General features: G+C 39.0%; 102 protein-coding genes and 3 pseudogenes (1 of these 105 running past the window's edge). 50 read left to right on the top strand and 55 right to left on the bottom strand.

Annotation, left to right across the window (positions count from 1 at the left end):
- From ACLPIE_RS10040 to ACLPIE_RS09990, 11 genes are all read left to right on the top strand, one after another.
- On the top strand, positions 1–261 hold the end of the coding sequence (locus ACLPIE_RS10040; RefSeq protein WP_430261492.1) for a DeoR/GlpR family DNA-binding transcription regulator. 552 nt of this gene lie to the left of the window's left edge; only the last 261 of its 813 coding nucleotides appear in the window; the start codon falls outside the window, past its left edge; the stop codon is at positions 259–261.
- Positions 262–482: 221 nt separating this feature from the next.
- Positions 483–1,475, top strand: a complete 993-nt coding sequence (locus ACLPIE_RS10035) for a substrate-binding domain-containing protein (RefSeq protein ID WP_430261547.1) — start codon at positions 483–485, stop codon at positions 1,473–1,475.
- Between the two features lie 155 nt (positions 1,476–1,630).
- Positions 1,631–3,148 (top strand): sugar ABC transporter ATP-binding protein, encoded by a 1,518-nt coding sequence (locus ACLPIE_RS10030; RefSeq protein WP_430261491.1) that lies wholly within the window; start codon positions 1,631–1,633, stop codon positions 3,146–3,148.
- The gene (locus tag ACLPIE_RS10025) at positions 3,141–4,130 is read left to right on the top strand and encodes an ABC transporter permease (protein WP_430261490.1); all 990 of its coding nucleotides are present in this window, start codon (positions 3,141–3,143) and stop codon (positions 4,128–4,130) included. Before ACLPIE_RS10030 ends, ACLPIE_RS10025 begins: the two co-directional genes overlap by 8 nt.
- Before the next feature lie 13 nt (positions 4,131–4,143).
- On the top strand, positions 4,144–5,178 hold the full coding sequence (locus ACLPIE_RS10020; RefSeq protein ID WP_430261489.1) for an ABC transporter permease: 1,035 nt from the start codon (positions 4,144–4,146) through the stop codon (positions 5,176–5,178).
- Positions 5,179–5,197: 19 nt separating this feature from the next.
- Complete coding sequence (locus ACLPIE_RS10015; protein WP_430261488.1) at positions 5,198–6,061, top strand: L-ribulose-5-phosphate 3-epimerase; 864 nt, start codon at positions 5,198–5,200, stop codon at positions 6,059–6,061.
- A gap of 11 nt (positions 6,062–6,072) precedes the next feature.
- Complete coding sequence (locus ACLPIE_RS10010) at positions 6,073–7,557, top strand: FGGY-family carbohydrate kinase (protein WP_430261487.1); 1,485 nt, start codon at positions 6,073–6,075, stop codon at positions 7,555–7,557.
- A gap of 410 nt (positions 7,558–7,967) precedes the next feature.
- Positions 7,968–8,717: a sugar phosphate isomerase/epimerase family protein gene (locus ACLPIE_RS10005; protein WP_430261486.1), complete on the top strand. Its 750-nt coding sequence runs from the start codon at positions 7,968–7,970 to the stop codon at positions 8,715–8,717.
- A gap of 4 nt (positions 8,718–8,721) precedes the next feature.
- Positions 8,722–9,702, top strand: a complete 981-nt coding sequence (locus ACLPIE_RS10000; RefSeq protein WP_430261485.1) for a sugar kinase — start codon at positions 8,722–8,724, stop codon at positions 9,700–9,702.
- Positions 9,703–9,715: 13 nt separating this feature from the next.
- Positions 9,716–10,996: an MFS transporter gene (locus ACLPIE_RS09995; protein ID WP_430261484.1), complete on the top strand. Its 1,281-nt coding sequence runs from the start codon at positions 9,716–9,718 to the stop codon at positions 10,994–10,996.
- Positions 10,997–11,007: 11 nt separating this feature from the next.
- Positions 11,008–11,982: an NAD(P)-dependent oxidoreductase gene (locus tag ACLPIE_RS09990; protein ID WP_430261483.1), complete on the top strand. Its 975-nt coding sequence runs from the start codon at positions 11,008–11,010 to the stop codon at positions 11,980–11,982.
- A gap of 497 nt (positions 11,983–12,479) precedes the next feature.
- On the opposite strand, the gene ACLPIE_RS09985 is transcribed toward ACLPIE_RS09990, so the two are convergent.
- From ACLPIE_RS09985 to dsdC, 4 genes are all read right to left on the bottom strand, one after another.
- Entirely contained in the window at positions 12,480–13,892 is a 1,413-nt protein-coding gene (locus ACLPIE_RS09985; RefSeq protein WP_430261482.1) for a glycoside hydrolase family 1 protein, read from the bottom strand.
- A 242-nt stretch (positions 13,893–14,134) separates the two neighbouring features.
- The gene (gene chbC / locus ACLPIE_RS09980; RefSeq protein ID WP_430261481.1) at positions 14,135–15,493 is read right to left on the bottom strand and encodes a PTS N,N'-diacetylchitobiose transporter subunit IIC; all 1,359 of its coding nucleotides are present in this window, start codon (positions 15,491–15,493) and stop codon (positions 14,135–14,137) included.
- Positions 15,494–15,960: 467 nt separating this feature from the next.
- Positions 15,961–16,983 carry a LacI family DNA-binding transcriptional regulator gene (locus ACLPIE_RS09975; RefSeq protein WP_430261480.1) on the bottom strand — a complete coding sequence of 341 codons (1,023 nt, stop codon included), beginning with the start codon at positions 16,981–16,983 and terminating at the stop codon, positions 15,961–15,963.
- Between the two features lie 85 nt (positions 16,984–17,068).
- Positions 17,069–18,022 carry a DNA-binding transcriptional regulator DsdC gene (gene dsdC, locus ACLPIE_RS09970; RefSeq protein ID WP_430261479.1) on the bottom strand — a complete coding sequence of 318 codons (954 nt, stop codon included), beginning with the start codon at positions 18,020–18,022 and terminating at the stop codon, positions 17,069–17,071.
- Positions 18,023–18,240: 218 nt separating this feature from the next.
- On the opposite strand from dsdC, the pseudogene dsdX reads away from it, so the two are divergent.
- The 5 genes and pseudogenes from dsdX (at position 18,241) to ACLPIE_RS09945 (ending at position 25,645) form a co-directional block, all read left to right on the top strand.
- Positions 18,241–19,579 (top strand): annotated as a pseudogene (gene dsdX, locus ACLPIE_RS09965) (D-serine transporter DsdX).
- Between the two features lie 12 nt (positions 19,580–19,591).
- The gene (locus tag ACLPIE_RS09960) at positions 19,592–20,926 is read left to right on the top strand and encodes a D-serine ammonia-lyase (RefSeq protein WP_430261478.1); all 1,335 of its coding nucleotides are present in this window, start codon (positions 19,592–19,594) and stop codon (positions 20,924–20,926) included.
- Between the two features lie 988 nt (positions 20,927–21,914).
- A complete protein-coding gene (locus tag ACLPIE_RS09955; RefSeq protein WP_430261477.1) occupies positions 21,915–23,333 on the top strand; it encodes an NAD(P)/FAD-dependent oxidoreductase in 1,419 nt (472 codons plus the stop codon).
- A gap of 122 nt (positions 23,334–23,455) precedes the next feature.
- Positions 23,456–23,959 (top strand): RidA family protein, encoded by a 504-nt coding sequence (locus ACLPIE_RS09950; protein WP_430261476.1) that lies wholly within the window; start codon positions 23,456–23,458, stop codon positions 23,957–23,959.
- A gap of 225 nt (positions 23,960–24,184) precedes the next feature.
- Complete coding sequence (locus ACLPIE_RS09945; protein WP_430261475.1) at positions 24,185–25,645, top strand: hypothetical protein; 1,461 nt, start codon at positions 24,185–24,187, stop codon at positions 25,643–25,645.
- Between the two features lie 56 nt (positions 25,646–25,701).
- Here the strand turns inward: ACLPIE_RS09945 and ACLPIE_RS09940 are convergent, their stop codons facing one another.
- From ACLPIE_RS09940 to ACLPIE_RS09865, 16 genes are all read right to left on the bottom strand, one after another.
- Entirely contained in the window at positions 25,702–26,460 is a 759-nt protein-coding gene (locus ACLPIE_RS09940) for an iron ABC transporter ATP-binding protein (RefSeq protein ID WP_430261474.1), read from the bottom strand.
- Between the two features lies 1 nt (position 26,461).
- On the bottom strand, positions 26,462–27,445 hold the full coding sequence (locus tag ACLPIE_RS09935) for an iron chelate uptake ABC transporter family permease subunit (RefSeq protein WP_430261473.1): 984 nt from the start codon (positions 27,443–27,445) through the stop codon (positions 26,462–26,464).
- Positions 27,432–28,394 carry an ABC transporter permease gene (locus ACLPIE_RS09930; protein ID WP_430261472.1) on the bottom strand — a complete coding sequence of 321 codons (963 nt, stop codon included), beginning with the start codon at positions 28,392–28,394 and terminating at the stop codon, positions 27,432–27,434. Before ACLPIE_RS09930 ends, ACLPIE_RS09935 begins: the two co-directional genes overlap by 14 nt.
- Before the next feature lie 3 nt (positions 28,395–28,397).
- Positions 28,398–29,366: a siderophore ABC transporter substrate-binding protein gene (locus ACLPIE_RS09925; RefSeq protein WP_430261471.1), complete on the bottom strand. Its 969-nt coding sequence runs from the start codon at positions 29,364–29,366 to the stop codon at positions 28,398–28,400.
- Between the two features lie 347 nt (positions 29,367–29,713).
- Complete coding sequence (locus ACLPIE_RS09920) at positions 29,714–30,595, bottom strand: hypothetical protein (RefSeq protein WP_430261470.1); 882 nt, start codon at positions 30,593–30,595, stop codon at positions 29,714–29,716.
- Between the two features lie 44 nt (positions 30,596–30,639).
- Positions 30,640–31,170 carry a fimbrial protein gene (locus tag ACLPIE_RS09915; RefSeq protein WP_430261469.1) on the bottom strand — a complete coding sequence of 177 codons (531 nt, stop codon included), beginning with the start codon at positions 31,168–31,170 and terminating at the stop codon, positions 30,640–30,642.
- A gap of 8 nt (positions 31,171–31,178) precedes the next feature.
- A complete protein-coding gene (locus tag ACLPIE_RS09910) occupies positions 31,179–31,676 on the bottom strand; it encodes a fimbrial protein (RefSeq protein ID WP_430261468.1) in 498 nt (165 codons plus the stop codon).
- Between the two features lie 7 nt (positions 31,677–31,683).
- Entirely contained in the window at positions 31,684–32,190 is a 507-nt protein-coding gene (locus ACLPIE_RS09905) for a fimbrial protein (RefSeq protein ID WP_430261467.1), read from the bottom strand.
- 13 nt (positions 32,191–32,203) lie between these two features.
- On the bottom strand, positions 32,204–32,689 hold the full coding sequence (locus tag ACLPIE_RS09900) for a fimbrial protein (protein WP_430261466.1): 486 nt from the start codon (positions 32,687–32,689) through the stop codon (positions 32,204–32,206).
- A gap of 60 nt (positions 32,690–32,749) precedes the next feature.
- The gene (locus tag ACLPIE_RS09895) at positions 32,750–33,352 is read right to left on the bottom strand and encodes a fimbrial protein (protein WP_430261465.1); all 603 of its coding nucleotides are present in this window, start codon (positions 33,350–33,352) and stop codon (positions 32,750–32,752) included.
- 17 nt (positions 33,353–33,369) lie between these two features.
- Complete coding sequence (locus tag ACLPIE_RS09890) at positions 33,370–34,149, bottom strand: fimbria/pilus periplasmic chaperone (RefSeq protein ID WP_430261464.1); 780 nt, start codon at positions 34,147–34,149, stop codon at positions 33,370–33,372.
- A 74-nt stretch (positions 34,150–34,223) separates the two neighbouring features.
- The gene (locus ACLPIE_RS09885) at positions 34,224–36,911 is read right to left on the bottom strand and encodes an outer membrane usher protein (protein WP_430261463.1); all 2,688 of its coding nucleotides are present in this window, start codon (positions 36,909–36,911) and stop codon (positions 34,224–34,226) included.
- A 57-nt stretch (positions 36,912–36,968) separates the two neighbouring features.
- Positions 36,969–37,493: a fimbrial protein gene (locus ACLPIE_RS09880; protein ID WP_430261462.1), complete on the bottom strand. Its 525-nt coding sequence runs from the start codon at positions 37,491–37,493 to the stop codon at positions 36,969–36,971.
- 68 nt (positions 37,494–37,561) lie between these two features.
- Entirely contained in the window at positions 37,562–38,095 is a 534-nt protein-coding gene (locus tag ACLPIE_RS09875) for a fimbrial protein (protein WP_430261461.1), read from the bottom strand.
- A gap of 178 nt (positions 38,096–38,273) precedes the next feature.
- On the bottom strand, positions 38,274–38,516 hold the full coding sequence (locus ACLPIE_RS09870) for a helix-turn-helix domain-containing protein (protein ID WP_430261460.1): 243 nt from the start codon (positions 38,514–38,516) through the stop codon (positions 38,274–38,276).
- 5 nt (positions 38,517–38,521) lie between these two features.
- Complete coding sequence (locus ACLPIE_RS09865) at positions 38,522–38,794, bottom strand: helix-turn-helix domain-containing protein (RefSeq protein ID WP_430261459.1); 273 nt, start codon at positions 38,792–38,794, stop codon at positions 38,522–38,524.
- A 1,147-nt stretch (positions 38,795–39,941) separates the two neighbouring features.
- On the opposite strand from ACLPIE_RS09865, the gene ACLPIE_RS09860 reads away from it, so the two are divergent.
- Together ACLPIE_RS09860 and yghU are read left to right on the top strand one after the other, a co-directional pair.
- A complete protein-coding gene (locus ACLPIE_RS09860; protein WP_430261458.1) occupies positions 39,942–41,459 on the top strand; it encodes a sulfatase family protein in 1,518 nt (505 codons plus the stop codon).
- A gap of 320 nt (positions 41,460–41,779) precedes the next feature.
- Complete coding sequence (gene yghU / locus ACLPIE_RS09855) at positions 41,780–42,619, top strand: glutathione-dependent disulfide-bond oxidoreductase (RefSeq protein WP_430261457.1); 840 nt, start codon at positions 41,780–41,782, stop codon at positions 42,617–42,619.
- A gap of 301 nt (positions 42,620–42,920) precedes the next feature.
- Here yghU and ACLPIE_RS09850 read toward each other — a convergent pair whose 3' ends face one another.
- Entirely contained in the window at positions 42,921–44,645 is a 1,725-nt protein-coding gene (locus tag ACLPIE_RS09850) for a bifunctional ornithine lipid synthase OlsF (protein WP_430261456.1), read from the bottom strand.
- Between the two features lie 593 nt (positions 44,646–45,238).
- Here ACLPIE_RS09850 and ACLPIE_RS09845 point away from each other — a divergent pair.
- A complete protein-coding gene (locus tag ACLPIE_RS09845; RefSeq protein WP_430261455.1) occupies positions 45,239–46,645 on the top strand; it encodes a cytochrome-c peroxidase in 1,407 nt (468 codons plus the stop codon).
- Between the two features lie 229 nt (positions 46,646–46,874).
- Here the strand turns inward: ACLPIE_RS09845 and dmsD are convergent, their stop codons facing one another.
- The 24 genes from dmsD to ACLPIE_RS09725 all read right to left on the bottom strand — a co-directional run bounded on the left by dmsD (position 46,875) and on the right by ACLPIE_RS09725 (position 72,978).
- Complete coding sequence (gene dmsD, locus ACLPIE_RS09840; RefSeq protein ID WP_430261454.1) at positions 46,875–47,504, bottom strand: Tat proofreading chaperone DmsD; 630 nt, start codon at positions 47,502–47,504, stop codon at positions 46,875–46,877.
- Between the two features lie 62 nt (positions 47,505–47,566).
- Complete coding sequence (locus ACLPIE_RS09835; RefSeq protein ID WP_430261453.1) at positions 47,567–48,418, bottom strand: DmsC/YnfH family molybdoenzyme membrane anchor subunit; 852 nt, start codon at positions 48,416–48,418, stop codon at positions 47,567–47,569.
- Between the two features lies 1 nt (position 48,419).
- On the bottom strand, positions 48,420–49,037 hold the full coding sequence (locus ACLPIE_RS09830) for a DMSO/selenate family reductase complex B subunit (protein WP_430261452.1): 618 nt from the start codon (positions 49,035–49,037) through the stop codon (positions 48,420–48,422).
- A gap of 14 nt (positions 49,038–49,051) precedes the next feature.
- The gene (locus tag ACLPIE_RS09825; RefSeq protein WP_430261451.1) at positions 49,052–51,496 is read right to left on the bottom strand and encodes a DMSO/selenate family reductase complex A subunit; all 2,445 of its coding nucleotides are present in this window, start codon (positions 51,494–51,496) and stop codon (positions 49,052–49,054) included.
- A 598-nt stretch (positions 51,497–52,094) separates the two neighbouring features.
- Complete coding sequence (locus ACLPIE_RS09820; RefSeq protein WP_430261450.1) at positions 52,095–52,835, bottom strand: SDR family oxidoreductase; 741 nt, start codon at positions 52,833–52,835, stop codon at positions 52,095–52,097.
- Entirely contained in the window at positions 52,836–53,087 is a 252-nt protein-coding gene (locus ACLPIE_RS09815; RefSeq protein WP_430261449.1) for an acyl carrier protein, read from the bottom strand.
- A gap of 17 nt (positions 53,088–53,104) precedes the next feature.
- A complete protein-coding gene (locus ACLPIE_RS09810) occupies positions 53,105–53,899 on the bottom strand; it encodes a MaoC family dehydratase (RefSeq protein WP_430261448.1) in 795 nt (264 codons plus the stop codon).
- Positions 53,896–55,149, bottom strand: a complete 1,254-nt coding sequence (locus tag ACLPIE_RS09805) for a beta-ketoacyl-[acyl-carrier-protein] synthase family protein (protein ID WP_430261447.1) — start codon at positions 55,147–55,149, stop codon at positions 53,896–53,898. Before ACLPIE_RS09805 ends, ACLPIE_RS09810 begins: the two co-directional genes overlap by 4 nt.
- Positions 55,146–56,573: a TolC family protein gene (locus ACLPIE_RS09800; RefSeq protein WP_430261546.1), complete on the bottom strand. Its 1,428-nt coding sequence runs from the start codon at positions 56,571–56,573 to the stop codon at positions 55,146–55,148. Before ACLPIE_RS09800 ends, ACLPIE_RS09805 begins: the two co-directional genes overlap by 4 nt.
- 2 nt (positions 56,574–56,575) lie before the next feature.
- Positions 56,576–58,552, bottom strand: a complete 1,977-nt coding sequence (locus ACLPIE_RS09795) for an ABC transporter permease (protein WP_430261446.1) — start codon at positions 58,550–58,552, stop codon at positions 56,576–56,578.
- The gene (locus ACLPIE_RS09790) at positions 58,552–59,718 is read right to left on the bottom strand and encodes an efflux RND transporter periplasmic adaptor subunit (protein ID WP_430261445.1); all 1,167 of its coding nucleotides are present in this window, start codon (positions 59,716–59,718) and stop codon (positions 58,552–58,554) included. The genes ACLPIE_RS09795 and ACLPIE_RS09790 overlap by 1 nt, the downstream gene beginning before the upstream one ends.
- A complete protein-coding gene (locus ACLPIE_RS09785; protein ID WP_430261444.1) occupies positions 59,715–61,904 on the bottom strand; it encodes a peptidase domain-containing ABC transporter in 2,190 nt (729 codons plus the stop codon). The genes ACLPIE_RS09790 and ACLPIE_RS09785 overlap by 4 nt, the downstream gene beginning before the upstream one ends.
- A 5-nt stretch (positions 61,905–61,909) precedes the next feature.
- Positions 61,910–62,866: a lysophospholipid acyltransferase family protein gene (locus ACLPIE_RS09780; protein ID WP_430261443.1), complete on the bottom strand. Its 957-nt coding sequence runs from the start codon at positions 62,864–62,866 to the stop codon at positions 61,910–61,912.
- The gene (locus ACLPIE_RS09775; RefSeq protein WP_430261442.1) at positions 62,863–63,549 is read right to left on the bottom strand and encodes a thiol:disulfide interchange protein DsbA/DsbL; all 687 of its coding nucleotides are present in this window, start codon (positions 63,547–63,549) and stop codon (positions 62,863–62,865) included. Before ACLPIE_RS09775 ends, ACLPIE_RS09780 begins: the two co-directional genes overlap by 4 nt.
- A 78-nt stretch (positions 63,550–63,627) precedes the next feature.
- Positions 63,628–63,828: a DUF4762 family protein gene (locus ACLPIE_RS09770; protein ID WP_430261441.1), complete on the bottom strand. Its 201-nt coding sequence runs from the start codon at positions 63,826–63,828 to the stop codon at positions 63,628–63,630.
- Positions 63,829–63,929: 101 nt separating this feature from the next.
- Entirely contained in the window at positions 63,930–65,645 is a 1,716-nt protein-coding gene (locus ACLPIE_RS09765) for a PglL family O-oligosaccharyltransferase (protein WP_430261440.1), read from the bottom strand.
- Positions 65,645–66,208, bottom strand: coding sequence for a fimbrial protein (locus tag ACLPIE_RS09760; RefSeq protein WP_430261439.1), 564 nt, complete (start codon positions 66,206–66,208; stop codon positions 65,645–65,647). The genes ACLPIE_RS09765 and ACLPIE_RS09760 overlap by 1 nt, the downstream gene beginning before the upstream one ends.
- A 10-nt stretch (positions 66,209–66,218) precedes the next feature.
- Positions 66,219–67,346, bottom strand: coding sequence for a fimbrial protein (locus tag ACLPIE_RS09755; protein WP_430261438.1), 1,128 nt, complete (start codon positions 67,344–67,346; stop codon positions 66,219–66,221).
- Positions 67,347–67,348: 2 nt separating this feature from the next.
- Positions 67,349–67,963, bottom strand: coding sequence for a fimbrial protein (locus ACLPIE_RS09750; RefSeq protein WP_430261437.1), 615 nt, complete (start codon positions 67,961–67,963; stop codon positions 67,349–67,351).
- Positions 67,964–67,973: 10 nt separating this feature from the next.
- Entirely contained in the window at positions 67,974–68,726 is a 753-nt protein-coding gene (locus ACLPIE_RS09745) for a fimbrial biogenesis chaperone (protein WP_430261436.1), read from the bottom strand.
- Positions 68,727–68,768: 42 nt separating this feature from the next.
- Positions 68,769–71,246, bottom strand: coding sequence for a fimbria/pilus outer membrane usher protein (locus ACLPIE_RS09740; RefSeq protein ID WP_430261435.1), 2,478 nt, complete (start codon positions 71,244–71,246; stop codon positions 68,769–68,771).
- A 63-nt stretch (positions 71,247–71,309) separates the two neighbouring features.
- Positions 71,310–71,849, bottom strand: coding sequence for a fimbrial protein (locus ACLPIE_RS09735; RefSeq protein WP_430261434.1), 540 nt, complete (start codon positions 71,847–71,849; stop codon positions 71,310–71,312).
- Between the two features lie 83 nt (positions 71,850–71,932).
- Positions 71,933–72,475, bottom strand: coding sequence for a fimbrial protein (locus ACLPIE_RS09730; protein ID WP_430261433.1), 543 nt, complete (start codon positions 72,473–72,475; stop codon positions 71,933–71,935).
- 185 nt (positions 72,476–72,660) lie between these two features.
- The gene (locus ACLPIE_RS09725) at positions 72,661–72,978 is read right to left on the bottom strand and encodes a helix-turn-helix domain-containing protein (protein ID WP_430261432.1); all 318 of its coding nucleotides are present in this window, start codon (positions 72,976–72,978) and stop codon (positions 72,661–72,663) included.
- A gap of 655 nt (positions 72,979–73,633) precedes the next feature.
- Here ACLPIE_RS09725 and ACLPIE_RS09720 point away from each other — a divergent pair.
- Entirely contained in the window at positions 73,634–74,167 is a 534-nt protein-coding gene (locus ACLPIE_RS09720; RefSeq protein ID WP_430261431.1) for a MarR family winged helix-turn-helix transcriptional regulator, read from the top strand.
- Positions 74,168–74,250: 83 nt separating this feature from the next.
- On the opposite strand, the gene ACLPIE_RS09715 is transcribed toward ACLPIE_RS09720, so the two are convergent.
- Positions 74,251–75,180, bottom strand: a complete 930-nt coding sequence (locus ACLPIE_RS09715) for a DMT family transporter (RefSeq protein WP_430261430.1) — start codon at positions 75,178–75,180, stop codon at positions 74,251–74,253.
- Positions 75,181–75,402: 222 nt separating this feature from the next.
- Here ACLPIE_RS09715 and dcuC point away from each other — a divergent pair, with 222 nt between their 5' ends.
- The 4 genes from dcuC (at position 75,403) to ACLPIE_RS09695 (ending at position 80,189) form a co-directional block, all read left to right on the top strand.
- Complete coding sequence (dcuC, locus tag ACLPIE_RS09710; RefSeq protein WP_430261429.1) at positions 75,403–76,767, top strand: C4-dicarboxylate transporter DcuC; 1,365 nt, start codon at positions 75,403–75,405, stop codon at positions 76,765–76,767.
- Between the two features lie 26 nt (positions 76,768–76,793).
- The gene (locus tag ACLPIE_RS09705) at positions 76,794–78,068 is read left to right on the top strand and encodes an amidohydrolase (RefSeq protein ID WP_430261428.1); all 1,275 of its coding nucleotides are present in this window, start codon (positions 76,794–76,796) and stop codon (positions 78,066–78,068) included.
- Between the two features lie 236 nt (positions 78,069–78,304).
- Positions 78,305–78,886 (top strand): histidine phosphatase family protein, encoded by a 582-nt coding sequence (locus ACLPIE_RS09700; RefSeq protein ID WP_430261427.1) that lies wholly within the window; start codon positions 78,305–78,307, stop codon positions 78,884–78,886.
- A 415-nt stretch (positions 78,887–79,301) separates the two neighbouring features.
- Complete coding sequence (locus tag ACLPIE_RS09695) at positions 79,302–80,189, top strand: PAAR domain-containing protein (protein WP_181468792.1); 888 nt, start codon at positions 79,302–79,304, stop codon at positions 80,187–80,189.
- Between the two features lie 60 nt (positions 80,190–80,249).
- Here the strand turns inward: ACLPIE_RS09695 and ACLPIE_RS09690 are convergent, their stop codons facing one another.
- The 8 genes from ACLPIE_RS09690 to ACLPIE_RS09655 form a co-directional block, all read right to left on the bottom strand.
- Positions 80,250–81,074, bottom strand: a complete 825-nt coding sequence (locus ACLPIE_RS09690) for a DUF932 domain-containing protein (protein ID WP_430247798.1) — start codon at positions 81,072–81,074, stop codon at positions 80,250–80,252.
- Between the two features lie 95 nt (positions 81,075–81,169).
- The gene (locus ACLPIE_RS09685; RefSeq protein WP_272685975.1) at positions 81,170–81,604 is read right to left on the bottom strand and encodes an antirestriction protein; all 435 of its coding nucleotides are present in this window, start codon (positions 81,602–81,604) and stop codon (positions 81,170–81,172) included.
- 240 nt (positions 81,605–81,844) lie between these two features.
- Entirely contained in the window at positions 81,845–82,261 is a 417-nt protein-coding gene (locus ACLPIE_RS09680; protein ID WP_071547776.1) for an antirestriction protein, read from the bottom strand.
- Positions 82,262–82,350: 89 nt separating this feature from the next.
- A complete protein-coding gene (locus ACLPIE_RS09675) occupies positions 82,351–82,569 on the bottom strand; it encodes a hypothetical protein (RefSeq protein ID WP_109912629.1) in 219 nt (72 codons plus the stop codon).
- A 57-nt stretch (positions 82,570–82,626) separates the two neighbouring features.
- Positions 82,627–83,676, bottom strand: coding sequence for a hypothetical protein (locus ACLPIE_RS09670; RefSeq protein ID WP_071547778.1), 1,050 nt, complete (start codon positions 83,674–83,676; stop codon positions 82,627–82,629).
- A gap of 9 nt (positions 83,677–83,685) precedes the next feature.
- Positions 83,686–84,363: a helix-turn-helix transcriptional regulator gene (locus ACLPIE_RS09665; protein WP_272685977.1), complete on the bottom strand. Its 678-nt coding sequence runs from the start codon at positions 84,361–84,363 to the stop codon at positions 83,686–83,688.
- Between the two features lie 56 nt (positions 84,364–84,419).
- On the bottom strand, positions 84,420–85,148 hold the full coding sequence (locus tag ACLPIE_RS09660; RefSeq protein WP_071547780.1) for a DUF3944 domain-containing protein: 729 nt from the start codon (positions 85,146–85,148) through the stop codon (positions 84,420–84,422).
- 269 nt (positions 85,149–85,417) lie between these two features.
- The gene (locus tag ACLPIE_RS09655) at positions 85,418–86,395 is read right to left on the bottom strand and encodes a hypothetical protein (RefSeq protein WP_430261426.1); all 978 of its coding nucleotides are present in this window, start codon (positions 86,393–86,395) and stop codon (positions 85,418–85,420) included.
- Positions 86,396–87,219: 824 nt separating this feature from the next.
- On the opposite strand from ACLPIE_RS09655, the gene ACLPIE_RS09650 reads away from it, so the two are divergent.
- The 25 genes and pseudogenes from ACLPIE_RS09650 (at position 87,220) to ACLPIE_RS09530 (ending at position 112,343) form a co-directional block, all read left to right on the top strand.
- On the top strand, positions 87,220–88,260 hold the full coding sequence (locus ACLPIE_RS09650) for a YagK/YfjJ domain-containing protein (RefSeq protein ID WP_430261425.1): 1,041 nt from the start codon (positions 87,220–87,222) through the stop codon (positions 88,258–88,260).
- 113 nt (positions 88,261–88,373) lie between these two features.
- Positions 88,374–88,610 (top strand): helix-turn-helix transcriptional regulator, encoded by a 237-nt coding sequence (locus ACLPIE_RS09645; RefSeq protein WP_071547783.1) that lies wholly within the window; start codon positions 88,374–88,376, stop codon positions 88,608–88,610.
- A 251-nt stretch (positions 88,611–88,861) separates the two neighbouring features.
- On the top strand, positions 88,862–89,287 hold the full coding sequence (locus ACLPIE_RS09640; protein ID WP_430261424.1) for a putative zinc ribbon protein: 426 nt from the start codon (positions 88,862–88,864) through the stop codon (positions 89,285–89,287).
- Positions 89,288–90,398: 1,111 nt separating this feature from the next.
- Positions 90,399–90,602 (top strand): annotated as a pseudogene (tssK, locus tag ACLPIE_RS09635) (type VI secretion system baseplate subunit TssK); the annotation flags it as partial.
- A 359-nt stretch (positions 90,603–90,961) separates the two neighbouring features.
- Positions 90,962–92,020: a dTDP-glucose 4,6-dehydratase gene (gene rfbB / locus ACLPIE_RS09630; RefSeq protein ID WP_094962076.1), complete on the top strand. Its 1,059-nt coding sequence runs from the start codon at positions 90,962–90,964 to the stop codon at positions 92,018–92,020.
- Between the two features lie 2 nt (positions 92,021–92,022).
- Entirely contained in the window at positions 92,023–92,886 is an 864-nt protein-coding gene (gene rfbA / locus ACLPIE_RS09625; RefSeq protein WP_094962075.1) for a glucose-1-phosphate thymidylyltransferase RfbA, read from the top strand.
- A gap of 4 nt (positions 92,887–92,890) precedes the next feature.
- The gene (locus ACLPIE_RS09620; RefSeq protein ID WP_094962074.1) at positions 92,891–94,348 is read left to right on the top strand and encodes a lipopolysaccharide biosynthesis protein; all 1,458 of its coding nucleotides are present in this window, start codon (positions 92,891–92,893) and stop codon (positions 94,346–94,348) included.
- Positions 94,341–95,441, top strand: a complete 1,101-nt coding sequence (locus tag ACLPIE_RS09615; RefSeq protein WP_094962073.1) for a DegT/DnrJ/EryC1/StrS family aminotransferase — start codon at positions 94,341–94,343, stop codon at positions 95,439–95,441. The genes ACLPIE_RS09620 and ACLPIE_RS09615 overlap by 8 nt, the downstream gene beginning before the upstream one ends.
- The gene (locus tag ACLPIE_RS09610) at positions 95,431–95,883 is read left to right on the top strand and encodes a GNAT family N-acetyltransferase (RefSeq protein ID WP_094962072.1); all 453 of its coding nucleotides are present in this window, start codon (positions 95,431–95,433) and stop codon (positions 95,881–95,883) included. The genes ACLPIE_RS09615 and ACLPIE_RS09610 overlap by 11 nt, the downstream gene beginning before the upstream one ends.
- On the top strand, positions 95,880–96,782 hold the full coding sequence (locus ACLPIE_RS09605) for a 1-aminocyclopropane-1-carboxylate deaminase/D-cysteine desulfhydrase (protein WP_094962071.1): 903 nt from the start codon (positions 95,880–95,882) through the stop codon (positions 96,780–96,782). Before ACLPIE_RS09610 ends, ACLPIE_RS09605 begins: the two co-directional genes overlap by 4 nt.
- Positions 96,783–96,784: 2 nt before the next feature.
- Positions 96,785–97,801 carry an ATP-grasp domain-containing protein gene (locus ACLPIE_RS09600; RefSeq protein WP_430261423.1) on the top strand — a complete coding sequence of 339 codons (1,017 nt, stop codon included), beginning with the start codon at positions 96,785–96,787 and terminating at the stop codon, positions 97,799–97,801.
- Between the two features lie 73 nt (positions 97,802–97,874).
- Entirely contained in the window at positions 97,875–99,047 is a 1,173-nt protein-coding gene (locus ACLPIE_RS09595; RefSeq protein ID WP_094962069.1) for a TDP-N-acetylfucosamine:lipid II N-acetylfucosaminyltransferase family protein, read from the top strand.
- Positions 99,048–99,197: 150 nt separating this feature from the next.
- Positions 99,198–100,017, top strand: a pseudogene (locus tag ACLPIE_RS09590) (IS5 family transposase).
- A gap of 25 nt (positions 100,018–100,042) precedes the next feature.
- Positions 100,043–101,209, top strand: coding sequence for a nucleotide sugar dehydrogenase (locus tag ACLPIE_RS09585; protein ID WP_094962068.1), 1,167 nt, complete (start codon positions 100,043–100,045; stop codon positions 101,207–101,209).
- A 64-nt stretch (positions 101,210–101,273) separates the two neighbouring features.
- Positions 101,274–102,245, top strand: a complete 972-nt coding sequence (locus tag ACLPIE_RS09580) for a glycosyltransferase family A protein (protein ID WP_094962067.1) — start codon at positions 101,274–101,276, stop codon at positions 102,243–102,245.
- An 832-nt stretch (positions 102,246–103,077) separates the two neighbouring features.
- Positions 103,078–103,353 carry a hypothetical protein gene (locus ACLPIE_RS09575; protein WP_141240679.1) on the top strand — a complete coding sequence of 92 codons (276 nt, stop codon included), beginning with the start codon at positions 103,078–103,080 and terminating at the stop codon, positions 103,351–103,353.
- Complete coding sequence (locus tag ACLPIE_RS09570; RefSeq protein WP_094962065.1) at positions 103,346–104,308, top strand: glycosyltransferase family 2 protein; 963 nt, start codon at positions 103,346–103,348, stop codon at positions 104,306–104,308. The genes ACLPIE_RS09575 and ACLPIE_RS09570 overlap by 8 nt, the downstream gene beginning before the upstream one ends.
- A gap of 178 nt (positions 104,309–104,486) precedes the next feature.
- On the top strand, positions 104,487–105,527 hold the full coding sequence (locus ACLPIE_RS09565; RefSeq protein ID WP_094962064.1) for a glycosyltransferase: 1,041 nt from the start codon (positions 104,487–104,489) through the stop codon (positions 105,525–105,527).
- A gap of 31 nt (positions 105,528–105,558) precedes the next feature.
- Complete coding sequence (locus tag ACLPIE_RS09560) at positions 105,559–106,377, top strand: glycosyltransferase (RefSeq protein ID WP_068908265.1); 819 nt, start codon at positions 105,559–105,561, stop codon at positions 106,375–106,377.
- 9 nt (positions 106,378–106,386) lie between these two features.
- Entirely contained in the window at positions 106,387–107,334 is a 948-nt protein-coding gene (locus ACLPIE_RS09555; protein ID WP_094962063.1) for an NAD-dependent epimerase/dehydratase family protein, read from the top strand.
- Between the two features lie 51 nt (positions 107,335–107,385).
- Positions 107,386–108,531 (top strand): polysaccharide export protein, encoded by a 1,146-nt coding sequence (locus ACLPIE_RS09550; RefSeq protein ID WP_172412261.1) that lies wholly within the window; start codon positions 107,386–107,388, stop codon positions 108,529–108,531.
- A gap of 5 nt (positions 108,532–108,536) precedes the next feature.
- Positions 108,537–108,965, top strand: coding sequence for an arsenate reductase/protein-tyrosine-phosphatase family protein (locus tag ACLPIE_RS09545; RefSeq protein ID WP_094962061.1), 429 nt, complete (start codon positions 108,537–108,539; stop codon positions 108,963–108,965).
- A 34-nt stretch (positions 108,966–108,999) separates the two neighbouring features.
- The gene (locus ACLPIE_RS09540; RefSeq protein ID WP_094962060.1) at positions 109,000–111,078 is read left to right on the top strand and encodes a polysaccharide biosynthesis tyrosine autokinase; all 2,079 of its coding nucleotides are present in this window, start codon (positions 109,000–109,002) and stop codon (positions 111,076–111,078) included.
- Positions 111,079–111,087: 9 nt separating this feature from the next.
- Complete coding sequence (gene galE / locus ACLPIE_RS09535; RefSeq protein WP_094962059.1) at positions 111,088–112,110, top strand: UDP-glucose 4-epimerase GalE; 1,023 nt, start codon at positions 111,088–111,090, stop codon at positions 112,108–112,110.
- A 23-nt stretch (positions 112,111–112,133) separates the two neighbouring features.
- The gene (locus ACLPIE_RS09530) at positions 112,134–112,343 is read left to right on the top strand and encodes a hypothetical protein (protein ID WP_094962058.1); all 210 of its coding nucleotides are present in this window, start codon (positions 112,134–112,136) and stop codon (positions 112,341–112,343) included.
- A 1,810-nt stretch (positions 112,344–114,153) separates the two neighbouring features.
- On the opposite strand, the gene ACLPIE_RS09525 is transcribed toward ACLPIE_RS09530, so the two are convergent.
- Positions 114,154–114,282, bottom strand: a complete 129-nt coding sequence (locus ACLPIE_RS09525) for a hypothetical protein (RefSeq protein ID WP_277921841.1) — start codon at positions 114,280–114,282, stop codon at positions 114,154–114,156.
- A 406-nt stretch (positions 114,283–114,688) separates the two neighbouring features.
- Here ACLPIE_RS09525 and ACLPIE_RS09520 point away from each other — a divergent pair, with 406 nt between their 5' ends.
- On the top strand, positions 114,689–114,826 hold the full coding sequence (locus tag ACLPIE_RS09520; protein ID WP_172412258.1) for a hypothetical protein: 138 nt from the start codon (positions 114,689–114,691) through the stop codon (positions 114,824–114,826).
- The last annotated feature ends 517 nt before the right edge of the window (positions 114,827–115,343 follow it).

Raw genomic sequence — 115,343 nt, 5'->3', positions numbered from 1 at the left:
ACCTTATTTTTGTCATGCCAAGGTTTTAATATCGAAAATGGCATTCGTGATGGTAGTGAAATAAACTCAAAACTCAAAAACATTATGTTGCAAGTTTCTGAGAATACCGTATTGCTCGCCGACAATAGTAAATTAGGGAAATATGCATTTAGCCAAGTTTGTACTTTTGATGATATTAGTGTGTTAATAACCAACAAACTTAATGATAATAATTTACAAAAACAGTTTCCTAATCTTAATATTATTGAATGCGATAAATAATTTATAAAAAATAAAAATCCGTAATTGTGAATTAAGAAAATAAAATAAGTTTTCAAATTATCTTATTAATTTCTGTATTAAATAAGTGCAGGGGGAATATTTATCTCAAATTCCTGAGCACTTAATTATAGGCATACCTAAATTAAATAATACCATTGACCCTACGTTGATGTAATTTCTTGATTTAGTGTCCATCTACACTAAGGAATACCATTATGAACATGAAGAAGTTAGTTTTACCTTGTTTAATGAGCGTTGCACTGTTTTCAAATGTTGCAATGGCTGAATCACAAAAAGCACAAAAGCCATTCACCATGGGAGTGGTGGTAAAAGTCGGTGGTATTCCTTGGTTTAATGTGATGGAACAAGGGATCACAGAAGAAGGTGAGAAACTCGGCGTTAATGCATTCCAAGTCGGCCCAACAACCGCAGATCCTGCTGAGCAAGTACGCGCTATTGAAGACTTAATTGCTAAAAAAGTCGATGTTATCGGTGTCGTCCCTAACGATGCTAAAGTCCTTGAACCTGTATTAAAACGCGCTCAAGAAGCAGGTATTAAAGTCATTACTCACGAATCCCCAAATCAAACCAATGCTGACTGGGACTTTGAATTACTCGATACCCAAAGCATGGGGGCTAACCATATGAAAGATATGGCGGCCTGTATGGGTGAAGAAGGTAAATACGCCATGTTCGTTGGTAGCTTAACCGTTCCTCTGGTCAATGAATGGGCCGATGCAGCGATTGCTTACCAAAAAGCGCACTACCCGAAAATGCAAATGGTCGATGACCGTTTTGGCGTCGCAGAATCTGTTGATGATTCCATGCGTACCACCAATGATCTGCTATCTAAACACAAAGACTTAAAAGGCATCATGTCATTCGGCTCACAAGGCCCTATCGGTGCAGGACGTGCTATTGATAAACGCCGTAAGAATGATGAAACCTGTGTATTCGGTACTTTCACCCCAGGTCAAGGCATCAAATTACTCGAAAAAGGCGCTATTGACGGTGGCTATATTTCCAACCCGAAAGTTGCAGGACAAGTTTTCGTACAAGTTGCGACAGCTATGATGAACGGTGAAGAAATTAAAGATGGTGTATCTATTGGTGACATGGGAGAAATCAAAGTCAGTGGTAACACCATTTTAAGTGATAACCCCGTCAATCTAAACATTGAAAACACGAAAAAATTAGTTGAAGTCGGCCTGTAATATTCACCCGAAAAATAACGTTAAAAATAAAAATACAATATTAATTAGCATGTTGAATTTTATATTTTGAATAGTTTGAGCTGTCGCCAATCACGCGACAGCTCGAATTATCATAAACACGCCAACACCAATTATTTGCAGTAGGAATTGTACCTATGACAACCACCTCTATAGCTGACAAATCCACCCCACTAATTACCTTGCGAGACCTTTCCAAAAGTTTTGGCGGTCACCGTGCATTACGCAATATCGATTTGACGCTCAACAAAGGTGAAGTGCACTGTTTAGCAGGCACTAATGGATGCGGAAAAAGCACGCTGATCAAAACGATCAGTGGTGTCTATGCCCCTGATGATGGTAGCCAAATCGAAATTGACGATAAGCGCTATCACCGATTAACCCCAGATAAAGCTCGCGAATTAGGCGTGCAGGTTATCTATCAAGACTTATCGTTATTCCCTAACTTAACCGTGGCTGAAAATATCGCTTTTGAATTAAACCTCAAAGGCTATTTTGGTTGGTTCCGTAAAAAACAGCTGCGTGAAAAAGCGTTAGAAATTCTTAATGAGCTGTCTTTTACGATCAACCCCGACACGCCAGTCCAATTTTTACCGATTGCCCAACGTCAGCAAGTCGCGATTTGCCGAGCTTTGGTCGCAGATGCCCGCCTTGTTATTATGGATGAGCCAACCGCCTCACTGACTCGCACCGAAGTTAACCAATTATTATCTACGGTTAATTATTTGAAAAATAAAGGGATCACCGTTGTCTTTGTTAGCCATCGACTCGAAGAAGTCAAAGAGATTTCTGACCGTATCACGGTGATCCGCGATGGCCAAAAAATCGGGACTTGGCCTGCCGAAGACTTAACTACCCGTAAAATCACCGAACTCATGACGGGTTTAGATATCGTTCATGAACGTAAGCCGCCCAATAATGCCGAAGACCGCCGCACCGTTTTAGAACTCAAAAACCTAAGTCGTACCGGACAGTACAAGGATATTTCACTGAGTTTAAAACGAGGGGAAGTCTTAGGTTTATGTGGCTTGCTGGGATCTGGACGTACTGAGTTAGCACTTTCTTTATTTGGTATTACTCATCCAGACAGTGGTGAATTGCGCATCGAAGGTAAGCCCATTAAGCTCAAAAACAATACCGAAGCCATTAAACACGGTATTGGTTATGTCTCTGAAGACCGTCTGACACTCGGCGCGATTTTGCAGCAATCTATTGCCGACAATATGGTCATTTCCATTCTTGACCGTTTAAAAACCCCTTTGCACCTGATTGATGAAAAACAATGCCAAGCCATCGTGCAAGAGTGGATTGCAGACTTAGATATTAAAGTCACCGACCCTAATAATGCCCTTTCCACCCTTTCAGGCGGAAACCAACAAAAAGTGGTTCTCGCCAAATGGATTTTAACGCGTCCTAAAGTGTTGATTTTAGACTCCCCAACCGTTGGGGTCGATATTGGCGCAAAAGACAGTATTTATAAACTTATCCACCGATTGTCTGGTGTGGGTATTTCTATCTTGTTAATTACCGATGAAGCCTCCGAAGCTTATTACAACTGCGACAGAATTTTACATATGAAACAAGGGTCTCTCGTTAAAGAAATTATGACGGATTCCATCAATGAGCAACAATTGGAGGTAATCATCAATGGCTAACTGGCAAAAACTGCGACCACAGTCTGTCGAGGGCTGGTTAACGTGGGTCATCCTCATTATGGTGGTGTTTTTCACATTAATGAGCCCACAGTTTCTCACTATCCAAAATTTACTCGACCTCAGTGAAAGCTATGCGGTAACGGGTGTCTTTGCTTTAGGGTTATTCGTTGTATTAGTCACCGGCGGGATTGATATTTCCTTTGCAGCGGTGGCCTCCGTCGTGCAATACGTGATAGCCACATGGCTACTGCAAGGGATTATTGCAAGCCCAACACTCAGTATCACACTGGCAATTATCATTGGCATCACCTTTGGTTTAATTAATGCCATTCTAATTTATTCCCTGAATGTCGTTTCTATCATTATCACCATCAGTATGCAGTCTTTGTTATTTGGCATGTTGATGTGGCTAACCAATGGCCACAGTATTTATGACCTGCCGGATTGGTGGGTAGATCCTGTGACTATTCTACCTTTTGAAGTGGACGGGGAATATTACCAAGTAGGCTTACCACTGCTAGTGATGCTAGGTATCGCCGTTCTAACATGGATTTTAATGAATAAAACCCATATCGGCCGCCAACTCTATGCTGTGGGTGGAAGCCAAGAGTCTGCATCTCGTATCGGTATTCGTGTTTCAGTGATTTACCTGTTCGCTTACGGCTACCTTGGGGCAATGGCAGCGATTGGCGGCATGTTGCAAACCTATCGTATGAGCGAAGTGGTACCGAGCGCCCTCGTCGGGGGGGAACTGGATGTCCTTGCTGCGGCCGTACTCGGTGGCGCGAGCTTGTCCGGTGGGCGAGGAACCGTGATCGGCACCTTAATGGGAGTTTTCCTCATCGGTATCTTAAAAAATGGTCTCAATCTGATTGGTGTCTCAAACTACTTCGTCAATATCGTCATCGGTATGGTTATTCTCATTGCGATTTGTATCACTCATTACAAAAAACGCAAAGAGACGGACGTAGGTTTTGTTTAACAGGAATATCACCATGAAAAAACAAGTTTTTTTTAAAATTGATGGCTCTGTTATCGGACTGCTTTCAATCTTTATACTCGCCGTCGCTGCATTCAGTATTGCAATGCCTGGGCACTTTTTTACCCAAAATACTTTTTTGAGTATTACATTTCAATTACCTGAGCTCGGGTTACTCACTTTCGCGATGTTTGTCCCGATGTTAAGTGGAGGATTGAATCTTGCGATTATCAGCACCGCTAACTTAACCGGCCTGTTCATGGCATGGGTGTTTATCAACTACCTACCTGTTGATGCTGACACAGGCACACAATTAATGTGGCTGCTTTTTGCCTTAGTGGGGGCGACAGTCATCGCGGTGATTATCGGAACATTAACCGGGTTAATGATTTCCCACATTGGTGCTCACCCAATCCTAGTGACTCTCGGAACAATGACCATTATCAGCGGTATTGGCGTCTATCTAACCAAAGGCGCAGCACTCAGTGGCATGCCGCCTATTGTGCGAGCCATTGGCTCCGACACCGTATTTGGCATCCCCATTGCCATGATTATTTTTATTGTCACCGCCATCTTGTTAGCCCTCTTTTTAGGCTGTACGCGCTTAGGTAAAAACATCTACATGAGTGGTAGTAACATCAATGCCACCTGGTTTAGCGGTATCCGTACTGACCGAGTGATGATTGCTATCTATACCATTTCTAGCCTGCTATGTGTGCTTGCGGGTCTGATTATGATGGCACGTTTTAACTCGGCACGTATGGGTTATGGTGACTCTTATTTATTACTCACCATTTTGGCCATCGTACTTGGTGGTACTAACCCATTCGGAGGAGTGGGTAAGGTTAGCCGTGTCTTCTGCGCTCTATTAGTTTTACAGGTTATTGCAACAGGTTTAAGCCTGCTCGGTGTTAGCCTGCACTTTAACCTTGCGGTTTGGGGGATTACCTTGATCTTGGCTCTCGCATTCAAATTTTTCAAAGAAAAATGGAGCGCTAAACGAGCAATGAACCGTAACCAACGTCTTAATAAAACCTCACCACAAAGTTAAATTTTTCAGGGAGAACACCATGCGCAAACACCCAATTGGAATTTATGAAAAAGCATTACCGAAAGATAGCAGTTGGTTAGAAAAATTAGCCATCGCCAAAGCGGCTGGGTTTGATTTTGTTGAGATGTCCGTAGATGAAACGGACGAGCGCCTTGCTCGTTTGGACTGGAGCCAATCCGAGCGCTTAAAACTGGTCAACGCCATTCAACAAACTGGCATACGTATCCCCACCATGTGCTTATCTGGTCACCGCCGCTTTCCTTTCGGTAGTCACGACGAAGCGACTCGAATGATGGCTTATTCTTTAATGGAAAAGGCCATCAAGTTAGCGCAAGACTTAGGAATACGCACAATTCAACTCGCTGGCTACGATGTTTATTATGAAGAACAAGATGCACAGACTATTGCTCATTTTGAAAAAGGCATGCAGTGGGTCAGTGAAATTGCCGCGGCATCTCAGGTGATGTGTGCTGTCGAAATTATGGATACTCCATTCATGAATTCCATCACAAAATGGCAAGCGCTGTCTGATAAAATTCGCTCTCCTTGGTTTTCCGTTTACCCTGACGTTGGCAACTTAACGGCTTGGGGCAATGATGTCGAAAAAGAATTCACACAAGGCATCGAACACATCACAGCCATTCACTTGAAAGATACTTATGCGGTGACAGAAACCTGTAAAGGGCAATTCCGTGATGTGCCTTTTGGTGACGGTTGTGTCGATTTTGTGAATTTATTCAAACTATTAAAACGTTTAAATTATCGCGGCACTTTGTTGATTGAAATGTGGACAGAAAAAGCAGAAGAACCACTAATGGAAATCATTAAGGCTCGTCACTGGATCGAAGATAAAATGCAACAAGCGGGTTGGAACAACGCTTAAAGGAGCCCACAATGAATGCATTTTTTATGGGGGTAGACCTTGGCGGTACCGTAATCAAAGCTGGGATCTACACGCCTGAAGGCCAAGAAATTATTGTTGCTGAGCACCCTTTTCCCACACAAAGCGCTGAGGCTGGTTTCAGTGAGCGTAATATGGATGAATTATGGGAGGCCACCTGCCATGTGATCAGCGGAGCGATTAAACACAGCCGCCTGAATGCCGCACAAATTTCTGGTGTCAGTTTTTCCTCCCACGGTAAAGGGGTGTATCTACTCGATAAACAAGGCAAAGCCGTTAGAAACGGCATTGTTTCTTCCGACTCCCGCGCTCAGTCTATTGTAGATGCGTGGCATAAAGATGGCACGGCAGAGCAAGCCTACCCACTAAGTTTACAACAATTGTGGGCATCCCACCCTGTTGCATTACTACGTTGGTTAAAAGAGCACGAGCCGGAAAACTACCGCAATACGGGATACGTATTGATGGTGCATGACTATATTCGTTATCGCCTCACCGACCAAATCGCATGTGAAGAAACCAATATTTCTGGTAGCCAGTTGTTTAATCAAGTTCATTCGAACTATGACCCTAAATTATGCCAACTGTTTGGTATTGATGAGGTCAATGACAAGCTCGCACCAGTCATCAATTCGGCACAATTGGCTGGCACCGTTACCCATAAAGCCGCCACAGAGTGTGGCCTAGTGGAAGGTACGCCGATATTTGGCGGTTTTTTTGATGTTGTCGGAGCTGCATTAGCGTCAGGAGTCAGTCAAAAAGATAAACTGAGCGCTGTGGCGGGAACATGGACTATTTCTACTCGTGTTTTTGATGAAATCGTGCCGTCTAATTACCCGTATGTTTGGAGTAAATATTGTATTCCAAACACCTACTTTGTGCATGAAGGCAGCCCGACCTCCGCCAGTAATTTAGCGTGGTTTACTCGCCATTTCTTCAATCAACGGTTGCAGGATTATGACGTTCTTAACCACTGTGTCGCCGAAGGGGCAACGAGGCAGAATGATATCTTATTCTTCCCTTGGCTATATGGTTCTAATTACCACAGTAACCTGCACGGCGGCCTCCTTGGCCTAAGTTCACACCATACGGATTCAGATATCGTCTACGCCATTTATCAAGGGATTGTGTTCTCTCATTTACTGCACCAAGACCGCATTGTTGGCCTCGATAATACGACAGAATCCATTCGCTTCACCGGAGGGCCAAGCCAGTCCCCACTATGGATGCAAATGTTCTGTGATGCGGGTAACTTGCCGCTAGAAGTGGTCAACGTACAGCAATCCGGTTGCCAAGCCGCAGCGCTCTGTGCCGCTGTCGGAACAGGCTATTATTCCGGTTTTGATGTCGCCATTTCCGCCAGCACGCCGAAAATAACCCCTTACCAACCCAATACCGTTGGGCATCAACAATTGCGCGATAAATTTGCCCGTTTTAAATCTGTTGCAGATGCACTGAGCCACTCGTTTAGGACTTAAAAATAACAAAAGGCGGAATTCATGTTGAGTGAACTCCGCCTTAATTTTAACAAGCTAGTATTTTTGAGTGGCTATCGTGTCGTCAGGGTAGAGACGGTGAAGCTCGCCAATAATTGAACATGAAAATTCATACCGTTATCTAATCCTCACTACAGTTCACTTAGAAAAACACATTTAAAATCATTACATTAAAAAACAAACCCTCATCAGATAAAGTCTAAAAATTGTTACATTATTTACATAATGAATTGTGATAGAGATCAGTTATTAGCTAATTGGCCGAGTTTGATTAGTGATGTGGCTCTGATTTTCACCTTTCGTCACTAGAAAGCAAAATGGAACCGGTTCCATAATATTGTCATTCGCAATGGCAAGGGGCAGTCCCCCCATTACTAAGACAGAGGAAAGTCATGAGCAAAGAAATTATCGTTGTCACTGCCGCCTATGGTGCGCAAACCGTAAAACAACTAGGTGGACAGTTGTCGTTATTAGACACCATTCAAGGGGCAAAAGCCGATGGCACCGAGATCCGCCAAGAGCTTTTACTGCCTAATGATAGTCTAACGGACATTGCTCGCGGGCTACAAGCAAGGCAGCTAAAAGCCGTCTATTCTGTGCCTGACACCCTATTTCAGCAACATGCGCCTATCGAAATCAGCAAATTACAAGGCTATTTCGAAGAAGCCAAACAACTTAATGCTCGTTTTTTAAAACTGTCACTCGGTGAGCTTCCTGAAAGTTATGACTTATCTGAAGTGATTAGCCTCATTAATCACTACACAACACAGCTCGTGATTGAGAATGACCAAACCGAAGCAGGCGGCCATATTGCTCCACTGGAACGCTTTTTTAAGGATGTAGTGGCACAAAACATGCCAATCAAAATGGCTTTCGATATGGCCAACTGGTACTGGCAAGGTGAAGATCCCCTCAAAGCCGCCCACATTTTTACCAAGCAAGTCGCTTATATTCACGTCAAAGCCTGCCTTATACGTGCTAATAAACGTGTAGCCGTTGCCCTTGATGACAGTGATGGTTCATGGAAAGACGTGCTGCATATTTTACCTAGCAACGTACCACGGGGCATTGAATTCCCCTTAGAGGGACTCGACTTACGGGCGGTAACTGAACACTATGTTTCTCTGTTAAAGGCAATTTAATATCATGAAAAATCAATTAGATGTTGTAACTCTTGGTGAAGCCATGATGATGTTTGTCGCAACACAAACAGGAGAATTACATGAAGTCGAAAGCTTCGTTCGTCGTGCAGCTGGCGCAGAACTGAATGTCGCCATCGGCCTGTCTCGTCTAGGGTTAAAAAGTGGCTGGATAAGTCGGCTTGGTAATGACTCTTTTGGGCGTTTTATCCAAGCAACTTTAGATAAAGAACAGGTAGATACTCAATGCGTTACGGTTGATAGTGACTACCCAACGGGCTTCCAATTGAAATCTAAAGCCCTAAATGGAACCGATCCCACCGTAGAGTATTTCCGTAAAGGATCTGCGGCCAGCCATTTAGATCTCACTGACTTTAATGACGATTACTTTCTATCTGCACGCCACTTGCATTTAAGTGGAGTTGCGGCTGCACTTTCAGCCACCAGCTATCAACTTTCACTACATGCAGCAAAATGGATGCGAAAAGCAGGTAAAACACTGTCATTTGACCCAAACTTGCGTCCTTCTCTATGGAAAAGTGAACAAGAAATGATTAGTCAGCTAAACCAATTAGCGTTCCAAGCCAACTGGGTTCTACCCGGTTTAAAGGAAGGTAAAATTTTGACGGGCTTTGATAAACCGGAGGCCATTGCTGATTTTTACTTGTCTCATGGCGTCGAAGCCGTGGTAATTAAAACCGGTGAGCAAGGCGCTTACTATAAAACGTTAGATAATCAGCAAGGAGTTGTTCCCGCGATAGTTGTCAAAAATGTGATTGATACGGTTGGTGCTGGTGACGGCTTTGCTGTTGGCGTCATTAGCGCCTTGTTAGAAGGGTTGTCGCTTCCTCAAGCGATTGATCGAGGCAATTTTATTGGTGCAAGAGCAATACAAGTGATTGGTGATAGTGAAGGCTTACCAACTAAGCTGCAATTACAGCAAGAAATGGCATCACTCTCTTCATCCATCCTCAGTGAGACATGTTAAGAAGGAATATATTATGACAATCAATACTCCGGCGATGTCGCGTTGGTGGCGCATCATGCCTATCGTGTTCATCACTTATAGTCTTGCCTACTTAGACAGAGCTAACTATAGCTTTGCCGCCGCTGCGGGGATCAACGCAGACTTAGGCATTACGAAAGGAATGTCATCACTCCTCGGCTCGTTATTTTTCTTAGGCTATTTTTTCTTCCAAATTCCAGGAGCCATTTACGCAGAAAAACGCAGTGTTCGTAAGCTAATTTTTGCCTGTATTTTTCTCTGGGGATTGTTTGCTAGCTTAACGGGGATGGTCAGCAATATCCCCATGTTGGTCATTATTCGCTTTAGTTTAGGGGTTGTTGAAGCCGCAGTAATGCCAGCGATGTTAATCTATATTAGTAACTGGTTTACTCAATCAGAACGTTCTCGTGCCAATACCTTTTTAATTTTAGGTAACCCCGTTACTGTGTTATGGATGTCCGTGTTATCGGGTTACCTAATCCAAGCTTTCGGCTGGCGTGAAATGTTTATTATTGAAGGTGTCCCTGCCATTTTATGGGCTTTTTTCTGGTGGAGAACTGCGCGTGACAAACCTAGCCAAGTTAATTGGTTAAGCCAAAAAGAAAAAGACACCCTCGATAAAATTCTCAGTGACGAACAAAAAAACATCAAACCCGTGCGAAACTACCGTGAAGCCTTCAAATCACGTAATGTGGTTTTATTGTGCGCACAGTACTTTTGCTGGAGCATTGGTGTGTATGGCTTCGTATTATGGCTTCCCTCCATCATTCGTGGGGCATCTAACCTCGGCATGGTAGAAACAGGCTGGCTTTCAGCGGTGCCTTATCTTGCAGCAACTCTTGCGATGATTTTGGTCTCATGGGCCTCTGACCGCATGCATAACCGTAAACTATTTGTATGGCCAATGCTTCTGCTCGGCGCGATTTGCTTCCTTGGCTCATACTTGCTAGGAAGTTCGAATTTCTGGTTCTCCTATACTTTACTCGTGATTGCCGGCGCTGCTATGTATGCCCCTTATGGACCATTCTTCGCTATCATCCCTGAGATGTTACCAAAAAATGTCGCGGGGGGAGCAATGGCACTCATCAACAGTATGGGGGCTCTCGGTTCATTCTTTGGCTCATGGTTTGTCGGCTACTTAAATGGCGCGACAGGCAGCCCGAGCGCTTCTTATATGTTTATGGGACTGGCTCTGTTAGCCTCTGTATTCTTTACGCTCATTGTTAAACCTAGCCAAGAACAAAATGGCGGCACAGCTATCGCCAAGCACGCTTAGTAGGAAATATCATGAAAAAAAATATCATTCTGTACAAAACGATCCCAGTGGATCAATTTGAACGCTTACAGCAACATTTCAACGTCACCGCGTTTGATAATATTACGCCCGAGAATGCGGACACGTTTAGGCAAGCCCTTGCAGGTGCCGATGGTATCATTGGAGCGAGTTACCCTATCACGGCTAATGATCTTACACTCGCCCCCAATTTAAAGGCGGCATCCACTATTTCTGTCGGTATTGACCAATTTGATATTGATGCCATGAATGCCAGAAAGATTGCATTGATGCATACACCCAATGTATTAACAGAAACCACCGCTGATACTATTTTCACCCTAGTGCTGTGCAGTGCCCGCCGTATTATTGAAATGGCTGAAATGGTAAAAAATGGCCAATGGACGAAAAGTATTGGTGAAAGCGACTATGGTAGCAATGTAAATGGCAAAACTATCGGTATTCTCGGCATGGGGCGTATTGGTTATGCCGTCGCCAAACGTGCTCATGCAGGCTTTGGTATGTCGGTTCTCTATTACAATAACCATCAACACCTTGATGCTGAAAACCTACTCAACGCACGTCGCTGTGACTTAGACACCTTGCTTGCAGAATCAGATTTTGTTTGTGTCGTGTTGCCATTACTACCATCAACAGAAAAATTAATTGGCAAAAATGAACTGGCAAAAATGAAATCCAGCGCATTTTTGATTAATGGTTCAAGAGGGAAAATTATCGATGAAACCGCGTTGATTGACGCACTGGAAAACCAAGTGATCCGCGGTGCAGGTTTAGATGTCTTTGAAGTAGAACCACTTCCGGCAGACTCTAAGCTGCTAAAATTACCGAATGTAGTCGCCTTACCTCATATTGGCTCTGCAACGCATGAGACCCGCTATGCCATGGTGAAATGTGCCGTCGATAACTTAATTGCTGCCTTAAATGGCGACCTTAGCCAAAATTGTGTGAACCCTGAAGTCATAAAATAGCAGAATCATTAAGTCATAATGGCTATAATTAAAGTGACCCTCAATAGTTGGATAGCAAAACGAGGGTCTTTCTTTTACAGTCAATTTTAAAGTAAACAATGAAAGCTTTTGGTCTTTACACTGCTACCTATTCAGTATAATCCATCGACTCCCAATGAAACCTCTGCAAAACAAACTAGCCCTGACTAGGTAAACTTCCATTATCACACAGAGACGGATTAACCTTGATGGTTGTCGATAGCCACTTTTATATCGGCTTTGCGCGGTATAAATCGATTACGCCCCGTCAAAATAAGTTTCAAAGCAACCAGTTAGAGTAAGATCATCGTAATATTAAGCGACAAATACGCCCCATACTGGGCTTTAAATCTTTCCGAAGTACGCTGACTGGCCTATCGGAAATAGAATTGATGACGATTTTCCGCAAGGCTTAGAAAAAGAATCAAGCGCTAATAATAACAACTACAACATGCTAATGAGAAAGAACCTAAAAATTCTTACTCATTATTTGCGCTAAAATTATCATTATTAAATCCATTTCGTTTTGCTGTCGCACAAAACCAATATCCGCTTTTCTTCATGGTTCTTTCTTGATTAGCCAAATTTAAACTAATTAAACCATAACGATTTTTATAGGCATTCAGCCAAGACCAACAGTCAATAAATGTCCACGTATGGTAACCTTTACATGAACTTCCTTCTTGTATTGCTTGATGCAACCATTTGAGGTGTTCACTCATAAACGTAATGCGATATTGATCGTTTACTTCTCCATCAAAACCTAGAAATTGTTCTTCGTTTTCAACACCTATACCATTTTCAGAAATATAGCAGGGTATATTGCCATAATTATCTTTCAGGTTAATTAGGATATCATAAAGCCCTTTTTCATAAATTTCCCATCCGCGATGCGGGTTTATTTTACGGCCGGGCATGTCATAGAAAGAGAAAAGTTCGAATGGTGTTTTAATTTCATTTTGTGCAATAGCACGCTCTTTTTTCTGTATCCGCCTAGGCTGATAATAGTTAACCCCCAAAATATCAACAATGCCCTTAGTTATCAATTGACAATCATCTTTAGTGAATGAGGGTAATAGATTATACCTGTTAAGCAGGTCTAATAATTCATCGGGATATTTCCCTTTGACGACAGGGTCAAGATAACTACGATTAAATAGTAAATCTGCATATTCACTCGCCTGCAAATCACCTTCATCATTTGATCTCGAATAAGTTGGTGATAGGTTTAAAATAATGCCTATTTCTCCACTTTGTTGTAATTGACGGTATGCATCAACGGCTTTGGCATGAGCGATTAATGTCTGATACCCCACTGTTACTGCCCGTTTAAAGTCTACGATACATGGATAATGTAAATTATTTAAGTAACCTGCTTCGACGGGAACAATAGGTTCATTGAAGGTAAACCAATGCTTAACACGATTACCGAATAAACGAAAACAAGTAGCAGCATATTGTGCATACGCATTAACTACTTTTGGATTTTCCCAACCACCTAATGATTGCATACATAATGGCATGTCAAAGTGATAAAGGTTGATAAAAGGAGTAATGCCATTTTCTAATAATTCATCAATGACTGAGTTATAGAAATTGATGGCTTTTGGATTTGGATTACCAATACCGTCAGGGATTAGACGAGACCATGAGATGGATGTACGGAAACTATTATGTCCGAGTAAGCTGAGTAACTTTATATCTTCTCGATAATTATCATAAAAGGTAGATGCATCCTGTGGCCCTATTTGGTGATAAAAACGCTCTGGAGATATTTCAAACCAATGATCAAAAATATTTTTACTTTTACCATCTCTCAATGCCGCACCTTCAGATTGAGGTGCTGATGTTGCACTCCCCCACCAGAAACCTTTTGGAAATTGGTATTTCATTTTGACCTCATCATTTTGATTAATGAAAATAATATTGATCGTGAATTCAAGTATAAAGGACAGCATCAAGCGGCCATTCTTTACTCTAAAAACAGCATTTATGTTGCCTGCTCCTCTGGCTGTTATGTGATAGATAATTCAGGATAAAACCATAAACGCTTATCTGACATCGCACGTAAATTTGCTAAACAATAGATAACTACCACGCGTTATCGTGTAACACGCTTTTTTTGCACTCTCTTTTAAAATTTAAGTGCACTTGCAATATCCTCTTCACTTTCTTCTTCATCTATTGTGTTTTGCGCTTTGTTAGAAATGATGACGAACGGAAGGTAAACCAATACAGCAATACCAAGGTTAAATAAGGCGAGTAACAGTGCGGCAAAGCTACCGTTAGTATTAAAGAACGCAGCTAGACCCGTAGGCATGGTCCAAGGTGCAATATTCGTCATCGGTGGGATAATCCCTAAATAATAGGCAGAAACCATAATTGCAGCGAGTATAGGCTGGATCAGAATAAATGGGATAAACATAACTGGGTTCATGATAATTGGTAATCCAAAAATAATCGGTTCGTTAATTTGGAATATACCTGCTGGCAATGCTAGTTTAGCGACTTGACGATGATCTGCACGACGTGAAGCGATGAAAATCGCAATAATTAATCCCAATGTTGCTCCTGTACCACCTAAGTATACATAGGAGTCAATCATAGGTTTTGCCCACATATGAAATGATTTTCCCGCTGCGATAGCCGCATCTACCGAGCCATATTGTGCATACAAAGAAACATTTTCTAATGCCCACGGTGTCATTATTCCGCTATCTAATGCAGTCAGTGCTAATGAACCATGAATACCAAAGAACCAAAGTAATGATGTGAAAATCACATAGGCCCAACCAACAACATTGCCCATAGATGACAAAGGCGTTGAAACTGTATCCATAATGATTTGATGGAAGTTACTATTGATACCACTAAGTGCTAACGACACAATTCCCATTATTGACAAGATAATAAAGCCCGGAATAAGTGCAGAGAATGAACGGGAAACAGAAGGTGGAACGCTATCCGGTAATTTGATAACCCAATTACGACGAACAATAAAAGCAAACATCTCAGCAACAATTAACCCTAGAATAATCCCTGAGATAATATTTGCACCCCCTAACCAATTCGCGCCAACGGCATAGGCTCCATTGACATTATAAGGGGTCACCGTCATAAAAGAAGCCACTGCAAGTAGACCTGCTGCTAACGGGTCAACTTTGCGTTCTTCAGCTAGTGCCATACCAATAAAGAACGGTGCCATAAGAGACATAATACCAAGTGTCCCGTTATAAACATTCCCTCCTATTATTTTAAAATCATTTAAGGTTTCAATTGCTGATGGCTCTAGACGAATTCCTAAAGAATAAAAAATTGATCCCGTATCAAAACTAAGAAAAACATTATTAATAAGTATAAACATAGCCCCAACTAAGGTCAGCGGCATAATTCGAATAAAACCATTCTTTATTGCATTAACATGAGGCTGCTTTCCCAGTCTAACTGCGAATGAGAGGAGTACCTTTTCAAGCGAAGTCATAATAAAATGCATAAAAATATCCTCAATTTTTTGAGCATGCTCTATTTTGTGATCGCATAAGTATGATGGTAATAGGCGTTCTCTCTAATATTATTTTAATTATTTATATTTTAATGGTTATAATAGCGGCCAAATATGCTATCTATTTCATCCGATGTAACAATTTATAATTAATTAACAATGAAATACATAGTCTATTGATTTTAATTGTTATTGTTAGATGGTAAATCAAAAAAATGGATATATAAAAAATGGAGTATAATTAATTTTCTGAGTCTAAGATATTTTAATATAACCAAAAATTGTCTATCATTGACTCATTATTATGACGACCCTCTCATATTATATAAATATTAGATTAATGATTATCAAATTAGATAAATAGTTTACCGAACTAGTCATCATCTTTTCCAAATTAAGCAGTTTTTTTCTGGAAGCGTCACTAAGTTTTGCTATCAGGGTATTCTGATGCCCAAAAACTAAAGTGTCGTCGAGTTACGAATGAGTAATTCTCCATTAAATAAGTATTGTGTTGGTGCTTTATCTGGGTTATCTAATTTTTCTAATAAACATTTAACTGCTTTGTGCCCCATTTCAGCTGTTGGTTGTGATACCGATGTCACCCCCTGTCCTGCAAAAGAGGCCCATTCCAAATTATCAAAACTTAAAAAGCCAATATCTGATCCCCAACGCAATCCTTGTTGATCCATCGTATAAGCTAGCTGAAGCGTTAACACCCCATTCGCCGCTACAATCGCTTTACGCATGCCTCGGTGAGAAGCACAAAAATTCGTGATAATTGACGTCAATTTTTCAGGATCGGGTAACGTCACTTGATGAAGTTCCCCCTTAACTTGCGGATTGCGGTGCAATAATGTTTGGAAAGTTTGTAAACGCTCTTGGCGTGCGCTGTTATACAAAATAGGCTCAGTCACAAAACAAATCGCTTCAAAGCCCTGCTCTAGCAAATGGTTAAATGCCATCTGAGCGGACGCTGGGTTGTCTAACCCCACCATATCGCAGGGGAAACCCTCGATTTTTCTATCTAATAATACAAAAGGCAACGTAGTTTGTTTCAGTACATCAATGAATTGTTCATTAACACCTGCTGAATTAATGATTAGCCCATCGACGCGATAACCTTTGAGCAACTGAATAAATTGGCATTCACGTTCAATGCTATTATCCGCATTGCAGACGACGGTCATAAACCCCTGTTTAATGGACTCGGCCTCAACACCTTTAAGCACCTCGACAGAAAACGGATTGCCGATATCCGCAATAATCAAGCCAATCAACCCTGTTCGCCCATGTTTTAAACTACGCGCCATTTGATTGGGACGATAATTTAATTCACGAATGGCGGTTTCGATGCGTTGACGTAAGTTATCTGAAAGCAAATGGAATTCACCATTCAAATAGCGCGAGATGCTGGTTTTACCAGCCTGAGCTTTCATAGCGACATCGTTGATCGTTGCAACTTTCGGTGTTTTTGAAGCCATAACCCAGACTTTACCCATCTCAAAGAAAAAAGAAATAATAATTGCCGTTATCTTACCCGAAAAAGGGTTATTTTTCTTACTATATTCAGTTCACTTGCTGTTTTAGCCACTGAATAAAAATATCTGCTTTAGGGTTACGTTTGTCATTAAGCATGGCAAAATAATGCCGTTGTTGACATTGCAGTGAAATATCGCCAAAAGGCATTACTAACTCCTGACTTTTAACCCTTTTTTCCACCAACTGCTTACGTCCCATAGCCACACCAGCGTGGTTCATGGCGGCAACAATAGCCAGATCGGAACGGTCAAAACATAGATTGCGACGATGTGGAAACAACGCCAACTGGTAATGTTCACTCCATGCCTTCCATTCATCATAGTCGGAATTGCTACTCCACGCCTGCCGGTCATGCAGTAAAGTACAGTTTTTTAATTGATGAATATTATTGAGTAAATCATATTGTTGTGCGTATTGCGGACTACAAACTGGCACAATCGATTCTGACATCAAATCTTCACAATACAGGTTAGACCTTGTCATATCATCATAATAAATTGCTACATCAATACCATAACCACGGAAATTTACTTCATCATTTCCTGTTAATAAATTCAATTGAATAGAGGGATATTGATTAGCAAAGTCCGCTATTTTTGGGATCAACCAACACTGAGCAATCGATGGACGTGAGTAAATGGTCAATTCCCCCGAAATTTCCTGATTTTTGATATCAATGATTTCTTGGTTTATATCATCCAAATTTTTACGTAGCGCCCAATAAATCCGCTCACCGTCAGACGTTAACTCAATACGTCGATGAAAACGCTCAAATAATTTAAACCCAAGCTCTCCTTCTAAGGTATTGATCCGATGGCTTACCGCACTGGGAGTTAATGCAAGTTCCTGCGCAGCTAAAGCAAAAGAGCTATGGCGAGCAGCGGATTCGAAGGTATGCAAACGAGATAATTGATAGCTTGATAAACGTTTATTCCATTGAATAAACCCAGACTTTTCAAAGTGATGTGGATTTGATGGCATCAATGACTCCTTGTAAAAATTGCACAACCAACTGTAACTTAGCATAGCCTTTTTAAGGTGAATTTATATGATGCAAATCTAAGAAACAGTATTTTATATGAGTTATCTCACGTGTTTGAGTTAATTTAGTTCATCCAAGACCTCAATTTCATCGTTTGTCACCTATGAATATTTATTATCCAATAGATGGACAACAACAATACAATTAGGGGTAGGTTATGGACTCTACAATGTGGATGCTCGGTACGCTAGTTATCAGTATCTTGCTGATCATAGTCTCTATTATTAAATTTAAGTTTCACCCTTTTTTAGCACTTTTACTCGCCAGCTTCTTTGTCGGTACTTCCATGAAAATGAATCCGTTAGAGATGGTCAACGCTATCGAAAATGGGATTGGGGGAACTCTTGGATTTTTAGCGGCCATTATTGGGTTAGGTACCATACTCGGCAAAATGATGGAAATTTCAGGAGCCGCTGAACGCATCGGTATCACCTTACAAAAAAGTCGCTGGTTAACACCGGATGTTACCATGGTGCTAATTGGGTTAATCTGCGGTATTACGCTATTTGTTGAAGTCGGGGTTGTTCTCTTGATCCCACTGGCATTTTCTATTGCCAAAAGAACCCATACCTCATTATTAAAACTGGCCATTCCACTATGTACCGCATTGATGGCTGTGCATTGTATTGTGCCTCCACATCCAGCGGCATTGTTTGTAACCAATGAGTTAGGTGCAGATATTGGTACCGTGATTGTGGCAGGGCTTGCAGTTGGCTTAGGAGCCTCACTGATCGGCGGACCATTATTCCTTAAATTCTTAGGTGACCGCTTACCGTTTAAAACGGTACCAGAAGCCTTCTCCAACCTAGAAGTGCGAGAAGAAAAAGATTTACCGTCCCTCAGTGCGACATTATTTACCGTTTTGCTGCCGATTATTCTCATGTTGATCAAAACTGCGGCTGATTTAAACATGAGCAAAGATAATCAATTATTTACTTTTTTACAGTTCATCGGTAACCCAATTACGGCTATGTTTATCGCGGCATTTGTCGCTTATTACATGCTTGGTATCCGTCGTAATATGGGGATGAGTGTATTACTCAGTAAAACCGAAGAAAGCTTTAGTTCGATCGCCAATATTTTGTTAATTATTGGTGCAGGTGGGGCATTTAATGGCATTTTGAAAGGTAGTGGATTAAGTGATTCCCTCGCACTAGTTTTATCAGGCATTGATATGCACCCCATTTTACTGGCATGGCTAGTTGCTATCATTCTGCATGCAGCGGTAGGATCTGCGACCGTTGCAATGATGGGCGCAACCGCTATTGTAGCGCCATTGATGCCGATGTACCCCCATATTAGCCCAGAGATCATGACGCTCGCCATCGGCTCAGGCGCCATTGGTTGTACTATCGTGACTGATTCACTGTTCTGGTTAGTTAAACAATACTGTAATGCTACTTTGGCTGAAACATTCCGTTTTTTATAGTGTCGCCACACTAATAGCATCTCTCGTTGCGCTGGCTGGTACCTTTGCACTTTCATTTGTAATTTAAAAGAGAGTAATTATGACTCAGATAAATATTGATAAGTTAATTGCTGACAACCCTTTAGTTCAGGACTTAATCAATTTAAAACAAGTCGCTTGGTTTAACCCTAATGCGACCACCACACAAGCAGGTTTACCTTATGTAGGTTTAACTCTCGATGATGTTAAAGATGCCGAAGCCCGCTTAAATCGCTTTGCACCTTATTTGATGAAAGCGTTTCCTGAAACACAAGCCACACAAGGGATCATTGAATCTGAAATGGTCGCCATTCCACATATGCAAGCGGCTCTTGCAGCTCGCTATCAAACGCCAATAACTGGGAAAATGCGACTTAAAAAAGATAGCCACCTACCTATTTCAGGATCAATCAAAGCCCGTGGTGGTATCTATGAAGTTTTAACTCATGCAGAAAAACTGGCTTTAGAAGCCGGCTTATTATCAATAGATGATAATTATGAAATTTTGTTCTCAGATAAGTTTCGCCAATTCTTTAGCCAATACAGCATTGCTGTTGGCTCGACGGGCAATTTGGGGATGTCCATTGGCATTATGAGCGCCAAATTAGGCTTCAGTGTCAGCGTGCATATGTCTGCGGATGCGCGGCAGTGGAAAAAAGATAAGCTCAGGTCTCACGGTGTGAATGTGGTTGAATATGAACAAGACTACAGCATTGCCGTCGAACAAGGCCGTAAAGAAGCCGAAAAAAACGCAAACTGTTTCTTTATTGATGATGAAAACTCGACCACCTTATTTTTAGGCTACGCCGTCGCAGGCTTACGTTTGAAAAAGCAATTCGCAGACCAAGGCATTATCGTGGACAGCCAACACCCGCTGTTTGTTTATCTGCCTTGTGGTGTCGGTGGGGGCCCAGGTGGCGTCGCGTTTGGTTTAAAATTAGCATTCGGTGATGCTGTACATTGCCTATTTGCCGAACCCACCCATTCACCTTGCATGTTACTTGGAGTGCATACAGGGCTTCATGATGCCATTTCAGTACAAGAAATTGGGATTGATAATATTACTGCCGCAGATGGCCTTGCTGTTGGTCGTGCATCAGGGTTTGTGGGTCGTGCCATGGAGCGACTAATTGATGGTTATTACACCATTGATGATCAGGAGATGTATAACCTGTTAGGGTTACTCAATCAAACGGAGTCTATTAAGTTAGAGCCTTCCGCACTGGCGGGTATGACAGGCTGTGTTCATGTTACTCAAAACATGGATTATTTACAGTCGAAGTCCCTGACGCCTGAAGTAATGGTCAATGCCACTCACCTTGTATGGGCGACGGGTGGCGGTATGGTGCCGCAGGATGAAATGGATAAATATTTAGCACAAGCTAAACTAAGTTAAGTCTCTACATGAATGAAACCATCTTTTTACGGTTCGCAAGATGGTTTCATCTACTCTAATATAAAAAACCAATTTTCATGCTAAATTACCCTCCTTGAGCCATAAAATATGAATATAAAACTAATAATTGATTTTATAACAACATATATCTATCAATAAATTAAAATAACTTAATAATATTTATTCTAAAGTAAAATGAAATGTATCACATTTATATTATTAACATAATGAATAACACTGTATTTTTTATTTCAAAATAACTTATCCATGTCATATAAAAAAACAATCACTTTATTTAAACTTAATGACTAGGATGCTTTTTTATAACCTTACTATTTATATTAATATTATTTATTGTCGATATATCTGATTATTCCATCATCATGAAGTCATCAATAAATATTGAAGCATACATTATTCACTATTCATCATCAGTCATTATTAACCTTAATTATTTTCAGGTTATCAATGAGACAATAAAAATCAATTTTTACAATACGATAAAAGAAAATAAGCAATAGTTTTTATTCCGCCGCTTTCGACTAATTAAATAAAAAAATGCTGTTTCATTAACCACAAACTGAACAAAAAATAACATATTAATTTAATTTGAAATCGGGTTCTTATATTGATTTTGATGTTCGCTACTTAAGGGATATTTAGCATTTTCTTCTATGATGAAATATTAACCGCTTATTTAAAAACCATAATCAAATACCTAACATAACCAAAATATTACTATTTACACCTGTACACTTTTAGTGACATTAATATTTCATAACTAATAATTTATTGACGTATACAATAGCGTCATCCCTGACAAACCCTTTACAGCACTGACTAAATCAATTTACGCCGCATCTTATTTAACACATCTTTATTAACAAATGCTACCCATACTTAACAATTTCAAAATATATGATAAGATCATTATCTCAATTTGAAATTACTTACTATATAAAAAACAAGATTGTTATTGAGGTTATAGATGAAAATCTCGAGAAGAAAGCTATTATTAGGGGTTGGTGCTGCTGGTGTTTTAGCAGGAGGTGCTGCGGTTGTTCCTATGATCAATCGTGAAGGTCGTTTCGAATCGACTAAATCACGTGTACCGGCTGTTGCTGGCACTGAAGGCAAATTACCAGAGTCTGCTGATGCAGTTATTATCGGTGCCGGCCTTCAAGGGATCATGACCGCAATTAACCTTGCTGAAAAAGGTCTTAATGTTGTTATCTGTGAAAAAGGTGTGGTTGGCGGCGAGCAATCCGGCCGTGCATATAGCCAGATCATCAGTTACAAGACTTCTCCAGCTATTTTCCCTTTACACCACTACGGGAAAATTCAATGGCTTGGTATGAACGAAAAAATCGGTGCAGATACCAGCTACCGAGTTCAAGGCCGCGTTGAAGTTCCGTCAAGCGAAGAAGATTTAGAAGTTGCTAGAGCGTGGATTAAATCTGCGTCTGAAAACCCAGGCTTCGATACCCCTCTACGTACCCGTATGATCGAAGGCACTGAACTGGCAAATCGTTTAGTTGATGCACAAACCCCTTGGAAAATCGGTGGATTCGAAGAGGACTCAGGTAGTCTTGACCCTGAAACCGTGACACCGACTATGGCTAACTACGCAAAATCAATTGGTATTCGTATCTATACCAACTGCGCAGTTCGAGGCATCGAAACCGCTGGTGGTAAAATTTCTGACGTTGTCACTGAAAAAGGTCCAATCAAAACCTCTCGTGTGGTTCTCACCGGTGGTATTTGGTCTCGTCTGTTCATGGGTAACTTAGGTATTGACGTTCCAACACTGAACGTTTACTTATCACAACAGCGCATTAGCGGTGTACCTGGCGCGCCAAAAGGTAACGTACACTTACCTAACGGTATTCACTTCCGTGAACAAGCTGATGGTACCTACGCCGTTGCACCACGTATCTTTACCAGCTCTATCGTTAAAGATAGCTTCCTGTTAGGACCTAGATTCCTACACGTATTAGGCGGTGGTGAATTACCATTAGAGTTCTCTCTGGGTAAAGACTTATTTAACTCCTTCATGATGGCAACGTCTTGGAACTTAGACGAGAAAACACCATTTGAAGAGTTCCGTACCGCAACCAATACACCGAATAACGAACACTTAGATGGCGTTCTGGAAAGACTGAGAAATGAATTCCCAGTCTTTAAAGAATCTAAAGTGGTTGAACGTTGGGGTGGTACCGTAGCACCAACGGATGATGAAATTCCAATTATTTCAACAGTCGAGCAGTATCCTGGCTTAGTCATCAACACCGCTACAGGTTGGGGTATGACTGAGAGCCCAGCCTCTGGTCGATTAACGGCAGAATTATTAATGGGCGAAACACCATTTATCGACCCAACGCCGTACAAACTTTCTCGTTTTAGCTAAGAAACGAAAAAGACGCGTTTTTTTACTGGGGTCTATTCGTCAATGGAATTAAGCTAAACTAAAGTTTAGTCTTAGGTGAAACTGATAGATCCTATTTACTTTGATAATGTTAAGGAGTTTACATGCGCTATAAAACTTTATTGCTTTCTCTGCCTTTAATTTTAGGTGTAGCGAGTGCAAATGCAGCTGAAGATGTTAAACGCGTTCCAGTGAAAGGATTCCCTATCTCTGAATCAGTAGAAATCAGCGCGGGCAACAGCCTTATTTTTCTAAGTGGTAAAGTGCCATCTAAAATCTCTGCGGATGCAAAAGAAGGCGTTTTAGAGTCTTATGGTAATACCGAAGCACAAACAATCAACGTATTAAAACAAATTCAAGCAAACCTAGCTGACATGGGTTTGACGATGAATGACGTTGTGAAAATGCAAGTTTTCTTAGTTGGTGGTGAAGAAACTCAAGGTACTATGGACTTTGCTGGCTTCATGGCTGGTTACAACAAGTTCTATGAGACTGAGAAAATCACTAATCTGCCAGCACGTTCTACATTCCAAGTCGCTAAACTGGCTAACCCAGCTTGGCGTGTTGAAATTGAAGTCACAGCGGTTCGCCCTGCTGCAAAAAAATAAGTTATTTTAAACAATAACTAAGAGTAATGGGGCATAGTGATATGCCTCGTTATTTCTATCTACCGTTTCCCTCTTTGATGCAATATCCTTCAACCTTATTTCACAGTTTGTCACTGCTGTTTCCTGTATGCTACTACCTTAAATACCTTAGCAAATAAACATGCTATGCTGCCATTATCTATGGCAGAAGTTAAAATCAAAATATGACAATATTAAAGGCAAGATATGATTAAAGAATCTCTGAAGATCCACGGTAAAAGACAATTTGAAATCAAACAAAAAGTCTTATTTCCACGCCAATCTAAAGAGATCCGCTATCAAGTTGAAACCTTCTTCTTTTTGCCTTCTTCACTGCAAGTTAACCCAGATTTATATGCCCCCGCAAGCCTTCAGCGCAGCCTTAAAAACTATATTCGACTCAGCCCACCGACTGTTAAATTATCTGCCTTACCAGAAGAACATGGGGAGTTAAGCGATTTACAGCACTGGTTGGTACAGTGTGACCCACTCAACCCACCATCTTTAGATGAATATGAAAATAAGCTAAAACGTTATGCGCTCACCTTTAAAAGAACTGTGCGTATCAATATCAAGATGGTGAGCCAAAACCCACAACGGCAAACCGTAGAATATTTAACAAAATTGATGGCAGATATTGAAAAATGTCTAACGGCATACCGAGCATTACAACCACACGCAACTCGAATAGAAAAGGTCATTCATTCAAACGCATTTTCCTATTGCGATGAGTTTATGACCTATTACACCATGAATTACTTACGTGATTTATTGGCTGATAAACAAATGCCACAGCGTGAAGATGTACGCCATTTTTGGTATCAAGAAATGCGCTACTTGAAGAAGCACTACCCAGACAGTTTTCCCAGTAACGAAACAGATGCAGAATTGGTTACATATCGACGCAACTTATTAAAAAAATATATTAATCGCTACCTCTATTTAGAAGTCCGTCATAAACGTGGTTTACCGCTACTCTTGCATTCTATTTACGGTGTTGCGGCTGCCATTTCGATGATTTTCGCCACCCTAATTGCCTTTCTTTGGCAGGGAAAATACGGGGCACTCAGCGCCAACTTATTTTTAGCTATGGTCATCGGTTATATCTTTAAAGATAGGCTAAAAGAAATAGGTAGAGAGCAACTCTATCGAGTATTCCAAAAATGGATACCGGATAGACAGCTACGCATTTATCGCGAGGGTGTTAAAGCCCCTGTAGGGGTGTGTAAAGAATCCTTTCGGTTTATCAACGAAACCATGTTATCGCCAGATATCCGTGACATGCGCCAACAATCTCATTGGGTTAATTTAGTTAATGTGCAGCGTATGGAGGACATTTTATATTATCGAAAGGATGTGTTGCTACATAACCGCCATGCGGTTTTTGAAAAAAACCAATCCTCCATTGCGGATATCACCCGTTTTAATATTTCTGATTTCTTAAAATATATTGATATCAGCTATGAAGAACTCACCGTGAATGATGATGAACCCGCTATTATTGGGGAAAAGGTTTACCACATTTACCTATGCCGCCGCGTCACCATTAACAAGAAAACCTACAATGAATTAGCGCGTTTGGTGGTAAATGCAGATGGAATTAAACGCTTAGAAGTATTGCAGTCTTTGGATCTTTTGACGACAGATGAAGATATTGAGATTCAGTAAATAACGTTTTAATTCGTCAGCACTTATACCCCGCCAACCGACGGGGCGTAACAATATTAATAATACAGTGCGATGTACTGGTCATCCACCCGCTTAATATCCACAGGTGTATCAAAAATATCTTCAATAATATCGGATTTCATAATGTCTTCAGGCTTTCCATGATAAGACAAACGACCATCTCTTAGCGCAACAATATAGTCCGAATAAACAGATGCAAAATTAATATCGTGGATCACTAAGATAATGGTTTTCCCTAGCTCATCCGCCGCACGTCGTAATAGTTTCATCATAATCACTGCATGCTTCATATCGAGATTATTTAGCGGCTCATCCAGTAAAACATATTCCGTATCTTGGCATAATACCATTGCCACATAAGCGCGTTGACGTTGCCCACCAGATAGCTCATCCAAATAACGATGGCGTAAATCGGATAAATTAAGAAAAGAGAGCGACTCATCAATTTTCTGTTTATCTTCAATATTTAAACGACCTTTCGTGTAAGGATAGCGACCAAAACCAACAAGTTCTTCAACGGTTAGCCGGCTCGCAAACTGATTTTCTTGGCGCAGTACTGACAAACATTTTGCCAGTTTATCACTTGGTGTTGTCGAGACATCTAACTCATTTACTTTGACATAGCCGCCATCATCAGCCATCAACAAGCGCCCAATAATCGACAATAACGTGGACTTTCCGGCGCCATTCGGTCCGATGATTGAAGTAATACCGCTATTTTTAATGGTTGTCGTGACGTCATCTAAGACTTTAGTACCCTGATAACTTTTCGATATCTGACTAATTTCAATCATACTAGAACCTTCTTAACACCATATAAATAAAGAAAATACCACCAACAAACTCGATAACTACCGATAATGTCCCAGCCATGTTTAAACCATACTCAAGGATCAATTGCCCACCAATGAGTGCAATGACCCCGAGTAAGAAAGATACCGGAAGCAAATAACGATGTTGGCTGCTGCCACTCACCAAATATGCCAGATTTGCCACCATTAACCCTAAGAAAGTTAAAGGCCCAACTAGTGCTGTAGAAACAGCAACTAAGATTGAAATCAGTAATAAAATGACAGTCACTTGTTGGCGATAATTAATACCTAGGTTCACCGCATTAGCCTGCCCTAATGCAATAACATCAAAGCAATAGCGCATACGCCACAACAGAACTCCAACCACCACCGTGATGAGTAACGTAAAAAGAATCAGCTCAGGGGTACCTTTGGTGAAGGTGGCAAACATGCGGCTTTGCAATATCGAAAACTCATTGGGGTCCATTAAACGTTGCAGTAGCGTCGCTACGCTACGAAATAAGGTGCCGAGAATGATACCCACCATCAATACAAGGTTGATATTCATTTTAACAGACACAAATAACCAGCGATACAGCACCACAGAGAACAACACGAGTAATGTTGATTCCAATAAAAACTTACCAATATTCAAAAGCCAAGACGATGGAAAGCTATCGGTATAAAAAATGAAGATAGTTTGTAATAAGACAAACAATGCTTCTAGCCCCATAATCGAGGGGGTTAAGATTTTATTGTTTGCAATGGTTTGAAAAAGAACCGTTGACACTCCCGCAGCAAACGCGACCACAATCATGGTCAGAACAATATAGCCTCGATGTGGTAAAATATAAGCTAGGTTGCTACCCAAGTTTATGGTCATATAAAGAATAACGGATAATAGCGACAAGGCCAGTAATATCCATATTCTATGCAATGGTGTTAACCCTTTTTTTGTTAGCACCACTGATGAATTAACTTTTTGCATAACGTTGTTGCTTCAACAATAAATATAAGAAAATCACCGCACCCACCACACCTAAAATTACACTTGCTGGTATTTCAAATGGATAGCGGATTAAGCGGCCAATAATGTCACATAATAAAACCAAGCCACCGCCTGCAATACAAATCCACGGGATTGTTTTACGGATGTTATCTCCCATGACTAGGCTAACGAGGTTTGGAATAATGAGTCCAAGGAAAGGTAATGCACCAACGACGACGACGACCACACCACTAATTAATGCGATGATGGATAAGCCAATCGTCATCACTTTACGGTAATTCAAACCAACATTAATAGAAAACTCCCGTCCCATTCCTGCAACGGTAAAGCTGTCTGCTATCCAGCAAGCAATTAGCGTAAGGATGCCAACTAACCAAAGCAGTTCATAGCGACCTTGAATGATACTGGAGAAATCGCCACTCATCCATGCACCAAGTGATTGTAATAAATCAAAATAGTACGCAGTGAATATGGTCAAAGCACTAATTACCGCACCTAGCATGATCCCGACTAGCGGAACTATTAATGCAGATTTTAAAATGACACGACGCAATAACACCATGAATAACATTGTGCCAATTAATGCAAACCCACTGGCAACAACCATTTTAGTCATGATACTGGCAGCAGGAAATAACACCATCACCACTAACAAACCAAGACTCGCGGACTGAGTTGTCCCTGCAAGAGAAGGTTCGACAAAACGGTTTTGGGTTAACAACTGCATGATAAGCCCGGCAACGCTCATCGCACTGCCAGCTAAAATAAGGGAAACGGTTCGGGGAATTCGGCTAATAAAAAAGATGTCTTGCATCTCAGGGTCGGTGAAAAGCGAAACGGGTGACACGTCACCCGCCCCTATAAACAAGCTTAATACCGCTAAAACCAATAACGCGATAATTCCACAAAAAAGATAAAGCGTTTTCATGGGTTATTTTGTTTGACTCTTCTCTAAAGCGTTATTGATATCGTCCATTAACTTAGAATACGTTTGGATACCACCAGAAATATACACTGCGGTTGGGTCAAGATAGGTAATTTGACCTTTTTCCCATGCTGCGGTTTTTCTCACAAGCGCGTTATCTAACACTTCAGCGGCTGGCTGTGCGTCTGCTTTGCCAATCGCACTATCACGGTCAATAACAAACAGCCAATCTGGGTTTAATTTCACCAATAATTCTGCGCTGACGATATTACCGTGACGCCCTGTATTTTCTTCAAAAACATAGGCAGGTTCAAAACCTAACACGTCAAAAATGAAACCAAAACGTGAACCTGGGCCGTACGCGGAAATTTTACCGCCGCTGACCAAAATCACCATGGCTTTGCCTGCATTTGGTGCTTTTGATTTGACGCCTTCAATTTTTGTATTGAAATCTGTAATCAGTTTTTTAGCTTCATCTTCTTTACCAAATAACATACCGAGCTCATTGGTGCGCTCAGTTAAGCTACCAATAAAATTTTTGTTATCAATGTCTAAAGAAATAGTCGGTGCAACGCCACTCAGTTTGTCATATGCATCACGTGCACGGCTTCCCCCTAAAATCAAATCTGGCTTCGCATTACTCAGTGTTTCATAGGCAGGTTCAAATAGTGTGCCTGCATTGATATATTCGGAGCCACTATATTTTGTCAAAAAATCAGGGAAATGAACGTTAGTCTGAGGAACACCTGCAACAGGCGCACCCAGAGCATCCATAATGTCCAGCGTTTCCATGTTCATCACAATGACTTTTTGTGGATGACGAGGAATTTCAGTTTTGCCTTGAACATGTTCGATTGTAATGGTTTGTTTCTCTGCTGCCTGCGTTGTTTCTTTTGTGTCTTTGGCGTTATCACAGCCCACTAATATTAACGCAGATAATAAAGCAATACCTGAAACTAATGATTTTGCAAACATCTAATTTCCTCCATCCATCTATAACTAATGATAAAATTCTATAATTTGGCGATGAGGTTATCTTACACGCAATTAAGCGCTAATGATATTAGTTTGCATTTGCATTCATTGAAAGTTTGTCTAAACGCACAAAAATACCAATTCCATCTCTTATATAGGTACCTAAGCATCTATTGCCGATACTTTTTTCAGGTTGTTTCAAGTTAGCCCAAAACCAACAATAAAGGCATAGCTTCGTGGTATTAAGCTATGCCTTTAATATATAGATAAATATCATTTCTTATACAAACACCAGGCTAATCATTGATAAGCGATAAAATAAGTTGCCAGTTTAGGTTAATAAACCGTTAGTTATAAGAAAAAAGTAACGTTGTTGATGATGTAAACCTTCCGGCCGTGTTAAAAGGGCCATTAACTGTCGCTTTAATATCTAGATTGACATTGCTTCCTTTTCCTATGACCGTGCCCGTTGGACCCGCTTGATTAGTTACTTGAGTACCATTGATTGAAATTTGTATAGGTTTTCCTGCAATGGAAGGTTGTGCGCCAATAATAGCAACGCGCATAGTTGCCGATCTATCACACGTTACTGAACCACTACCTTGTGCAGTTTTCGTGGCGCTTTCTCCAACATTAATTTGCCCAAAATCAAGAGTGCTAGGGACTGTCGTCGTACATGTTAAATTCATTGGAGTGATGACACCACAGGTTGAATTTTGAGCTAGTGTAGATACAGCCCCTCGGCCCACTGGGAGTACAGCAAAACCAACACATAAGGCTCCCCATTTTGTTGCAGGGGTTAACCAAATACTATTTGTAGCCCCGCCACTAACTTGTATCGAATCAGAAGTCTTCTTTTTTGCAGCTACATATAAATTATAAGCTTCATCATAGGTTATATTATTAGGCACCTGTATCATCGATTGGGCTATACCAGCAGACGCCCCTTGACAGAACCCACCAGAATCACAATCTTGACTTCCCGAAGGGCCTAATCCTGTTCTAGGAATCGGACCAAACCAACATTGGCTAGTACTACATGTAAGTCTATTATTTGCCGGTGGACCGTTCAAATCAATCCCCCAAGAAAAATTCAACCGCACATCTGTTCCAAATCTAACTATTTGATATGGACTTCCCCAGCTTGATGCAGCAAGCGCAGCAGATGCATTGATCCAAAAAGCGGCTCCCGCTAAAGTAAAAAGTAACATTTTTTTTATTTTTGACATAGTAGAGTTCTCATTCAATCGCTAGCCTAAATCATCGATAGGCATTAGTTGTAATCCAACATAAAGGTGGTAGTTGCAGTAAAATCACCTAATCCTAACGATTTATTAGGTATTACTTTAGGGTCCGCTTGCACATAGGCTTGAAATTCTAAGGTGGTGTTCCCAGCCGATAAGTCCTGTTTATAGTTCCCTGTATTGATAGGAATAAGCACCCCTTGTTTATTTTCTATGCCAAGCGCTATCCCTTTCGCAGTACTGGACAAATCAGGTGCAAGCAACCCTTTTTGAATCGGGCTTTCAGTCCCCGTAAATTTTAGCGTAATATCCTTTCCTACGGTGAGGTCACAATTAATTAACCTAATTTGAAAAGGCATACTTTTCGTTCTACCATAAGAGTAGAGATATTTATTAACGACCGTACCAAAATCGACGATAACATTTTCATCACCCGGAAAAACATCACAAGCATCTGCAATCAATTTGCCATCGAACTCAACTTTGATAGCGACACTTGGCGTCGATACGGCGAACAATAAAAAAAAGGTCGCACAGTAAATAGTGTTAAGCGGCTTCATCATTTATCCTATTGAAAATCGATTGTCAGTGTTCCAGAAGCAGTAAAATCATCAGCGACTAATTTTGCGTTGCTTAATTTAACCGGTACCGCTGAAATCACAGGTGGTGCGCTAATACGTATAGAAAAAGGCCGATTCAACGGTTGTGGTTTACCATTAACCTGAATTTGAATTCCGAATTTCCCCGTATTTTTCGGCGTGCGGGTAGAAAGTGTTGCATTATCAAAACCCGTTCCCGCCAACGTGCCACCAAAGGTTAATTTAACGTCCCACGGGTAATTCGTATTATTGTCACACGTAATAGTAAAGGGCACATTTTTACGAAAGGCGTTGCCATCGATTTTTCTAATCACAATTTCCCCAAATGACACTCTGATTGGGTCAGTTTTTCCCAGTTGGCAACTTGGTGGAATAATTAGGTTGCCTGTGAACTGCCAGTTCGCTTGGGCAGAAAATGGCAGCAGCATATAAGTTAATACGATAAAGAATAATGATGAAAGTTTCATTTTTGCCTCACTGGTAATCAACTTTTAGGGTTGCTGTGGCTGAAAACTTACCACCATCAGTACTACTATAAGTCGTCCCCACGTTTCTTAATGGGGCGGCCTCAAGTTTAGGTACATTTGTATAGCTAAAGCTGATTGGGGTATTGATTGTTTTCTTCTCATTATTCACATAGAAAACAATGCCAAGTTTATTATTCGAGGTTTTTAATCCGCCATTGCTATTAAATGTTGTTGGGTCGCCAATAATGCTCATTTTGAGTGTATTGCTGGGCAAATTAGTGCAGCTTAACCTCAATGGAACAACTTGCTTATAATTCACACCATCCAACCGCGGTAGCAGCACATCACCAAAATTGACAGTCTGCTGAGACCCTGAATTCAAAATACACTCCGCAGGCGGAGCAATGATTAAATTCCCTTTAATGGTTAAATTTTGATTAATAGACTCGGCATAACTGTGCGAAACAAACACGCTACTCACCATCAAGCCAATAGTGTATTTTAAAAGTGCCATAACTTTTGCTCTCCTATTGGTAATCCAGTGACATAACCAGTGTTGCATTAAATGCCCCTGCCTGTTGTAACGCTACGCCATTAGGTTTAGTCGGTATAACATACAATTTGGGCTGACCGCTAAAAATGGTGAAATCAATAACCGCATTATTTTTTAAAAGCGTATTGTCATGATAAACAAGCAAACCCAAATTAGGTGTATTCGTAAGAAGTGCTGATTTACCATTTATTTGTGCCTCTCGTGACCAAGACAGCTTCATTTTAAATGCATTATTCTTTGGCGGTCGTGAACAAAAAATTGAATAGTCAATTAGCGTTTTTTTATACTCTCCCCCATCAACAATCTGCGCTTCATATACATCACCAAGGTCAGTCCCCCTACTCGTTATGCTACATTCAGCCTTACCTATTACTTCTAGAGTAAAAGTGATATTTTTTTCAAGTTCATTCGGACCAAAATCATCCGCTAACACCCTTGGTATCAATAAAATACTAGTCATAATCGTAACCAAGAAGAAAAAAAATGGTTTTATTCCATAAAACTTCATTTATATTCTCCTTTAGTCGTAGCTGAGTTGAAATTGCAACTGAGCCTGATAACTACCCGCAGATAAATTGGCGGAAGTTCTCATTGGCGCAATATAGTAAGTCAGCTGGTTTTGCCCGAGGGTTAACCGCTGTGGGTTATTAACCCGACCAACAGAAACCAATGAACCTTTTTTATCCGTCAATGCCAAACCAAAACCTTTTGCCCCATTCACCTTAATTAAATCTGGGTTTTGTAAATCAGTGGCCGCGCTAAACTTAATTTGCATTGTGGGAATATTTTTTTCCCACACTAGGTTTGCAAGCTGGTCACGTTGGCGACTTTGACTTATTAGGCAGTCTTCTAATTTAATCGTTAAGGGGATCGCTAAGCCCTTTTGGCCAATCGTACTTAATTGGCCAGTCCCTGTCGTCCCTAGGTCAATCGTCTGATGAGCCGAAGCCATCTCTAAGCGGCAGGCACTCTCGGTGAGGGCGCCACGAACGTCTATGTGGCCATTTGCGCCATCGACAGTCCAGTTGTCGACCTTACCGAGTTGTTGTGCATGCGTGAAAACACTGAACATGCACAGTATGATACCAACAATGGTCAAATTCAGAGGAACAGTGGTTTTCATGTTAGATCCTTATACGATTAATTTTTCTCTGGCACTACTTGGCATTGGCTTGCTTGGCAATTAAATACCAAAGATGGGCGCCCACCGTAGTCATTGATATAGGTTAAGGCCGGCGTATTACCTAACGCGCTCACACTAAGGTCAAGAGGCATTGAACTTTTTGGCGGGATCATGACCGGTTCAAAACCGGCAATCGAGTTCCCATCTTTTTTGGCCGCGGCATCAACAATGGTGATAAAAAACGGTGTCGGGTTATTCGCAATGTACTTGCCACCTTGCTGGGTTAATGTCAGCTTCTCTTGCCATATTTCACCGATATTTTTAGGAACAATACTAGCCGGACGGTAAAACAGTTTAATCCGCGTTTGTAAAGCTAATTGCAGCGTATTGGGTTTATCACTTTTTGGTGGAATTTCACGCAAACTGAAATAAAATACCGACTCCCTATCTTGAGGAAGCTTAGCGGCACTGGGTAATGCTTGAATTTTTACTTGACTCGCGGTGCCTGGCTCAACCCGTTGTACCGGAGGGAGTACCGTAAATGGGTCGCTGATTTTTTCACCCTTTCCATTTTCTAGCCAAGCCTGTGCCAAATAAGGTAGGTTTTTATTCTCATTACTAATATTCAGCGCAATAGATTTATCATCACTGGTAATGATTGCACGTGTACGGTCTAACGCAATAGCAGCTTGTGTTGATGAAATACTCATTAAAATTACTGTGCCTAAGATTGGTAGGGCGAGTAATTTGCTCAGAGAAAATGGCTGTTTTTCAGCCTTAAATGTTAATTTTTTCATTTTGAATCTCTTATGTCTTTTATAGATAAAATTATTAGTTGATACGGCAGTTACTCAGTAGATATAGTCATCCATTACTTTAATAACCAACGTGAAGGGTTAACTGGCGCAACTTCAACTACCGCATCAGAGGCGGTTTGTGCCTGATCTATTGACGAAGCCGCTGCAAGTTTTGGCGAATCAACCGAAAGTTTTGGCGAATCAGCCGCGAGTTTTGGTGAATCCGTGGCTTGTTGTATATTATCCGGACATGGTAGTAACCATTTTGACATTAATACTGATTCATCAGGTAAAGCGCTCGGTAAACGAATTTGACATTGAACACCCTCGTTCCAAGACACCTCTAATACATCATGGGGCCTTAATCCTGTTAAGTAGACATTTCCGTCATCACCCACAATACCCACTTGCTGCTTTCTACCGTTTATGACGACTGAACCAAACGGTGGAACTTGGTTATCAGCTAAGCGAATAACCGCCATCGCTTGTGCTCCTGAAACCACATCAAATTTACGGTAACCAATCGCACCTTCAGTCAAGGTACCTTGTTTAATTGATTGGCTAACTGCGGCGGTATCCGGTAACTTATTGACATCAATACGGACTTGGTTACGGTAGTAACTATTAATATCACCGATGACAGCATAACCAAGCGGGTTACTGTAAACTGACGCCCCAAAACCTTGCACTGGGATATCCGGCACGCCATCCGTTGACACCACCATACGCGTCCCCCCCATTTGGTTAACCCGGTGCAACGCAACCCCTTCTCTTGTTGCCGTTATACCACCTTGAATACCAAATGCAGCGGCCCGGTAACGGTTGTGCTGATAGGTCGCATTAGTGTTAATCGCCGCTAAACTACCATCATAGTTATAAGTTCCACCAAATGAGCTACCATCACGGCTCCACCCCGTATTCAGACTGTAGCTACTGCCCTGATCTATCCGACTATAGAAATTAGCCTGATTAGTGGTATTATCTTTGCTCCAGTTATTGCTTAAGCTTAAACTGGATTGATTACCCCACGGTACAGAGACTGAGGTATAGACTCCATCATCATTCGTGCCGTTTGCTCGGTTACGAAATGCAGTCAAATTCAAGCTGATATTCTTAAAGCGACCAATATCAAAGTATTTTGCCAATGACAGACTGTAGCGGTCACTGTCTTTTCGATCCCAATAAGACTGATGGTAATAGTTTAAAAAGACGCTAATACCAAGATCAGTGAACTGCTGGTTATAAGAAACGGTATACATTTCTTTGCTGTTAAATTTCCGCTCTCCGCTATTAAGCGTATCCAAAAATTCAGACATGCTCATAAAGCCCTTTTCAGAAAAGCGATAACCTGCGAAAGTGACTTGGCTATTATAATCATCAAAACGTTTTGAATAACTTAAGCGGTATGAGTTACCTCGATATGTATCATCGCTACCATCATTCATATTATTTAATTTGGCTCTAGAATGAGTCACATCAAGGGAAAGCGCACCAAACACCATCAAGTCACGACCAATACCCAAGGCTGCAGATAAATACTTATCTGACATGATGCTTCCGCCAAATAGCGACCACCCATTGTCAATCCCCCAAGAGAACTCACCACTTGCAAAAGGCTTACCATTGCTATGGTGTTTATAATCCGTTGGTCGACCTGCTGCCACCTTATAGCGCACTTGTCCGGGACGGGTCAGATACGGAATATTTGCCGTCGAAACCGTGAAGTTTTGCGTGGTACCATCTTGCTCTTCCACCGTCACATCAAGGTCACCTGACAATGCATCATTCAAATCTTGAATACGAAACGGACCGGCTGCAACCTGAGTTTGATAGATAACATGACCTTGTTGGCTAATGATGACCGTTGCATTGCTTCGTGCAACACCAGTGACTTCAGGGGCATAGCCACGAAGGTTTGGCGGCAACATGCTGTCATCCGTCGCTAAGCTCGCCCCAGCAAAACGAAAACTGTCAAAAATATCAGACGTAAAATAGTTTTCACCTAACGCGAGTTGCGCACCAAGTGACTTTATCGCTCTGTAGGCATAATAACGGGTCCACTCAAAATTATTTTCAGTATCTTGACCTTGGGTTTTATTAACACGGGCTTGCCAATCACTACGGAAACGCCAAACCCCCATATTAAAACCAGTGACACCATTCGCATTAAGGCTAAATGCAGTATCGTTAGAGGCACGGGTTTGTTGGCTAAATTGTGTATTCATGTTGTAGTCAAACAAAAAGCCATTAATCCCTTCTTCCCAACGAGAAGGTGGGTCCCAGTTATCTGCGGTATATTCAAGATAAGCTTGTGGCACACTAATATAAAAAGCGGATTTAGGTAAATCAGCCCGAACAGTTGTGCCAGGAACACTATTTAAGTCTAAGCATTGGTTATCATGCCACCATGTAAGCTTACTAACGTAATCTGGTTTTAAGGCAAGTAACTTAACAACTTCAGGAGATATACAAGCGGTTGAGTCATCACTATTTTCAGGGTCTGGATAATAAAAGACCGCTTCATCAGTGAGGGAGCTTTCATTAACGTGAATAGTAAATCGATACTCACCCGGCATTAAATAGCCCGGTTTAGCAAATTGTTTTAAGTTAATATTAGCACGGTCGCTCACATCAAGCATGTCGCTATTAAATTCTATTTCATCTGAAAATGCATTCAATGAAATAGATATACCAACAAGTAAAAATATTAATTTAAACTTTGTTTTAAATGGTTTTAAAAAGTGAACGTTATTACCGGCCATAATTGGAGACCTCTACCTTTAATATCCCTGATATAATTTTAAATAATTCTATTTATTTTATTCATAATCTATTTTAAACCTGATTTGGGCATTATATAGACCAGATCTAAATGCATCCTTATTAGGAATTAAACGCAACTGAAACTTTAAATCTTTCGTACCCTGTTCAATTCCTTGTGGTGGCATGGCAACACCGGGGTATGCTATATTATAAAAACCATCATTAATTCTTAACCCAACACCTCTCGCCTGCCCAAAAAGCTTAAATAAATCCTTTTCATGCGAGCCATCAAAAGTAATACGTAAATGCCGCCAGTTTGGTCTTGGTGTATTATTAAGATGGGGGCGTTCAATTGAGCAATTAATTAACCGAACTGTAAAGTCACGAGGCGGACTTTCTCCATATCGTTGTATTTGTGCCAGAGGTAGACTTCCCATGTCAATTGTCTGGTCTCGGCTGCCAAAATCAATAGAGCACGCGGTTTCAACAATACTCCCACCAACAGTAACGGTGTTAGCATTGCTAAAACTGCTTATACTCATTAAAACGAGGCTACCGAAAAGGAAATTAATTAATTTCAATATTCCACCCTCACTCAAAAACAAAATCCACTGGTAATAGAAACTTCATACCAGTGGAATTGGCATTATTATTCGTAATTCAACTGGAAATCAGCAACAGAAGTGAACTCACCAACTGTGATAGTATCCAGCTCACCACCGTTACCAATTAGGTATGCAGAGAACTGAATAGTGTTATTGCCACCTTGGATCAGTTGGAATGGAGTTGCTTTACCTAAGGTTACAACACCATTTGCACCGTTAGTGATCTGAACACCAGCGCCAGCACCTGTACCAACGATACCTAATGTTTTGTTAGATGTATCAAAAGCAGCCGCAGCACCGGTAAAGGTTAACTGTACGCCTTTAGTTAATTTAGTTACATCACAGTTTTCTAACAGGATTTCGAAAGGACGTGGAGTTGATTTACCACCTTTTACTAATGCCATATTAGAGATTTGGCCTAATTCAACAACATCTTTAGTATCTGGAGAAATTGAACATGGGGCATCAATAATTGAGCCTTTAAATGTAATTTTTCCGTGGCCTTGGTCTGCTGCGTTAGCCGCTGAAATTAAGCCGATAGTCATTGCTGTTGCAATTGCAATATTCTTGATTTTCATATCTATATATTCCTTACAGTAAATAATGTTGGTTTTTTATTAAGTGTGAATATTGAATAAAAATTGCCATATACACTTACTATGGCAATAGTTTTTTATTAAAATTAATTACTTTTAGCTATCATAATAAATAATAGCCGAAAAATAATTGACTTTATCGGATAACATCTCCAGTTGATTAATTCTCAACTAAATATAAAAAGTGACATACAGGAACCTGAAAAATAAAAGATAACTTTACTAGTAACTCAATATTTATTTTATTCACTCCATTTTCATAACGAGAGACTTGTTGTTGACTGATATCTAATTTCTCAGCTAATTCCCCACCACTCCAACCGTATTCCATTCTTAACTTGCGTATTTCTCTTCCTGCTTTGAAGTTTAATTCGTTTGAATATTCATATTTTGTATTTAACATTGCGACTAATCCCAAACATGATAATAATCTGCCAGTGTTTCTTCAGTTGATAATTTAAATCCCAAATCTGTGATTAAGTCATGTGCATTAACATTAAGAATAAAAGCGATAAAACATAAGTTATCGATACTTAATCTTACAGCCCCTCGCTCTATTCTAGATACATGTTGTTGTGAGCAACCCATTAAACTTGCCAACTGGTCGCCACTCAAACCTTGCTTAAGACGACAAGCTTTTATATTGCTACCTACAATCTTATTAACATCAGAAATATTCATAATATTTTTAATTATTCACAGTAATTAATTTCGAATATGTTATTTCAAACCAATAAACACGTCAAATACGTAAATTTATTTCCAATATTTAAATTCACATTTAAATTACACTTTGTAATATACTATCCTAATGAATTAATTGAACTTTAATTATAATAGAAAAATATAAGTTACACTCAGAAACAAAAGAGAACACCTAAAACGAGTACAATTCGGAGTTATTATCTTGATTAGATTAAAAACTCAAACAAACAGACTATTTAGATGACTAATGATGATATAATATTATGTGATTCTCGGTCATATTTAAAAACACAGTCAATTAGAACTTTCAATTGAATGTAAATTAAAAGTTTTTCAGTCATAATAACGGGAAATAACTATTTAAACGGAAAATAACTGCCTTTGAAAATTAAGTGCTTTTTCAGTGTATTCTTATTTTAAAATACATTATTTAATATCTCTTAGTATTACATACAAGTCAGAATTTTATATATTTAGTTTTATCTAATTGCAGTCAGAGCAAAATATGATCAATATTAAAACCACATGGCATACCATATTCAAAAGAGATATTCAGTCATACCTAGAAAGCAGAGAAACATCATCCAAATAAATTATAAAAAAACAAAAACATAACCGATGAAAAGCTAAGTGCATTCGGGTACTCAATATGCTTGTTTTACCCGCAACGAATCCCAGTTGTCATTAATCTTTATATGTGGTTTTCGGTCGAAGTATGTATATAGAAGAAAAAAATAATAGAGCCCGAAGATACCTAAATGGTTTTAAGCTGTATTCGACTGATAGCTAGATACCTAAACTTAGAAGAATAAACCCTCAAACAACTTAACAACAAACAAAACACATGAATTTAACATTTCACATTATCCTGACAATTATTATCTTTTTTTTATATTAGTTACATAATTAAAACAATAAACCTCTGCACAATTTAACTATTAGAGAAATATTATATTGTGAAATAGCTCTCTAACCTCATTTATTTATGTTGAATTAATTCTAATCGCTTGTCATTATTTAATCTGGCTTGTTACTACCTTTGGGTAGGCAAAACCTAGTTGTCCCTCCTTTTTGGAGGAATAACTAGGTTTTTTTTTGTCTTTTGTATAGAAGGAAATTAGCAATGAATAAATTTAAGACAGGGATCTTAAGCTTAGCCGTTATGCTTGGGCTAAATACACCAACATTTGGGGACACGCAGGAAATACAACAGAAGGCTCCGATAAAAAAGCCTAATGTTATTATTTTGTTCTTAGACGATGCAGGCTACGCAGATGTTAAAGCGTTTGGTGGAAAGTATGAAACCAAAAACCTTGACAAGATGGCAGCAGAAGGTCAGAAATGGACTAATTTTTACGTCTCATCCCCAATCAGTTCACCGTCTCGAGCAGGCTTATTGACTGGTCGACTAGGCGTCCGTAATGGTATGTATGGAACAAAAGTTGGTGTTTTAATGCATAAAAATACCAATGGCTTACCTAAAAGCGAAGTCACTATTGCTGAAATGCTTCGCGATAACGGTTATCAAACAAGTTTACTTGGGAAATGGCACTTAGGGCACTTCCCTGAACACTATCCGACACGCCACGGTTTTAATTATACATATGGCCCACTGTATTCTAACGATATGGACTGGGCACCTGAATATGAAAAAGTCATGGGTGGCATGGTTGACGCTTACACCAAAAAAGATTGGGATCGATTCAACGAAATAATAGCATTTCGTGATAATGCAATCGTTCATCCTAAAGAAGAGATGTGGCAAAATCGCGTTTTAACATCACAACCTAAAGGTGATGGCACTTACGATGATTCATTCACTATAATGAATCAAACAACATTCACAAAAGATCTGACAGCTCAAGCTAAAAACTATATTGATAAAAACCAAGACACCCCTTTCTTCATGTATATGGCCTATACGCAAACTCACGTGCCTTTATTTGTCTCCCCTGAATTCTCAGGAAAAACAGATTCGTTATATGGCGATGTAATGCAAGAAATTGATTGGTCAGTTGGCGAAATTGTTGATCACCTTAAAAAACGTGGTCTTGATCAAGACACTTTAATTATTTTTACCTCAGATAATGGCCCTTGGGATGTTCCCGCTTTTGTTAAAGCAGGCCATGCGGGAGATACTGGCGGGTTAGCAGGTGGAAAAAATAGAACGTTAGAAGGGGGTTCTCGCGTTCCAGCAATTTTCTATTGGCCAGGAACAATTAAGCCACAAGTAATTGATGGTATTGGTTCCACACTTGATATTCTCCCTACTGTAGCAAATTTATCTCATTCTCAATTACCAACGGCAACATTAGATGGCATAGATATTTCTTCAACATTACTTGAAGGGAAACCCAGCCCGAGAGAAATTTATCCTTATTATATGGAAGGACGATTTGAAGCATTTCGCGCTGGTGATTGGAAACTTTATCTCATGCGGTATGAAAATAGAGGTTCAGGCGCTAAACCTGTCGCAAATGCAGGGTATGAGCTCTATAATTTAGTTGATGATAAATTTGAACTAAATAACCTAGTTGACCAACATCCTGAAATTGTCGCTGATATACTTGCTCAAGCCCAAAAATATAATGAAAGTATAGGTGAATATGCACCACCTTTATTTGACTTTAATGCTCAGTAATAAGGGTGAGCTATCTGTTGTGAAATAGGCTGATACCGATATAAGCAAGGTATCAGCTATCACTCTAAAATGGGAAAATCCCACCACATATTTCAACTGCACCCTAAATGTTAGACTGCTTTAGTCTGATTTAAAGGGTGCATTTTATGTCAAAATAGCCAGCATATTACGTTTACGCAGATTACTATTATCCCATGGGTAATGAAAATGAGAGATAATTGTTATCACATCTAATGATTTTTAAAAAAAAGGTTTTATGCGACCAACAGTAACAATAAACTCTCCACTTATATTCATTGAAACTGTTAAGGAGATAATTCATGGCAGATACACCCTATGTTCCACCTAAAGTTTGGCAATGGGAGCAAGGTAATGGCGGGAAATTCGCCAATATTAATCGTCCTGTTTCCGGCGCAACTCATGAAAAAACCTTACCTGTAGGTAAGCACCCACTACAGCTATACTCCTTGGGAACACCTAATGGCCAAAAAGTAACTATTATGTTAGAGGAGCTTTTGGCACTTGGTATTCATGAGGCTGAGTACGATGCTTGGCTCATTAATATTGGTGATGGTGACCAATTTAGTTCAGGTTTTGTTGAAATCAACCCTAACTCAAAAATTCCTGCATTAGTTGATAGAAGTGGCAAAGATCCGATTCGAGTTTTCGAGTCAGGATCTATTTTGACTTACTTAGCTGAAAAATTTTCAGCTTTCCTACCCACCACTCAGCCGGAGCGCGCTGAAACACTATCATGGTTATTCTGGCAGATGGGATCAGCCCCTTTTATTGGAGGTGGTTTTGGGCATTTCTACGCTTATGCCCCTGAAAAGTATGAGTACCCAATAAATCGATTTGCAATGGAAACTAAACGTCAGCTCGATGTATTAGACAAACATTTAGCCACTCACAAATATATCTCAGGTAATAACTACAGTATCGCGGATATCGCCATTTGGCCGTGGTACGGCGCTCTCGTAAAAGGCGGGTTATATGATGCCGCCGAGTTTTTGTCGGTTCACGAATACAAAAATGTCATCCGTTGGGCTGATGAAGTTTATGCTCGTCCAGCCGTACAGCGCGGATGCCGAGTCAACCGTCTTCAAGGTGACCCTATGCAGCAAGTACGCGAACGCCACGATGCAAGTGACATACGTTAGAAACCATATTAAAGCCATTTAATTATAGCGTGGCACAAGGTGAGTTAGTAAGCGCTCACCTTGTTTTTGAGCGACGATAACGCCCTATAACAAGATGAAATAGCGCTTTTTTTTAATGCAGGGATCGATTTAAGCAAAGATATTATCTATAGCGAGCCCGCAGCTAAGAGTAAATTTGCTGGCGTGGTAATGCCCCTTGAAAAAAACACAATGAACCCCGCATTATAAAACTCGTGGTGGTCTTAAAAGCAATCAAACTTTCTAAAAATGAATACTAAAGAGGATTAAATCCCCCATCCTTCTATTTTGTATTTTTTTCTTGTGAAGCTAAATGCACTCCAACGTACCGTTTATAACGAGTAGGCTTTAATTGCGTTAAATCCACTAATACCAAGCCATCAATGCAATCATTAAAATCAGGGTCAGTACCAAAGTCTATAAATTGAACACCACCGGGCTCACATAGTTCTGTATACTGTTTATACAGTGTCGGGATTGAACACCCGATATTATTGAGTAAGCTTTTTAATTTAATGAAATCTTCTTGATAGTTATCTCCCGCAAATTGAGCGAGTACTTGTGGCAACGAAGCAGGATAAGGCCGACGTGATTGTGCCATAACATGCTTCGCAGAAAAATAGAGCCGATAAAATGCAATTAATAGATCTCTCGCAGCTAACGGCATTGTCCCTGAAATAGACACTGGGCCGAATAAATAACGATACTGTGGATATTTTGCTAAGTAAGCCCCTATACCCAACCATAAATAATCTAAACCTCGTTTCCCCCAGTATTTAGGTTGAATAAAACTGCGTCCCAATTCAATTCCTTGGCTAAGAATGGGTAACATTTCTTGGTCATAATGAAACAAGCTATAGCTGTAAATGCTCTCCAACCCTTTTTTTTCCAGTTGTTTTTCTGTAGGGATAAACCGATAGGCACCGACAATATCCAGTTCATCTTCATCCCAAAGAATTAAATGATAATAATAATCATCATAACTATCTAAATCGCGGCGATTCCCTGAACCTTCACCGACAGCTCGAAACGCAATTTCACGTAAACGGCCTAATTCACGCAAAATAGGAGAACTAGCCTCTTGGTTTCTTTGATAAAGGTAAATAACCTTACCATCTGGCGATGTACCTAAACGCTCACAATCAACTAGCGCTTTTTTGAGTTCTAGCCGATCCTCCGGTAATGCAATAGCTGACTCACTGGTAAATAGCCCGCTTTTTCCTTTACCCAGTAAATAGACATGGCGACGAAAACGTTCCGCTAATTCGTGAGCCTTAGTATGACCATCGTACCAATGGGTAAATGGAATACGACCACCAATGCGAATCTTTATTTGATTTCCTTGTTGCTTGAACATCTCCCTCACTAGCATCAATGTTGATAAGGGCTGATAAACTAGCGAGGTCAGGTAAAATAAATGGCTATTACGCCCTTGAACATGGATAGGCACTATGACTGCTCGCGCTTTTGCCGCTAAACGTAAAAAACCGGTACGCCAATGGCTATCGAGTATCCCTTTACGGCCTAACCTTGAAACTTCACCAGCAGGAAAAACAATCAATGCCCCTTGGTTGTCCAAGTGCTGCTGCATAGCGGTAACTTGTTGGCGATTGGTTCGATTATTTATATTATCAACAGGAATAAATAAGCTACTTAATGGCTCAATATAATTAAGAAACTGGTTCGCCACGATTTTAACGTCAGGCCGAACTGTTGATACTGCATGTAATATCGCTAGACCATCTAATGAACCTATTGGGTGGTTTGCCACTAATACCACAGGCCCTTGATTAGGAATATTTTCTAAGTCTCTTTGCGCGAATTCAACTCGAACATTAAAATATTCAATTATTTGTTCAATTAAATCAAAGCCTTTCAAATGAGGGTAATTAATCGCAAATTGCTGGAATTCTTTTTCGAAAAGTAATTTTTTCAATAAGATACGCTTCCATTTAGAAAGCGGTTTTTGTGGATAAATATCGTGGAGCAAGGTATCGACACTAAACATAATATTACCTCCCAGCTTAGTTATAGGGGAACTTAAGTCAGAATAATGGCAATAACATGTCTTTTTTATGGCAAAACCATGAAGTGATGAAAAATAATTATTCTGATAGTGTTAGTTTCGCTTATATTATCATTATTTTGGCTAAAACTTAATTTTATAACGTAGAATTTATTTTAAAATTTTGTCGATATCTATAATTAATCTATTTTTGTAATATGCATCTAATTTACAACAAATATAGATTTTTCTTAAAAATATATATCACACCATGAAAACTACTTGTTTTATTTTTAAAATTAAATAAGCCCCATTAAAATCGACTTATCATTAAAGGACTCATTAATAATTACACCTTTCAATAATAAAAATTAATTCCTTATTCTTCATAAGCATAGCAAGTTTTTACTAATATTTTATTTATTTACACCTTATTGATAGACAAATCTTATTTCAGCAATCGCTAAAACCGATGGTCATCATTGATAAAAATCAAGAACCTTTTTCTGTTATTTATCCATCATAGACCGGCTGTAGAATTATATTAATTAAAAATATTTAAATATATTTGACCGCAATCTACCAAGGATAGTGTAATGAAAAAACTTACTCGCATTACGGTCGCTGTCATATTTTTGCTTATACTCGGTTATTTTGGATTATCTGGTTACGTTTGGTACCACGATGATCAACGTAGACAAAATAATGACATTCAGACATCTAAAATTGCAGAAAATAATCAAGTCCTTCGTTTTTTTGATGAAAAAGGATGCGATTATTGTCACACTCCATCAGCAGATTTACCTGCCTATGCTACATTCCCTATCGCTAAGCAACTGATGGAATATGATATTCAACTCGGTTATAAATCTTTTAATCTCGAGACTGCCCGCGCTGCGCTGATAGCTGGCGAGCCTGTTCCACAAAGTGAATTAAACAAAATTGAGTGGGTTATGCAGAACCACACAATGCCCCCTACTCGCTATGTCGCACTTCATTGGGCGAGTCGTGTGAGTGACGAAGAGCGAGCCAAGCTTCTCGACTGGATAGCGAAGCAACGAGAAACCCATTACGCCAGTGAGGATACGGCGGTAGAACACCGTAATGAACCGATCCAACCGATTCCAAAATCACTGGAAGTGGATGACAAAAAAGTCGCTTTAGGTTTCCGCCTTTATCATGATGCACGCTTGTCTGGCGATAGCACTATCTCTTGTGCCCATTGCCACGCTTTGAATGCCGGTGGTGTGGATGGACGTAAAACATCAATTGGTGTAGGTGGTGCCGTCGGACCAATCAACGCCCCTACAGTGTTTAACTCCGTATTTAACGTTGAACAATTTTGGGATGGTCGTGCGCCAGACTTACAAGCTCAAGCCGGTGGCCCGCCATTGAATCCAATTGAAATGGCATCAAAATCTTGGGATGAAATCATTGCTAAGCTCGATCAAGATCCTGTTTTGAAAAGCGATTTCAATGCCGTCTACCCAGAAGGTTTTACCGGAGATAACATCACTGATGCCATTGCAGAATTTGAGAAAACATTAATTACTCCCGATTCTCCATTTGATAACTGGTTAAGAGGCGACAATGGCGCACTGACGGCGCAACAATTGCATGGTTACCAATTATTCAAAGAGAACAAATGTGCAACTTGTCATGGTGGCATTATTCTCGGTGGTCGCTCTTTCGAACCACTAGGCTTGAAGAAAGACTATGAATTCGGAGAAATAACGGCACAAGATATTGGTCGTATGAATGTAACTTCTGATGAGCGCGATAAACTACGTCAGAAAGTGCCTACACTACGCAATGTCGAGTTGACCGCACCGTATTTCCACCGTGGTGATGTGGCAACGTTAGATGAAGCCGTAAAACTTATGCTGCGTTATCAAGTGGGCAAAGAACTCCCACAAAAAGATGTCGATGATATCGTGGCATTCTTAAAAAGTTTAACGGGTGTCTATACACCTTATGTGCAACAAAACCAAGTAGCACAGTAAAAATAGCAACAATAATGAATATAAAACCAATAGCACTCCCCTATCTTTGGGAAGTGCTATTTTTTGCGATTTAATTTTATAGATGAGGGTTGGTGGTGTTAGTTTCTTAAGTGAGTAAACACACTGGGCTATCGATATCCACCAATGACTAGAATGATACCGTGTCCAACCACTAGAATGGCTAAATAAAGTGGGAAAACACAACGTTATCCTACTTAGCATCACTGATTTATTGTGCGTGAAAGTAAATATTTTTTTTCAATACTGGCATTGTTAACTTTAAATGGTACCCACACAATGTTTCTTTGGCGAGTATCGCTAATGCAACATAAAAATCACTGTCAGCACGCTCCTCTAAAACACTTAAAAAATGTTCAGCCCAAGGTAAAAGATGCCAAGCAAGTAGCTCTTCTAGGTCATCTCGCCTATTTTGCTCTGCAAGCCATGCAGCTAGCATCATCATCAAACCAAAATGATCTTCAGGCTCTTTTTGCGTCGTTGCAGGTTCAATCCCCTTTGCGCGCATCCATTGACGTAATTCAACCGTTGAGTCACCAAAAACAATACATTCCTTATCCAACCACACTGAGCCCCAAGGGGGTGCAGGCAACGCGTATGGCCCTATAAACAATCGCTGCCACGCTTCGCTAAGGGGTTCTTCATCTTGAATACTCGTCTGAAAAAGCTGGTTAATGGTACTTAATGAGGGCAGTAAAAATGGCCAGTCTTCATGCCATGTCGGTTCTTGTAAAATAGCCACAAGATCCACATTATTTTCACTATCTGGAGCAAAGTAAAATAAAGAGCCGAGAACACGCCCCGTAATGGCGATATGTTCAAGAAATAGCGAGTCTTGCATATAAATTGTCTCTGAATGCTCAGCGCAGAAAGCCTTTAACCCCCTACGCTGAAGTTTACCGGTTAAGCAACAGCCATGCCGACTGTCATATGTAAACCATAGAATAGGCCACGACCAATCAATTCACCAAACAACACCAACAATGTGCCGATGAGTAAACTGATAACTGATGGCTGGTTTTGACGAATAACAGGCAGGACCCACAACAACAATCCAAGGCTAGTGGCAACTAAACGGATCATTTGTAAGAAACCATAGTCAGGGACTAAATCACTCGCTTTTTGTACCGATGTCGCTATCAATGCAATTTCACCACTTTGGATCAGCACTGACGCAATGGTTACGATATAGGCAACCACACTGATAGCGGCTAATTTACCACTATTCAGTGGGAATTTAGCCACTCGCAATAATAATGTGCCTAAAATTGGTCCCACGACAAATACGGTCATAAAGAAACCAATGGTTGTATGTGGCGTATCCCATGTTGGCACAGTACTTATCATATAGACACGAGTCATCGCCCAGACAAATACTAACCCCATCAACATCGTCAGGAGCAGCCAGATTTTACCGAGCCCTTCAGGCATTTTCTTTAGTGCTGACAGCAACCACCATAAACCACCCAATGCAAAAAAAACTGAGCCGAATAACACTTCATTGCTTAATGATGAAGCAAATACGCGGTTCATCGAGTTAAACGCACGTAAAGGTGAGCCCATATGCATCATTGACGCTAAGAAGCCTAGCCCCATTAGCACCCATAACACCAACATGGCATTCACAATGCGCTGTTTTTGTTGTTTATCATCGGTAGATAGCCAAGCAAGCCCAGTGACAATCGCGCCACCAGCAATACTTTGGCCTAAAACGGTGAACAAAATCAGCGGCCATTCATGTAATCCGTTGCCCATCTTATACCTCCCGTGGATTGGCTAAATGGCCTGTCGTATCATTGACAGGGCGACTATTGGCGTTAGGTTTAATTACAATATTTGGCTTGGTGTAGTGCGCTTCAGGTAACGGCGCAATCTCAGCCAAATTACCATGAGTTTTACGCAGTTCATCAATGGGGCCAAAATCAAGGGCTCGTAATGGGCAGGATTCCGCACAAATCGGTTTTTTACCTTCAGCCACTCGTTCATAGCAACCATCACATTTTGTCATGTGGCCTTTTTCTGCATTAAATTGCGGCGCACCATAAGGACAAGCCATGTGGCAATAACGGCAACCAATACATACGCTTTCATCCACCACGACAAAGCCATCTTCACGCTTATGCATCGCCCCACTTGGGCAAACTTTTACACAAGCAGGATCTTCACAGTGGTTACAAGATATTGATAAATAGTAACTAAAGACATTTTGATGCCATACGCCATTATCTTCCTGCCAATCTCCCCCAGTGTATTCATAGATACGTCTAAAATTGACCGCAGGAGATAAATTTTTGTAATCTTTACACGCTAATTCACATGTTTTACAGCCTGTGCAACGTGCTGAATCAATATAAAAACCATATTGCGTTGTCATGATTTATCGCCTCCCTATACCCTTGCCACTTCAACAAGATTACTGTGCTGAGGATTACCTTTTGCCAGCGGTGACGGACGTTGAGTCGTCAACACGTTTAGGCTTCCCCCATGATCAATCTTGTTTTCGTCAGGCTCATACCAAGCCCCTTCGCCCATAGCCACAACCCCCGGTATAATACGCGGTGTCACCTTGGCGCTGATGTGAACTTCCCCTCTATCGTTATAAATACGCACGAGATCGCCATCTTTGATATTGCGGCGCTTAGCATCGATAGGGTTGATCCACATTTCTTGTAGACAAGCGGCTTTAATCACATCCACATTGCCGTAAGTCGAGTGAACGCGGGACTTATAGTGGAAGCCACTTAATTGCAGCGGGTATTTTTCGGTCAGTTTGTCATTATGGCTTTCAAAACCAGGTGAATACATTGGGATCGCAGAGATCAGGTCTCCCTCTTCAAGGCTCCATGTCTTCGCAATATCCGCTAAACGAGACGAATAGATCTCAATTTTGCCTGAGGGTGTACTTAGTGGATTAGCAATCGGATCATCTCGGAAAGCTTTATAAGCAACAAAGTGTCCCTGTGGGTCCATTTTTTTATAGATCCCTTGTTGCTGGAAGGTCTCAAAATCAGGTAGTTCTGGCAGTTTTTTCCGTGAAATTTCATATAAATGACGTAACCACTCTTCTTGTGTTCGTCCTTCAGTAAATTTCTCCTCAACCCCCATGCGACGTGCAATTTGTGTACACATTTCATACACGGTTTTGCTTTCAAAACGCGGTTCAATGGCTTGGCTGGCAAAAATCACATAACCCATATTGCTCGCGGCACCATCTAAACAGAAATCCATTTGCTCAGAGGCAGTACAATCGGGTAGGACTAAGTCTGCATATTTTGCAGATGCTGTCATATGGTTATCAATCACGACAATCATTTCACATTTTTTATCATCCTGAAGAATTTCATGGGTTTTATTAATGTCTGAGTGTTGATTGATTAAACTATTACTGGCGTAGTTCCAAATAAATTTAATAGGTACATCCAGCTTGTCTTTACCACGCACGCCATCATGCGTTGCCGTCATTTCAGGGCCACGCTCAATAGCATCCGTCCATAAGAATACCGAAATACTTGCCTTCACGGGGTTTTCAAGAGTTGGCATTCGCTCAAATGGAATATCATAGTTCCCTTCGCGTGCACCTGTGTTTCCACCATTAATACCGACATTTCCGGTTAATATCGGCAGCATAGCAATGGCACGCGCGGTTTGCTCACCATTAGAGTGACGCTGAGGCCCCCAACCTTGACTAATATAAGCGGGTTTTGCACTACCAATTTCCCGAGCTAGCTTAATAATTTTATCAGCGGGGATACCGGTAATTTGCGCAGCCCACTGCGGTGTTTTTTCTATGCCATCATCACCTTGGCCTAAAATATAGGCTTTATAGTGGCTATTTTTCGGGGCATCTGCGGGAAGTGTTTTTTCGTCATAACCAACGCAATATTGATCTAAGAAAGGTTGGTCGACCATATTTTCTGTGATCAATACATGGGCGAGCCCCGCGACTAGTGCGGCATCTGTTCCTGGTCGAATGGGTATCCATTCATCCTCACGTCCTGCGGCGGTATCCGTATAGCGAGGATCAATAACAATCATTCGTGCATTAGAGCGCTCACGAGCTTGTTCCAATTGATAAGTAATACCACCACCACTCATACGAGTTTCGGCAGGATTATTACCAAATAGCACCACTAATTTTGAGTTTTCGATGTCAGATACACTATTACCCGCCCCACTTCCATACGTATAAGGCATGGCACAACTGATTTGCGCGGTACTGTAGGTACCGTAATGACTTAAATAACCGCCCATGCAGTTCATTAAACGAGCGATTGGAGAGTTTGCAGGCGGCCATGAGCGCGCAACGGTACCACCTAAAGTCCCTGTACCATAATTCAAATAAATGGCTTCATTGCCATAATCTGCAATGATGCGTTTTAGATTGGCGCTAATCAAATCATAAGCTTCATCCCAACTGATTTGTTTGAATTTGCCTTCCCCTCTCGCCCCTACCCGTAACATTGGGTACTTCAATCGGTCAGGGTTATAGACGCGGCGGCGCATTGAGCGACCACGTAAACAGGCTTTTACTTGATGTTTATTGCCATAAACGTCATCACCCGTATTATCGGTTTCAACATATTTAATTTCCCCATCAACGATATGCATTCGTAATGGGCAGCGACTTCCACAGTTAACAGTACACGCACTCCAGACTATTTTGTCCTCTGGCGCTACGTTTTTTGATAGGGTGTCATTGGTATTAGCGGCACTACTGAAGGGTAAACTCAGCGCTCCACTGGCAAGCGCCAGCCCACCTGCTGTACCTGTTTGCATTAATTTTCGACGGCTGATCCCCGATTGGAGTAACCCATCAGAAAATGCTTTACTCATATCTGCCTCACTTAACATTGCTTCTTAAGGTTTGAATTGCGTTATTAAAATTATTTTTGTATTTAGCTTAGTTGTATAATTTCAAGCGTTATTCTATAGAGAGGGTAAGGTGGGGTATTGTGCGCGATCAAAAATTCAACACAAATAGTGTGGGTATTACACTGAATTTTCGTTATTTTATGCTTATTTTCAATTTACTACATAAACTACCAATATATTAACGCATAGTAACTAAGCAATAATTTTAACTCAGTCAAACGATTATTAAATTCTGTTATAGCTTTCAAAAATCAATGCACCGCATGTATTTTATCTATTTAAACTTAGCCGCGACTTCATATTTAATGTTATGAAAAAATTTACTATTAAGAAAACGATGTCTAGTGAAAAAAACGCTAGCAATATGAAACAAATCATACATCTATAAACGAGCAAATAGATAAATTCAATCCACCAGAAAGGTGTCGATATATTTAAGACTAACTCCATAAAATAATGACTCTTCCCCATTACACAAATCATTTCCTTTAATGAGCTTTACTCTAACCACCCAATATTCGAGTGGTTAGAGGTTTAAATTAGCTAAGCTTATAAATTTTTAAGCTGTTAATCCCCCATCTAACACGAGCGTCTGTCCGGTAAGATACTGGCTATTTTCCCCAATCAAAAACTCGGCCAACTTCGCAACTTCGTGAGGCTGGCCTAAACGACGTAATGGAATACTTTGGCACATCGCTTTCAATTTAGCCTCTGGCATGGCTTGAGTCATATCACTGTCAATCAATCCAGGAGCTATACAATTGACTCGTACACCAAAACGCCCAACTTCATGTGCTAACGAACGCGTGATCCCTATTGCCGCTGCTTTACTTGCTGCATAAGCCGTTTGCCCAATATTTCCCTTTAACCCTGTGACCGATGACATCAATACGATAGAACCATGCCCCGTCATTAACATGGCAGGTAATAGTTTTCGGTTCCAATTAATAATTGAAACTACATTATTGTCCAAAACATCACGCCAAGTTTCCGCATCTTGATGAATATGTAGCGCATCTTTTGTAATGCCTGCATTATGAATAATTGCCGTTGGCGCACCAAAGTTGTCTAACAAAGATTGAGATAAAATATCAACTTGCCGTTCTTCTTTACCATCACACTGAAATCCTTTTACCCACTGTTTTGACTGTATATTTTCAAAAGTAGATAAAGCGCTCTCCACACCTTCAACACTACGCCCAGTAAAGACAACATTCCAGTTGAGTCGCAATTCAGAAACCAATGCTTGCCCAATACCTCGGCTTCCGCCTGTCACCAAGACCCAATGATTATTAACCATTTAAACGCCTGACTCCTTATCAATGTGCTCACACAGCATTTTCACAGAAATATTTGGGTTCTGAATGAAGAAGTCCGCATCAAGCGTCACGTTAAAATCTCGTTTTGCGAGAACCATTAATTCAACATAATCTAAGCTATCGAATTCTAACTGCATTAACGTAAGATCTTCATGCACATCTTCAGCTTCTAAGTCTTTAGCATCGCAAATCATTTCACTCATTTTTTTATAAATGGTTTGATATTGGCTCATTTATTCATTCCCTCATTTCATTTAGTTATTGAACTCACTTTCAAAGTGATTGAATTATTGATTAATTTATTTTTATAACTGGCAACAATACTGATCCGAATTAACAGTCCGTTATCTTTATCACCAATGACTAAAGCGGGTAATATTTGGATATAAAGTGGTTGCGGCTCATCCAAAGGGGTCCATTTTTTCAAGAATTCACGATCAAAAATCACTTCTTGGTGTGTCTGCACGATAGGATAGTGGCGAAAAATATCTTTAAGCGTGGCTCCTTCAGGTAACCACTTCTGCATATCTTCTTGTTTTAACAATGAATCGTTATTAATTAGAAAGCCAAATAGTACGGCATCAATAAATTGCCATTCATAAATACCCTGTGAAAATACGGGAAAAGTAGACTGTCGCTGCGTAACGTTAGCGGAAGAAAGCCCTTCCACCAGCTGTATTTCGTCGAATGGAAAATGCTCAACTTTAGATAGATGGCACGTGAGACAGTTTTGCTGATCATCAGCAGCTAATAATGCGGCAGAGCCAGCTTTGTTACGCGCCACTAAGTGATAATTTTTACCATTCCATAATGGATGACGTAGCCGAACTGTACATTTGATAAAAGCCGCATCACTATCTTCTTGACTCACAAATTGCTCACTGGCGAACTGTTTGACATCGAGTAACGTACGCATACCATGTACACTCAAATGCTCGCCACCTTTGGCTTTTACCCATTCAAGGTCAAAATGGATAGGGTTATAGTCCCCGGAAAATGCCGCCCATTGCTTGGCATCTTCAAGTGTGTAATGCAAGGTTCTCATTGTGCTTTCTCCACAATCAGTGCCGCATTCGCACCACCGAATCCAAAGCTCAAATTCAATGCTCTATCAACTTGGCCTACGCGGTGGTCATTAGGGATATAGTCAAGATCACACAAAGGATCTGGATTATGTAAATTAACCGTTGCAGGCATCACCCCATGCTCTATAGCCTGTAAGCAAATGATGGTTTCAAAACTTCCCGCTGCGGCAATTAAATGGCCGCTGTAAGATTTTGTGCTCGATATTGGAGTCCGATAAGCCGCCTCTCCCAACGCTTTTTTGAGTGACTCCGTCTCATTAAGGTCATTAAGTGCCGTCGATGTGCCATGAGCATTGATATAATCTAGAGCATCGGGAGATAACCCTGCCTGTTGTAATGCCATTTCAATGCATTGAACACGTGCCACACAATCTTCGGCCGGTGAAGTGAAATCGAAAGCATCAGAGAAATTTGCATACCCTGTGATTTCGCCGAAAATCTTAGCACCTCGAGCAATCGCACTATCTCGCTCTTCTAGGCATAGAACCGCAGCACCTTCAGAAAGCACAAACCCACTACGGTCAGCACTAAATGGGCAACTTGCTCGAGTTGGATCTTCTGCTTCATGTGTCAAAGCACCTAACACATCAATATTCCATACTGCACAATCGGTACGTAGTGACTCGCCTGCTCCTGCTAGCATCATCGTGGCACGCCCCTGACGGATAGTGTCGAAAGCATCGCCAATGGCAATAGTTCCTGTCGCACAAGCAGCGATCGTGGTGTTTTGGTATCCACGTAAATTCCAAAACTGGCTACAAGCGGCAGTGGTCACATTCGGCATCGCAAAAAAGCAATTGAACGGTGATGTTACCCCCGTCGCATCAAACTCACTTACTGACATGTAGCTTTCATCTAGACCAGCCCAACCCGTTCCCATAATGACGCCACACATGAGAGGGTCATGAAATACCGCAGGTGAAATACCTGAAAATGCCATTTCCATCGCTTCTCTAGCCGCACTCAGTGCTAATCGAGCATGCCGTGGTAAACGGCGGCGAATAGCGGCAGGAACCCCTTTCAAACTTGGCTCATCATCAATCAGCCCTAAGAAATGGCTATGGATATTTTGTGCCGTTTTATCAACGTATCGATAACCTAATTGCTTATCCATAATGGCTTGCCAACACGCCTGAGCACTTGTACCAAGTGGCGTTACCGCGCCATATCCCGTAATAACAACGCGTTTAAAGTGAGTTTTTTTATTCATGATGGGTTGTCCTCTTGTCGAACGCTACCACCCCCTTGAGCTAGCCAAAGTTGTAACGTTGCATAAAGATAATCGTATTGATTTTGAGCGAGTGTATTTTCGATGGATAGCAGGTCATCTTGTGCATTAAGCAACGTTTGATAGTCAATCGCACCAGCTTGATAACGACTTGCTGTTAATTTGAGCCTTTGCTGACTCAACGAATACGAATGCTGTAATTGCTGGCGAATTTCATCTGCGCTAAAGCGGGCTTCCATTGCATTATCAACTTCGGCTAAAGCGTTATAGGCGGCATTGCGAAATGACACCGCCGCTTGTTGCACTTGCAGGTCAGACTGTTCAATCGTCAGTTGCACCGTATTCCACTGAATAAATGGCAGAGAAACACTACTGCCAACCATACGAGTTGGGTCACTAAACCACTGTGAAAATAATTGGCTCCCCGCACTTAATATTCCTTTTAAGGATAAAGCTGGGTAAAAACTCAGTTTGGCAGCATCAGAGTCGGCTAAAGCTGAACGTAAACGTGATTCAGCGGCTTGGATATCCGGTCGCTGTGCCAATACGGCTAACGGTATTGCCTCTAAGATTTCAATGTGTTGGTTTGTATCAAGAGAAGCCAGCTCACTGACATGTTGCTCAGCAGGACGATTTAATAACAGAGCTAATGCATTGCGAGAACTATCACGCTCTTTTACTAGTCGCCGTAATTCATTTTTTCGGTTTATCAACGTTTGCTCTGATTGAAGTAAATCGAGCTGACTGACTTTGCCTGCCAAGTACCATGATTTAATTTGCTGTACGCTTTTTTCGGCGATTTTTTGACTGGCTGTAAGGTTACTAATCTGTTGATTTAATAGTGCAATATTCCAATATAACTGCGCAGTGGTATTAATGACCGTCAATACAGTCGCATGGTAATCTTGTTCTGTTGCAATGGCTTCCCACTCATTTTTTTCACGAATACGAGCCAATTTCCCCCATAAATCAAGCTCATAACTTAATGTTAGACCCGCACTATAACTTTCTTGAGGTGCGGTTCCATGGCGTATGGATTTAGTATTACTTGCAGAGCCATCCAACGAAAAATCAGGGGTGATATTCGTGTTCGCCAAACCCGCCGCCGTTCGTGCCAACTTTAATTTAATTGCGGCCAAAGCTAAATCATTGTTATTACCAAGTACCTGATTAATCAGTAATGATAGTTTTGGATCATGAAAATTATCCCACCAGTCCCCAGATATTTTTTTTTGCGCTGTCAACGTCATTACATCCTTCGCGCTAGATGAGCGTTGTATTTTTTCATCCCACTGCTGAGGTAAAATCAGTTCTGGTCGCTGATATTGCGTACGCGTAAAGCTCCCGCAGCCATTAAGTATGAATAGCATTGAAAGGACGATTAAGTTACAAAAAAACCATTTCATTTTCATTCGCGTGCCAAAGCCTCCGTCGGATTTAGCTTGGCAGCACTACGCGCAGGAAAGTAACCAAAAATCACACCAATTAAAGCGGAGAATCCACAAGCCAATAAAACAGGATACAAGGTAAAAACCATTGAAAATTCAATAGTGAATAACGAAAAAATGCCACCAGCTAGCCATGAGCCTACAATGCCAATCAGCCCACCAAAAGCACAAATCATGACAGCCTCAATTAAAAATTGATTCATGATATCGGCAGGACGTGCACCAACAGAAAGACGAATACCGATTTCATGGGTACGTTCCGTCACTGACACTAACATGATGTTCATGACGCCGACCCCACCTACCAATAATGAAATTGCGGCGATAGAGGTGATCAACAATGACATCGAATCTGAGGTTTTTTGCAGCGCACTCGCTAATTGATCATCCGATTGAATAAAAAAGTCTCTTTTACCATGCTCACGCAATAGTTGCTTTTCTACCTGTATTTCAGCCTGCGCGGGGGTTAGGGTTTCAGAAAAACGCAACGAAATATATTCGATAGGTTTATCCCCTAAGACGCGCTGCTGTAACGCGGAATAAGGTGCCCACCCCATGACAAACCCGCCAGACATTTTAGGGCCGGGTTTACGCGCAATACCGATAATACGCCATGGCGATCCGCCAATTTGAACGATTTGTCCTAAAGGCTGTTCCCCTGGTGCAAAGAGAATTTCTGTACTTGCTTCATCTAAAACAATCACAGGCTCACTATTCGCCATATCCAATGCACTAAATTGGCTCCCCTGTAATATCTGAAATCCTTGCGCAGAAAAATACTCATCGGAAACGCCATTGAGCATGATCGAATAATCCACCCCTTTATTAACGGCCATCGTCATGCTGCTCACCATCGGGGAAATCGACGCAACCCAGGAGAGTTGCTTTAAGCTTTTAACATCATTGAGTGATAACGCACGCTCCATGTCAGGCCGCTTTACTCCCCATCCTGTTCCCGGGCGAATTTCCAGAGTGGTACTTCCAAGCTTGCCAATTTCCTCCATGATGGCACGCCTTGCCCCTTCCCCCACCGCCATCGATGACACGACCGAAGAGATGCCAATAATAATTCCCAGCATCGATAAAAGCGCCCGCATGCGGTGCCCCAACAGAGCACGCCACGCCATACGGATAGATTCGAAAGTACTACGCCAAACAGATGCACGCCCGTTGTCCTCAACAAAAGGAAGCTGTTGTAACGTACGGGTAACCGGCTGGGCAGGGTTTTGCTTGTCAGCGATAATATTTCCATCGCTAATTTCAATAATACGTTGGGTTTGTTCTGCTATGCTCCTATCATGAGTCACAATCACTACGGTATGACCATCCTGATGAAGTTGGTGCAAGATATTCATCAAAGCATCGCCACTGGTACTATCAAGTGCCCCTGTAGGTTCATCTGCGAGAATAACTTGAGCACCATTAATGAGTGCGCGGCACACACTCACTCGCTGCTGCTGCCCACCGGATAACTGAGATGGCTTATGGTCTAAACGAGTTTGTAAACCCAATTTATCCGCTAGAAAGTGTATTCGATTAATGCGTTCTTCTTCTGGCATTGCGGTATACAATGCGGGGATTGCAATGTTTTCTTCCGCCGTTAGGTAGGGCATCAAATGATAGCGTTGAAAAATAAAACCAAGGTATTGGCTACGTAATTCGGCAAGCTGATCGCTATTTGCCTCATGAACCGCAATACCATTAATAAAAACCCCTCCCTGTGAGGGTTTATCTAAACAACCAATGATATTCATTAACGTGGATTTTCCGGAGCCAGATGCACCGATGATCGCCACCATTTCACCTTGATTGATAGATAGTGAGATATTATTCAGAACAGGGATAGTTTGCGTTCCCGCAGAAAACGTTCGGTACACATGTCGAAGTTCAATGAGTGGTTGCGTTGTTGGTAATTTGGGAGCCGTTATCATCGTCATTAACTCACCACATTATCCTGCGGAATAACAACATGCTCACCCTCGTGAAGCCCGTCAAGTACCTCAACGAAATGTCGGTCATTAATACCAATTTTAACGAGTCGAGTTTCTGTTTTTTCATTTTCAATAACCGTAACTTCATATTGGTTAGCGGCAATAGAACGGCCTAACGCATTGACGGGTAAGCGTAATGCATTCTTTACTTGTGCAACTTGAATAAAAACCTGTGCGGTCATGGCCGTTTTTAATTCACGATCGTCATTATCGACCTCAAACGTGCCATTGTAATAAATCGCATTATTTTGCTGTCCCCCTGAGCTATTATTGTGCTCATCTAGTGCTTCAGGCGGGATGGGTTGTACATACCCCATCGTGCTTTCATAATGCTTTTCTGGGTTAGCAATCACGTAAAATGTTAGTGACTGTCCTGTATGAATTTTTTGAATATCGGCTTCAGAAATACGTGTCTGAACCTGCATTTTATCTAAGTCTGCCAGCACTAAGATGGTCGGTGCTGTCTGAGAAGAAACGATGGTTTGCCCTTCATTAGCCACAATACCAAGCACTTCACCACTAATGGGCGCAACAATCCGCGTAAAGTTTAAATTTGCCTGCGCCGTTTGTACGTCCATTTCTGACTGTATGATCAGCGATTCATTCACACTCACCTGTTGTAATTGGGACTCGTATTGCGCTTTAGCTTGTTCATACTCACTGCGAATGCCTGAACCATCTAGCTGCATCATTATTTGACGCTGATAGGCTTTAATATATTGGATTAAGATAGCTTCTGCTGAGCGTTTCTGTGCTTGAGCACTTAATAGTCGTGCCGTAGCGTTTTTCAATTCCGACTGTTGAATGGTCGGGTCAATTTCCGCTAAAAGATCCCCTTTATTAACCTTATCCCCTTGTTTAACGTATAGTTTTTTTATTTGACCATTAACCTGAGCCCCAACATTCACTTGAATTGACGGTTTCAATGTGCCTGTTACCATCACCACTTTTTCAATATCACCACGCTCTACAGCTAAAACCATACTGTCTTTCGGCTGTGAGCTTGGTATTTGCCAGCCCCAGCGTATCAGCACAATAATAAGCAATAACACCGTTATGCCAATCCATACCAGTGAACGCTTAATTTTCGGTTTTACGTAGCGAGCCGTCATGATGATAGCTCCCCCGTTACCATTAATAGAGGTTGCTGAGATTGAGCACTGACGGCATCAATACGCTCTGAGCCCACGTTATCATTTAACTGACCATCAAAAATACGATAAACAGCATCAAAACTTGTCGCAATCTCTTCACTGTGCGTGACAACAATCAGCGTTTTCCCTGTTTTGTGGCAATGTGAGCGAATGGTTGCCATCACCGTTCTTGCTGTTTCTTCATCCAAGTTAGCCGTTGGTTCATCCAGTAATAAAATAGGTCGAGAGCTATACAATGAACGAGCTAGTAACAAGCGCTGACGTTGCCCAAGAGAAAGTGCCGCATGGCTTTCTCGGATCAACGCATTTAACCCTCCTGGTAAGGCACTAATGACTGAGCTTAACTCTAACTTACTTAGAAGATTTTCAATCATTTTTAGGTCTTTTTCACGGAAGTTAGGGTCAAATAACGTGATGTTATCCAATACAGTGGCGTTGAATAAAATGTCTTCTTGGCTTTGCAGGCTTACCATTTGAGTAAGATGTTGAACGCTAAGAGTTTCACCATTTGAATAACATTGGCCTTGCTGAGTACTAAATAGCCCAGCAATGATCCTGAGTAAGGTACTTTTCCCAGCACCAGACTCCCCAACAATGGCAATTTGCGAGCCAGACGGTAAATCTAATGAAACATCATTTAAAATCGGTTTTGTTGGCTCATAGCTAAAGTGAATATGCTGAAAAGAGAGGCTCGGAGCCTTACCTGTCGGCTGTTTTTCTTGGAAGGGTGCCACCTCATCTTGGTCTTTTTTAGGGAATAAAGAATGCGCACGCGTATCAATAATATGTAACTGAGATTTATGAATAATGGCGTAGAAAATACGAGTCACATAATTAGTAAATATTTGCCGCAAAAAGCTATAAGCAAAAAAATCACCTAAAGAAATTAAGTCGTTAGCCACCATGGGTAAGACAACCAACATGAAAATGACCATTTCTAAACTACCTGTTAATTGATAGATGCCATCTTTAATTTGTTGGTAAACATTTCTTCGCTGCATACAAGTGAACAGCTCGCGACTTAACCACGCAAATTGCGTCTTACGCTGATTCTCTAATCCAGCCGTTTTAATCGTCAGTATCCCTTGTAACGTCTCCATAAAAAAGTCATTCAATTCAGCTGCTTTTAACTGTAATTGCTGGGTATACCAACGGTCACGAATAATTGCCCAGACACTAATTAACCCCATTACAGTAACGCCCGCAGCAGAGATGGCCGCTAATACTGGCGCAATCCAAAACATCACCCCTAATGCGGTAAAGCAAATGATCCAATCCGTTCGCAGCCCATTATCCAGTTCGATTTTTTCGGTTAGCGCCCCTTGCCAAGCAACAAAACGGCTAAAAACATCACCTGGCGCACGTTTTTCAAAAAAACGTAATGGATTACTGAGTAAACGAGAAAAACCCACGCCACTATTGATTAACACAAAATGTTTTATAAATCGTTCGCTGACCATCCGGACGCCAAGTGCCAGTAAGCTTGCGACGACAAAAGCCACAATAAACCAACCATAAGGGAAAACAGCGTTCTTGACATCGGAAAACGTTTGGTTGATAGCATTACTAACCATTGCGGGCATCAGAAATAAAGTCAATGACACCAAAAAGGCAAAAGTCATTAACCAATAAATACCACGAACTGCGGATGTCTCTTTCAAACTCATTGCATGTGGAACCTTGCGTTCCACCGTGTTCTTTACATTATTTTCAGGGGTAAACGATTCGAGTTTTTTCAACGCACTGTCAGGTTCTAAAATCAGCGCATAACCACTGATCTCGGCTTTTAAGGAAGAAAATGGCAACCATTGTTGCCCAATGGCAGGGTTCATCACACATACGTTATTTCCCTTGCGATAAGCCAAAACGACAAAGTGATTGGCACCGTAATGTAAAATAGCCGGAAGCGGTAAACTGCTTAGCTCATGGTGCTCAAATAACACTGGGGTCGTTGCAATACCATAATTGGACAGAATGGTGGATAAATCCACCAAAGAGGTTCCATGATCTGAAGCAGGATAGACCTCTCTCAGTGCTTCGAGAGAAACAGATACCCCCTGAGTTTGTGCTAGCATCGCTATGCAAGCTAAACCACATTCATTGGTTTCTTCTTGAGGAACAAAATTAGGAATAATATTTTTCATTATTATTAGTGACTAATAAAATAAAGTGAGTGGCTATGCCAAAGAAGCCAGTCATTAGGATAATTTCGAATGGCACTTTCGATGATGGCCGGCATTTGAGATGCAACATCCTTTGCAGCTACAGGTGAGTACACCTTGATTTTTAGGCCGTTCTCATAATACAAATGGTAGAAAACCACCTGCGCTGAAATCGCATTCGATAAACGCACCACACCGTTGTGAAGTTTGGCCGCGCGATTAAATAAATGGCATGATAACTTGCTCGACATTCCCTCTTCCGTTTGAACGGTGTAATCAGGAGTAATATCGGGAAACACAACCATATTTTTTTGGCCTGTCGCCGTTTCAGTCATTAATGTCATTAATCGGCTGGCCAGTGATTTATTATCTTGATGAATAGAACAGTATGATAAATTCACTTGTCCTAATTCACGCGCTGAAGCGTTATACTTTTGTTGCTCTGCGCTAGAAGAAACCACTACCGTCGCATTGCCCGGTGTGACGCCAGCCCCAACCATTGTTGCTAAAACATCCGACACCATATGTAGTGGCGCTAGCACAACAGGCTGCTTTTGTTGATGCAAAGGAGCCACAACACGATTAAGCGCAAAAGTACAGGTTTGTACTTGTGCCATGATTTGGTGGCTTTGCCCCCACGTTGCCGCTTCTTCTAAAATAAAACGTCTAACAGCTATCCAACGAGCATCTATACGCCCTTTCTCTTTGATTAAACTGCGGTAATTTTCTGTTGCCACTTTATTTTGATGTCGATATTTATGTCCTAATATACCGATGCGACACAGAAGGTTAGCGCTTGCCAATATCGGGGCAATCCCCCCCCGACGTAGTAAGCCCCTAAACAAAGCAACACCACTATGGCTCAGTTTTCTATAACCTTTTTTAAACGGCATCAAACTGCTTTTCACACTAAATACCGTCCAAACAATTAAAAACCGAATCACTGGGGCTCCTTATTGCTTTCATTGAGTAATTCACGCATATACGTCGTGAATTCAGAGAAATCTCGGTCTTGGTAAACGACATAACGTTTATTAATAATAAAAGCTGGGGTGCCTATAATTTTGTAGTAATCAGCAATTTTAGCCATATACTCTAGGTGCTCTTGAACCGCCTGACTTTTGCTGGCTTTTAGATATTCAGTAAGGTCAATACCTTGTTGTTTTAACCAATTACTTAAAACTTTCTCATTGGCCAAATCCAGTTTGTCATTAATAACGGCTTTATAAAGATCTTTACGTAATTGAGGCTCTATTCCCATTTCATCAAGTGTGGCAAAGATAGGTGCGTATGCCGAAAGCCCTGCGCCATTATTCATATTCAAATGAATGGCTTTAAAAGAGCTATTTTCAGGAAGTGTTTTTTCAAATTGGCTTATATTGTCATTAACAACCGCGCAGTAATGGCAACCATAAGAAAAAATTTCGATGATACTGTTATTTTCTTTTATTGGGCTCAATGAAACTTGTTCCGCACTAAACTCAATAAAAGAAGCATCTTGAGCATCATCGTTTGAGAAAGTATTAAATATAAAAATATGATAGAACAAAACTGTCATGAGAGAAGACACGAGAATCACGAATAAAGTATAAAACGTGAAAGTTATTGGTTTAAATCGAATATTCATAACCATTAATTCCATCTAGGTATAAAGATACATGGGAATTTCTCCCCATGTATCGATTAATAAAAATTAGCTAAAATATTAAGGTGCTACGCTAGGTGGGCATTTTGATGCATCTGCAGTTTTTACTTGATATGTTTTATTACCGTGTTTGTCAGTACAAGTTGTAATTAGTCTACAAGATGCAACACCACCAACAACGATTCTCTCATAAGAATCTGTACAAGCTTTATTCGTTCCACCAACTACAGCAGCAGCTTCAATAGCATTTAATGTTTTCATGTTATTTCCTTCTTAATAAAATTTAATTAATAAAACACCTTATCTATCGATGAATTAACACCAATAAATTCCTTACAATTCTAATGCATGCAATAATATATTTAGTTAACGCTTAATTGTTCTATTCTCTCATCTTCACCAAATAAATATATCGCCTTTTTTATTACTCTATTCATTTCTTCTTTCTCCCCTAGCATATCTAAAACTAAGATCCAAGAATAATAAACGTTAACATCCGGATATGAACGAGAATACAACTCAGCCCAGTTTTTAAATAAATTCAAATATCGAAAATCCTGTGTATTGTTATAATTTAGTAAATATCCCATATTTAAATCCAATTGATAACGATCATTGATTAAAACGTACTGCCAATGATTATATTTAGCCTCACCCAACGACAAAATAAATTGCTGCCCTGTTCTTTCAATATACGTTAAATATTGTTGAGTCTGTAACGTAAAATATAATAAAACCATAGATACTGAACCAGAAATAATAGCGATACCCTTTAATAAATAAGATACCACTGTATTTAATTTAAATTTTTTAGCTGGAATGTCTGCACAACGCAGTAACAATATCAATATCACACCATGTGGCATTGATACCAACAAAGGGAACTCCGTCATCATATGTAAAACAATAGGTGATGCTATGAACAAGCAAATATAGTTTTTATTCTTATTTCTTAGTGATGTTCTCATCAAATATAAGCCACCAAGAAGAATACATAACACTGCACTTATACCAATCAAACCACCTTCAACTACCCAACGTAATATTTCATTGTGGGGATGAGAAAAAGTTTTTTCGCCAACACCTAGTAATGCGCCACCAAATCTGTCTAAGAATACAGTTTCAAAACTCCCCACACCTGTACCCAATAAAATATTTTCACTAAAAAGTACTAAACTATATTGCCACAATATCCATCTAATATGAGATGTTTGTAGTTTGCTTTCAGTAAAGTCAGGAATGTTAACCCCAATCTTAACGCCATGTCCAATAATAATACCAATAATTATTGCTGAAAATGCATATAAAAATTTTCTACGATGATACTTTGCAAAAAAATAAAAAACAATAATAATTAAAAATAAACTTAAGTACCCAGTCAATGACTGAGTTAACGGTAAAATGGCACTTATTAAAATAAGAGAAAAAATAATAGCAAAAAAGGAATACCATTTAATATCTCTTATTATCATTAATAATCCGATTGCACTCGCGATACCCGTGCATACAAAACTAGATAGCACATTTACCTGTTGAAATATACCATACGGCCTACCCTCAAATACTGGCGGATATGGTAGCCATAAAATAGGCAACAAATTAAATACTTCAGCTATCACTAAAATACTTTCAATAAAACATGCAGATAAAATCCCCCAAAGAATAATTTCAAAACCAGTTTTAGAGATATAAACCTGCATTAGCACTTGATAAAATAATAATGCACCTACTAACCAATAAGCGGTTAAGTATGCATTGTACTGGTATTCTCTTGGCGAAACAAAACATAATAATATTAAAATAATTAACCCAATAGAAATAAAATTACCGGATACCGAGTAATGATAATAATTTTTATTTATCTTTATTACATTTATTAACACAATCAAAAATGAAATAAAAAAACCAGTGATAATATTTAATGGTAATGATAAACCTGCACCGCCTAGATTAGGTAAATAAACATGAACTATAACACCAAAAAAAACAATGACACAGCCCAAAATCCCCCAGGGAAAATAGGGATAGTTACGCTCTTTTCTGTTATTTACTTTACTTAGAGTGTTACGTTCATTCATTATTGATAACTTAGTGTGTAATATGCTGTACTATAAAATACTCCCGTCGTAATGGTTTCATTACTCCGTGCCTCGGGTTCTGCTTCAATATAAGCTTTAAATTTAAGTTCTGTATCATTATTAACGAGGTCTTGTGCCGCGGATGGAATATTTAACTGTATTGGCGTTTCATTAAAATTTAACAAACCAATACCTATTCCACCCGCAACACTTTGGTTACTGATTGCCAAATGGTTAGGTAAATTAATATTCTCTATTCCATTAAATGTTACTGTGACTGTTTTAAACAAAACAGTGCTACAATCGATTAGATGGATAGAAAAATCTATAGGTTTAGTTTTCCCCATAGAATATAAATCCTTAATATCTATCTTTTCAAAATTAACAGGAACCTCTTTACTACCAGGTGCTACTTGACATGGGGTAACAACTACAAAACCCTCAAAGGAATAGTTTCCCATGTTAATATACGATGTATCGGCGACAACCTTTCCTGTGCTTAATAAAAATAAGCCACATATTAGCCAATATTTGGTTAGTCTTATCTGGTTAATATTTCGCATTATCAGACCTTTATTGGAATTCGACAAGAATCGTTCCCGTCCCTGAAAATTCACCTTCCTCCACAGTACTACCCGGCGCAGCAATGGGTGCTGCCGTTAAATTCCAAGTACCTTGGTTATTGATAAAATTAGGAACTGAATAGGACTGATACGGTTTTACGGTATTTCCCGTGTCATCATCCGTAATAATGACGCCAAGATTGTTGCGCTTCACGCCTCTTTTTAACGTACCAAAATAATCAGGATTAAAGTTAGCCTGACCTGATGCTCCCGGTAACAACGATAACTTGATATTTAAATCCTTCGTTGTAAAGCTTCCCCCTTTGCACTTCACTCGAATTTTAAACGGCCACGCATAATTCCGCCCATTGAGCTGGGCACTGGTATTCCCCACGTCACCGAATTTAATATTAATAGGAGCCCCGTTATTAATAATGCATTCATCTCTCACAATAATAATCCCTGCCCCTAGTACAAGGCGAGTCGACGGTATCGAAGCATAGCTCGTACGACCATTTGAGGGAGTTCCTTTTTTAGCAAACACTTGCACTAATTCTTGTTGATTAATAGCGATCCCATTAATAATCGGTTTTTTTAGTCTAAAAGTAATCCTTCCCTCAGACCCTGTTTTTAGCCCAATGCCATAAATACGACTATTCGTCCGCGCAGGGAGACATTCCATTGGGTCTGAGCCTCCGTTCCAAAAATTAGTTTGCGGAACCGTCACTCTTTGACCTTGAGAGCCTCCAAAATAGCCCCCAATTAGAATTTCAACTTTCACATCAAAGTATTCATTTAGAGTCAAATAACCTGGATTTTGCATCGACCTTGGCATTGTTGATGTCAAATTAAATGTCATACCATAGTCTTCTCTTACTTTATTTCCTGCGTCCATAGGACTTTGGCAATAAATATTAAAATAAGGCCAGTTACCAACGTTGAAATTAAAGACTGTTTCTGCATTTGCTTCATTAATTAAATATTGATTAGTCATGGTAGCTTGAAATGTGTATGTTCCTCCTTCAGGAATAACAGCCCCATGTGTATTCCCCATAACAGAAGTTGGTAAAAATACCGTAGCCAATAAACCTGTAGTGATGGCAATATCTTTTAGTTTTTTATTATTCGAAATAGACATTGTTATAAGTACTCCAGTTTTAACCGAACCAAACCACTGAAACTTCCCGCAGAAACCGATTGTTTTGTCGCTTCTAATGCCGCATTCAGTGTGATGTCATTATCACCAGGTTTAATTACCCATGAACCTTTAGACTGATTAAGCATTAGGTTTTCATGTTCCGGACTAAAAATACGTAGCCCAGCCCCTTTAGCATCTCCGCTAATCCGGATCAGATCTGGATTGAAAAAATCAGCATCACCATCAATACTTAATGAAACTGCGCTTTCCCCTGTAAGGTAATATCTGTTGCCATCTTGAGTCGCTTCTCCAGCTGAATTACTAAATGATCTTGATGCTCCGCGCTGACAATCTTTCAAACGTACATCGAAAGTCACAGGCGAACTTCTATCTCCTATACGATGAAAATTTCTCGAGTTTATTTCACCTAAATCCACGTATTGTTCTTGTGTATTAAGCTCAATAATACAAGGAGATGCATATACACTACCGGTAAAATGCACGGTGCTATGGACATCAAGTAACGTCTGCCTTGACGTTTTTTCATCCGCAATTTCTGCTATTGCAGAGAAACTCCCCAGTGCAAGCAATACAATCCCTAAGCAGCTAATTTTCATGCTAACACTCCTAATGAGGCTGTTGCTCTGGTGGTAATGCCTTGCATGTATTGCCAGTACAACTGTATTTCAGTTCTGGGTGCCCACCGTAATCGTTCACATACATCATGGTGAAACTATCACTCGCTCCATTGACCTTAATGTCTAAATGAGACTTAGGTGCAACCATCACGCCAGGGAAATCGGTCAGTTTTTTTCCACCGTCTGCAATTAGCTTATTATTCAAGCTAATAATGGTGACAAAATAAGGTGTTGGATTTTCAACTCGCCAGTTATTACCTTGTTTTTGAAAAATAATTTGATCTTGCCATACCGCACTTTTCGACTTAGGAATAATGGCGGTTGGACGATAAAATAATTTAATCCGTGATTGCATCGCTAACTGCAAAACATTAGCCTGATCAGGCTTGGGCGGAACCTCACGAACATTTAAATAAAATAAGCTTTCCCTATCTTGGGGAAGTTTGTCGATTTCTGCCGTTTTCGAGACCCGAGCGACTCCCTTTTGCCCACCATTAATGCGTTGCAATGGTGGCAACACAACCAATGGTGATGTGATTTTTTTACCATTTTCATCTTCAACCCATGATTGTGCTAAGAAAGGAATACTCATACTCGTATTGGATAAATTAGCACTTGCAGAAGCCTCTGCTCCTGTAATAATCATCCTTGTCCTATCCAGTGCAATCCCTGCATAAGATTGGCTAATGCCAGCCATTATAACCAGTAAACCACCCACCCATTTATTGATATGAATCGCCATTTTTTCTACCTTATATAATGCTTTTTCTGATCGTCATGTTGTTTATTGGCAAGGCAGCAGAGCTGACATACCAGAATTAATTTGTTCAGGCAGTTGGATCTTGCATTGTGCTGATCCCCCCCAAGATACCGTTAATGTCTCGCTAGGATTTACTGCCATTAAATATGCCAATCCATTTTCCATTACCATTGCAACGTTAACGCCATCAGCATTAGTCACATCCGCACCAAATGGTGGAACTGAGTTGTTATAACTAATAGTGGCAAAAAGTTTCTCACCTTGTGCAACATCAAATTTTTGATAGCCAATTGCTCCTTCTGTTAAGGTTGAAGTCGCAATCGCTTTATTGGTATCAACATCACCGCTTAACTTATCCACATCAATACGTGTATCGAATCGGTAATAACTAACGATATCCGGTACAACGGAGATCCCAGCCCAGTTAGTTCGGGTTTTCTCTTGGTTAAATGGCACGCCACCAACTCCATTGGTATCAACCATTACCCTCGCAGTATCTAAAGTTGCACTACTATTATGTAGCGCAGCACCATAAGCTGTTGCAGTAAATCCTCCCCGCAATGTGCCGCTTAACGAAGTATTTATCCTCTCTTGGTAGCTGAGATTGGTATTCACTTCAGCCAATTGAGTGCGTTTTTGGTAATAGCCATCAAACTGAACACGATCATCAGGACTTCTTCCTGCTCGTACTCGCCATAAATTATTGAAATCGGTATTGTCACTGTAAGACAACATATGGCTGGTTTTACTACCGCTATTTTGTAAATCGTAGCCAGCCCAGCGGCTATCCCCAACAGGCACAGAAACAGAGAACGACAGGCTATCATCCCGTTGCCCCCGATACTCAGCTCGGTATGCGGCGAGGTTTGCTGAAACACCGTCAATCCCCATCACTCGGAATGTTCGACCAAGAGATAATCCGTATCGGTCTTGAGACGTTTGATCCCAAAACGTTTGGTGTGTATAAGTTAAGAACAATGTTGTCCGCCAGTTTGGATCATCAGCCCAAAAGGTTTTATTTCCCGTAATGGTGTACATTTCTTTTTGACGGCCAAAACCTAAGTACCTATTTTCACGCTCATCTAAGTACTGTGACAAAGTGCGGAATTTATCCTGAGAAAAACGATATCCCGCAAAGGTGATGGTACTGTTCAGTTCATCAAATGATTTTGAATAGCTCAGGCGAAAAGAAGAGCCTGTTTGCGAATTTTCTCCAGGAAGACGGCTCATTGACTGAGTAATATCGACAGATAATGCGCCCAGTATGGATAGATCACGCCCCACACCAGCAGAGGCGGCCATATAGTCTGGACCCGCAAATAGTAGACCACCAATCAATGACCAGTTATTACTCAACCCCCAAGAAAAATCCCCCGTCGTAAACATTGGCCCTTCAACTTTATGATTGAAGCGGGAAGGTTTCCCCATCGCAACGTGATAGCGAACATACCCCGGACGAGTTAAATACGGGATATTGGCTGTATCGACTTGGAAAGTGGAAATATCTCCATCATCACCTTCGACTTTAACGTCTAGTGTTCCGCGAATAGAGCTTTGTAGATCTTGGATACTAAATGGCCCAGCGGGAACCGTTGTTTCATAAACAACACGACCTGCTTGAGTTACCGTGATTTTTGAGTTGCTCTTTGCAATACCGTTAATTTGTGGTGCATAACCCCGCACATTTGGCGGTAACATGCGTTCATCACTGGATAGACTTATACCAGTATAGCGAATAGTATCAAAAACTTGAGAGCTTAAATAAATCTCGCCAAGAGTTAACTTTGCCGCCATGTGAATTAAAGGGCGGTATGCATAGAATTGGTTCCAGTCAAATCGCCTATCATTCTGCTCATCATACCGAGCCTGATAGTCGCCCCTAAATCGCCATGCACCTAAGTTAAACCCCGCCTGCCCATAAGCAGATAACGAGTGTTTATTGGTGTGTTTGATTAATGAACGGGAAACGGAACCTATGAGGTTATAATCAAAAAGTAATCCCGAAACCCCTGTATCCCAACGCTCTGGTGGAACCCAACTGGGGTCAGAATACTTCATCCATGCTTGTGGCATGGTGATATCTAATTTGCCTTCATAGTTATTAATTTTGACGCCCGGTATTGATATAATACTTGAGCATGTGGGCGAAATAACTTGGATATGATTTAGCGCATCTTCTTTAAGCGCAAGCATGTCAACCTGTTCAGGCGTGAGGCAAGCGAGTGTTTTCTCATTATCTTGGGGATCAACGAGATAAGTCACTTTTTGCTGCTGCAAAGACTGTCCATTAATATAGACATCCAATAAATATGTTCCAGGAAATACAAAGTTATCTTTAGAAAATCGAGTTAAATCAATATTACTGCGGTCACCAACATCCAAGACGTCAGTATTAAATTCAACGATATCGTTAGCAGACATATTTGATGAATAGCAAAGTACTGCAATATAGATTGCGAACAGCCGTTTTATATTATTAATTTTACCATTAAAAACAATCATTTTATTTACTCTGTATTCACTCGCCACTTTAGATATTTAAATTTATTTTCTTTTATTTATTATTTAAAAATAATCCATTCTAAATCTAACTACCCCTGAAAAATTACCTGCTTTAATATATTTTTGATAGGCAATTAATGTAGCTGTAAAGTCTAATCTATTGTGACCTTCTAATAAGGTATAATCAGGCATCTTTGTATTAAGTCTCAGTATTTCACCATGAGAATCTTTTAATTGAATTCCGAACCCTGCTGAATCTCCGTTTACTTGTAATAAATGGTCGCCAAAAATAGTGTTGCCCATTATTGTTATTTGTGCTCGAGAGGCACTACCTTTATCTTCCGATGGGAGAGAACAACCAATTAGTTCTATATTAAAACTTTTACTAACGAGTAAATTTTCTTCAGGTGTAATTTCTCTAGCACTAACATTGCCAAAATAAAGCCAGAGTTCTCGACTTTCAGGATCGATTGTACATGACGCTTCAATTAATTCGCCCTGCATTAAAATATCACCTGGTGTGTTATTAACAGCTTCTCCCCAACTAAATAAGGGCCATAACAAACTAGAGCCAAACACTATTTTTATCACTCGCGTTATCATGGTGAATACCGTTTAATTATATTTATAAATTAGTTATTGCGGAGTATTAAATACTCCGCATATTCTTATAGAATCAACAAAAGTTATTGATAATTAATTTCGAAATTAATTGTTGAGTTAAAGCTACCTGGAGTCACTGCATTCGATGCATTATCAGATTTTAAGTAAGCAATGAATGGGATCGCAGATCTACCATTAGTTAAGTTAACAGCAGTAGAAGCTCTCCCCCATACAACGTCTTGATTACCGTTGTCTTTTAAGCCAATACCTGCACCACTAGCAGTCCCTGATGTGAATGCGGCTAAAGATCTATCGCGTGGGTTAACTGTTGAAGGTGTATAAGTCACTGTTGCAGTTTGAGCAACGGTAGTATCACAACCTTGCAGAACGATTTCTTTACTAACGGTACCTGCACGCTCGCCATTTTGCAGATGAGATACAGGGATCTGATAAAAATTAACTTTAACAGGGCTTGATTCTTCACTTAAACCACAAGCAGCGTTAACTAACTCACCTTCAAATACAATTCTACCGTTAGTTGGGTCACCAGTATAAGCGGCCATTGTTGCAAATGAAGCAAGACCAGATGCAAATAAAGCTCCTACTATAAATTTATTCAATTTCATGGTTATTTAATCCTGATTGATATATTTAGTAATAACAGTTGTTCATAACAACTTTATGATAAAAATAATCATTATTTAGTTGTTATGTTAATGATTATTTTTAATAAAGTTATCATCGACACTATTTATATATTCTTATTGTAATCTAGAGTTTTAACTATTCTGTTCCTCTTTAAATAAAACTATCACCACATTTTTTTAGTATCTCCTTCTAAAATAGAATAATAGATTGATTCATTTCTTATCATGCACTGCAATCTTTGATTATCATACTTATCAATTACATGATTAAAAAAATCTCTCCACGATTTATTAAAAATAATTAACATTTTATCCATCATTTCAAATGTTAACTTTGTTTTCCCTGTTTCATATCGAGATACTTGCTGTTGACTAATATTTAATTTTTTCGCAAGATCTTCTCCTGTTAGGTTTTGTTCTTTTCTTATTCTTCTCAAATACTGTCCTATTTCTTTATTTATTCCATTAGAAAAAAAAGTCATGCTATTTAACCTTTATTATATTAAATAATGAGTTATAGACACCTGTTAAATATTGATTAATTATATATCTGGTGATTTATTTTGTATAATCGATAGTGCGAATGGATTTTTATAAAAAAAATTTCAGTTCCTATTAATGTAATGAATTTGTTACAGAAAAAATAAGTAATAAAAAAATATTCCTTAAACAACATAACGTTAATATTTTATATCCCAAAAATAAAAGGCACAGTCATTTACAAATTGACACAATTGATAATATCAACACACAAAAACCACTAATTGAGAGTGTTGATGATTATTATTTAGCCCAAATACAGTAGAGAAATCGGCAATTATTACTCGTTTTTTATGTTTGATTTACTAACTCATAAATTTTTAGGATTTATCCTAATGTCGTGATAAATCAAATTTCAATAAATTCATCATAAATTATACTTTGTTTTAGACGCGAAATTTATGATTATCATAATCATGAAATGTAAACTAAAAATCAAATGGGAAAATTAAGTTTCCCCTTCCCTCCTTATTAACTCTATATTTGATAGGGAGATATGTGTAAAAACCACCTTTTTATGATAAACTTTCTCAAAATATAAAGAGTTAGGTTGATTCAAACTTAACATAAAAATATGCTTAATATTGGATTTTAGTCATGAAAGAAATCAAAAAAATGTCAGATAAAGACTTTGTTGATACGCTAATACAAGAGTGGCTGGAAACCGTACCTTCATTAGATTTAAGTGGTTTACCGATTATCGCCCGCATTGTACGCATGAGTCACTATATCTCACAATTTATTGATACTAATTTGGCTCGTTATAACCTGAATGTCGGTGAATTTGAAGTACTAGCAGCACTCGCTAGAAACCCTGACCGTCAGCTTTCGCCAAAGGAATTGCAAAAGAAAATTCTGATTTCCTCCGGTGGTTTATCTAATCGAATTAATCGATTAGAAGAAAAAAAATTTATTGTCAGGATACCTGATCCCACCGATAGGCGTGGGGTAATTGTAAAAATAACACCTGAAGGACGAAAATTGACACTTGAAGCAGTGGAAACGCACGTAGCGATTGAAAAATCATTAATCCAAGGGTTAGATGCAGAAAATAAAGATCAACTCGCAATGCTGCTGAAAAAGCTCATTCAATCGCAAAAATCCGAGCTTAACGAAAAAATTGATTCCTAAATAAAAAAATACCCTAAAGTTGGAGTAAACTTTAGGGTGTAACTCAATACTGAGCTATCTTTATTTCGAATTAATGACGTTAGTTAGGCTTTTTGCTGGCCTTCTGACTTTAAAACTAACCACAACCCAGCCAAAATCAAACATAGCCCTACTAGCGCTAGCATATTGACGTTTTCATGGGCGACCACAATCGCAAGGAAAAAGGCCACAATAGGCTCAATCAAGCCAAGTGCCACACCTGTAGGTGCACTAATATGTTTCAAAGCTTGAGTGTATAAAAGATAAGCCACACCTGTAGTTAATAAACCAAGGTAAAGGATCACCGCGACACTCACCCAACTAACAGTAGGAGTGCCCGCTAATATCCACGCAATTGGTACTGCAATAAATATAGCAACACTAAACGTATGCTTGGTAATTATTAGAGGAGAAGCAATACTAACCAGTTTTTTGCTCATTAATGTATAAAGTGCATAACAAAACCCCGCACTCAAGCAAATAAGCAAACCCTTTGTATTGATTTGCCAACGACTACTTTGAGATAGAACCATCCATGTCCCCCCCGCCGTTGCACAAAAAGTTCCGAGCCACCAATGTAGTGAAGGTGGTTTTTTTAAAATAACTGCCTGCATTAAACCTGCCCATATAGGAGCACTACCGATAGTGGTTGCCGTACCAATCGCAATCCCTGTCGTTTTGATACCTGCAAAAAACGTTAAGTTATAAAGCCCCATACAAATACCGGCAACCACTATGTGTAGCCAATATGTCGTCGCCACCGTCGATAATTCGCTGACTTGTTGTTTATTGATGTTTGGTAATTGCTGACTGACTCTACGATAAAAAAACAGCACATGAAAAAAGAAACAGGCAACAAGCAATCTGAATGCTCCAATCCAATATGGAGCCGTTGCCCCCTGCACAAAACTTTGAGCAGTACCAGCCGTACCCCATAAGAAAGCAGCACATAAAGCTAAGGTGATACCAACTAAAGATATTTTTTTCATCATCATTGAGTTTTCTAGCACTATTTCAATAAAAATATACCTTCAAGCTAAGATACTTTCATTGAAGATACAAGGGAGCTAGATAATGATTATCTAATAATGCTATTAGTTGATGATTAAAATCAATATTTGTGCATTTTTAAATTGATATAAAAAAACATTAATTAATACTCTTTATATCTTTTCGTGAAGATACTTATAGTGAAGTAATAATAATGAGAGGCAACCATGACTGTTATAATTATTAGTGTAATAGTGTTGGTACTAGCGGGTTATGCAATAGCGAAGAACTATGAAGCAAAAATTGTATTATTTACCGCAGGTATAGTGCTGATGCTCAGCGCAGCAGTATTAGGGATGCCTATTTTAGATATAAAACAAAGTACAGGGAATATTTGGCTTGATCCACTAAAACAAATACAACTCGGTTTTATCAAACAGTTTGGCGGTGCAGGGATCATAATCATGGTTCTGTTTGGTTTTTCTTCTTATATGTCACGCATCGGAGCAAACGATGCCGCCGTGCATTTAGTCGCAAAGCCTATTTCAAAAATTCGTTCTCCTTATATCCTAGTCCCAATCGTTTTTTGGCTAGGTAACTTACTCTCATTAGTGATCCCCAGCGCAGCATCATTAGCCGTTATTTTAATGGCGACCTTATACCCAATATTAAGAGCCGCCAAAATGTCATCCATGACAGCTGCGGGTATTATTGCAACTACTGCGACAATTATGCCAACACCATTAGGAGGGGATAACGTTGTCGCGGCGAGGTTATTAGGCTTTGAGCATGTTGTCGACTATGTCACCTTACACCATGCCGTTATCTCGCTTCCTGTTTTATTATTAATGGGTTTTGTGCATTATTTCTGGCAAAAATATATGGATAAACGCCAAGGTTCTGCTGCATTTACCGAAGTTGATGAAAGTCAACTCGAAGGTAGTAAGGAGCTTCCTCCTGCTTATTATGCCCTCTTTCCCCTTGTTCCTCTTATCCTAATCATTGTATTAGGCCTATGTTTTAGAGAAATCAAAGTTGGGCTGGTTGAAATTACACTGTTCTCTTTTATTCTTGCATTTGTCACTGAACTTATTCGTAAAGGCCATCCGAAAGAACAAATGGTTCAAGCAGGATTATTTTTTAAAGGTATGGGAGAAGGGTTTTCTCAAGTCGTTGTTCTGATTGTCGCTGCGGGTACACTAGTTGCAGGACTGAATGCTATTGGCATCATCGATATGATTTCAGGTGTTGTGAAGGACGTAAATAACGCAGGCGCTGGATTAATGTTTATCTTCTCTGGCTTAACAGCATTAATCACCTTCATTAGCGGTAGTGGTAACGCTGTATTCTATTCTTTCATTGAATTGATCCCATCGATTGCTAATCAAGCCCATGTTGACCCAATTATGGTTGCCCTACCAATGCAATTTACTTCTAACTTAGTTCGAGCAATTTCTCCAGTTTCTGCTGTCGTCATTATTGTCGCATCGGTTATCAAAGTGAGCCCTATTGAAGTAGTAAAAAGAACCTCAGTACCTTTAGCGGTAGGCACGATAGCAACGTTAATTTATGCATATTTTCTGTATGCATAAAATGGGTAATTAAAAGGAAAATCAAAATGACAACAATAGATAATGCCTCATTAGTCGCGTGGCGACGTGAATTTCACCGTTACCCAGAAACGGGCTGGGGAGAGTTTTATACCACTGCAACCTTAATTAAAGTACTTGAAGAAATGGGGCACCATATATTGACGGGAGAGCAGATTATCAATCCTGATTTCATCCGTGGACGCAATCCATCTATTGTTGAAAAAGCCAAGCGCGCGGCCAAAGAACGCGGAGTCAATGATATACTACTTGAAAGGATCGGTGATTATACTGGGTGTGCAGCAATCTTTGACACGGGACGACCTGGACCGACTGTCGCATTTCGTTTTGATATTGATTGCGTCAATGTACAAGAAACCGATACGACAGAACACATCCCAAATCAAGAAGGTTTTAACTCAACTAATCAAGGTTATATGCATGCTTGCGGCCATGATGGTCACATGGCTATCGGTCTTGGTGTGGCAAAATGGCTAATTGAGAATAAAGACTGCCCCCTTAAGGGCGTTATCAAACTCATTTTCCAGCCCGCAGAGGAAGGCGTTCGAGGAGCAAAGCCTATCGCCGAAAGTGGCATTTTAGATGATGTTGATTACTTTGCCTGCGGTCACCTTGGCTGCGATATTCCAAGTGGAGTCATCGTTGCGGCACCTGAACGCTACCTTTCTACCTTAAAAATGGATCTACGTTTTAAAGGTAAAGCCGCTCACGCGGGTATGGAACCTCATGCAGGAAAAAATGCCTTACTTGCTGCCTGTAATGCCACTATTCAGATCTTAAGCCTGCCCACTCACGGTGAAGGAATGACTCGAGCCAATGTCGGAGTATTAAATGCAGGTGAAGGCCGTAATGTGATCCCTTCATACGCACAAATGCAAATTGAAGTGCGGGGTGAAAATGAAAAGATTAATAATTATATGACCGAAGAAGCCTTAAGACGCGCACGCGGTGTTGCTCTGAGCTTTGATGTTGAACTCGAAACCGAGGTCATGGGAGAAGCCGTTGATTTCATTGCTGACGATGAAATGACCGACTATATTACCGAGATAGCTCAAACCATCCCTGCCGTAAAAAAAGTACAACGCACTATGAATTTTAATGGCAGTGATGATGCCACACTGTTAATTAAACGCGTACAAGCTCATGGTGGAAAAGCGGCTTACTTTGTGATTGGCTCAGATATTAAAGCTGGCCACCATCAAGCCAAATTTGATATTGATGAAGAGCAGCTGTTCACTGGTTTTTCAATCTTTACAGGATTACTGCAACGCTTATCTGTATAAAAAAGCAAATCAATATAAACCAATGATAAAACCTTATAACTAATAATATTATAAGGTTTTAAGGAAATATGATGAAAAGGACATTATTAAAGGGAATGCGGACACTCGAAAATGTCCCCTAGTCTAAGAAACATTAAGACAAGGTAAAGTCCAAATGGGTAAAAAATTGCAACTTATACGAAATTAAACTCTATAATAAAAAATAACACTATTAGTCTGAACAAAGGTATCAACCTATGCGTAATGCCTTGGCATTTTTAAGCGTACTGTTTCTGGGATTTAGCTCTATGGCGTATTCAACACAAACAATTGTCTTTGTACGACATGGTGAGAAACCGAATAATATTAGCGGACAATTAACCTGCAAGGGGCTAAATCGTGCGTTAGCACTGCCCGATGTCCTTATTTCTCAGTTTGGCCAACCTGATGCTTTATTTGCCTCAGCACCTAAACAAAATAAGCTAGGGAGCTCATTAAGAGCAGTTCAAACGATTACCCCAACCGCGATAAAAGTATCACTACCGATCCATCTGAATTACCACGCCAAAGAAACTAAAGGGCTACAAAAGGCACTATTGAGTAAACAATACGAAAACTCAGTGATTTTTATCGCATGGGAGCATGACAACTTAGTCAAAGCTGCTAAAGGTATAATGAAAAGCGAAGGCGGGAACCCTGACGAGATCCCAAAATGGCAAGGCTCCGATTTTGATAGTATCTACGTACTGCGAATTAACCGCGATAATGGTTCAAAAATGATCACCTTTGAGCACACGCAACAGGGTTTAAATAGTGTATCTGAGATATGCCCTAACTAGCGTTAGCTGAGTTTCATATTACGGGATAAGATTATTACTGATTTTATTAGATATCTTGTATTTTATGAATAATTTGAGACTTAACACACGCCAAGATGGTGCGAAGGCCGGACTCGTGCTTTACAGATAATGCATTGTTTTTATTCAGTATAAATTTACAGATAATTTTTTGTATACTTAAATGTATACTCAGTAGTTTGGGGTTTGAAAACTAAATTAATTAGCATCACTCCCTCTCTTATATAAGCTTCTGCCATAATACCATTTTATCCTTCTTGTTGGACATTATTAAAATACTAACACCCTATCTCTTATCTATTGTAATCCTTAGTAATTGTTAAAAATAACTTGTCAATGCCTTAACACTGCTCAACAATAACATTTAACTTAAGTGCAATTACGTTTAAGGACAGACATGGCTATAGGCTATTTTTTACGTGTTGGTGATAAAACAACTTGCGGTAGTCAGATTCTGACGGGTGATAATACTTTTATATTTCATGGAAGATCGGCTGCACGTCAGGGCGATCTAGTTACCTGTGGAAAGCATTCTGGGACATACAACATACTTGGTGGCGTTAGCAATGTATGGGGTAATGGCAGAATGATGGCGGGAACACTAGATAGCTTTAGCTCCTGTCCATGCAAAGCAAGACTGATAAACTCGATCACTGATTGCTACAGCAAAGAAGATGAACCGATGTCTCGCGCATATAACCCTGTAGCTACCCAGGCTCCTATTCAGCAAACAATTAGCCAACCAAGTAATCATTATGCTCCTCCTATTATTGCCAATAACAGCAACAAAATTAAAATTGATGCGCAACACCTAATTGATTGTGCTGATGAGCTTTGTGAAAAACACCTCTATTATCCAGACATAAAGAATGCATTCCAAAGTCAAGTAGAAGCTTTTGCTTATCTTATTGTTGATCAAGTTGAATCTGGCCAAAAAAGTTATGAACAAGGTTCTGCCGAGTTAAAGCAGGAAGAGAAAAGCTTACTGGAACAATCACTAAACTGGTTAACTAATGGTCTTTCAATTTTTGGTGGTGCAGGCATGGTGTGGGCTGGTGGTGCATTATGTGGAACAGGGCTTGGCTGTATTATCGGAGCTCCTTTAATTGCACATGGCGCTAATGGTATTTACGAGGGTATAGAAGGTTTAGTAGAAGGACGAGACGATATCGATGGCCCACTAAGAGATACATTATTCAATTGGAGTATACTCGTTTCAGCTGTGATCATTTTATTATTTTATTTAAAAATGATATGGGCATTAGAGTCTTTAGGACGGCGTTAATATAGGGTAGAGCCTTAGTCTCTACCCACATTATACCCACCCTAAGCACTCAATGGAGCTTCATTTGTTAATATACTCATACATCTTTTCAGTCATCACCCACAGCGCCTTATTCAATTTAATATCCCCATCAATACCGTTCACTGAACGCGTGCGAGCGCGTTTACCTTTCGCATTTCTGCCTGATAATCCCCCTTTAATTAAATTTTCTTGCAAACGTTGGTACACCGTCCAAAGATCGTCCTTCTTATCTTCTACACGGCGTGGCTGTAATACTTGCGCTTCGGTCACAGGTTGATGCGCTTCACCATAACGATATGTGAGAGCAGATTGAGCAAAGATGTGTTGGGCTGGTGGCGGTAATATCAAGCTTTGCATTTCTTCGCGTTTATCTGCGATGGCATCGAAGGTGCCTAATACTTCATAAGCCCCTTCAATGACTTTATTTACCACATCGCCCTTGTGCGGTACTCTGACCTCACCAAACGTGTCACCGCAAACGAGGCCATTCTGACAAACGAATCGGAACATCCCCGGTAACATCTGATAACTCGATGAGCCATCATGGCTATTGAGTAAGATGATTTCAGGCACTAGGCTGCCCGTAATTTGGTCATGACGTCTGAGGCGTAACAGATGCTTAGTATGATCACGACGGCTGTCATCTCGTACACGAGTTTGACAGGCAAAGAACGGCTGAAAACCTTCTTTCTGTAAACTTTCTAATAACGTAATCGTAGGGATATAGGCATATCGTTCACTGCGGGATCCGTGTTTGTTTTCACCAAAAACACTGGGTACTGTGCGAAATAACTCTTCGGTAGTTAGCGGGCGGTCACGACGAATAGAGCAAGCATTGCCAAAACGGGAAGCTAAACGAGACATAGGGGTTCTCCTCAATAATTAAACTGATAAATAATTCGATAAATGGATTAAATGAAGATTGCTGGTGGGAGAAAGATAAAACCGTGACTGATAAATCAGTCTATAAGGCGAAAGATTTGTGCTTGCTCGGGATGTTGCATTGCATAGTCACGAAGTTGGTAAAAATACTCTACCAGCACAGAACTCTCGGTTTTAAACGACCAGATGCTATACACCATTAGACAAACTGCGATACCGGCTGCTTCAGGGCTTAACTCAGCTTCATTTCCGTTATGCGGGTTAAACATTTGCAGGGAGGTTTCGAGCATATCAGGCCAGATAAATGCGCCGCCATTAGACAGCATACTGAACTCCCAGAAAGCACCTTGATAGACCTCACACATCTTATCCATCAGATTAAAGATATCGCCTTCAATACGTTGCCAGTCTGGCACAGTACCAAAGTAAAAACGCCAGAAGGTACTACGACCACGGGAATTGACGAGGTTGGTTTTGATAACCGTTGATTCTTGCTCTTGTAAGGTAAACATAGTAGAACTCCAATTTAGTCGATATTGATAGACAGTAATAAACAAAAAAGCCCTACACCTTGCGGTGCAGAGCTTTCTCGAAATGATAGGTATATTGAGTATCATTTTTAGTGACGCATTCTGATGATTGATTCACTAAAATAATATAGATATAAAAATAAATGTAAGTTAATTAATGGGTTAGTCTGATGATGCTTTTATAATGAATCAGATAATACGAAGGCGTAAATAAGGACGTGGTTAATCGATTAGATGGAAAATGGCGGAACGTTCTGGGTGTTGCGCCGCATAATCACGCAATTGATAAAAGCGATCGACGAGGATGTCACTTTCCGTTTGAAATGACCATAAACTGTACATCATCAAACACACAGCAATGCCTGCCGCTTCACAGCTAACGTTCGCCTCATTGCCGTTATGCTGATTGAATAGCGTAAGCTCCTCTTGATTCAAATCGGGATAAATAAAAGCGCCGCCATTAGATAAAGTGCAATATTCCCAATACCCGCCGTGGTAGTCCTCACAAAACTGGCCCATGGTAGTAAAAATCACCACTTCAAAGGTTGAAAAGCCTTTAACGTTGCCAAAATGAGTTTGCCAAAAATGCGTGCGCTGGCGGTTGGAAGCGGGTGTTGAGATGATGGGTTTAAGTGTCATAAAAAAGCCCTTTTGTGGATGTTACGAAATAAAAAAGGCAGACCGATTGGTCTGCCGTTATGTTGAATCTACATTGAAATAGTTGAGTTTTAGTGGTCACTAAATAGCCCGTTGAGTAGTCGTTCAATGGCTCCCCCCAATAAGGTTGTGCAAGCAAGCGTCGCCCCAAGTCGAGCCGCTTGAATTTCCGTGTCGGAATACTTGCCTTCAAGCGCAAGTTGTTCATTGACCGTCTTCTGGGCGTAGTAGGTGATAGACACCAGTGTCACAACACTCACAGAGGTGGCGATAAGTTTAAAAATGGACATAGATTACCTTTTAGTCAGGCGTTCATTGAATATGAACGCCGAATAGTGTGTGAAAACTCAGTATTGATATCGGGCGATATCCGGTTTTTGAAAGGATTGTGTTTGGTAGTAAAATAACGCTTTTGCTATTCCGTTGATAATTTGAGGGGTTTCAAGTTTACCTTGATACGCCCATGCGACGGCATCTGTTCTTGCTAAACGGCTCAATGTTTTTTCCATCATAGGGGTAAAATCCTCCTGCCCTTGTTTATCCTCTAGGTTATACAGAACATGCGTTAGAACAGGCTTTTCAGGGTTAACGAGGCTCCAAATAAAAACTTGGGTGATTGACCAGTCGTGTGCATTTTGTTGTGCACGTTTTAGGTCTGTGATGTATTGCTCCGTGATTTGAATGGCTTCATTTTGCTGGTGTCTAAATTGTGTTAACGCATTGGCATTGTGTTGCTGAAGCTCAGAGACCTTTTTCCGGAGCATTGCCTCGACATTTTCCGTTTGGTTTAACCACGGTAATAAATACAGGCCAACATCAGGGGCGTGGTCATTCAATGTCTCCGTTAACGTATTCCACGCTTTAAGCTGGCGCTCGGCTTCCTCTGACGGAGTATAACCGGCATTAAATGCAATCGGTGTCGTCATTGCATAGGGCTGGTCAACATTGCCTTTGAGCAATGACCAGTCATGTTGGGACAGTGTTGTGATGAGCTGTAAAACCTGTGTAAGTCTCTGCTCCTCAAGGGTTGAATCTGTTTTCGGTGTTTCCGCATTGGCAAAGCGCGGTATGAATTTAGTCATACCGTCTATTGCCGTTTGATACCAGTTATTTAAATCGTGGTTAATGGCGTTTTGTAATGCCCCTTTAGCTAACTGACACTTATAGACCACCAAGGGCCTTTCTTGTTCATCCGTTAAGGTTTCCCATGTTGGCGAAACACAATCTTTACGATGGTTGAGTACCCCACCGAGTGTGACACTGCGGTCGTAATCATAAATCAATCCTTGAACACGCAAAATGTCTTGGGAAACAGTCTTAGCAGTCGTTGAGGTTGCATCATCACATCCCAGCAAGAGTGCGCTGCTGATGCAGACGGTATAAAAAATAGTTTTCATCTTAATACCTTATAATTTAACGAGTGATTGAATATATTGGTAATGGGGCAAGGCTTGAATAAACGCCTCTTCACATAACCGTTGGTTGAGGTCTTCACGATAACGAAAGCCCCGCGCCGTCATGACCACATCTTGCAGTGCCATCACATCAAAGACATGAATGTGCTCCGCGATATCGGCGGCGAGATACCAATGACCGTGGTAATAAATCAACTTATACGGGGCAACGTTCGTGATGTTTTTTCCTTGGTGGGCAAATTGCAGTAAACGCCGTTTCACAATAGCTTGTGTGAGGACATAAAATCCCCCAAACAGCGAAGGCCGCTGCTTAGGTGGTGTATGGTAGACAATGAACGGTGAATCAATCGTCGGGTCGAGCAGAACCGTCAGCAGCTTCCTGTCTAAAGCCGGAAACAGTGAGGTGACATGCGTAATGGCGGCAAAGCGCAATATGTCCTTATCGGTACGAAAGGGACGCTGTGATGCTGCCAATCGATAGCCACCTTGGTGATATTCCAAGTCCAGATATTGAAGGCGCTCATTAAAGTCACGCCGTAGGGTACGAGTCGAGACATTGAGCTCTTCTGACAGCTCGGATAAATAAACGGTTTCTCCTCGAAATAATTGACTGATAATAAACGCCAACCGAGACGCAAGCCGGTCATGGCGAGACACAGATGTCGACATGATGTTGTCCTTATTAAAATAGCTCCGGCAAGCGGATAAAATGGGAGTGGTGGGCCTTATTGCGATAAGGCTTTTTGTCGTAAGTACGCCACAATGATGCAGGCGGGGACGGTGACGCGATAAGCGGGTCCCGCTAAGTCAGCGACAAGCCATGCCGAGCTCACGGCAAGACCAATCGGCCCAGCAATCAAGGAAAGTGCTCGGTGTGCGGCAAAGAGTGTACCAATGGTGGCAACCCCGCCGAGCGCATTAATCACACCAATGGCTGAGAGTGTTGCCACTTCCAGAGCAGCAATGCCTGAGGTACGGATAGCCGCTTGAACCGCAATCAAAATCAATTGTGGCGTGGGGTTGGTGAGGTTAAGTTGCATATCACGAGAGAAGGTTTGTAGCTCTTCTGTGGTCAGCTCATTTAAGCTTTTTTCTAATACTTTCAATAATAAATTTAATTCCAAGGTTTCGGTATTACCCTCCTTTGGATAATTGACATCAAGGTGGTCACAGACATCTTGTAAAATTTCACGGTACAACACGCCTTTATTACCTCGAACGAGACTCATCAAGCTGTTAGCCCCAAAGGCTTGCAGCTCAGCCGCAATCGACATCCAATATTGTTGGTGTTCAGGGTGGTAGAGTTGATATTCAGGTGAGCTGGTCAAGGTTTCAGTCCAGCGTTTTTGCCCGTCTTTGCTGTCGTGAGTTAGGACGGATACAAGTAAGCCCAGTTCTTCGTTACTGCATTCACGTAAAAACGCTAAATCGGTATCTAATCGGTAAGTTGCCATCAGTGTGATTCCCTAGCTTGAAAAAGAGAACACCACGATAACAACCTCACCGGACAGGTTATGTCCGGCTATTTGACTTTTTTTCGGGGGAAAAATGAAGGGAAATGACAGGACGTGTCACAAAAGAGTTATATCATTTTGATATGTATGCTATTTTCATATGTCATAACAGTACTGTATATTTGAAATTTTCTTGAGTTAACACCAACTTAAAAGACTGGGATAAACCAACCATGAGGAAATTCTAAATAACTAGTCTATTATGCTCATCATTTGCGACCGTGATATTCTTTCTCAATCAGCTCCGTAACCATATCAACAATGGACTTATTGTAGGCTTGGGCCAACTCATCCAAGTGATTTTTTACATCAATATCCAACTCACAATTTAATATTTTTATATTGTTTCGTCCTTTACGATATGCACGTTGTCTCCACGCTTTTTTCATATCCAATAACAACATTTTTCTCTCACTATGGTGTCTAAAATGCCAAGAGCGCAGTACGGCATAAATAACTAAGGGTAATTCCCCTTCACCACTTGGATTAAATAATTCAAGAGTATTAATCCCCCCGTAACTACGCTCAGCTCTTTCTTTATCATTATATTTTTTTAAGTATTCCCATGTCCAAATAGCCGCATCTCTTCCTCCATCGCTTAACCAAGTCATCTCTTTGACATTTTGAGACTCCTCATTCCATTGCGCCTTAATTTCGTCCATCAGCATTTTTTTTGTATTGCGCTGAAAAACCGCGCAATTAAAAAAATAGGTAATCGCTTTGAATCTATCTATATGTGATAATTGAACAGGTTCAATGCGAAGTAATTCAAACCAATTTCTTGGGAGATCATCATTATATTTGGATAAATAAAATCCTGATGCCGCTCTATCAATATCGAAAGCATATCGACGATAAAATCCCGAATTATCACCACTATTAAATAACACTCCCCAAATAAAAGCGCATGCATTTTCGTCATTAAAAAACCAAGAGAAATCAGACTCCGGTAATACATTCCTCTCCGTTACATCCATTGCTGAGAAAAGATATTCCTCATCTCGATAATCTCTTCTTTCGAGAAGATAATTTAACGTATCTTTAATTATTGTGAAGTTATTTACATCTAAACCGGGTGTATTCAGATGCTCAAGATATCTATTTCCGAGAAAAACTCTAATAAAGAAAAGTGCCTTTATTCCATTTTTATTTTTTATTAAGTTGTTGATGTATGATTGAATGACCATCTAAAATCCACCTTCTACGTCGTAGTGTATGTGCGTTTATTATGAATCTATTTTTATTTTTTTTATGTGACGTTGTAGGCATATCAGTACAAAAAAGATGAAAAAGGGAAGGTTATTTGTTGTAGGGATGTAGTGAAAAAAGGCGGTGATTTATCATTGAATGGATAAAAAGGAGCCTGTTATCGCGAGAAGTAACGTGAATTTTCGCTTGAAAAAAGGACTAACTTTTCAATTCTACTGACTAAGCCATTGTAGTGTTATTTTATGTATAGGGTATGCTTTTGTATTTAATTGACCTAAAAGTAACCATATCAAAACTAGGATTGTTTATTATTATATTATAACTATATTAACTATGATAATACTCAATTTATCACCTTATAATTATACACTACGTTTTTCATTATAGTAGCAAACACAATGCTTACGATTAATTGTCTACTAAGTATACACCGCTTACTCTTATTGTACAGTCTTTAAACCAATTACTCCGCTGGAATAATAACGTATTCAAATAGTGATTACTGAACCCTATTTTTACATTAAGCGGTAAATAGATGCTCGTATTTAATAAATAACACAAATCATATCAACAACGGGTAATTAGAGTTCTACTGACAGTAATCACCTTTACATACGGCTTCCTCATTATCTGAAAATACTGATTAAGGAGCACCGTAAAATACTAATCTTGTTAAGCGACTGACTCGTTATCATTATCGGCCCTTACTTTTCATTAGCGATTAGGACTGATACCCATTAAAAATTAAAAATAACTCTCTTGCCTGATGATACGAACCTTTATTCGATCACAGGCAAATAAAATGACAAATCGAGCACTACACTTAAATCAAGTTGTTCTCTCTACTACGTTTGAACATGACCGTTTAACGCTCACTCGAGACCACTCACTGCGTGAGTTAGTATCTCTCCTCATGGGAAATATTAAACACCTTTCAAAACGTCTAACTCATAAATTAGATTTATATAAAGGCATTCCTTTGTCGCCTGAAAACCCACGCTTAAAACTCACCTCGGCATCCCCCAAAGGTGAGCTCTTTTTAGAAACGCTCAAGTTCATCAATTACATTCAATCAATGGAAAAATCTCGAATACAGCGCTTGCATCCCACTCTTGTGCTCTTGGTCTCTCTTGTTAACAAATACCGTCTGAGTGAGATACTGATAGACAAAGATAAATACTGGCTGGCTGATACCCCTGAACACGTTCAGTGGCTTAACGAGGCCTTTCATGAGTTCCAAAGCACGTTAAAGAGCCCTGACTACAAAAAGCAAGTCCGAATCTTCGAGCAAGGCGCTCAGAAGAACTACCGACGAGCTCAGCAATACATTGACTCGTTGTATCAACGTTACTCCAAACTGCTAGTTGTGCGTGTAGACCTGTCTTACAAAAGTGGTATTTGCCATAGAGTTAAAGCTCATCACCTTCGTCAGCATCGCCAAGCCCTGTACAAAGCCATTAATAGCGACCCACTCTTTTCACACTGTGTCGGGTATATCTTTAAATTGGAATTCGGTATGGAAAAAGGCTTCCACTACCACGCTTTGTTTTTCTTTAACGGTCAAAAAGTGAGGCAGGACATCACGCTGGGTAAACTCATTGGTGAACTCTGGCAAGAACGTATTACAGAGTGGGCGGGTTTGTACTTTAACTGCAATTACCAAAAAGAAAAGTATCGTGAACTGGGGATTGGTTTACTAAAACGTACTGATGCGGAGAGTAAGAAAGGGTTACTCAATGCGGTAAGGTATTTATGCAAAGCCGATGCATGGGTCCGTTTGGCTGTGCCTGAACTTAAACGCACCTTTTGGCGAGGCGAAATCAAACCGAGAAAACGCCAGTAGTTAGCAACCAAATTATTTTTTACACATCCGGTTAATGATGTGGAGTGATATCCACATCCCATTTTTCGATATCGCTCCTGCTTTTTATCCACATTAAAAACAGGAGTTTTACCATGAGCACGCAAACTGAAAATATTGCATTACTTGATGACCAATTTATCGACATGAAATTTATCACCGCACTAACGGGGTTAACGGATAAGTGGTTCTACAAATTAATCCAAGAGGGTGAGTTCCCCAAACCCATCAAGTTTGGTCGCATGTCGCGCTGGTTAAAAAGTGAAGTCGTACAGTGGTTACAAGCACGCATTGATGAATCGAGAGGAGCCAACACAACTCTTGAATCCTAAGGCGCTAGAGCTAGTCGCCGTGTATTTTCCATAGCCATACCGCCCATAACTTACTAACTCAATTTCAACCACACCTGGTGCGATTGAATGCGCTCTAGGCAAAGCTACGCCCTAAACATACGAACCTGACTCGATACGCATGCAGCCTATGCTCAGTGGTCTTCTAAGTTTCAAGGTGGGTTGCCGAGTGTGGATCCTGAATGTTGGGTACTCAGAACGTTTAGTTTAAATTTTACAGAAGGAGCACAACCATGCTTAAATTACATGAAGTCAAAATGTCGCTAGCCTTAACGCAGAACAATCGTTTCGCGGGAGCCACCCAAGAATCGAGTTATTCACGAGAAAACTATTACTGTGCTCACTGCGGTGAGCCCGTCACACTGCACAAGACGCCAACGGAGTCATGGTTTACCCATTTTGATCCTCAGACCGCAGAGCACTGTCCGCGGGTCATCAGTAAGATCAAGAGCTTAGAAGACAAGGCACGACTGAGCACACAGGTTCGATCAGTGTCCCCTATTTTAAAGGTCACGAATTGGTTTTGCGTGCAGTGTCGTGAGTATTTTACAAACAATCAAAAATGTTGCCCGAAGTGCCATGAGGGGATTTGGTGTATTCCTGCCCAGAATGTAACAGAGGAACATCAGCCTAAAACAGAAAAATCGTTTCCATTATGACCTTTTAATGCTCATGGTGTTAGGTTAATCAATCACGCTTTCGCTAAATGTGACCACGGTACTGCCACCAAAATTAAGCCTACCCTGATAAGCTCACCGAAGAAGAGGAGTTAAGGCTGAATTTTCATATCGAGGAACGGCTGTTACGCTACCACCCTATGCTGGAAGGGATACTGCTCAGTGAATGTGCGCGTCTTAAACAGCACTCCTTTGCTAACAAGTTAATCAGTTTATTTCAGCATTTTAATGATCCGGAAATACCACCGAAATTGGTCTGGTTATGTTGGTCTAATTTGCTGTTGGGGTCACCGTTAGGCGATTGGAATCATACACTTAAGTTGAAATCCAAAGAGCAACTCGTGGAATGTGAGATTGATAGGAAAGCCGAAAATTGGGGATTAACAACTATCATGAATGAATATGTATTGTTCAGCCGATAAGCATAGTAAAGCAATTTGGAGAGCAACATGAATAATATCATTAATGTACTGCTATCTAAGATATGCTGATGTTCTTTCTCATGATAAATCTCATATCTGATAACGCTATGCGTTCACTTCAGACTGTATTTGACCCTATATTTCCAGACACTTTTGTAATTACCTTGCGGATGGCAATCAATCAGGCAACTGATGTGACTGCTATATGTACAACAGTCCTCTGAGGCTTAAGTCATGCTGTTGTCGAGGGGGATGAATCCACTGAGATGCTCCTGAGTTGCGTAATACCCACCTTTTATCTGTTATTGACAGGGGGCATAACTCTATATGTGAGTATTCATATTTACTTAAAACAAATAGATAAAAAATATTGTTGGACTGTCTCACTTTACCTATAATTAAAACTATTTATTTGAGATAGGTTGCTTATTGTTGTTTGATGTGAAAGCGAGTTTTTCGTTGTCTTTTTAATGGTCTCTGAGGACGGATTTGCTTTCGAATAATTTACCGTTTTACCTTATGAGCCTTGGTTTACGGCTAAGGGCGGTAGCATATCAAAATATCAATAATGCTTTACTTTCTAAATTTGAATACAGCACCTTACTTCTGTGTTTTTTAGGAAAAAAGGGTCAGAATGCCAATTGCTTTTGCTTAAATGAAAGGATCATTGAATGAAAATTTACCGCCCATTATGGAATGACGGCGCATTGTTCTCTCCGCAACAATTTCAACAACAAGCTTAGTGGGAGGTATTTACAAATCAAGGTGTTTCCGGTTTATCTTCTCCTTTTACCTGGGGAGTGGAAAAAGTTGAACTGGATGAATCACTTTTATCGTCAGGTCGCTTGCAAGTTCATCAATTACGGGCGTGGTTGTCAAATTAACTATGCTATTTCAATAACCACTAATTAAAGTGATATCAACTTTTTGGAGATCTAAGAGGCCAACCTATATCAGCTGTTTGCTGAAAATAATGAAATATCAAAAGGGTGCGGACTAAAGTGGGGGGATCACAGTAAGATTTATCTGTAAGTATATCTTATTTATAGATAGTTTAGTTAACAACTATCTCACTCGAGCTTATTTGTGTATAATAGCCAAAATTAGTTGAGTAAATTAAGAATTATCAGTGAACAGGTAGCTGTAAGCCCGGGGCGGTAGCGTGCCAAAATCATGAGATAACTACTTTTAGCACTCTGTTTTTCACAATCAAAATACGACTTATTATTCCAAGATGAAAATATTAGTTACTGGTGGTGCAGGCTTTATTGGTTCTGCGGTTGTTCGTCATATTATTAATAATACCAATGACGCTATTATTAATGTCGACAAACTAACTTATGCAGGAAATTTAGAGTCGCTTAACTCTGTTTGTGAAAATAATCGCTATACATTTATTCAAGCAGATATTTGTGATGCAAAATTAATTACGGATATATTTAAGCAACATAAACCCGATGCCATAATGCACTTAGCAGCCGAATCACATGTTGACCGTTCTATTGATGGCCCTAGTGAGTTTATCCAAACCAATATCATTGGTACTTACACATTATTAGAAGCCGCGCGTCAATATTGGAATCAACTCCCAACAGATAAAAAAGCCGACTTCCGCTTTCACCATATATCCACTGATGAAGTCTATGGCGACCTTGAATCAACAACAGATCTTTTCACTGAAACAACACCATATGCGCCTAGTAGCCCTTACTCTGCGTCAAAAGCGTCTAGTGATCATTTAGTCAGAGCGTGGCAACGTACCTATGGTTTACCAACCATCGTAACAAACTGCTCTAATAACTATGGTCCATTCCACTACCCTGAAAAACTGATCCCTTTAATCATCTTAAATGCATTAGAAGGAAAAGCTCTGCCTGTTTACGGTAACGGACAACAGATCAGAGATTGGTTATATGTAGAAGACCACGCACGAGCGCTCTATAAAGTCGTTACTGAAGGTAAGATTGGTGAAACTTACAATATTGGCGGTCACAATGAAAAAGCCAACATTGATGTAGTGAAAACAATTTGCAGCATTCTTGAAGAGCTCGTACCAAACAAACCGAATAATATTGAGAATTATAGCGATCTGATTACTTATGTGACTGATAGGCCAGGTCACGACTTACGTTATGCCATTGATGCTACAAAAATTAAAAATGAACTGAACTGGGTACCGGACGAAACATTTGAAACGGGTCTACGTAAAACGGTTGAATGGTATTTAAAGAACTCAGAATGGTGTGAATCAGTTCAAAATAATAAATATAATAGAGAAAGACTAGGGGCTTAAAAGTGAAAGGTATTATTTTAGCGGGTGGTTCTGGTACAAGGTTATATCCAATCACAATGGGAGTATCTAAACAGTTACTTCCTATTTACGATAAACCTATGATTTATTATCCGCTGTCAGTACTTATGTTAGCGGGGATCCGTGAAATACTTATTATTACAACACCTGAAGATCAAAGCAGCTTCGAACGTTTATTAGGTGACGGTTCTCAGTTTGGTATTTCATTACAATATGCAATACAACCAAAACCTGAAGGTTTAGCGCAAGCTTTTATTATCGGCGAAGAGTTTATTGGTTCGGATAGTGTGTGTTTGGTGTTAGGGGATAATATATTTTACGGGCAAGCATTTACACCAAAATTAAAAGAAGCTGCATCACGTCCCGAAGGCGCAACTGTTTTTGGCTATCAAGTCAAAGATCCTGAACGTTTTGGTGTTATTGAATTTGATAAAAATAAAAAAGTACTCTCTATCGAGGAGAAACCTAAAAATCCTAAATCAACTTATGCAGTAACAGGATTATATTTTTATGATAATCACGTTGTTGAGCTCGCTAAACAAGTTAAACCTTCTAATCGAGGTGAGTTAGAAATTACAACCCTTAATGAAATGTATTTAAAGCGTAACTCATTGAATGTTGAAATGCTAGGTCGTGGTTTTGCTTGGTTAGATACTGGAACTTATGAAAGCCTACTTGAAGCGGCACAATTTGTAGAAACAATAGAAAAGAGGCAAGGCTACAAAGTTGCCTGCTTAGAAGAAATTGCATATAACAACAGTTGGATATCTAACCAAGATCTCATAGCAAGAGCTGAATTGATGGCTAAAAATAGCTATGGTGAATATTTATTATCACTCGTGAAATAATTTTGTGAATAATAATTTAAAACAAAAAGCAACTTCAGGACTTAAATGGAGTGCAATTGAGCGGCTTGCAACACAAGTCATTCAATTAGCAGTGATGCTAGTTTTAGCCCGAATGTTAGGTCCCCACGCATTTGGACTAATCGGAATGCTAGCTGTGTTCATTGCTGTCAGCCAGGTCTTTGTTGATAGTGGATTAAGTTCAGCTCTAATAAGAAAACAGGATCGCACAGAAGAGGATTACTCGACAGCATTCTATTTTAATATTGTTATCGCTTTCATTTGTTATGCGATACTATATTTTAGTGCGCCTTATATTGCCGACTTTTATAAACAGCCAGAATTAACTTCATTAACGCGTGTACTATCATTGGTCGTAATAATTAATGCGTTAGCTATTATACAACGTACTAAATTGTCCATAAATATGGACTTTAAAACTCAAGCAAAAGCATCATTAGGTGCAGTAATCATAAGTAGCTTAGTCGCATTTTCAATGGCATATTTTGGTTTTGGTGTATGGTCACTAGTAGGTCAAACATTAAGTTATGCTGCTTTTAATTCTCTTTTCTTGAATATATTACATCGTTGGCTACCAATATTAAGTTTTAATACTGAATCATTCCGCCAATTATTTGGCTTCGGCTCAAAACTGATGCTATCAGGGGTAATTGACAGTATTTATCAAAATATTTACCAAATAGTGATTGGTAAAAAATTTAACGTATTAGATGTTGGGTATTTTACGCAAGCAAACCAGTTAGTAAGAACACCTGCAATGACAATGACTGCTATTATTCAGCGTGTTACTTATCCGATACTGAGTAGTATCCAAAATGATGAACAGCGATTGAATAATGCCTATCTGCTAACATTACGCTTATCAGCAGCCGTTATTTTCCCGCTACTTTTTGGACTTGCTGTTGTTGCTGACCCACTTATTCCTGAACTATTAGGCCATGAATGGCAGCCAGCTGCTTTATTTGCCAGCATATTAGCAATTGGTTTACTTCTTTACCCTATTCATGCCATCAATTTAAATTATTTACAAGTTAAAGGTAGGTCTGATTTATTTCTAAAATTAGAAATTCTAAAGAAAATTATTACCACTATTATTCTTGTGATCACCATTCCTTATGGAATTAAAGCTATTTGTATTGGGATAGTTATCCAATCTTATCTCGCATTATTTATCAATACTTACTATAACGGAAAAATAGGCCAGCTATCAGGTTATATTCAGTTAAAAGCCTTATTTCCTATCTGGCTAATGGCACTAATAACATGTTCTGCTGCATTATTTATCACTAAATTAATCGCCATACCACCTTGGTTTTCAATAGCATTAATTATTTTGATTGCCTGTATTCTTTATATATTCAGCATACGTTTTTTTCAAAAAGACCTCTATCAGTATCTCATATTAAATATTCTGCCAAAGAAGCTAACGAAAAATTATGAATAATATCACTGTAACGTCACCATTATTACCACCATTAGAAGAACTCACTCCATATCTAGAAGATATTTGGTCAAGAAAATGGTTAACAAATAGCGGGCATTATCACCAATTGCTAGAAAAAGAGTTATGTGACTATTTAGGTGTAAAATATATCTCATTATTCTCTAATGGAACGTTAGCTTTAATCACCGCACTACAGGCATTAGATTTAACAGGCGAAGTAATTACAACACCTTACAGTTTTGTAGCAACCAGCCATGCGATTTTACTCAATAATTTAAAACCCGTATTTGTTGATATCGACCCAAACACCTTTAACCTAGATCCTAAAAAAATCGAAGAGGCAATAACAGAGAATACATCAGCCATACTTCCAGTACATGTTTATGGTAATCCTTGTGATCATGATGCTATTCAAAAAATTGCAGACAAACATGGATTAAAAGTAATTTATGATGCTGCGCATGCCTTTGGTGTCACTAAAGATGGAATATCTGTTCTTAATTGGGGAGACCTTTCAATTCTTAGTTTCCATGCTACCAAGGCATATTCCACTATTGAAGGTGGAGCTATCATCTGTCATACCAAAGAAATGAAAGAAAAATTAGACAGATTAAAAAACTTTGGCTATGAATCAGAAACTGAAATATCAATGTTAGGCTCAAATGCAAAAATAAATGAAGTACAGGCTGCATTTGGATTAGCAACACTTAAACATATAGATAATGCATTAAATAAACGAAAAAATATTGCATCCTATTATATGGAAAAGTTAAATAATATTAATGGCCTTTATTTATTTAAAGTTGATAGTAACATTAATCTTAACTATTCATACTTTCCTATTTTAGTAAATGAAAAAGAATATGGTATTAGTAGAGATGAGCTATTTCAACGACTGAAGAATCATAACATATTAGCAAGACGATACTTTTATCCGCTGATAACTGGATTTAAGTTATATGAAGAGTATAAATGTTGTAGTGTTACTGAATCTCAAAAAATCTCTGACTCTGTAATTTGCCTACCAATTCATACAGAAATAAATGAAAGTGATCTAGACTTAATTGTAAAAGTCATAAAAAATGAATATTAAAAAAATAGAATATACTGATCTTAATGAAGTAAAGAATTTTATTATTAAGAGTGATCATGACTTTATACCCTCACTTTCTTCACGAGTGAATATTGCTGAATACACTACAAAACTAATTAACAATGCGGTGTTATTTTCAATATCGAAAAATAAAGTTATTATTGCATTAGTCGCCTGTTACGCAAATAATCATGATGAAAAAATAGCTTACATTCCCTATATTGCAGTCAGTAAACAGTATAGAGGATTAGGTTGTTCTAAATTATTACTTAATTACCTGATAGATTATTTAATTAATCATGAATTTAAATCAGTTTCTCTAACTGTAAAGAAAAATTCAACCGCATATAACCTATATGAAAAATATGGATTTATGGAAAAGCAAGAATTTATTTATAGTAATACTAATATACTTGGTTGTGATATGGAATTAATACTATGAATATAGTAACACCATTAGAGAAAATAACCTCTATTCATAATATAAATCTATATATAAAAAGAGATGATTTATATCCTATTTCAGGTGGTGGAAATAAAGGACGTAAATTAAATTATATATTAAAAGATTGTCTAAACAAAAAATGTAATGCTGTTGTAACATGTGGAGGAATTCAATCTAACCACGCTCGTGCAACCGCTATTAGGTGCCGCGAATTAGGTCTAGAGTGTACTATTATTATTCATAGTATACCAACTAACAAAAGTAGCGGAAATTTAAAAATACTAGAATTATTAGGTGTCCGCATCGTTTACTGTGAACTACAAAATATATCACAAGTAATGGATGCAGAAATGGAACGTTATACATTGCTAGGATATACACCTTTTTACATTTGGGGTGGAGGTCACTGTTATGAAGGTTCATTAGCCTATTTTGATGCAGTTGCTGAATTAAAAAAACAGACAAGTATTCAATTTGATTCAGTTTTTGTAGCAAGTGGTACAGGAGCAACTCAAGCAGGACTTCATTGTGGATTCAAACACTTCTATGATAATACTTCAGTATATGGAATCAGTGTTGCTCGTGATAAAATTCGAGGAACTGAAGAAGTCAGAAAATCGGTTGATGAGCTTATTTCTATTTCAAAATTAAATCCTTTCTATATTAATGATATTATTTTTGATGATAATTATAACGGTGGTGGTTATGAAAAAACAACGCCAGAAATATTAGAAACTGTACATAATACAGCTAAAAATACCGGAATTATTCTAGACCCAACATACACGGCAAAAGCTTGGTTGGGAATGGAAAAAATAATTGAGATAAAAAATTATTCTAAAGAAACCAACGTATTGTTTTGGCATACGGGTGGTTTACTTAACTTAATGGCATAAAAATGAATATATTATTAACATCTGTTGGTAGACGTACATACCTAGTTGATTATTTTAAAGATGCATTAATAGAATCACAGGGTAAAGTTTTTGCTGCAAATAGTACCTTTACTTATGCCATGACTCATGCAGATTCATACATAATAACACCTGAGATATACTCAAATAATTATATTGATTTTTTATTACAATATTGCAAAGAAAACAATATAAATGTAATTATCTCATTATTTGATATTGATTTACCTATATTGGCTAAAAATAAGCAAAAATTTTTAGATATTGGTGTAAATATTATTGTATCTTCTCCAAATGTCATTGATATTTGTAATGATAAATGGAAAACATATCTTTTTTTAGTTGAGAGAAACATTCCAACCCCAAAAACTTTTTTATCATTACCAGCAGTACATGAAGCTATTGACAATAATACATTAGAGCTACCATTAATAATTAAACCTCGCTGGGGAATGGGCTCTATCGGTATTTATAAAGCAGAAACAATAGATGAGTTAAATATTTTTTATAAAAAAGTTAAAAACGAGATTCAATCAACGTACCTTAATTATGAGTCAGCCTTAGATATTGATAAATCAGTACTGATACAACAGTATATATCTGGTAATGAATATGGATTAGAAATTATCAATGATTTAGATGGTAACTATATCACTACATTTTGTAAGCAAAAAGTTGCTATGCGTTCTGGAGAAACAGATCAAGCTCTAACTATTAATAATCCAGCTCTTCATAAGCTTGGTGAGTTACTATCACGAGAGTTAGGTCATGTTTGTATTTTAGATACTGATTGTTTAGAAGAAAATGGTAAATTTTATATATTAGAAATGAATGCTCGGTTTGGTGGACAATATCCATTCTCTCATTTAGCAGGAGCACACATTCCTAAACAAATAATCGAATGGATTTCAAATGGTCAAACTAAAAATGAGTATGTTACCATTAAAGAAAACGTTCTCTGCTGTAAAGATATCAAACCAACTATTATAGAAAATAATTGATACAAGACTATATAGTTCTTTTCTAAGCCATATATAAATAATATATATGTATGAATAAAGCTAGAGAATAAATATGAAATTAAAATTACTTCATATAATAAGTGATGAAAAGTTTCCAGATGCAGCATATGAGCAATTTGAAAGTATAATTCCAGGACAAAGTACTTACTTATTACCAGAAATAAAACAATCTTTACAATACTTAAAAAAAATCAAACCAATCCAAGTATCTAAGTTCTCTTTTTTAAATCCAATATTTATACGTTCACTCAAAAAATATGATGCAATAATATTACACTCACTAACTAATTTTGCGATTGAATTAGTTTCTAGATTACACAAAGATGTTGTATTTATTTGGATAGGCATGGGCTATGATTACTACGATATAATTTATCCAAATCCTTATGATTTACTTGAAGGTCAGACTATTAAAATAGTTAAGGAAATTGATCCAAACTATGGCATAACAAAATCACCTAGTATTATAAAAAATTTTATTAAATTAATAATATATTATAAGAAAAAAAATAAAATTGATTGTATCCAATTAATTGATATTTTTTGTCCTGTCATACCCGTTGAGAGTAGGTTATTAGAAGAAAAAATTGGATATTTTACACCTAAAACAATTCCATGGAATTATGGTTCATCCCTCAATATTTTTGATAACAATATTGAGTATAATAATTTAACTGGTAATAATATATTAGTAGGAAATAGTGCTACACCTACAAATAATCATGCTGAAGTTTTTAAAATACTCTATGATTTAGGTTTACCAAAAAAAACAAAAATATTTGTTCCATTAAGTTATGGTTCTTCTGAATATAGAGATAAAATAATACAATTAGGTTATGAATATTTTGGTGATCAGTTTGTACCAATAACTAACTTTATGAATTTAACTGAATATTTTAAATTAATTCAACAATGTTCAGTAATGATAATGAATCATAGAAGACAACAAGGCGCAGGAAATATTGGTTTGGGATTATATGTAGGAGCTAAAATATTTTTAAATAAAGTTAGTCCGTTATATCAATTTTATACTGATAAAAAGGCAATTATTTATTCATGTGATCAGATAACAACTATTCTATCTGGTGGTATCTCCCCATTATCAAAAAATGAATTCATATCAAATCATCAGTTATTAGAAAGAGAGCATGGAAGAAAGAAAATATTAAATAATACTAGAAATTTACTTAAAGAAATTCGGAAGGTTTCTTTAACGAAAAAATAATTTTTCAAAAAATTAAAATGATCAATAAACTAGTTTATTATTATTGACTCTTTTCTATTTATAAAACATATCCATTTTCATTATAAGAGCCTATCCCAAAAGGAATTATCGTATAATATAATGAATTACGATAATTTCTGAGGGCAACGTATGGCAGTCAGCAAGTGGCAAATTAGCGATGAACTCTGGGATAAAATGGCTCCACTTATTCCAGAACATAAAACTCACCATCCGCTGGGTACGCACCGCAAGCGGGTTGATAATCGCGCTGCAATGAACGCCATTTTCTTCGTACTCAGGACGGGTTGCCAGTGGAATACGCTAAATGCCACCGGTATATGCTCGTCAAGCTCTGCTCATCGCAGATTTCAGGAGTGGCGGGATGCTGAAGTATTTGAACGCTTCTGGCAAAACGGGTTGTTTGCTTGCGAACAGTTGGACGCTATTGACTGGTCGTGGCTGTCGATGGATGGTTGTATGACCAAATCACCGCTGGCAGGCTCAAAAAAACAGGCCGTAATCCAACAGACTGAGGGAAACGGGGCGTAAAGCGCAGTCTGATGACTGACGGGAACGGGCTTCCGCTTGCACTGGTTGTCGCCGGAGCAAATATGCACGACATAAAGCTGGTTGCGGATACGCTCGATGCCCTCCAGACGGGCAGACCATGCAAGAGGCTCCGGTTGTGCATGGACAAAGGGTATGAAGCGGAATGGTTGGGATCGTATCTGAAAACAAGGGCTATGAGCCTCATATCCAATCGAGGAAAGAAGAATCTGAGGCGATCAAAAACAGCGATTTTAAGACTCATCTTTGGGTTGTGGAAAGAACGCATAGCTGGATGAACCGCTTTCGGCGTGTTCTCACCCGCTGGGAGAAAAAGGTCGAAAATTCACGTGGAATGTTTTTATCAAGAACAAAAGATTTCATTAATGTATTAATTTGCAAAGTTGACACAATTATTTATTAATATAAATACATAGAGCATGATTCTAATGAAAATAGCAATTGTAGGTACAGGCTATGTGGGTCTGTCTAACGCCATGTTACTGTCACAAAACCACGAAGTAGTGGCCGTCGACATCGTGCCTGAAAAAGTGGCGATGCTGAACAATAAGCAATCGCCGATTATCGATACCGAAATTGAACAGTTTATGCGTGAAAAAACACTCAATTTCCGTGCAACCCAAGATATTGTTGAAGCCTATACGGGCGCACAGTATGTGATTGTAGCCACACCGACTGACTATGACCCGAAAAGCAATTACTTCAATACCAAGTCAGTTGAATCAGTCATTCATGATGTGCAGAAAATTAACCCAGCAGCCACCATTATTGTTAAATCCACCATCCCTGTTGGCTTTACTGAGCGCCTGGGTGAAGAGTTTGGCTACACCAATGTGATTTTCTCCCCTGAATTTTTACGTGAAGGCCGTGCGCTGTGGGATAACTTGTACCCATCACGCATTGTGGTGGGTGAACGCTCTGAGCGAGCGGAAATCTTTGCGGATTTGCTGCTCGAAGGCGCTATCAAAAAAGATGTCCCTGTGCTGTTTACCGATGGCACTGAAGCGGAAGCGATTAAATTATTCGCCAATACTTACTTAGCGATGCGTGTGGCCTATTTCAATGAATTAGATACCTATGCAGAGAGTCGTGGCTTGAACGCACGTCAAATCATCGAAGGGGTGTCTTTAGACCCACGTATTGGCCGCCATTATAACAACCCTTCATTTGGTTACGGCGGTTATTGTTTGCCGAAAGACACCAAGCAGTTACTGGCTAACTATGACGATGTACCGAATAACCTCATTAATGCGATTGTGGAATCTAACCGTACCCGTAAAGACTTTATCTCAGATGCGATTATTGCCAAAGCGCCACGTAAAGTCGGGGTATATCGTTTAGTGATGAAAGCGGGTTCGGATAACTTCCGCGCCTCGGCGGTACAAGGTGTGATGAAACGCATCAAAGCCAAAGGCATTGAAGTGATTGTGTATGAGCCGGTGCTTAAAGAGGACGAATTTTTCCGCTCCAAAGTGTATCGTGATCTTGAAGCATTCAAAGCCGATAGTGATATTATTTTAGCCAACCGGATGGTGCCTGAACTCGAAGATGTCGCAGAGAAAGTGTATACACGTGACCTGTTTGGCAATGATTGATACTGAGAAATATAATTACCATATGTGGCAATATACTATTTATAAATAATTAGAATAATATACTATGAATAATGTTCAAAAGTACGAAAAAAAATTTTTTTTAGATGTCATAATTACAACTAGAAATTCTTCTAGTTATATCCATAATGCACTCAATGCTCTCTGCTCTCAAACCAATAAAAATTTCAATGTAATTATTATTGATGATGCAAGTCAAGATAATGTTGAACTTAAAACTATTGTTAATAGATATTCATCATTACTTAATATACATTTAATTTGCTTAGATATAAAATCTAATGCGTCTCGCACTCGAAATTTAGGACTAGACTTCTCAAAAAATAATTACATTTCATTCCATGACGCTGATGATATCTGGTTTAATAATAAAGTAGAGGTCATCTATAAATCTATTGAAAATATTCCTCCAGAACAGCCATGTATTATTTTCCATCCTGTATTGCATATTAATGAAAAAGATGTTTATAATACAACCGAAAATTCTTCTTATGCAAAAAAATATTCATTTAATAAAAACATAATAGATTACTTAATAAATAATAATGGAGTTATACAAACATCAGCAATCACTATAACCAAATCAACATCAGAACTCATTAAATTTAATGAGAATCTACAAAGACATCAAGATGTTCAGTATTGCATCGATGCATATATAAAAAAAATCCCATTTATCTTTATCGATAAAATACTGTCATTTTGGGTGATATTAAGTGAAAACCCATCAGTGATCAAAAAAGGAGCGACTTCAGATTTTTGTTTTAACTGGCTAAAATATAATGATATGAATTTCACATTTTTTAATAGAATAAATTATATAGGTAAAACACTATTACCTATTTCTTATAAAGAAAACAAACTTATAGATTCAGTCATCAAAGTAAAAAATAATTTTAATTTAGCAACAGTATTTTTTTCTTTCTTAATCCTGATAAAATCCTTACTCAATGTTTACATGAAAAGAATCAGAAAAATATTAAAGTTAGAACATTCAAATGCAAAAAATAACAATTAAAAACAAAGACTATCTGCTGTTAATATTGTGTTGCTCCTTTATTAGCTTCAACTCATTTCCTATAAATCTTATTTATATTTTAGGACTTTTGTTAATCTTATTTGGAGTTATGACTCTATGCATTAAATTAAAATTAAATAAACTAACTATAATTTATTGTTTATTTTCATCACTATTTTTAATTAGTCAAGTCACAGGCCTATATTTCTCCAGCGTTACATATACTATTAATATTAACTATTTATCACCCTTGTTATTTTATTTTTCTTGGCTTCTATCAATATTTATTCCTAATGTGATTTTAAAAACATCATACCTCGAAAGAAAGATAATATATGTAAAATCAATTAATATATCTATAATATTTTTATCTATTGAGTTATTATCCCGAACCTTACTATACGAATCAAGTCGAGGATTTATATATGCACTGAAAAGTAGTTATTTTTATTTTGACTCGAACTTCGCGGGGCTAGTAATAACGTCACTAATTGCATTTGCTATTTATTTAAATAAAGTATTGGAAGTCAAAGTTAAAAAACAAATATTTTTACTTTTTGTTCTACTTTTATTAACCTTTTCTAGAGCGGCAATTGTTGCTGGTATAATAATAATTATTATATATCACAGTATTGTTAGATTTAGATTAAAGTCATATTTCACACTATTGGCAACATTTTTTACATTTAGTTATTTACTTTATCAATATCTATATCTTGATATAAATTTCAGAGATTTAGATGGTAGTTTTAACTCCAAGTTCTACATTTTTAGTATAGCTGAAGATTTGTATTCATCTCTTCCAGTTGATTTGAAATTTTTTGGAATAGGGATGGGAAATGCAGAATCATTTTTGGGTATTTTTGCACATAATATATATGTAACATTTTTTTTAGAGTTCGGAATAATTGGAAGCGTAGTATTCCTATCATTTACAGCTTACTCTCTCTATATTTCAAAAAGCTATACTATAATTTTATGGCTTCCTGTATTCATTTGTGGGATTTCTCTATTCAGTGCATACTCGCCATTTATATTTATTATTAATGCAATAATTATCTCAGAAGAAAGAGAAAAACAAAAAGGACATAATCCGTCATATGAATAATACATTACCATTAATTTCTGTTGTTATGCCAACATATAATGTAGCTCCTTGGATTAAAAAATCTATAGACAGCATATTGAAACAAACATACCCAAACATTGAATTAATTATAATTGATGATTGCTCAACTGATAATACCTATAATATTATTAAAAAACTAGCTAAAAATAATCCAAAAATAATTCATCAACAAAATTCCAAAAACTTAAAGATATGTCAAACATTAAATAAAGGTATAAAATTAAGTAAAGGTAACTATATTGCAAGGATCGATGGAGATGATATTGCTGATCTTGAACGAATCCAAAAGCAATACGATTTATTAGTAACCAAAAATTTAGATTTAGTTGGATGTCAAATGATTGGTATAGATGAAAATGATAACAAATTATCATATAGTAATCTTCCATGCGGTTCCAAGCTAATTGATAAAACAAAGCTTTTAAGAACACCTATCACGCACATATGGCTATGTAAAAAAGATATATATATAAAATTAAACTATTATAGAGAAATACCTTATGCAGAAGATTATGATTTCATACTACGAGCTTTAGATAATGGTTTTAAATGCGATAACCACCCTGAAGCTTTAATGTATATTAGGCATAGGCTTGGAAATACGGCTTCAACCGTTAGTTTAAAGCAGCGAAAAACGCATGCATACGTAGTTAAACTAGCTAAAGAGCGAATTCTAAATAAAAATAATATTGATTCTTTTTCTGAAAAAAAACTGGCGTCATATATTAATTATTGGAACATTACGAACTTACTCCATAAATATTCATCTAAACAGTTAAATTCTGCTTATAAAAGTAATAGCAAAATCATAAAATCAGTGCATATATTATTGTGCTTGGCCACATCAATATATAATACAAAATATTTAATTGATAGATTTAAATATGATTTGGAAAGAAAAAAACTGAGTGACATACAAAATTCTATTAAATAATTTTAATGACTTGTTACGAAATAGCTAATCGACTAATAGGAAGCCTACTAAATGGACATATAGCACAATATTAATTGCTGTTATATCTTTTAAATCTAATAGACATCTAAATTAACTCAGAACCATTATTAACCTCTTAATATATACAAATAAACAATATTTTAAATATAGAGTCGTTATGAAAAATATATTTATATTAATTGATGATATTAGCCATACCGGCGGCACTGAAAGAGTCGCATGTATATTATGCAATGAATTTTCCAGAATGGGATACTCCGTATTTTTATATTCACTTAACTATTCTAAAAATACATTAACGTTTGAATTAGATAACAACGTTACTTTAAAAACATTTCAGGGAAAAAAAAGGTATTTATCATTAATAAAAATAATGAAACACATTAAACAACAAGACGGATGCCTCATTACAATTTCCATGGGGAGACTTTCTGTTGATGTCGCCCTAGCTTCTATAATTCACAAACCTAAAAAAATCATCTTCTCCGAACATATATCATTCGAATCGTTTAGCCTTGTCAAACAAAAAATAAAAAAACTTGCGTATTACTTTGCAAGTAAAGTGATTTTTTTGACAGAAAACGATAAGAACATATTTAGAAATGATACTGGAAAATATGATTTCATTAGAAATATTAACCCATACTTTCAATCAGACCTTACAATAAGGGATTTTAATGTTCGTAAAAATATTGCTATTGCGGTAGGTCGATTAACTTATCAAAAAGATTTTGAATCATTAATAAACATTTGGAAATCGACTAAAACGAAAGATTGGGAACTACTAATTATAGGTGATGGTGAAGATTACTCTAAATTAAAATCAATAATATCTGATAATGATAATATTAGGCTAATACCTGCTACTTCTGATATATCTAGTTATTATAATTGTTCAAAATTGTTCTTAATGACATCTCGTTATGAGGGATTACCAATGGTACTAATTGAGTCTCAATTTTTTGGTGTACCATCAATAGCATACAATTGCAAAACAGGGCCAAAGGAGATTATCAAAGATAAGTCAACGGGATATATAATTCCCTATGGTGATAACGCCTCATTTTCAACTAAACTTAGTTCACTCATATTTAATGATGAACTTCTTTATAAAATGCACAAAAATGCATTAAAGAATAAAGATGAATTTAGCCCTAAAAAAATAATGAAAAAATGGATAGATATAGTTTCAGAATAGCTCTCATAAAACAAAATTAACTGTGGAAAAAATGATTAAATTTACTGTTTTGCTTTCAGTCTATAAAAATGAATCTGCTGAGTATTTAAATGATGCTTTCAATAGCATATTAATATACCAGACAGTGCTACCAAATGAAGTAATTTTAATAAAAGATGGTAGATTATCTAGTGAATTAGATGATTTGATATATCACTGGAGCAAACAATATCCAAAAATAATGAAAGTAATCGAGCTAAAAGAGAATGTAGGGTTAGGTAAAGCTTTAAATGAAGGTTTAAAATATTGCTCGTATAATTGGGTTTTTCGAATGGACACTGATGACTATTGCATGCCAGATAGATTTGAAAAACAGCTATTATATATACATTTTAATCCTAACATAGTTTTACTTGGATCTTGTATAGAAGAGTTTGACTCCACAATGTCAAGATCATTAGGCTATAGAAACGTTCCCTGTTCACATAATGATATTCTTAAATATGTAAACCAAAGAAATCCATTCAACCATATGACAGTAGCTTTTCGTAAAGATATTATCGAACTAGTTGGTGGTTACCAACATCATTTATATATGGAAGATTATAATTTGTGGATTAGGGTTATTGCCGCTGGTTACAAAGTAGCTAACTTACAAGATTCCTTAGTTAAAGTAAGATGTGGCGATTCTATGGTTAAACGACGCAAAGGTATAACTTATATAAAAAGTGAATTTCAACTAGCTAAATTGAAAATTGAGAAAAAAATTGATACTCCACTTAATTCATACTTAAATTTTACGCTACGTAGTATCCCTAGATTATTACCAACTTCAATACTTTCAAAAATTTATAAAAAACTAAGAAAATAAAGGTTTATTATGTTAACTATCATCGGTGGATCCGGTTTTATTGGAACCCGTCTCTCCAATCAATTAAAATCTAAAAATATCGACTTTAAAATTGTTGATATCCAAAAAAGCGAAGCTCATCCTGAAAAATGGGAATTTGGTGATGTCACTAAACCAGAAACGCTTATCGAACCACTAAAAGGGACTGACGTCATTATCAATTTATCTGCTCAGCATAAAGATAATGTTCACCCTATTAGCCTTTATTATGAAGTAAACGTTGATGGAGCTAAAAATGTTTGTGATGTCGCTGAACAAATTGGTATTAAACATATAGTATTTACTTCTTCCGTAGCTGTTTATGGCTTTGTCGAAAAAGAAACTGGCGAAGATGGTGAGTATCATCCGTTTAATGATTATGGTAAATCAAAGTTAGAAGCCGAATATGTGTATGATGCTTGGCAGGCTAAATCAGTGAATCACACCCTTGTTACGATACGACCAACGGTGGTTTTTGGCGAAAATAACCGAGGTAATGTCTATAACCTATTCCGCCAAATTGCCTCAGGTCGTTTTTTGATGATTGGTAGTGGTAACAACCAAAAATCGATGGCGTATGTTGAAAATGTTGCTGCATTTATCCATTTTGCAACCACCTTCACTGAAGGTAAACATGTTTTCAATTATATTGATAAACCTGACTTCACCATGAATGAGCTCACTACCGTTATCTGTCACGCATTAAATAAACCTAAATCAAATATTCGTATTCCTTATCCTATTGGGATCATGGGTGGATATTGTTTTGATATTTTATCTAAAATTACTGGTAAAGAATTTCCGGTAAGCAGCATCAGGGTGAAAAAATTTTGTGCTAGAACGCAGTTTAAATCAAATTATATTGCAAATACCTCTTTCAAGGCACCAGTGACTCTTGAAAAAGGTATTGCTAATACTGTTCAATATGAATTCAAATAAATTAAAATATTTTCTTTTATCATCATCTTGCTAAAGGGATCGCGAGTGTCTATGAAACGCCTTTCTATTGCTGCACTAATGCTTACAGCATTAACCGGCTGTACCGTTACTCCTGGTGTCTATATGTCTACATCAGGCAAAAATGTCGTCGACACTGGCGATCGTGATATCTCTAAATTTGTGGATATCTATCCGATTTCACCAAAACTGTTAGATGAGATGTACGTGGCTCCAGTGATCGCCAAACCAAACCCTACCCTTGAAAAGCAACTTTCAACCTATGAATACCGTGTGGGTGTGGGTGACGTATTAACCATCACTGTGTGGGATCACCCTGAATTAACTATTCCAGCGGGTTCTTATCGTAGCGCTGCCGATTCAGGTAACTGGGTTCATTCCAATGGCACCATTTACTACCCTTATATCGGTAACGTGAAAGTTGTTGGTAAAACACTGTCGGAGATCCGTAATTTAGTCAGCAGTAAACTGGCTACCTATATTGAATCCCCACAAGTGGATGTCAGTATTGCGGCATTCCGCTCACAAAAAATGTATGTTTCTGGCGAAGTCGCTAAACCAGGTACATTGCCAATTACCAATATCCCTCTTACCGTTCTGGAAGCCTTTAATAATGCGGGTGGCCTCACCGAAAAAGCCGATTGGGATAACGTCGTACTGACCCGTAATGGCAAAGAAATTAAACTCTCATTGCAATCATTAGTTCAGTATGGCGATATGACTCAAAACTACCTAATGATCCCAGGCGATACACTTTATGTACCACGCAACGACGGGCAAAAAGTATTTGTGATGGGGGAAGTCGGCCAGCCAAATACCTTAACTATTGATCGTGCAGGTATGAGTATCACTGAAGCACTGAGTAAAGCCGGGGGTACCGATCAAACAACCGCTAATGCAACCGGTGTGTTTGTTATCCGTCCAATTAAAAGCCAAACCTCGGGTGATAAAGAACTTGATGCGTTGCTACCGAAAAAAATGGCAGCGGTGTATCAGTTAGATTTATCTGATGCCACGGCAATGGTGATGGGTACAGAGTTTAAACTACAACCATACGATCTGGTCTATGTTACCGCCGCGCCTGTGGTACGTTGGAACCGTCTGATCACTCAATTACTACCCACCATCGCGACCTATAATCAGTTAACTGAAGGTACAAAACGTATTCACGACTGGTAATCGTCATGTTTAACAATATCCTAGTTGTTTGTATGGGTAATATTTGTCGCTCCCCCACAGGGGAGCGTTTATTACAAGCCCATTTCCCCAATAAAAAAGTACACTCTGCTGGCATTATTGCCAAAGACGATCGCCCCGCTTATGACAGTGCCATCCGTATCGCACAGCAACATGATCTCTGTTTAGACAATCATCAATCACGACGTTTAACCAGCGAATTGTGTAAAGAAGCAGACTTAATCCTAGTGATGGAAAACGATCATATTGATAGGATCCATCAACAGTTTCCCGAAACTCGTGGCAAAGTCATGTTATTCGGCCAGTGGCTTAATAAAACTGAGATCCCAGATCCACATAAACGCAGTGATGAAATGTTTGAACATGTTTATCAACTGATGGAAAAAGCCGTTTTACAGTGGCAAGGGAAAATTTAATTTTAATTTAGGAAGGCTTAGCATTTAATTGATTATGAACACGACAAAAAATAGCTCCCCTGCCTCGGACGAGATCGATCTGCTGGCACTTTTTAAAGTATTAAAGTCCAGTTATCTTAAAATCGGCTTTTTTACTCTGTTTTTTATTTTGCTTGCAGCAGCTTACAGTTTTTTAGCGACTCCTATCTATCAAGCTAATGCGACACTGCAATATGACAAAGCCAGCCAAGTTTCTCTTGTTGATAAAATGAGTGAAATGATGCCATTAGCCAGCAGTGCTGGCCAAGTCGATTCCGAAATTGAAGTCATTAAGTCACGAATGGTGCTGGGCAAAACCGTGACTAACCTGAATTTAGATACTCAAATCGCACCAGCAGGCTTTTTTGATAAGCTGTGGGGGGATAAAACCGATGCTGTCGTGGCTCTCTATTTAGTCCCCGAAGACTTTATTGGAAAGCCCGCGACGTTGACCTATTTGGGGGATAACAAATATTCTCTGAATATTGAAGGGCTAGTTCTTGAAGGCACCGTTGGTATTCTCTTAAAACAAGACGATATTAGTTTATTGGTTTCATCCTTAGTTGCAGAGGTTGGTCAAGAATTTACTTTAGTTAAAAATGCGCGTTATTCAACCATTGAAAACCTACGTAATACTTTAACTATTGCAGAAGTGGGTAAAGGAACCGGTATTATCAATATGGCCATTAAAGGTGCCGATAAAACCGAAAACGTGCAAATCTTAAACAGTATTATTCAAAATTACGTCGATCAAAATACCGAGCGTAAAAAAGAAGTCACAAATAACACCTTATTATTCTTAGATGAATATCTGCCTAAGATTAAAACCAAGCTGGATAACTATGAAAACCAGCTAAATACCTTCCGTAAAAAGAATGAATCTATCGACTTATCATTAGAAGCCAAATCCGCCCTTGATAGTGCTTTGCAAGTCGAAGAAAAGTTAAATGAACTCACCTTTAAAGAGGTTGAAATTCAGCAGTTGTATACACGCAATCACCCTGCTTACCAATCACTGCTTGATAAGCGCCAGCAGCTGTTACGTGAGAAAGAGAAAATCAGTAAAGCGATTCAAAAACTGCCAAATACTCAACAACAAATTGTTCGTTTAACCCGTGATGTAGAGTCTGAGCAAGCTATTTACAATCAATTAGTGGCAAAACAGCAGGAACTGAGTGTATTAAACTCAGGGATCACCGCTGATGTGCGTATTATTGACTCCGCCGAATCTCAACCGAATGCCGTAGCACCTAAGAAAGCATTAATCTTAGTATTAGCTGCAATACTGGGCTTTATAGTGGGTTGTGCATATGTCATTGCTCGTGAGTTCTTTAATAATAAAATTAAAGGCACTGAGGATATTGATGCTCTGGGTATCAACGTCTATGCCACTATTCCTTTCTCTACCCATGAGAAGAAATTGATTGCAGAAGGTAATAAACATCCACTCGCGCTAGAAAACCCTGCCGATACGGCGGTTGAAGCCATTCGTTCTTTGCGTACTAGTGTTTACTTCTCGGTCATGAACCAAGGTAATAATCTGGTTATGGTCACCAGTGCTTCACCGGGTGTAGGTAAAAGCTTTGTTACCTCCAATATGGCGGTGGTGCTAGCAAATGCAGGCAAAAAAGTATTGTTAATCGATACTGACTTACGTAAAGGCCGTATACATAAAGCCTTTGGATTAAGCAATAAATTAGGTCTATCCGATTATCTCTCACAATCAGATACTAGCCAGCCAAATATTCATAACAGTGTGATTGAAAACCTCGACGTGATTTGTCGCGGTAAGAATGTCACGCACTCTTCTGAATTACTAATGAGCGAGCGCTTTAAACGTTTACTTGATACGGTGAAAGGTCAATACGATATCGTCGTGATTGATACTGCGCCAATACTGGCAATCACCGACTCAGCTATTATTGGTAAGTACGTTGGGACCTCATTGCTTATCACCTATTATGGTGTGAACACGGTGAAAGATATTGAGTTATCGCTCAAACGCTTTAAGCAAAACGATATCGAAATTACGGGTGTGATCTTAAATGGTATCGATGCCAAGTCAGACGATTATAATTATGTTTATGAGTATTAGGAAAGTACAATGAAAAACGCAAAAGTATTAGTCACTGGTGGTCTTGGCTACATTGGTAGCCATACCTGTGTGCAGATGATTGAACAAGGCATGCAGCCAATTATTTTAGATAACCTCTGCAATGCTAATCCTGAAGTACTCAATCGCATTGAAACCATTACTGGCACCAAACCTATTTTCTACGTCGGTGATGTACGTGATAGCAAAATTTTAGATACCATTTTTGCTGAACATAAAATTGCATCGGTGATTCACTTTGCAGGGCTAAAAGCCGTGGGTGAGTCAGTTCAAAAACCGATTGAGTACTATGACAATAATGTTAATGGAACTTTGGTTTTAATCACATCAATGCAAAAAGCGGGTGTAAAAAGCCTCATTTTTAGTTCTTCCGCGACGGTGTATGGTGATCCTGAAGAAGTACCGTTAACTGAAGAATCGAAAGTAGGTGGTACAACCAATCCATATGGTACCAGCAAATATATGGTTGAACGCGTTCTTACCGACTTACATATTGCGCATGATGAATGGTCACTGACTTTATTACGTTATTTTAACCCTGTCGGAGCTCATACTTCAGGTTTAATGGGGGAAGACCCTAACGGTACCCCAAACAACTTAACCCCATTTATCGCTCAAGTTGCTGTTGGTCGCCATAAAGAAGTGATGGTATTTGGTGCTGATTACCCAACACCAGATGGTACTGGTGTTCGTGATTATATCCATGTTATGGATTTAGCGAGTGGACACATTGCTGCCTTGAATGGTGTTAGTCAAAAAGCAGGGCTCCATATTTATAATTTAGGCACTGGTAAAGGTACTAGTGTATTAGAAATGATCGCTGCTTTTGAAAAGGCATCAAGCAAACAGATCCAATACAAAATAGTTGCTCGCCGCCCCGGTGATATTGCTGAGTGCTGGTCTAGCCCTAATAAAGCCTTTACTGATTTAGGCTGGCGAGCTCAGTACTCCGTGCAAGATATGGTGAACGATAGCTGGCGTTGGCAATCGCAAAACCCTAATGGCTATAAATAGATTTATTTTATTTAGGTTAAAATATGAATATTGATATAGATTCATTTGCACTATATATTGGTGTTAAACCAGAATATTTAGCTATGTTATATAGAACTACATGTGAATTAGAAGGATTGCCTTTACCTAAAAGAAATAGGCATGGTAAGGTAAAAATGAGTGATGTTTTAATTTTTAAACAACACTTTGAAGATAAAACAAAGAAGATTAATGAGAATAAAACATTAAGTTAAACTATCACTAAAGCTCAAAGAGCTGATGGATAAAATATGCAAATTATTACTTTAAGCGACAAACCCAAAAGAAATTATTTTATAATATAATGAGTTACGATAATTTCTAAGGGCGAACGTATGGTAGGCGGTTATTGTCAGACTAGCGATGAACTCTCAGAAAAAATAACACCTATTATCACTGAACACAAAACGAATCATCCGCTCGGCACTCGGCACTGACGAGTTGATAACAGTGCTACTATAAATGTTATTTTTTTGTTTAGAGTCGTTTGTCAGGCTGAATGAGCTAAATGTCCCCGGTATATATCCATTAAGTTCTGTACACCCCTGCCTCCAGGAATGGCGTGATCTAGTGTCTTAGAGCGCTTTTCCTGAACTTGTGATATTATTCAATCAACCAACATTTTTATAATAATCAATAAGTTTCAATACATCTTCAGCATTGTTTATTGTTTATTGTTTATTGTTTATTGTTTATTGTTTATTGTTTATTGTTTATTGTTTATTGTTTATTGTTTTATTGGTTAAAATATGCCAATTAATCACTTTATCGTCATTACTGCTCCCTGAGCAACCAACATAGTTCAGATGAATGAAGCATCTTTTTTGTTAGAGGGGCTTTTACTGCTACTGAGGCATATTTTACATCTAAAGTGGCCTTACTCGCTTTACGACTACCTCTTTTAGTTATCTGGAGTAACACTTTTAAGCATTGATATTGCTGAGTATGGCAACGAGCTTATCTCCTATTGAGATAGGCTCTAATTATTACTTTTTATCATTTCAGTATTCCTCAATTAAATCTGTTAAAGATCTGATCGAGAACTGAGGATTTTGTTCAAAAAAATCCTTACACATGTGAAGGACTTCTGTATAAAAGGCAGTCTATACTGGGGGTTATTTATTTTGAATAGTGTGTCAATGAACTTCAAAAATATCATGAATTAAAAATATCGTTTAATAATTCTACAGTTCTAGTTGAACATTGCACAATGTTTATCAGACGTTGGGGGGATTAGTGTTATGTATGAAAATGGTTTGGAAAATTGAAATCAGTTTGCTAAGGATATTAGCCTGTTTATTACACGGGCGTATTTGTTACTATTACCATGTAAAAGTATATGACCCTTTATTGGTATTCACAATAAGTTCTAGTGGAAGGCATTTGGTATAAGAATCGTTACTTGGGATTGTAAACGTGTAAGATTGGCCAAACTTTAGGTTAGCATTCATATTTTTCCCTCGGTTATTTGTCGAAATCACACAATTATCGCGATTCAAAACCAATGATTGTAAAGTGAGTTATCATCAAGGCTGGTAATGGTATAACGCCAAACTGGAAAAGCGACTTGTCCAGCGCGAAGTTTATCACTTCTTACATCGACTTTTATGGGGAAATAGCTGCAAGCGACATTGCACTGAAAAGTCCAAGGTTACTTACAATTAGTATAGAACAAAGACTATTAATGAATTTCATTATAAAAACCTTATATAAGAAAGAGTAATTGTATATTTATTAAGATAAATAGCTCTTTCCCCGGTGCTAATACAATAATGGGAATAGCGAATTATTTCTTTTGATTTTTACTATTGAGTATTTCTGGTAAATGTTTAATAAAATAAATCGCAAAGTTAAATACACCAATAAATAGTGATTTAATTATGTTGGGAAATTTAAAGGCAATAGGCAGAAAAATAAAAAGGATTAATAGAAATAGAACAAGTTTCATAGCCTCACCCTGACCCAGAAAAAGAGCCACTTAAATATCATGGCTATGTCGTGATTTAATGAATAAAACAAATATGATTACGATAATGATTCACGTTGTTTCCTTCTCATCCACTTATTGTAATAATCTGAGCGCTCTTCATCACGCCCCCCTATTTCTTCAATCCAATCATCATATTCAGGGCTGTCTTCAAAACGTTCTGACATGGTTATTTCCTCTAAAATGCATTATTTCGATTAAATTCGATAGGTAATATGTTGTATCGCGAATAGCTTATAAGAATCTGGTTGGTATTTAAAATCGTTATAAACGATCGAAATAATGAAATTGATCTGTAAAACCTATCGTAAATACCAATGAATATGTTGGCAATGAAAGGTAAATCCTATCGTAATGGTGTTATCGATCATTAAAACAGATCAATAAAGAGAAGATTATTCTAAATAAGAAATCAATAACGCATTTATTGTGTAATGAGTATATAAATAAGAAGATTAACGATCTTTGGGGGTATTTTTAGGAAGGTACACGAGCATCTAGTCAGCAGTGAAAATATCGGTTAAGTTGACTCATAAGATAACGAGTCACGATGACATGATTAGCAGGTAACTAATGATATTGATTAAATTACCCGCAAAAGCAGGCTTTGCTCTGCGTCATGCGCCGCCGGAACAACAACGCGCTTTTCTTGCTGTGATTGCGTATTGGCCCAGTAATGTGGGGCAAAGTACCCAAGCCTATTCTGAATAGCTTAAGGCCAAAATCGCCCAAATCGTGGCGGTCTAGGGTGGTGTATGGCTTAACCCTGAAAAGGGCAACCAAAAGCTGAAACTGCAATGTGTGCAAGGCCACCTGATTAACACTCGTCCATTCTACTTACGCCAAGGGGGATGGTGCATAGGGTGTTATGTTGAAAGCCAATATGTGGCTATCTTGCTTCTACTAGTGCATTTGTCATCACAGTAAGATAAATATCCATTTAATGGTTTGCATTAAATAAAAAAAGAACACCATAATAGCCATCTTTACGGATATCCGTAAAGATGGCTTATAGTAGAGTTTAGTTTGATTGGTGTTCTAGCTTATGGATGTTATTGGGATACTATTGCATTATTTATTCTCCGCCCAATGGGATCAAAGGTAAGCGCTTAATGAACCAGTAAAGCTTTACTCAACCTCACTGATTTCTACGTTCCATGGCATGAGATCCGACACATCATCTTTCGGACTTCGTTTTGGTAACTCGGTAAACAGGTGTTGGAAGTAA

This window comes from Providencia sp. Me31A (assembly GCF_050487165.1).
Classification (GTDB): domain Bacteria; phylum Pseudomonadota; class Gammaproteobacteria; order Enterobacterales; family Enterobacteriaceae; genus Providencia.
Note: the sequence above shows the minus strand (reverse complement) of the source record. Positions and strands in the feature narration are given on the sequence as shown.

Excerpts from the sequence above, each read along its gene's own strand:
- ACLPIE_RS10035 (WP_430261547.1), top strand. The coding sequence starts at position 483 with ATGAAGAAGTTAGTTTTACCTTGTTTAATGAGCGTTGCACTGTTTTCA.
- ACLPIE_RS10030 (WP_430261491.1), top strand. The coding sequence starts at position 1,631 with ATGACAACCACCTCTATAGCTGACAAATCCACCCCACTAATTACCTTG.
- ACLPIE_RS10025 (WP_430261490.1), top strand. The coding sequence starts at position 3,141 with ATGGCTAACTGGCAAAAACTGCGACCACAGTCTGTCGAGGGCTGGTTA.
- ACLPIE_RS10020 (WP_430261489.1), top strand. The coding sequence starts at position 4,144 with ATGAAAAAACAAGTTTTTTTTAAAATTGATGGCTCTGTTATCGGACTG.
- ACLPIE_RS10015 (WP_430261488.1), top strand. The coding sequence starts at position 5,198 with ATGCGCAAACACCCAATTGGAATTTATGAAAAAGCATTACCGAAAGAT.
- ACLPIE_RS10010 (WP_430261487.1), top strand. The coding sequence starts at position 6,073 with ATGAATGCATTTTTTATGGGGGTAGACCTTGGCGGTACCGTAATCAAA.
- ACLPIE_RS10005 (WP_430261486.1), top strand. The coding sequence starts at position 7,968 with ATGAGCAAAGAAATTATCGTTGTCACTGCCGCCTATGGTGCGCAAACC.
- ACLPIE_RS10000 (WP_430261485.1), top strand. The coding sequence starts at position 8,722 with ATGAAAAATCAATTAGATGTTGTAACTCTTGGTGAAGCCATGATGATG.
- ACLPIE_RS09995 (WP_430261484.1), top strand. The coding sequence starts at position 9,716 with ATGACAATCAATACTCCGGCGATGTCGCGTTGGTGGCGCATCATGCCT.
- ACLPIE_RS09990 (WP_430261483.1), top strand. The coding sequence starts at position 11,008 with ATGAAAAAAAATATCATTCTGTACAAAACGATCCCAGTGGATCAATTT.
- ACLPIE_RS09985 (WP_430261482.1), bottom strand. The coding sequence starts at position 13,892 with ATGAAATACCAATTTCCAAAAGGTTTCTGGTGGGGGAGTGCAACATCA.
- chbC (WP_430261481.1), bottom strand. The coding sequence starts at position 15,493 with ATGCATTTTATTATGACTTCGCTTGAAAAGGTACTCCTCTCATTCGCA.
- ACLPIE_RS09975 (WP_430261480.1), bottom strand. The coding sequence starts at position 16,983 with ATGGCTTCAAAAACACCGAAAGTTGCAACGATCAACGATGTCGCTATG.
- dsdC (WP_430261479.1), bottom strand. The coding sequence starts at position 18,022 with ATGCCATCAAATCCACATCACTTTGAAAAGTCTGGGTTTATTCAATGG.
- ACLPIE_RS09960 (WP_430261478.1), top strand. The coding sequence starts at position 19,592 with ATGACTCAGATAAATATTGATAAGTTAATTGCTGACAACCCTTTAGTT.
- ACLPIE_RS09955 (WP_430261477.1), top strand. The coding sequence starts at position 21,915 with ATGAAAATCTCGAGAAGAAAGCTATTATTAGGGGTTGGTGCTGCTGGT.
- ACLPIE_RS09950 (WP_430261476.1), top strand. The coding sequence starts at position 23,456 with ATGCGCTATAAAACTTTATTGCTTTCTCTGCCTTTAATTTTAGGTGTA.
- ACLPIE_RS09945 (WP_430261475.1), top strand. The coding sequence starts at position 24,185 with ATGATTAAAGAATCTCTGAAGATCCACGGTAAAAGACAATTTGAAATC.
- ACLPIE_RS09940 (WP_430261474.1), bottom strand. The coding sequence starts at position 26,460 with ATGATTGAAATTAGTCAGATATCGAAAAGTTATCAGGGTACTAAAGTC.
- ACLPIE_RS09935 (WP_430261473.1), bottom strand. The coding sequence starts at position 27,445 with ATGCAAAAAGTTAATTCATCAGTGGTGCTAACAAAAAAAGGGTTAACA.
- ACLPIE_RS09930 (WP_430261472.1), bottom strand. The coding sequence starts at position 28,394 with ATGAAAACGCTTTATCTTTTTTGTGGAATTATCGCGTTATTGGTTTTA.
- ACLPIE_RS09925 (WP_430261471.1), bottom strand. The coding sequence starts at position 29,366 with ATGTTTGCAAAATCATTAGTTTCAGGTATTGCTTTATTATCTGCGTTA.
- ACLPIE_RS09920 (WP_430261470.1), bottom strand. The coding sequence starts at position 30,595 with ATGTCAAAAATAAAAAAAATGTTACTTTTTACTTTAGCGGGAGCCGCT.
- ACLPIE_RS09915 (WP_430261469.1), bottom strand. The coding sequence starts at position 31,170 with ATGAAGCCGCTTAACACTATTTACTGTGCGACCTTTTTTTTATTGTTC.
- ACLPIE_RS09910 (WP_430261468.1), bottom strand. The coding sequence starts at position 31,676 with ATGAAACTTTCATCATTATTCTTTATCGTATTAACTTATATGCTGCTG.
- ACLPIE_RS09905 (WP_430261467.1), bottom strand. The coding sequence starts at position 32,190 with ATGGCACTTTTAAAATACACTATTGGCTTGATGGTGAGTAGCGTGTTT.
- ACLPIE_RS09900 (WP_430261466.1), bottom strand. The coding sequence starts at position 32,689 with ATGACTAGTATTTTATTGATACCAAGGGTGTTAGCGGATGATTTTGGT.
- ACLPIE_RS09895 (WP_430261465.1), bottom strand. The coding sequence starts at position 33,352 with ATGAAAACCACTGTTCCTCTGAATTTGACCATTGTTGGTATCATACTG.
- ACLPIE_RS09890 (WP_430261464.1), bottom strand. The coding sequence starts at position 34,149 with ATGAAAAAATTAACATTTAAGGCTGAAAAACAGCCATTTTCTCTGAGC.
- ACLPIE_RS09885 (WP_430261463.1), bottom strand. The coding sequence starts at position 36,911 with ATGGCCGGTAATAACGTTCACTTTTTAAAACCATTTAAAACAAAGTTT.
- ACLPIE_RS09875 (WP_430261461.1), bottom strand. The coding sequence starts at position 38,095 with ATGAAAATCAAGAATATTGCAATTGCAACAGCAATGACTATCGGCTTA.
- ACLPIE_RS09870 (WP_430261460.1), bottom strand. The coding sequence starts at position 38,516 with ATGTTAAATACAAAATATGAATATTCAAACGAATTAAACTTCAAAGCA.
- ACLPIE_RS09865 (WP_430261459.1), bottom strand. The coding sequence starts at position 38,794 with ATGAATATTTCTGATGTTAATAAGATTGTAGGTAGCAATATAAAAGCT.
- ACLPIE_RS09860 (WP_430261458.1), top strand. The coding sequence starts at position 39,942 with ATGAATAAATTTAAGACAGGGATCTTAAGCTTAGCCGTTATGCTTGGG.
- yghU (WP_430261457.1), top strand. The coding sequence starts at position 41,780 with ATGGCAGATACACCCTATGTTCCACCTAAAGTTTGGCAATGGGAGCAA.
- ACLPIE_RS09850 (WP_430261456.1), bottom strand. The coding sequence starts at position 44,645 with ATGTTTAGTGTCGATACCTTGCTCCACGATATTTATCCACAAAAACCG.
- ACLPIE_RS09845 (WP_430261455.1), top strand. The coding sequence starts at position 45,239 with ATGAAAAAACTTACTCGCATTACGGTCGCTGTCATATTTTTGCTTATA.
- dmsD (WP_430261454.1), bottom strand. The coding sequence starts at position 47,504 with ATGCAAGACTCGCTATTTCTTGAACATATCGCCATTACGGGGCGTGTT.
- ACLPIE_RS09835 (WP_430261453.1), bottom strand. The coding sequence starts at position 48,418 with ATGGGCAACGGATTACATGAATGGCCGCTGATTTTGTTCACCGTTTTA.
- ACLPIE_RS09830 (WP_430261452.1), bottom strand. The coding sequence starts at position 49,037 with ATGACAACGCAATATGGTTTTTATATTGATTCAGCACGTTGCACAGGC.
- ACLPIE_RS09825 (WP_430261451.1), bottom strand. The coding sequence starts at position 51,496 with ATGAGTAAAGCATTTTCTGATGGGTTACTCCAATCGGGGATCAGCCGT.
- ACLPIE_RS09820 (WP_430261450.1), bottom strand. The coding sequence starts at position 52,835 with ATGGTTAATAATCATTGGGTCTTGGTGACAGGCGGAAGCCGAGGTATT.
- ACLPIE_RS09815 (WP_430261449.1), bottom strand. The coding sequence starts at position 53,087 with ATGAGCCAATATCAAACCATTTATAAAAAAATGAGTGAAATGATTTGC.
- ACLPIE_RS09810 (WP_430261448.1), bottom strand. The coding sequence starts at position 53,899 with ATGAGAACCTTGCATTACACACTTGAAGATGCCAAGCAATGGGCGGCA.
- ACLPIE_RS09805 (WP_430261447.1), bottom strand. The coding sequence starts at position 55,149 with ATGAATAAAAAAACTCACTTTAAACGCGTTGTTATTACGGGATATGGC.
- ACLPIE_RS09800 (WP_430261546.1), bottom strand. The coding sequence starts at position 56,573 with ATGAAATGGTTTTTTTGTAACTTAATCGTCCTTTCAATGCTATTCATA.
- ACLPIE_RS09795 (WP_430261446.1), bottom strand. The coding sequence starts at position 58,552 with ATGACGATGATAACGGCTCCCAAATTACCAACAACGCAACCACTCATT.
- ACLPIE_RS09790 (WP_430261445.1), bottom strand. The coding sequence starts at position 59,718 with ATGACGGCTCGCTACGTAAAACCGAAAATTAAGCGTTCACTGGTATGG.
- ACLPIE_RS09785 (WP_430261444.1), bottom strand. The coding sequence starts at position 61,904 with ATGAAAAATATTATTCCTAATTTTGTTCCTCAAGAAGAAACCAATGAA.
- ACLPIE_RS09775 (WP_430261442.1), bottom strand. The coding sequence starts at position 63,549 with ATGAATATTCGATTTAAACCAATAACTTTCACGTTTTATACTTTATTC.
- ACLPIE_RS09770 (WP_430261441.1), bottom strand. The coding sequence starts at position 63,828 with ATGAAAACATTAAATGCTATTGAAGCTGCTGCTGTAGTTGGTGGAACG.
- ACLPIE_RS09765 (WP_430261440.1), bottom strand. The coding sequence starts at position 65,645 with ATGAATGAACGTAACACTCTAAGTAAAGTAAATAACAGAAAAGAGCGT.
- ACLPIE_RS09760 (WP_430261439.1), bottom strand. The coding sequence starts at position 66,208 with ATGCGAAATATTAACCAGATAAGACTAACCAAATATTGGCTAATATGT.
- ACLPIE_RS09755 (WP_430261438.1), bottom strand. The coding sequence starts at position 67,346 with ATGTCTATTTCGAATAATAAAAAACTAAAAGATATTGCCATCACTACA.
- ACLPIE_RS09750 (WP_430261437.1), bottom strand. The coding sequence starts at position 67,963 with ATGAAAATTAGCTGCTTAGGGATTGTATTGCTTGCACTGGGGAGTTTC.
- ACLPIE_RS09745 (WP_430261436.1), bottom strand. The coding sequence starts at position 68,726 with ATGGCGATTCATATCAATAAATGGGTGGGTGGTTTACTGGTTATAATG.
- ACLPIE_RS09740 (WP_430261435.1), bottom strand. The coding sequence starts at position 71,246 with ATGATTGTTTTTAATGGTAAAATTAATAATATAAAACGGCTGTTCGCA.
- ACLPIE_RS09735 (WP_430261434.1), bottom strand. The coding sequence starts at position 71,849 with ATGATAACGCGAGTGATAAAAATAGTGTTTGGCTCTAGTTTGTTATGG.
- ACLPIE_RS09730 (WP_430261433.1), bottom strand. The coding sequence starts at position 72,475 with ATGAAATTGAATAAATTTATAGTAGGAGCTTTATTTGCATCTGGTCTT.
- ACLPIE_RS09725 (WP_430261432.1), bottom strand. The coding sequence starts at position 72,978 with ATGACTTTTTTTTCTAATGGAATAAATAAAGAAATAGGACAGTATTTG.
- ACLPIE_RS09720 (WP_430261431.1), top strand. The coding sequence starts at position 73,634 with ATGAAAGAAATCAAAAAAATGTCAGATAAAGACTTTGTTGATACGCTA.
- ACLPIE_RS09715 (WP_430261430.1), bottom strand. The coding sequence starts at position 75,180 with ATGATGATGAAAAAAATATCTTTAGTTGGTATCACCTTAGCTTTATGT.
- dcuC (WP_430261429.1), top strand. The coding sequence starts at position 75,403 with ATGACTGTTATAATTATTAGTGTAATAGTGTTGGTACTAGCGGGTTAT.
- ACLPIE_RS09705 (WP_430261428.1), top strand. The coding sequence starts at position 76,794 with ATGACAACAATAGATAATGCCTCATTAGTCGCGTGGCGACGTGAATTT.
- ACLPIE_RS09700 (WP_430261427.1), top strand. The coding sequence starts at position 78,305 with ATGCGTAATGCCTTGGCATTTTTAAGCGTACTGTTTCTGGGATTTAGC.
- ACLPIE_RS09695 (WP_181468792.1), top strand. The coding sequence starts at position 79,302 with ATGGCTATAGGCTATTTTTTACGTGTTGGTGATAAAACAACTTGCGGT.
- ACLPIE_RS09690 (WP_430247798.1), bottom strand. The coding sequence starts at position 81,074 with ATGTCTCGTTTAGCTTCCCGTTTTGGCAATGCTTGCTCTATTCGTCGT.
- ACLPIE_RS09685 (WP_272685975.1), bottom strand. The coding sequence starts at position 81,604 with ATGTTTACCTTACAAGAGCAAGAATCAACGGTTATCAAAACCAACCTC.
- ACLPIE_RS09680 (WP_071547776.1), bottom strand. The coding sequence starts at position 82,261 with ATGACACTTAAACCCATCATCTCAACACCCGCTTCCAACCGCCAGCGC.
- ACLPIE_RS09675 (WP_109912629.1), bottom strand. The coding sequence starts at position 82,569 with ATGTCCATTTTTAAACTTATCGCCACCTCTGTGAGTGTTGTGACACTG.
- ACLPIE_RS09670 (WP_071547778.1), bottom strand. The coding sequence starts at position 83,676 with ATGAAAACTATTTTTTATACCGTCTGCATCAGCAGCGCACTCTTGCTG.
- ACLPIE_RS09665 (WP_272685977.1), bottom strand. The coding sequence starts at position 84,363 with ATGTCGACATCTGTGTCTCGCCATGACCGGCTTGCGTCTCGGTTGGCG.
- ACLPIE_RS09660 (WP_071547780.1), bottom strand. The coding sequence starts at position 85,148 with ATGGCAACTTACCGATTAGATACCGATTTAGCGTTTTTACGTGAATGC.
- ACLPIE_RS09655 (WP_430261426.1), bottom strand. The coding sequence starts at position 86,395 with ATGGTCATTCAATCATACATCAACAACTTAATAAAAAATAAAAATGGA.
- ACLPIE_RS09650 (WP_430261425.1), top strand. The coding sequence starts at position 87,220 with ATGACAAATCGAGCACTACACTTAAATCAAGTTGTTCTCTCTACTACG.
- ACLPIE_RS09645 (WP_071547783.1), top strand. The coding sequence starts at position 88,374 with ATGAGCACGCAAACTGAAAATATTGCATTACTTGATGACCAATTTATC.
- ACLPIE_RS09640 (WP_430261424.1), top strand. The coding sequence starts at position 88,862 with ATGCTTAAATTACATGAAGTCAAAATGTCGCTAGCCTTAACGCAGAAC.
- rfbB (WP_094962076.1), top strand. The coding sequence starts at position 90,962 with ATGAAAATATTAGTTACTGGTGGTGCAGGCTTTATTGGTTCTGCGGTT.
- ACLPIE_RS09615 (WP_094962073.1), top strand. The coding sequence starts at position 94,341 with ATGAATAATATCACTGTAACGTCACCATTATTACCACCATTAGAAGAA.
- ACLPIE_RS09610 (WP_094962072.1), top strand. The coding sequence starts at position 95,431 with ATGAATATTAAAAAAATAGAATATACTGATCTTAATGAAGTAAAGAAT.
- ACLPIE_RS09605 (WP_094962071.1), top strand. The coding sequence starts at position 95,880 with ATGAATATAGTAACACCATTAGAGAAAATAACCTCTATTCATAATATA.
- ACLPIE_RS09600 (WP_430261423.1), top strand. The coding sequence starts at position 96,785 with ATGAATATATTATTAACATCTGTTGGTAGACGTACATACCTAGTTGAT.
- ACLPIE_RS09595 (WP_094962069.1), top strand. The coding sequence starts at position 97,875 with ATGAAATTAAAATTACTTCATATAATAAGTGATGAAAAGTTTCCAGAT.
- ACLPIE_RS09585 (WP_094962068.1), top strand. The coding sequence starts at position 100,043 with ATGAAAATAGCAATTGTAGGTACAGGCTATGTGGGTCTGTCTAACGCC.
- ACLPIE_RS09580 (WP_094962067.1), top strand. The coding sequence starts at position 101,274 with ATGAATAATGTTCAAAAGTACGAAAAAAAATTTTTTTTAGATGTCATA.
- ACLPIE_RS09575 (WP_141240679.1), top strand. The coding sequence starts at position 103,078 with ATGGGAAATGCAGAATCATTTTTGGGTATTTTTGCACATAATATATAT.
- ACLPIE_RS09570 (WP_094962065.1), top strand. The coding sequence starts at position 103,346 with ATGAATAATACATTACCATTAATTTCTGTTGTTATGCCAACATATAAT.
- ACLPIE_RS09565 (WP_094962064.1), top strand. The coding sequence starts at position 104,487 with ATGAAAAATATATTTATATTAATTGATGATATTAGCCATACCGGCGGC.
- ACLPIE_RS09560 (WP_068908265.1), top strand. The coding sequence starts at position 105,559 with ATGATTAAATTTACTGTTTTGCTTTCAGTCTATAAAAATGAATCTGCT.
- ACLPIE_RS09555 (WP_094962063.1), top strand. The coding sequence starts at position 106,387 with ATGTTAACTATCATCGGTGGATCCGGTTTTATTGGAACCCGTCTCTCC.
- ACLPIE_RS09550 (WP_172412261.1), top strand. The coding sequence starts at position 107,386 with ATGAAACGCCTTTCTATTGCTGCACTAATGCTTACAGCATTAACCGGC.
- ACLPIE_RS09545 (WP_094962061.1), top strand. The coding sequence starts at position 108,537 with ATGTTTAACAATATCCTAGTTGTTTGTATGGGTAATATTTGTCGCTCC.
- ACLPIE_RS09540 (WP_094962060.1), top strand. The coding sequence starts at position 109,000 with ATGAACACGACAAAAAATAGCTCCCCTGCCTCGGACGAGATCGATCTG.
- galE (WP_094962059.1), top strand. The coding sequence starts at position 111,088 with ATGAAAAACGCAAAAGTATTAGTCACTGGTGGTCTTGGCTACATTGGT.
- ACLPIE_RS09530 (WP_094962058.1), top strand. The coding sequence starts at position 112,134 with ATGAATATTGATATAGATTCATTTGCACTATATATTGGTGTTAAACCA.
- ACLPIE_RS09525 (WP_277921841.1), bottom strand. The coding sequence starts at position 114,282 with ATGTCAGAACGTTTTGAAGACAGCCCTGAATATGATGATTGGATTGAA.
- ACLPIE_RS09520 (WP_172412258.1), top strand. The coding sequence starts at position 114,689 with ATGATATTGATTAAATTACCCGCAAAAGCAGGCTTTGCTCTGCGTCAT.